The organism is Streptomyces sp. NPDC057010 (assembly GCF_042673805.1).
Classification (GTDB): Bacteria; Actinomycetota; Actinomycetes; order Streptomycetales; family Streptomycetaceae; genus Streptomyces.
This window is the reverse complement of the sequence record NZ_JBHUSC010000001.1, coordinates 230546-344153: the sequence shown is the minus strand read 5'-3', so window position 1 is coordinate 344153 and position 113608 is coordinate 230546. Positions and strand designations below refer to the sequence as shown.

Genomic DNA, 113608 nt, shown 5'->3' with positions numbered 1-113608 from the left:
CGACGGACCGGGTGGAGAAGGTGATCCTCGCCTCGCCGACCGCGCTCACCTTGCGCACGCGCACCTCCTTGAGGGCGTCGGCGGACATGAGGGAGTCCTCTGCGGTGCGGTGCTTGGCGTAGTAGGCGGTGAAGTCCCGGGTCATGTCGAACCAGTCCGCCGGGCCGCAGGGGCCGCCGCCGTTGGTCATCTCGCCGTCGGTGGGCGGGCCGGCGTAGCCGCCGGTCTCCTGGTCGGTGGGCGGCCCCGCGTAACCGCTGCCCGTCTCCTCGTCCGTGGGAGGCCCCGCACGGCCGCCCGTCTCCTCATCCGTCGGCGGGCCCGCGTACCCGCCCGTCTCCTCATCGGTCGGGGGCCCGGCGTAACCGCCGGTCTCCTCGTCCGTGGGAGGCCCGGCGTAACCGCCCGTCTCCTCGTCCGTCGGCGGGCCCGCGTTGCCGCCGCTCCCGTCGTCCGTCGTCTCGTCCGTCGTGTGGCCGAGGCCGCAGTCCGTCGGAGTGAGGGTCGGCACCGGCGCCGGCCCTGCCTGCTGTCCCGCCCGCGTGGTCCCGCACGCCGCCAGCAGGGCGCACAGCAGCCCCGCCACCACCGCCCGCCCGGCCGCCCCGGAAACCGCTGCCTTCGTCATGGTCGTCCCCCCTCGGTCATGAAGAGGGGATCACACGGCTCCCGGTTCCCGTCACGGGGCTACGGTGGCGTCATGACCGCCTTCGCGGCGCGCCCGCTGCTGTTCCTCGATGTCGACGGGCCGCTCATCCCGTTCGGGGCGGGCCCGTACCCGCACGGGGCCGGCGCCAATCCCCTGCTCGCCCGGATCGACCCCGCGCTCGGCCCCCGGCTGGCGGCGCTGCCGTGCGAGCTGGTGTGGGCCACGACCTGGGAGGACGAGGCGAACGAGTGCATCGCGCCCCGGCTCGGCCTGCCGCAGCTTCCCCTGGTGGCCTGGCCGGAACCTTCGGACGAGGACGGGCAGGGCGGGGTCCACTGGAAGACCCCCGCCCTCCTCGCCCACGCGGCCGGACGGGACTTCGTATGGGTGGACGACGAGATCACCGGCGCCGACCGGGCGTGGGTGGCCGCGCGGCACCCCGGCCGGGCGCTCCTCCACCGGGTGGATCCGGGCCGGGGTCTCACCGAAGCGGACTTCGGGGCGCTGTGGGCGTGGTGCGGCCGTCAGGCCCAGGAGGCCGCGACCAGCGAGCGTTCCGCCGCCGCGAGGTGGGTGGCCGAGGCCAGCCAGGCCCAGGCGTAGGCGTCGGCCGAGGGGTCGGCGAGGCGGCCGAAGGCGTCACGGGGACGGCGGTCGGCCTCGGCGGCGAGGGCGGCGGACAACTCCGCGGCCGCCGTAAGCCCGGCCCGGCGCAGCGGGCCGTACGCTGCGAGGGGTTCGGTGCCGCGCGCCGCTTCTGCCACGGCGCGCCGGCCGCCCGCGACGCCGGTCTCCAGGAGCCGCCGTACGCGCCACAGCGGGGAGTCGGCGAGGGGGTCCGGCGCCGCGGGCGTGGCCTCGGGGGCGGGGTCGGCCCGCCGGGGCGGGAAGTGGGCACCCTGGAGGCGGTCGTAGCCGAGGTCCGCCCGGTCCAGCCACTCCTCGGGCAGCCGCAGGGTGTACTCCGCACCCGGTACGGGGCCCACCGCGAGGGGCCGCAGGGTGGCGGCCCGGTCCAGGTCCGGGCGGCCGAGGACGCGCAGCCGCAGGCCGGGGTAGGAGGCGAGGCGGCGCAGGTTCTCGGTGTGCGGGAGTTCCGGGTGGGGGTGTGCGGGCCGCAACCGCAGCATGGGCGCGCCGGGCCGCTCCTCGCGGGCCAGGAGGTGTTCACCGGCGGCCCCGACGACGGTGAGCTCGCAGCCGAGCAGGGCGGGCTCGGCGCCCTCCGGGTCGGTCTGCCGGCGGGCGAAGGCCTCGGCGACGGCCTCGGCCGCCGGGCGGGCGAAGAGGGCGGCGGCAGGCTCGCCGGTCCAGGGCGTGCCGCGCAGCGGGGTCGCCCTGACCTCGCGTCCGGCGCCGAGCCGGCCCTCCGGGGAGACGGTCGCGCCGACGATGCGCAGGCCGCCGCGGGCGAGTCCGGCATGGTCGAGGGTGGCGCCGCCGAGGGCCACGGAGGCCGAACCGGCTCCGCGGGCGCGGGCCAGGCCGCCGGGGCGCACGTCGGAGACCGAGTAGCGCGCGCCGTCCGGGGTGATGAGGTGGGTGACCACTCCCCCGTATCCGGTGGCGGAGAGCACGGGTTCGCGGCACAGGCCGTACACCTGGAGGCTGCCTCCGGAGGCGTAGGAGCGGCGGGCGGTGCCGGTCAGCGCGGGATCGGCGGCGGGGCCGGCCGCCAGCAGCCCGGCGGTGTGCAGGAGTTCACGGAACGCCGCGGTGAGGTCGCCGAGCCGGTGGGCGGCCTGCCGGTCCCGGGCGGCCCGCAGGCCCCGTGCCACCCGTAGCGCGGCGGCCTCGGCGCGCGGCAGTCCGGCGAGCCGGGCGGTGTGCGCGGCGCGCAGCAGCTCGGCCTGGACGACGGCCCCGCCGGCGGTGACTCCGGCGGCGAGGGCCTCGGCGGCCGCCTGCCAGAGGGCGGCCGCGGCGCCGAGCTGGGCCTCGGTGAGCGGAGCGGGGGGCGAGGGTTCGGCGGCATCGGCGGGGTCGGCCGTCACCGGCTCGGCCGCAACGGACTCCCCCGCCGCGGGCGCGGGAGTCGTGTCCGCGAGCGGGGCCGCGCCGAGGGCGGCGGCCCGGTGCAGGCAGCGCGGCGCCAGCAGGCAGCTGCACACGGCCTGTTCGGCTCCGGTGATGGTTCCCCGGGGGCCGGGGCTCAGGGTGACGACGGCGTCCTCGCCGAACCGGAGGGTGACGCTGCCGTCGGCCGCGCGGACGGCGCCGGCGGCGCAGCTCTCGGTCGCGGCGTCCAGCTTCCTGCGCAGCCGGGCGGTGAGGTTCTCGACGGCTTCGGCGAGCACCTCGGGTGCCACGGGCGGCAGTTGGGGGTGCAGCGGGCTCAACGGGGCTCTCCACGGAGACGGTCGCCCACCCAGCGGGCGAGGGCGAGGGGGCTGAGGGCGGCCACCGGCATGCCGGCCGCGACGAGTTGCCGTGCGACGGCGACGGAGTAGCGGGGGGTGCCCGAGTCGTCGAGCGCGGCGCAGCCCAGCAGGTGGGCACCGGAGGCGGCGAGCGCGCGGACCTCGCCGAGGAGCCCGCCGACCGGGGCGCCCTCCTCGAAGTCGCTGACCACGACGACGAGGGTGCGGCTCGGGACGGTGATGAGGGAGCGGGCGTGGGCGAGGCCGGCGGCGATGTGCGTACCGCCGCCGGCACGGACCTCCAGGAGGAGGGAGAGCGGGTCCTCGACCCGGTCGGTGAGGTCCACGACTTGGGTGGAGAAGGCGAGGAAGTGCGTGGACAGGGTCGGTACGCCGCCCAGCACGGCCGCGGTCAGCGCAGACCAGATGACGGAGGCCTCCATGGAGCCCGACACGTCGACGACGAGGATCAGCCGCCAGTCGGCCTCGCGGCTCGCCCGGGTGCTGAAGACGGGGCGTTCCGGGACGACGACCACGCTGCCGTCGGGCCGCCGCCGGGTGTGCTCGAGGTTGGCGCGCAGGGTGCGGGCCAGGTCGAGGCGGCCGCCGGGGCGGCGGGTGGGGCGCGGGGTGGCGAGGCCCGAGAGGGCGGGGCGCAGCCGGGTGGCGAGCTCCTTGGCGAGTTCGTCGACGAGCCGTGCGACCAGGGGGCGCAGCCGGGCGAGGTGGGCCTCCGGCAGACCGCCGGCGAGGGACAGCACGGAGCTCAGCAGCTCCACGGAGGGGCGCACCGCCGCCGGGTCGAGCTGGGCCAGTACGTCGGTGCGGCCCGCTTCGGCCGCCCCGGCCAGCACCTCTTCCCGCAGGTCGGCGCCGAAGAGCGCTTCCAGTTCCTCGGACCACTCCCGGGCGGTGGGGAACGAGGCCTCCTGCCCGCCGCCGCGGCCGCCGTCGAGGTCGGAGGCGCCCTCGCCGCGGCCGTTCCCGTACAGCTCGTCGAGGGCGTGGGCGTAGCGGCGGGCGCCGGCGGGCAGCCGGTCGCGTTCGCGGCCGAGCAGGAGCCGCCAGCGGTCGGCGGGGGCGAGCCGTGGCGCGTCGGCCTCGCGGGCCGCGGCGCGCGGGGTTTCGGGGGCCTCCGGCGGCGGGGCCGGTGCCGGTGTGCCCGGCAGCGGGAGGTCCTTGAGCGCGGCGAGGCCGGCGGCGTCGGCGGCGGCCCAGAGGGCGAGCAGCGCGGGCGGTGCGTCGAGCGCGAGGTCGATGCGGTCGCCGAGCCGTTCGGTGACGGTGTCGAGGAGCCGGTCGCGGGCGGCGGGGGAAAGGGCGTCGAAGCCGCCGCGCAGGGCGGGGAGGCGGTGGAGGAACTCCTCGTCGGTGAGGTGCTCGACGCGGTCGAGGAGCGGGGTGAGGGCGGCCGGGGAGGACTGGAGGAGCGGTCCGGCGGCGGTGAGGAGCCCGCCGAGCCGGCGGGCCAGGGCGCGCCTGCTGTCGGGGGCGGTGGCGCTGTCGAGCCATCCCGCGGCGCGGTCGCCCAGTCGGGCGGCGGGGTCGAGGTCGAGGAGGACCCGGACGGCCAGGGCCGCACCCTGCATCAACGGGGAGCCGGAGGAGGCCAGTTCGGCGAGGGCGTCGTCGGTGCGCAGCCCCAGGTGGCGGGCGGCGGCCCGGTCGGCGAGGGCCACGAGGGCGCCGGCGTCGGCGGGGTCGTCGCTGCCGGCGAGGCCGGGCAGGGCGCGTACGGCCGCTTCGAGGAGGTCGCCGGTGAGCGTGGCTGCGGTGGCCTGCGCGGGGGCCGTGGCACCGGGGAGGTGTCCGCGGCGCAGGGCCTCCAACAGGTCTAGGGCGTCTAGCAGTTCGGGCAGGGTCGCGGTCTGCGGGAGGGTGGTGGCCGCCTCGTGGAGGCGTACGTCGACCAGCTCGGGCAGATCGCACCGCGCGGCCGCGGCCAGCCCGGCGAGGACCTGCGCCGGGGTGGGTCCGCCGTCGGCGGCGGCGCGGCGGGCGGTCTCGCGGAGGGTTCCGGCGGCCGCCTGGGCGGCGGTGACGCCGCGGACCCCGGCGAGGTCCAGCCGGGCGGGGACGGAAGGCGTCCAGGACAGCCGCCACTTGGTGCCGAGGGCGGTGCCGTCGCCGGTGCCGGACACGGTGAGGGGGTCCCCGTAGGAGGCGCCGCAGACCAGCAGCCGCTGGAGCAGCACCTCGCGGCGGGCGTCGAGGGCGGAGCGCAGCGGGTCGAGGCGGACCTCGCGGGATGCGGGGTCGCCGGGGCCGGGCAGGCGCAGGTCCGCGAGCTCGGCCTCGACGGAGGGGCCGAGGCCCGAGCGGGGGGCGTGCGGGGTGATCCGGCCGCGGGCGGTGCCGACGAGGACGGCCTCCAGGGCCCGGGCCAGGGCCCTTCCCCGGCCGAGGGGTTCGCCCTGGCCGAGGACGGTGGTGACGGCCTCGAGGAGTTCGCCGCGGCCGGGCGCGGGGAGCCCGCGCAGGACGGCGAGGTCGCAGGCGAGCCTCAGCGTCTCGGCGGCCTCGCCGGTACCGGCGGTGTGACCGGCGCGGCGCAGCTCCCGGCAGACCCCGGTGACGGCGACGGAGGCCGCCTCCCGCAGCCGCGCGGGGTCACCCCCGGCCCGCAGAACGGCCTGCTGCCACAGCGGATCCCGGATCCCGGCGGGGTACCCGGAGCGGGCGTCGAGCAGGTCGAAGGAGTACGGCACGAACGAGGTGACGACCCCGCCCTCGCCGACGGCCGGCACCGTGCCGGGCCCACCGTGCCTCCCCGGGGAGCCACCACCGGCAGCGTCCGCCGCACCCGCTTCGGCGCCACGGCCGGAGTCGGCACCCGGCACCGGGCCCAGACCCGTGCCTTCGCCTGCGGCGAGTACCGGGCCCGACTCACCGCCGCCCCTGGGGCGTGTACTGCCGACAGCGGGTGCCTTCGGCGACTGGCCGTCACCGCCCGCGGCGGCCGCCGCACCCGGCTCGGTGTCACCGCGGTCCGCGGGGTGGGCGACGCGTGGGGCGGGCACCTTCGATGTGTTGCCCGCTCCGGCCGGGTCGGCCCCCGTTGCAGCGGCAGCGGCAGTCGGCCCGCCGAGTGCGGGAACCGCGTGGTGGCCGGCCGGGGCCGGAGGCGACGGGGCGAGTGCCGGGGCGTGGAAGGCGCCGATGACCGCCGCCACGCGGTGGCCCCCGGCGGCGGCGGTCGCGATCACCTCGCGCATGTGGGCCTCGCGGGCCAGGTCCCGCGCCGGCACGGCGGGGGCGTCCGCGCGCAGCGCCCAGCCGACGGCGAGCGCCGCACGGCGTACCGCCTCCGGGGAGCAGCCCGGTGCGAGCACCTCGACGGCCCGGTCCCACAGGTCGTCGCCCTCCCGGCCCGTCCCGGCGGCGGTGAGGGCCTCCGCGAAGGAACCTCCCCGCGGTTCCGTGGACGGTGCCGAGCCCGGGGCCGGCGTGGCGGGACCGTCGGTCCAGCCGGAGGCGGTCAGGGGGAGGTCGCAGCAGACGACGGTCGCGCCCGTGCGGTGGGCCCAGCGGATGGCGGCCAGTTCCGGGGAGAAGTCCGCGAACGGGTAGAAGGCGAGGCCGCCGTCGGAGCCGGTGCCGGCCAGGGCGACCGGGGCCTCGGTCTCCGGGTCGGCCAGGTGCTCCATCCACGACTGGAAGTCGGCCGGCAGTTCCACGCAGACCACCTCCGCGGCCGTGGCGTCCAGCAGTGCGGGCACCACCGCGGCCAGCGCCGGGCTGTGGTGTCGCACGCCCAGGAGGTACGGGGTCCGGGACGCGGCCAGCGCGTCCACCACCGCGCGCGGGTCGGAGGCGGGCGCAGCCGTCATCGCAGGCTCCCGCGCAGGTCCCACAGGCGGCGCCACATCGCCGAGCCGTCCTCGGCGCGGCGGCGGACCGGGCCGTCCCAGTAGCCGAGGAGGCGGCCGTGGTCGGCGGGGTCGTCCTTGCGGACCACGCCCAGCAGGTGGCCCGGCAGCAGGTCCAGTACGTCCCCGCCGGGCAGGTACGCGGCGGAGACCCCCAGCGAGGCCGCCACCTGTACGGCCTCGGCGGTGGACATGACCGTGCCCGGCCGTTCCACGTCCCAGCCCTCGGCGGAGCGCCCGGAGCGCAGGTCCCGGAAGACGGTGACGAGCGCGTCGAGCACGGCGTCGTCGACCCCGAAGGACGCTCCCGCCAGCTCCACGGCCGCCACGGCCTGGCGGCGGATGAGGGTGGCTTCCGCGTCCGCGTCGGCGATGGGGGCGACCGTCTCGAAGTTGAAGCGCCGCTTCAACGCGGCGGACATCTCGGAGACGCCCCGGTCGCGCAGGTTGGCGGTGGCGATGACGGTGAATCCGGGGGCCGCGGAGACCACCGCGTCCTCGGTGGCGGTCAGTTCGGGAACGCTGATGCGCCGGTCGGACAGGATGGACACCAGCGCGTCCTGGACCTCGGGCAGGCAGCGGGTGATCTCCTCGACGCGCACCACCCGCCCGGTGCGCATGGCGGAGAGCACCGGTGAGTCGACGAGTGCTCCCGCGCTCGGCCCCTGCGCGAGCAGCAGCGCGTAGTTCCAGCCGTAGCGGAAGGCGTCCTCCGTCGTGCCGGCGGTGCCCTGCACGGTCAGCGCGCTGGTGCCGCAGACGGCGGCGGCCAGCAGTTCGGAGAGCATCGACTTGGCGGTGCCGGGCTCACCGGTGAGCAACAGGCCGCGCTCTCCGGCGAGGGTGACCACGCACCGCTCCACGAGGGCGCGTTCGCCCACGAACTTGCGCGCGATGGCCAGTTTGGCCGGCAGTCCGGCGCGGCGGCGCCCCGGCAGGGCGAGTTCGGTGCCGTCGCTGCCGCACACGAAGGTGACGACGGCACGCGGGGTGAGTGCCCAGCCGGGCGGGCGGGGGCCGGGGTCCTGGGCGGCGAGGAAGGCGAGTTCGGCGGCGTACCGCTCCTCGGCGGGCAGTACCTGCCGGGCGGCGGGGGCGGCGGCTTGTTCGGTGCGGGACATGTGGGCCCTCGGTGTCTTCTGTGTCGTGGGCGTAGGCTAACGCGTTGGGTAGGGGGGGCGGGGGGGGGGGGGCCCCGGCTCGGGCCGCCCGCCCACGGTCAGCTGCGGCGGGCGCGGCCGCGGGTGCGCTTCACCTTGAGCTCTTCGAAGCGCGGCGCGTCGCCCTCGCGGACCCGCTGCCAGGCCCGCCGGTAGAGCTCGGCGGCCGGCTCACCGGGCACCAGTACGGCGAGGCGGCCGTACATGGGGAGCTTCCACTGCTCCACCGGCAGGGCCGGCGAGGCCATGTCGGCCCACCCGCCGGGCAGGAACAGCGAGCGGCCGGCCCGGCTCCGGTCGGCCGTCACCACGAGGTCGGTGGCGGCCAGTTCGGCGCGGGCCGCCTTGAGGCGGGCGGGCTTCCAGCCGGTCCAGCGTGCGGTGTTGCGGTCGGTGGGGTCGGGCATGGCGAGCAGCGCGAGGTAGAGGGCGGCCGCGTCGGCGCCGAGGCCGTGGGCGGTGCGGACCTCCTCCACCAGCTCGGGTACCGAGCGGCTCGGGTCCTGCGGCCACCAGGTGCCGTCCGCCTCCGCGGCGCCCGCCGCCGGGGCGCCCGGGTCGGCGAGCAGGGCCGCGAAGCGCGGGTCGTGGGCGGCCCGCAGTGCCTCCTCCACGGCCAGGGGGCCCTGGTCTGCGTCGCGCAGCAGCGGCAGGTACGGGTCGGAGCCGGTGGAGTCGAGCAGGGTCGGGCGCAGGGCGGGCCGGGGCCGGTCGTCGTGGGTGGGCAGGACGACCGCGCCGTAGCGCTCGTAGCCCTCGCCGGTCTCGGTGGGGGTGCCCGCGGCCTTCCGGAAGTCGGGCAGGTTGATGAAGTTGAGCGCGCTGAGCAGCAGTTCGGGGGCTGCGAGCCGTTGCCGTACGGCGGTGAGCGCGGGCGGCAGGGCCGCGCGTACGGGGTCGCCCGCGGGCAGCCGGTGGGCCAGCCAGGCCGCCGTGGCGAGGATCCCGCACAGGGCGGACGCGGTGAAGGGCTCCTCGGCGGGTTCGGCGGGTTCCACGTGGTCCCCGTTCACCTTCCAGGCCACGTCGGTGGACAGGGTGCGCGAGGCCGCCGGGTCGAGCAGGGCGGCCAGGGAGCGGTGGGCGGGCCAGTGGCCGCGGACGGCGCGCGCCGCCTCGGTGGCCAGCCAGTCGGGCACGGGCGTACGGCGGCCCACCCGCTGGTTCCACACCTCCGCGGCGGCCGCCGCGTCGGGGCCTTCGCTCCACAGCCGTGCCGGGTCGGCGGGCAGCAGGGCGGCGACCACGGCCCTGCGCACGTCCTCGTCGAGGTTGCGGAGCTCGTCGCGGGCCGTGGCCGCATCGGCGGTCTTGAGCCCCAGGGCGGTGCGCAGCTGCGTGGGCAGGAAGTTGCGCTGCCAGGAGTCGATGTGCGGGAGTCCCGCGACGACGAGCCGGGCGAGGGCGCCGGAGACTCCGGTGAGGCGGGCGAACTCCTCGGCCGCCTCGGGCCGGAAGGGCGCCGGGCCGTCGTGCTCGGCGGCCGCACGGAGGAAGGCGGACAGCCAGCCGGCGGTGCGGTCGCGGTCGCCGAGCGGGGCTTCGCCGCGCACGGTGTAGGGACCGGGGACGGCGAAGCGTCCGGCGGGGTCGTGGAGGAGGGCACCGAACTCGTGCCCGTCGGGGACGGTTTCGCTGTGTTCGGTCAGGGCGAAGACCGCCCCGCCGCCGAGCGGGAACACGCACCGGTGCGGCAGGATCCGCTGCCGGCCGTCGGGGGTGGTCAGGTGGCTCCGGTCGAGGTGGAGCAGGACCCGGCGCCAGTGCCCGGCGGACCCCTCGGCCGAGTCCAGGCCGAGTTCGTCCACCGCGCCGAGCAGCGCGAACAGGGCCGTCCGCTCCTCGTCCGAGGGAACCGGGCCGGCGGCGCGGTAGGCGACGGCGGCGGCCCGGTCGATGAACGGTGTCCAGGGCAGGGTGGAGGAGTGCGGGGCCGGGACGTCGAAGTGGAGCCGGCCGGGCACCGCGGCGGCGCCGGTGTCGGCGCGGGCGGCGGCGAGGTCGCGCAGCATCCGGTGGGCGGCGTCGGTGTCGCTGCCCCAGCGGTAGTAGCCGTTGTCGATGATGCCGGCCAGTGCCTCGCCGAGCAGCCGGTCGGTGGGCCCCTGTTCGGTGGCTTCGGCGGGGCCGGTGTCCGGCCGGAGCCGGGCGGCGACGGCGTCCAGGGCCTTCTGCTGGGTGAGGGTGAAGCCGAGGACCTCGATGACGCCCCCGATCAGCTTGGGGTCGGTGACCCGCGGCAGGGCCGCGCTCACCACTGCGGGCAGGTCGGCGGCCTTCTCGGTGGCGGCCGCGGCCTTGAGCAGGGTGGCGACGGTCTCCCGGTCGGCGGCGCGCAGCGCGGCCGAGCCCTCGGGGTCGCGGGGGCGCAGGGCGTACCAGTGGGAGACCGGCGGCAGGTCCACGCTGCCGGTGGCCGCGTGCTCGTGGTGGCTGCGGCTGGACCGGGCGGTGACCACGCCGTCGGGGTCGTTGATGCTCAGCTCGCGCCACTGCGTGGTCAGGGCGCGCGGCCGGTCGTCGCCGGGGAAGACGAGCGCGGCGACGGGCATCTCGCGGCCTTCCGGGACCGTGACGGTGCGGCCGGCGTGGTCGGAACCGTGCCAGCCGTGTCCGGGGAGGCGTACGGCGCGCCAGCCGAGCACACCGTCGGCGGGGGTTCCGAGGACCGAGCCGGGCACCGTGGGCGCCGGCCGCAGCCAGGCGCTGTGTGCGGGGAGGGTGGCGGTCTCCGGGTGGCCGTGCAGGGCGTCGGCGAGGAAGGCGGGCTGGGAGAGGCGGCCGTAGGAGGAGCTCGCGGGGTCGTACTCGCGCCAGCCGCGCTCGGTGTCCGCGTCCCGCTGCTGCCACACCCAGTACGAGGTGCCGTCGGACAGCATGGCCCGCTCGGCCGGCAGTGCGGTGTCGCCGCGGTGCAGGACGCCGGCGCCGGTGGCGCGGCCGCCGCCCGGCAGCGGCAGGGTGGCGTGCTCGGAGCGCAGCGACCAGTGGGTGGCGTCGGAGTTCAGGGTGAGCACGGTGCCGGGCGAGGTGTGCCAGTAGCCCTGGGTTTCGCGGGTGTTCCAGTCGTGCCAGAAGACCAGCAGTTCGCCGTCGACGTAGTGGAATCCGAGGCGGTGCCCGGAGCCGGTGGGCACGCGCAGGTCGTGGGTGAGGACGGTGGAGTCGGCGTCGATGACGCGGACCTGTGCCTGGTTGGCGACGATCAGGTACGGCCAGGCCTCGACCACGGTCAGGCCCCGGTGGTGCTGGTGGCGCTGGTGGCCCGGGCCGCCGAGTTCGGCGACGGCGCTCTCCCAGGCGGGCCAGGCCAGTTCCTCGAAGAGGCCGCCGCGCAGGTTGCGGGCGAGGGTTTCGGCGAGGTCGAGGGCGGCCGCGTCGGCGACCTCCTCGGGAGCGAGGGTGAGTGCTTCGGCGGGCAGCCAGGTCAGTCGCTGGATGGCGGCGGGGATCCCGGGCAGGCCGGCGGCCCGGGAGGCGCGGGCGACGCCGCGCATCCACTCGGCCAGCAGCGGCCTTCCGCCGGACGAGGCGGCGACGGCCTGGATGATGTCGGTGCCGCTGGTGGCGTCCCCGAGGGCGTTCAGCGCGCGGTGGAAGGCCGGGTGGAACCGTTCGTCGGCGGCGAGGGCGAGCAGGTCGCGGCGCTGGTCGGCGCGGGCCCAGTCGCGCAGGTTCAGCTGGTCGTGGCGGTGGCGCCGGTCCGCCGGATCGGGGTCGGCGACGGGGAGGTCCAGGGTCAGCAGCAGGTCGAGCAGGTCGGCGTCCTCGACGCCCACGCGCAGGCCCGTTTCGCGGCCGGGAAGGGCGAGTTCGGTGCGCAGTCGGGGCGCGCAGCGGGTGACGAGGTCGAGCAGGCCCGGGAGGGTGGGGCGCAGGCTCCAGCCGGCGTGGCGGGCGGCGTGGAAGCGTTCGAGCCAGCCGGCGGCGCCGTCCTCGCACCGCTGCTCGGCGGGCAGGTCGTCGCGGACCAGTCCGGCGGTGGCGCCGGACTCCTCCAGGAGCTCCAGCCACAGGGCGGTGAGCTCGGCGCTGTCGCCGCCGCCGGGCGGGGTCAGGGTGAGGAGCGTGCCGCGTACGGCGGGCACGCGACGGGCGAGCGCGACGAGGGCGGTGCGGTGGGCCTTCCACCAGCCGGTCGCGGCACGCAGGGTGGCGGGAAGCGGCAGGAGTTCGGCGAGGTAGTCCTGCTCGGGTTCGGTGCCCGTCAGGCCCGCGGCGCGCGCGAGGCGGCGCAGTTCGGTGGCGGCCTGCGCGGAGGGCGGCAGTCCGCCGGCGGTGCGGCGCACGCACAGGCGGCGGAAGCGGGCGTAGGCCTCGGCGGGGGTGACGCGGAGGGCCAGCTGCTTGCCGTAGCCGGTGAGCACCTTCACCGGGAGGGCGCCGGCCAGGGCGAATTCGAGGAAGACGGAGTCGAGGCGGTCCTCGTCGACGGCCAGCCCGTGCTGGGCCTCGGCGGTGCGGGCGCGGCCGAACAGCTGGGCGGCGTAGGTGGTGTTCTCGACGGCGAGGAAGGTGCGGGCGGCCTGCTCGTGGAAGACGGGCAGGAAGTGCGGGACGGAGGCGGCGAGCCGGCCGGCGAGTTCGAGGCAGGCGTCGAGGGCGGCCTTGGGCTTGGTCTTGGCCTGGAGGGCGATCCGGTCGAGTTCGGGGACCACGGCGAGGGCGTGGTGGCCGTCCTCGGGGTGGTGCACGAGCACCCACTCCGGGAAGCCGAGGGACTGGCGGCGGCTCAGGCCGACGACCGGCGGCTCACCCGCGTCCCGTACGAGTCCCAGGAACCCGGCGGCGAGGTCCTCGGCCGCGCCGAGTTCGGCGGGGGCGAGCCGGACGATCACACGGTCGTCGCCGAGGGCGGGGTGGCGGTACGAGCGGGCGGTCAGGTCGACCGCCTCCGGCCCGGCGCCGATGGTGTCGTGCGGGAGTACCGCGCCCGCCTTGAGCAGCAGTTCGGCCGCACCGGAGGCCTCGCCGGTGCCGGTGCCGGTGCCGGTGCCGTTCGCGTCGGCCATCGCCGCCCCGTTCATGTCCATCTGGTCCGTGCTCATGCGTCCTTGCCCTCCTCGATCTTGCGCCCGGCGTACAGCGCCGCGGCCATCCGCATTCCCTCGGACCAGGCCACCGGCCCGACCTCGGCCAGGCGCACCGTCCGGCCTTCCTCGTCGTGCCAGTTCAGGGCGCCGGTGGTCGTCTCGTCCTCGTAGTAGGGCTCGCCGATCCACACCGCCGCCTCCGTCCCCCGTCCGGCGTCGCGGACCTTGCAGGTGGCGTAGCCGCCGGAGACCCGGTAGCCCAGGCCGGTCGCCCGGGCCGCGAGGCTGAAACGGGTGGGGAAGACCCCGCCCGCGTAGTCCCGTACGTCGGTGGCGGTGGCGGCGAGCCCCTCCGGCTTGTGCCAGGTGGCGCGGTGGATCTGCTCGACGCGCTGGGCGATGCCCAGTTCGGCCGCGAAGTCCCGTACGTCGTCGAGGTCGGGCAGCAGCACCGGGTGGGGCAGCGTCACCGTGCGCGGGGAGAGCCGTACGGTCTCGCCGTCGAGGTTGACCACCTTCAGCTCACCGGCCGCGGTGGCATCGCGCAGGAAGCCCACCTCGTCCGGGTCCTCGCCGACCACGGCCAGGTCGCGCAGGGCGTCCTGCCAAGCCTCGTCGGGCCAGAGCCGGGCGAGCAGCGCGGTCGGCACCGGCAGCGAGGAGACCATCCAGGTGTCCACCTGCGCCACGCAGGACACGGCGTGCCGGTCGAGCCATTCGGCGAGCCGGCGCAGCCGGTCCACCTCCGGATGGTCCTTCAGTTGCCTGGGCAGGGTCTTCAACTGCCGTCCCGCCGCCCGGCCGGTGGTGGACCGCGCCGCCACCCGCCCCTCGATCAGGGCGATCTCGTACCCCTCGCCCGCCGTCAGCCATGCCATCCGCCCGCACCCTTCCCCGACTGTCCCGACCGTTTGCGCGCAGCCCTGACAGCGGGGTCAAAGCCCCCCTGAGCTGCGGTATGCCGGGAGACTAGCGAGAGGCACTGACAATGCCGGGCGGAGGGTGGATGTCCGGTTGAATGTCCGGTTCTGGGTAGGGTTCAGGGGACATTGACGGCGCGGAATCAATTGGGGTGGGGTCATGGCCCGTCAGATACGTGTGCCCGGTGCGGTTCTGGCGGCGGCGCTGCTGCTGGCGGTGGCCGGCTGTTCCGGTCCGAAGGAGCCCGGCGGGCGTGCGGACGGCGACGCGAGGCCGTCCGCCTCCCCGTCCGCCCAGCCCGGGGGCGACGCCAAGCCCGGCGGCGGGGACGTGTTGCCGGGAATGGTCGACACGGCGGTCGCCCGCAGCCAGCTGGCCGCGCTGAAGGTCGCGCCGGTCGGCACGATGGCTGGGTACAGCCGCGACAAGTTCACGCACTGGGCGCAGCAGGGCAACAAGTGCGACACCCGCGAGGTCGTCCTCAAGCGCGACGGCACGGACGTCGCGCAGGACTCCGAGTGCCGGGCCGTGTCCGGTACGTGGAAGAGCCTGTACGACGGGGTGACCGTGACCGACGCGGCGAAGATGGACATCGACCACATGGTGCCGCTGGCCGAGGGCTGGCGGTCCGGCGCGGCCGGCTGGGACGCCGCCAGGCGCAAGGCGTTCGCGAACGATCTGACCCACCCCCAGCTGCTGGCCGTGACCGCCGCCTCGAACCGCTCCAAGGGCGACCAGAGCCCCGACCTGTGGCAGCCGCCGGACCGCGCGAGCTGGTGCCAGTACGGACGGGCCTGGACCACCGTCAAATCCACCTACGGCCTGACCGTCACCGAACCGGAGAAGAAGATGCTCACCACCATGCTGGACACCTGCGCCTCATGACCGGGACGCAGCAGTGGCAGGACGAGGTCCTCGCCGGGCCGGGCGGCGCGATGACCGACGAGGTCGGCGTGATCACCGGCCCCCTCACCCTGCGCACCACGGCGGTGGCCGGGGAGCTGGTCCGGTTCGACGTCCAGTACAAGGACGCCGACGAGTGGTACACCCTCACCGGCAGTCCGCTCCCCCACCACGGCGCCCCGGCCGCCCTGCACACGGCCGCCCTGGCGGCGATCCGCGCCGGCGGCGGCGCCCAGGCGCCGGGCACCGCACCTTCCTGAGGCCGGCTCAGAGGACGGCGATCCCCAGCGGCCGGACGCCCGCCGGGAGGCGACGGGTGGCGCCCGTGTCGAGGTCGACGACCGTGATGCCGTTCCAGTAGCCGTCGCGGGTGTAGCCGCCGGTGACGTAGGCGGTCCGGCCGTCCCGGGAGACGGCCACGTCCTCGTGCGGGCCGGCCAGGGGGTACACCCGCTCGGTGCCGTCCGGGGAACGGACGGTCAGCGAGGGGCCCTTGCCCTTCCCGGGCTCCACGGGGCCCGTGCCGACCACCAGCAGCCGGCCGTCGCCGGTCACGGCGGCCCCGTGCTGGTGGGTGTCGGCGGTCATCGGTTCGATCGTGGTGCGCCCGGTCCGCGGGTCGAGCACCGCGAGCCGCTCGCCCTCGAAGGGGAGCAGCAGCATCCCGTCGGCCGGGCGGACGACCGCGTAGTGCGGCTTCAGCCAGGAGCCGAGCCCGCCCTCGGTGCCGTACGGGGCCACCTCGATCCGGCGCGGGACCGGCGATCCGGCCGGCACCACGGTGACGTCGAAGGAGTCGTGGCCGGTCACGTAGATCTCGGAGCCGTCACGCGAGACGTCCACGTCGAAGGGGCGGCGGCCCACCGGCACCACGGCGGTGACCTCGCGGGCCGCCGTGTCCACGACCTCCAGGACGCCCGTCGTGCCGGGCACGTTGACGCCGACGTACGCGTGCGCGCCGTCGGGCGACAGGGCGATGCCCATGCCGCCTCCGCGGTACTCGCCGTCGGTCACCGGGCCGGTGCCGGTGCGGTACGGGATGCGGGCCACCCGCGTACGGGTGCGGGTGTCGACCACGGCGAGGCCCTCGGCGGTGGCCACCCACGCGCGGCCGTCCGCGCCGACGGCCAGCCCGTACGGCGCCCGGCCCACGGGGACGGAGGCGACCGCGCCGCGCTCCGGGTCCACGAAGGTGACGGTGTCGGCCCCGAAGTCGGCGGTCAACAGCAGCCCTTGCGGGGTCGGTGCGGTGGCGGGCAGCGGGGAGGCGGCGGACGGGGCGGGGGCCGGTGCGGACTGCCCGTTCGGGGTGCAGGCGCCGAGCAGGAGGACGGCGGCGAGCCCGGCGAGGGCGGTGCGGCGGCCCCGTGCGCGGCGGTTCACCGGCCGGTCCCCCGCCCGGCATCGCCGTCGGCCGCGGTCTTGGCCTGCTCGGCCGCCCGCAGGAGGCGCGCCATGCCGTCGAAACCGCGGCGCGCGGCGTGCTCGTACGGGGTCACACCGTGGTGGTCGGCCAGTACCGGGTCGGCGCCCGCCGCGAGCAGCAGGGCGACGATCTCCTCGTGCCGGGGGCCGCCGTCGCCGAGGATGACCGCCTCCAGCAGGGCGGTCCAGCCGAGCCGGTTGACGTGGTCCACGTCGATGTCCGTCTCGTCCAGCACGGCGCGCACGTACGCGGTGTGCCCGCGCTCGGCGGCCGGGATGAGGGAGATCCCGCCGAAGCGGTTGCGCTGCTTCAGGTCGGGTCCGGCGGGCAGCAGCAGGCGCATCATCCGGACACTGCCGGTGACGCCGGTGACCAGCCAGGGGCTGTCCTCGCGCGAGTCCGGGGCGTTGGGGTCGGCTCCGGCGGCGAGCAGCAGCCCGGCCGCGTCCGGGTGGTCGCCGAGCGCGGCCAGCAGCAGCGGGGTGCGGAGCCGGTCGTCGCGGGCCTCGACCGCGGCGCCTGCGGCGAGCGCCTCGGCCACGGCGGCCGCGTCGCCGCGCCGGGCGGCGTCGAGGAGGAGTCGGTCGTGCGCGTTCATGGTGTCCCTCTCGGCTCCGGGGCGGGGAGGGCCCGTGTCCGCCCTCCCGCTCCCCCGGTCCATGGTCACCGGGCCGAGGCCGCTCCCCGGTCCGCCCGGCGGCCGGAGCCCGCTGGCGGTCCGGAGGACCCCCGGGTCAACCGATCGGCCGATGCGCCCGGCCGGATCAGGCCTCGTACTCCGTGAGGTCGATGCCGTGGATCTGCAGGAGGTGTCCGTACCGGGGGTCGGTGGTGTCGCGCTCCGGCGCCATGCCCAGCTTGCGGATCACGTTCTCGGAGGCCTCGTTGCCCGCCCGGTTGACGGCGACGACCCGGTCCAGGCCCCGGTCCTGGAGGGCGAACTCCAGGGTGGCCTGGGCGGCCTCGGAGGCGTAGCCCTGGCCCCAGTACTGGCGGCCCAGCCGCCAGCTGATCTCGACGTCCGTCGCCACCTCGGGCAGGTACTCGGGTACGGAGAGGCCGACGGCCCCGATCAGCTCCCCGGAACCCAGGAGCTCGACGGCGAACAGCCCGAAGCCCTCCTCGTCCCACTCCTCCTCCCAGCGCTCGATGTCCTCGGCGGTCCGCTCCAGGTCGAGGACGGAGCCGTCGCCGATCCAGCGCATCACCTCCGGGTCGGCGTTGATCTCCGACAGGGGGACGAGGTCGTCGTCGGTCCAGCGGCGGAGGAGGAGTCGGGGGGTACGGATCTCGGTCATGGGCCACATCCTGCCGAAGTTCGCCGGACCAGCGGTAATCGGCCGTTGCGGCTGTGTTGCAGGTTCGTGGCCATCACGGTGGGAAGGTTCTCGCGGCCTGCCCCGGGCCCCTACGGTCCGTCGGGAACCACGACCGAGGAGTGTCGCCCGCATGCCCATCGACCTGTCCGACGAGAGCCACTACGACCGCACGCGCCTGCGGCAGTGGGCCCGCGGCCGCGCCCGTTCCGCCGGGCTGGACCGCCGTGACCTGCTCAAGCTCTTCGCGGCGGGCGCGGCCGCCGGGTCGTTCGGCCTGTCCGTGGCCGGCCCGGCCGCGGCCGCCGCCGAGCCGCCCGGCATCGTCAAGCCGCTGCCGCCCGAGCTGTTCACCATCCGGGGCACCAACGCGGAGACGAACTTCGCCGCCCTGCGCGGCACCGGGCCGCTCACCCCCGTCGACCGGTTCTTCGTCCGGAACCACACCCGCACCCCGCGGATCGATGCCGGCGACTGGAACCTCCGGGTGTGGGGCGACGGGCTGGCGGGCGACCCGGTCACCTTCTCGTACGACCGGCTGCGCGCCCTGCCGGCGGTCGAGCGGACCCTCTTCATCGAGTGCGCGGGCAACGCCCGGAGCTTCTACTCCACGCAGCAGGGCCAGCAGGTCACCGGCACCGCGTGGACGCTGGGAGCCATCGGGGTCGCGCACTGGCGCGGGGCCCGGCTGTCGGACGTCCTGCGGCAGGCGGGTCTGGCGCCCGGCGCCGTCGACGTGCTGCCGCGCGGGCTGGACGACGAGGTGATCGCGAACGGGGTGAACCTCGGGCGGGTGCGGCGCCCGCTGCCGGTCGCCAAGGCGCTGGACGACGTACTGCTCGCCTACGAGATGAACGGCGAGCCCCTGCCGCCGGACCACGGCGGCCCGGTGCGCCTCGTCGTGCCGGAGTGGGTCGGGATCTCCTCGGTCAAGTGGGTCGGGGACATCGAGGTGAGCGCCGCACCGCTGTACTCGCCGTGGAACACCGACATGTACCGGCTGTTCGGGCCCGGCCACCCGGCGGAGGGCAGTGCTCCGCTGACCCGGCAGACGCTCAAGAGCGCCTTCGAGCTCGAGGCGGGGGCGTCCCTTCCCGTCCACCGGACGCGGCTGCTGACCGGTCGGTCCTGGTCGGGGGCGGCCCCCGTGCGACGGGTCGAGGTCAGTACCGACGGCGGGGCCCGCTGGCAGCGGGCACGGCTGCACGACGCGCCGCGCCGGGGCAGCTGGGTGCGCTGGTCGCTGCCGTGGACCCCGCGGGCCACGGGGGCGACGGCGCTGCTGGCGCGGGCGACCGACGCGACCGGGCGGACGCAGCCCGCGACGGCGGCCCACAACACGCAGGGCTATCTGTTCGACGCGGTGGTGCGCCACCCGGTGACGGTGGTCTGAGGCCCGGCTCAGGGGGTGTGGAAGCGGACCTCCGGCGCATCGGGGGACGGACCGTCGAGGACGGGCTGGGGCCTGCCCCGCAGGTGCCGGTCGAAGAAGGCCGCGACGTAGCGCCGGGTCAGCTCGACGGAGCGGGAGCCGGGCAGCGGGGCCCCGTTGTCGGGAAGGCCCAGCTGTTCGGCGATCGCCGGGAAGTCGGTGAAGGTGAAGTGGCCCGAGTCCGCGAAGGTGATCCAGCGCTTCCAGCCGTCGAGCTTCGGCCAGTCGAGGTCCCAGGACCGCACGCCGCCCGGGGCACTGCTCTGGGCGCCGAGCAGCATGAAGGGGCGTCCGCCGAGCCCGGTGTCGGGGACCGGTGTGTGGATGCCGCCGTCCATGTTGATCCCGGCGCGGATCCTGCCGTCGGCGGCCATCGCGGCGACCGCCGAGGCGCCTCCGATCGAATGTCCGGCCATCGCGATGCGGTCGCGGTCGATGAGGCCCGAGTGGCGCCAGGCGGGGTGGCGTCCGGTGAGGCGGTCGAGCAGGAAGGAGACGTCCAGGGCCCGGGTGTCGGTGACCTTCCGGTACCCCTCGGCACCGCCGGTCTGCTCGCAGGCCAGGCACCGCAGCACGCGGCCGCCGGGGAACTCGGTCCCGACGCTCTCGTAGGCGTGGTCGACGGAGGCGACGACGTAGCCGCGCGAGGCGAGGTCCTCGGCCAGCGAGCTGATGGTGGCCCGCGACACGCTGAAGCCCGGGGACAGAACGACGAGCGGATGGCGGCCTCCGAGGGGCCTGGCCCCGACCCGGGAGTGGGTCTTCATCCCGGTCAGGGTCTCCACCGGGATCACCTGGTCCAGACCGCGGTCGATCAGGAGCAGCCGGGCCTCCTCGGCGGTGAGGTAGCCGGCCGGCCCGTCGCCCGTGCCCCGCTGCGCGGGATAGCGCATGGTCACCATCAGTTCGCGCGGACCCGACTTCGACCAGGGGTCGGTGCGGCTGCGGTCGACGAGGTGGAGGGTGTCCTGTCCGACCGGGAAACGTCCCGTGGGGCGCGGGAGTTCCAGCGCGGCACTGCTGTTCTCGGAGGCCGAGCCGGGGGCGGAGACGGAAGCGGGAGCGGAAACGGAAGGAGAGTCCGCCGCCGCGGCGCTGCCCGCGGCGGCGAGCGGGAGCGGCAGGAGGACGGCGAGCAATGCGGCTGCGGTGGCTGTTCGGCGTCGGGTCATGAAACCGACGGTACGCAGCGCCGTCTGGCGGATCGTCATCTCTGCGCAGGATCCGGCCATCCGTCCCTGGTAGCGACCGGCGTCACTCCGAAGTCGTACTGCCCGCCGGGACACTGATGGAGCGGAGCTTGTCCCGCAGGTAGGCGTGGGAGTCCACCGGATCGTGCACCACGCGCCCCACCGGGGCGGGCAGGGACTCCACGCGGGTGTGCGCGTCGCACTCGTAGAAGTAGACCAGCGAGATCAGCTCCTCGGCGGGCGCGTCGGCGGGTGGCGGCAGCACCCGGTGGCGGCCCGCCCGCCACCGGTCCCCCGTCCAACGGGCCATCAGGTCGCCGATGTTCACGGTGAGGGCGGCCGGATCGTAGGGGGCGTCCTCCCAGCCGCCGGTGTCGGTGTGGATCTGGAGCCCGCCCGAGCCGGGCTGACGGTCGAGGACGGTGACGGTACCGAAGTCGGTGTGCGCGCCGATGCGGAACTGACCGGGCAGCGGCGGGCCGAGGACCTCCGTGCCCGGGTACCAGTTGATGTTGAATCCCCAGGTGGGGTGGGAGGTGTGCCGGGTGAAGTGGTCGCCGTCGAGGCCGAGGGCGGTGGCGAGCACTTCCAGCAGTTCGTCGGAGAGCGCCCGCATCAGGCCCAGGTACTCCGTCACCAGCCGGCGCAGCGAGGGCACTTCCGCCGGCCACGCGTTGGGGCGGAACCACTCGGCGTCCACGGCGGCGTCGCCCGTGGGGTCGTCCGCGGCCCAGGACCACGATTCCTTCATGTCGGGCGGGGAGGCGGTCCCCTCGGCGTAGCTGTTGGCCTCGGCCCCGGGGCCGAGCCAGCCGCGGCCGCCGACGGTGACCGCGTACGGCTCCTTGGCGGCGGCCGGCAGCCGGAAGAAGGCGCGCCCGGCCTCCCGGATCCGGGCGGGCAGCGCGGGATCCACGCCGTGCCCGGTGACCAGGAGGAATCCGGCCTCCCGCAGGGCTTCGTCGACGCGTGCCGCCGTACGGGCCCGGGCGTCGGGGTCGCCGGACCGCCACGGTCCGAGGTCGATCACGGGAACCTTGGATGCGGCCATGGGGGACCTGCCTTCCGGGCGTGCGCGGAGCGTCCGGTTCCGAGATTAGGGGGTGAGCCGCCGCACGGGGGCGCGCTTCGCTCGAAGACCGTCCCGAAAAGGACCAGAATGAGACGTCGGGTGCCGCGAGGAACGGAGCCAGTGGTGGAGATTTCTACGAGGGAGGTCTTCGGAGCTCCGTGCTGGGTGAGTCTGATGGCCCGCGACCTCGCGACGGCCCAGCGTTTCTACGGTGCGGTCGCGGGCTGGACCTTCCGCCCGGCCCGGCTCGGCGAGGCCTTCTCGGTCGCCGAGACGGACGGGGTTCCGGTGGCGGGCATCGGGGCGCTGGCGGGCGACCTGGGGGTCGCCGTGGCGTGGACCCCGTACTTCGCCGTGGACGACGCCGACGTGGCCGTGGACCGCATCCGGGAGCGCACCGGCACGATCGCCGTCGGGCCGGTCTCCTTCCCCAGCGGCGGCCGCGCGGCGCTGGTGGCCGACCCGGACGGGGCGGTCTTCGGGATCTGGGAGGGCGCCGTGTCCCGGGACTGGCGGGTGGGCCGGGGCCGGGCGCCCGCCTGGCTGGAGCTGCGCACGCGGAACGCCTTCGACGCCGCGATCTTCTACGGGGCGGTGCTGGAGTGGGCCACCGGCCGCACCGGGTGCTGCGAGGTCTCGTACGAGGAGGACCAGGTGGTCCTGCGGCAGGGCGGTGAGCCCGTGGCCCGGCTCAACAGCGGCCCGGTCGAGCTCGCCGCCTACTCCCCGCACACCCGGCCCCGCTGGCACGTCCACTTCCGCGTGCCCCGGCTGAAGCCCGCCATCGAGGCGGCCGTGTCGATGGGCGGGCGCACCGTCTCGGACATCACGTCGAACGCCACGGAACGCTGGGTGGCGCTGCGCGACCCGGACGGCGCGCTGTTCACCCTCACCACGGCCCTCGCGGCGGACGTGGGCTAGCGCCGCCTGGCTTCAGGGGAGTTCCGGGACGAACGGAAGGTAGTCCTCCCCCGAGGCGGCGGGGATCACCGTGTAGCTCGCCTCGGGCAGCTCGTTCCACAGGCCGGGCAGGTCGCCCAAGGGCTCGGAGACCACGAGCCGCGTCGCGTCGGACACGTCGGCGAGGAATCCCAGCTCCGGGTGGAGGTGGCGTACGGTCTCGGCCTTGCTGCTGTAGAACAGCGACCGGGACCTGCCCTGGGACGAGTACCGGAAGGCCCATACGCGCTCGCCGTCGCTCACCGCCACGGTCATCTGGAGCGGGTCGGCCACCCCGTGCTCCTTGCCCACCCGCTCCACCAGGCCGGCCATCCGGCCGACCGCGCCGGGCACGTCCTGGTCGAGGCCGTAGGTGACCGCGAGGTAGAACATCACCTCGGAGTCGGTGGAGCCTTCGATGGAGGCGAAGAGGGCCGGATCGACGGCCATGCACAGGTCCCGCTGGAGCCGGTTGAAGTCGGTGATCGCCCCGTTGTGCATCCACAGCCAGCGCCCGTGCCGGAAGGGGTGGCAGTTGGTCTGCTGGATCGCCGAGCCGGTGGAGGCCCGTACGTGCGCGAAGAACAGCGGCGAGCGCACGTGGCCGGCCAGCTCGCGCAGGTTGCGGTTGTTCCACGCCGGGGCGATGTCCTTGAAGACGGCGGGGGTCCCGTCGCCGCTGCCGTCCGCGCTGTACCAGCCGATGCCGAAGCCGTCGCCGTTGGTGGACTCCACGCCCATCCGTGCGTGGAGGCTCTGGTTGATGAGCGAGTGCTCCGGCCGGTAGAGCACGGCGTCGAGGAGCATGGGCGACCCGGAGTAGGCGAGCCAACGACACATGAGCACCATCCCCTTCTCCGCCTGGTCCGAGCCTAAGGCAGCCGACCGGGCCGGGCGCGCCCGGCCCGCCGGACGGGTCACGCTCGGTGACCGTTCGAGATGCGCACTCCCGGCGCTGCTGGTTCGCTGAATCCGCCCGCTCTCCCCACTGATCCAAGGAGTGATCATGAGCGTTTCAGGCGAGTCCCGCGGCCGTTCCCAGCAGATGCGCGCCAAGGCCCAGGAACTGATCGAGGCGGCCGACCGGTCGACCGACCCCGAAGAGCGCCAGCGGCTGAAGGAGAAGGCCCGTCGCCTCCAGGAGCAGAGCGACCGCGAGGGCACGATGGACGACCGGGGTATGGACCCCATGTAGCCCGTCCCGCCCCTCCTCCCCCCGTGGACACCGGCCGGTGGCCGCCGCGATCCCCCGTCGCCGCGGACACCGGCCGGTGCGTTCTCAGGCGGTGACCGCGGGGACGTGCTGGGTCACGCAGTGGACGCCGCCGCCGCCCCAGGCCAGGACGCGCGCCCGGGTGCCGACGACCTCGCGGCCGGGGAAGAGGGTGGCGAACTGCGCGAGGGCGAGGGCGTCGGTGGACTCCCCGGAGGTGGGTACGACGACGCTGCCGCTGGTCAGGTAGTAGTTGGTGTAGCTGAAGGTCTCGACGGTCAGCCCGTTCTGGCGGAAGTGCGGCTGGTGCTGCATCTCCACCACCTGGAAGGGCCGGCCGCAGGCGTCGGTCGCGGCGTTGAGGACCGCCTTGTTGGCGGCCATCCGGGCGTGGTTGGGGTTGGCCGGGTCGGGCTGGGTGTGGAGCAGGACCTTGGCGGGGCCCAGGTAGGAGGCGACGAGGTCGACGTGCCCGTTGGTGATGTCGTCGTGGTAGAGCCCGTACGGGAGCCAGATGAGCTTGCTCGCTCCGTACGCGGCGAGCAGCGTGGCCTCGATCTGCGCGCGGGTCATCCCGGGGTTGCGGTTGGGGTTGAGCAGGCATTCCTCGGTGGTGATGAGGGTGCCCTGGCCGTCGGTGAGGACGGAGCCGCCTTCCAGGACCATGCCGACGGGCTTGCGGGTGTCGCCCAGGTAGGCGCACACGCCGACGGGGAGGAAGTCGTCCTTGTCGTACGGGTACTTGTTGCCCCAGCCGTTGAAGCCGAAGTCGACGCCGATGCGGTGGGTCTTCGCGTTGTTGACCGCGAAGATCGGGCCGGTGTCCCTGGTCCAACAGTCGTTGATCGGGTACTCGGTGACGGTGACGGTGCTGCCGCACTGGGCGCGCGCCGCGGCGGCCTGGCCCGGTTCGGCGACCATGATCACGGGCTCGAAGCGGGCGATGGCCCGGGCGATGCCGGCGATCTCGGCCTGGACGTCGGGGAGCAGCCCGCCCCATCCGACCTGCCGGTCCCACGGCCACGCCATCACGCAGGCGGCGTGCGGCTCCCATTCGGCCGGTGCGTGGTGCGGGTCCTCGCCGGGCGAGGCGAAGGCGGTACGGCCGAGCAGGGGGACGGCGGCGGCCGCGAGGGCGGCGGCGCCGAAGCCGCGACGCGTCATACGTGGCAGGTCCATGACAGTGCTCCTTCGGTGGGGATTCGTCCCGCCCAGGGCCGGACGGCCCCGGGGATGAGGGATGAGGGATGGCAGGGGGGATGGGGGGAAAGGGGGATGGTGGAAAGGGGGGAGCGGGTGGATCAGGGGCGCTCGGCGGCGAGTACGCCCGCCTGCCCGTCCTCGCTCTGCCCGCTCTGCTCGTCCGGGCCGCTCTCCTCGCGGGCCTGGGCGGCGAGCAGCGCCTTCTGCGGCTTCTTGGCGACCAGGTAGACCAGCCCGGCGGTGATCACCACACCGGTGCCCAGCAGGCCCGCCCAGATCTGGTACCAGGGGGCTCCCGGCGGGGCGAGGACGGCGCGCGGCCAGCACACGTTGGCGACCTCGAAGGCGGTCCAGAGCACGGCCAGCACGTTCAGGAAGGTGCCCTTGCGTCCCAGCCGGATGTGGCCGGAGGGGACCCAGGTGCCGCGCAGGCGGGCGATCAGGGCGGCCAGGCTGACCAGGAAGAACGGCAGGAAGGTCGCGGCGGTGCCGAAGGCGATCAGGCTGCCGATCGCGGTGGCGTTCAGGCCGAGCAGCAGGCCCGTACAGCTGACGAGGGTCGAGGCGACGAGTCCGCCGATGGGCGCCTGGCGGCGGTTGACCTTGCGCACCTGGCCGGAGAAGGGGAAGACGCCGTCGCGGGCCAGCGAGTAGACCCCGCGGGCGGCCCCGCCCTGGGAGGCCATGGCGCAGGCGAGGAATCCGACGAGGACGACCGCCACGAAGGGCTTGTCGGACCAGGAGCCGAAGGCCGTGGTGACGGCGGTGGTCACCGGGTCGAGGTCCTCGCCGGCGACGACGGCCTGCGGCGCGGGGTGGGCGAGGGCGACGGCCATCGCGTTGAGGATGACCACGAGGCCGACGCTGAGCAGCGCCCACCACATGGCGCGCGGCACCTGCCGCCCGGCGTCCTTGGTCTCCTCGGCGGTGGAGACGCAGGCGTCGAATCCGATGAAGCCCCAGCCGGCGACGGCCAGGACGGCGAGGAAGGCCACGACGGTCGATCCGCCGGAGAGCTCCTCGGCGCCGAGGGTCTCGGTGAACAGCGAGAAGCCGTGCTCGCGGAAGAACAGCAGGAGCGCGAAGCCGACCAGCACGGAGGCGATGGCCTCCGCGGCGATGCCGAGCGAGACGAACCAGCTCAGGATCCGGATGCCGTACGCGTTGACCAGCATGCAGCCGAGCAGGATCCCGGCGGCCACCGCGACCAGGGAGCCCGGGGTGGGCGTGGCGCCGACGAGGGCGAAGGCCCAGGGTGCCGCCAGGTACGCGACGGTGGTGTTGCCGAACATCACGGCGAACTGCCACACCCAGCCGCTCATCCACCCGAAGGACGGGCCGAGCAGGCGCCGGCCCCACTGGTACGGGCCGCCGGCGAGCGGCCACTGGGAGGCCAGCTCGGAGTAGACGTTCACCACGAGGCACTGCCCGAGGAGCACGATCGGCAGGGCCCAGACCCAGGCGGGCCCGGCGATCATCGTGCCGACCATCGAGACGGCGTACAGGGCGACGACCGGCGAGACGACGGCGAAGCCCATGGCAATGTTCCCCAGGATGCCGAGACTGCGGCTGAGCTCCTGGGTGTAGCCGAGGTCCGCCAGGCGTGCGGCGTCGGTGTCGGCACCTGCGCCGCCCGGTTCAGGGCGTGCGGGGGCAAGGTCGGGCATGGCGTACCTCTCGCAAAGCGGGACGCGGCGGTCGGCCGGCGCACCCCGGAAGCTAAATCTAACGTTGTTAGGTTGCGGGAATGCGGGGACCTTAACCCCGGCCCGGACCCCTTGGGAAGCCCCTGCGTACGGGTAATCTGGCGGCCGATGACGAGGGGGATCACCGTGGGCCGACCGAACCAGCCGCTGCTCAGCCGCGGGAACATCGCGCGCGCGGCCCTGGAGCTCCTCGACGAGGAGGGCCCCCAGGCGCTGAAAATGCGCACGCTCGCCGACCGGCTCGGGGTCAGGGGCGCCTCCCTGTACCACCACGTCGCGTCCAAGGACGACGTCCTCGACGCGGTCTCGGAGCTGATCAACGAGGAGATCGATCTGAGCCCGCTCGACGCGCCCGACTGGCGGGAGGGGATCGCGGCCTACGCCCGCGGCTACCGCCGGGTGTACCTGCGCCACCCGAACGCGATCGCCCCGGCCGCACGGCGAGCCGTCGAGGCGGCCCCGGCCCTGCGCGGCTACGACGCGCTGCTCGCCACCCTGATCCGGGCCGGCTGCACGCCGGCCCGCGCCGCCGAGGCCGCCGCCGCCATCGACTACCTGGTCCTCGGATCGGCGCTGGAGACCTTCACCGCTGGATTCACCCGCCCCGCCGGCGAGTACCGGCCGGACTATCCGGCCCTGGCCGACTCGCTGACCGGAGCCGCCGCCACCGGCGCCGGCCTGGCCGAACTCGACGACCGCGGCTTCGAGCTCGGCCTCGGCCTGGTCCTCGACGGTCTCTCCGCCCGGTCCGCCCAGGGACATGGAGCGGTCGAGCCCGGGTAGCCGCGTGGCATGACGGGCAGCGAAACGACACGCGAAGGCGTACGGACCGCCTCACGGGGCGGCATGGGCCGCGAGGTGGCGGCCCGGTGCGGACTGGTGGCGCGCGGAGTGCTGTACGTGCTCGTCGGCGTACTCGCGGTCCGCATGGCGTTCGGTGACAGCGGGCAGCAGGCGGATCGCATGGGCGCACTGCAGGAGCTCGCGGGCAAGCCCTTCGGCGGCGTCCTGGTCTGGGCCGTCGGGATCGGCCTGGTGTGCATGATGCTGTGGCGGCTGTCGGAGGCGGTGTTCGGCGCGGCCGGCCCCGACGGCGGCAAGGCCGCGAAGCGGCTGGCGTCGGCGGCCCGGGCCGTCTTCTACGCGGTCGTCGCGTTCTCCGTGCTGTCCTTCGCGGCCGGCTCCGGCAGCGGGCGGTCCGGGGACGAGCAGTCGCGCGACGTGACGGCGAAGGTGCTCGACCTGCCGGGCGGCCCGTGGTGGGTGGCCGCCGTGGGTGCGGCGATCGCCATCGGGGGCGTCGTGATCGCCGTGGGGGCGGCCCGGCGCACGTTCCGCAAGCACCTGGCGCTGGACAGGACGCCCGAGGGGGTCCGCAAGGCGGTCGAGTTCCTCGGTGTCGCCGGCGGCGTGGCCCGGGGCGCCGTCTTCGCCGCCGCCGGCGCCTTCCTCGTGTACGCGGCGGTGCGCTACGACCCCTCGGAGGCGAAGGGCGTCGACGACACCCTCCGCGCCTTCACTCAGACTCCGGCGGGACCGTGGCTCCTCGTGGTGGTCGCCGCCGGGCTCGTCCTGTTCGGGCTGTTCTCCTGGGCCCTGGCCTGCTGGCGCCGGGTCTGAGCGGACCTCCGGCTACAGCCGGACCGTCCACTCGGCCGTGGAGCGCAGGGTCCGGGCGATCTGCGGGTCGCGCACCGAGGGCGTGCGGTCCTCGGCCGTCACGGACAGCCGGTGCGTGCGCAGGTCGAACAGCCACAGCTGAGCGACCGGCACCTCCGTCCGGCCCTCGAACCTCTTCAGCTCCCGCCCGTCCAGGTACCAGCGGACCACCAGCTGCCGGCCGTCCGCGCCGGCCAGCCTCGGCACGGCCGCCTTCGCCGTGTGGCGCACCCGCAGGGTGCGGTCGGTCGGGGTCAGCGGGGTGACCGTCCTGGCGTGCCGGTGGAACCCGGCGATCATCGCCTCGACACCGGGCAGGTTGAAGGGCTTGCCCAGCACCCGCATGATCGAGTTGTCGGTGGGCCGGTAGAGCCCGGTGGTGAAGTAGCCGCCGCCCTCGTACGCGCCGACGGTCCCGCCGTCCGGGGACTGTTCGCCCAGCCAGCGGTACCACTTGGCCCGTTCCGCGGCCATCCGGTCCGCGGGCAGGGTGGAGCTGTTGGACTCGGCGGGCTCGGGGCCGGTGTACTTCTCGTAGTCCGGGACGCCCGCGTAGAAGTACTCGTCGGCGAGCTTGCCCAGGGAGTGGCCGGTCTCGTGGATGGCGACCTGCCCGGACTTCGCGTGGCCGGCCGAGGCCGTGGATATCCCCTCGTAACCGAGGGTGGCGCTGGGCTCGTTGTAGCCCGCGCCGCCGTACTTCGCGCTGTTGGCCAGCACGATGACGAGGTCCGCGGCCGGGGCCTTCGCCACGTACGCGTCGACCTTGGGCTGGTCGATGCAGAGCAGCCGCTCGATCTCCTCGCACCAGAAGTACGAGCCGAGGGCGGTGTCGCGGACCACCGCCCGGTCGGGGTCTCCGGAGACGCCCGACTCGCGCGAGACCGCGTCGACCGTCCAGACGTTGAAGAGGGCGCGGTAGGTGGTGTAGGGCTCCACGGCGGTGACCTCGGCCCACTTCCGGCTGACGTCGGCGTGGAAGCGGTCCAGCTCGGCGGCGGTGTAGCCGTCGCCGACGAAGACCACGTCGAGCCGGTCGGCGGTGGGCCCGTTGTCGACCACCTTGGCGACTTCGCCGTCGGCCGCCCGCTGGGCTTCCGAGAGTTGTCCCGTGCTCTTCGAGCGGGTTCCCGCGGCCGGTACGAGGGCGTGCCCCGAGCCGGCCTCCCCGCCGTGCTCCGGCCCCGGGATCTCCACCGCCACCCGGGGTTTGGGCGGGGCGTCCGCCGCCCCCGCCGGGGCGGCGGCGAGCAGCATCGCGGTCGCGCAGGCCGCCGCGAAGGCGCCGCGCAGCGTGGCGCGCAGGGCTGGACGGCGTACGGCTGGACTCATCAAGTCCTCCCCCGGGAAAGGTGGTTGAGCGGCGAATGGTTAAGCAGCGAGATAAGCACGCTGAATCGGCTGCTTAAATTAGGTGGCGCAGGGGACGTGCGCAATGGCCCGGTCCCCCTGAATACTGGGGAGTTCGAGCTACCAGGGGGACTTCGTGGACGAACCGGCCCGCATCGGGCGCAGAGTTCAGCGCATGCGCACCGAACTCGGCATGACCCAGCGTCAGTTGGCCGAGCCCAGCTATACGCCCGCCTACATCTCGACGCTGGAGTCGGGCAAGGTCCGCCCCTCGGAGACGGCGCTGCGCTTCCTCGCCGGGCGCCTGAACACCTCGTACGAGGAACTCGCCACCGGCCGCCCCGCCCACCTGGCCACCGAGCTGCGGCTCGCCCTGGCCGACGCCCAGCAGACGCTCGCCACGGGCGCCGCCGTCGAGGCCGCCGTCCGCTACCGGGTACTGCTCGCCGAGGCCGAACACCTCGGACTCGCCCCGGAGCAGGCGGAGGCACGGCTCGGGCTCGGTGACTGCGCGCTGGAATCCGGGGAACTCCCGGAGGCCATAGGCCACTTCGAGGCGGCGGAGCGGCTGCTGGCGGGTGAGCCCCTCCCCCGCCGGGCCCGCCCGATCCGCGGCCGCGCCATCGCCCACCTGCTCGCCGGGGAGCTGCGCTACGCCTGCTACCTCCTCGAATCCACCATCGACGAGCTGGGCACGAGCGGGCTGGCCGACCCCGAGGCGCTGGTGCTGCTGTACGCGGCGGTAATCGGGCCGTACATCGACATGGGCGCGCACGCCCGCGCGGCCCACGCCGCCGAACTCGCCCTCGCACTGGCCCCGCAGGTCAGCGATCCGGCGCTGGTCGCGGGCATGCACCGGCAGGTGGCGCGGACCTTCCTCGCCGAGGGGCGGGTGGCCGACGCCGACGCCTCACTGGCCAAGGCCCAGGCGATCTACGGGCAGTTGCGGCTGCGGACCGATCTGGCGCACTGCCACTGGATGCGCGGCTACGTCCAGGCGCAGAACGGCGAACTGGAGGCGGCCGAGCGGGAGTTGCGTACGGCGCGGGAGATGCTGTCGGCCCGCCGCGCCGCCCTGTACACGGCGCAGGTGGAGGTCGAGCTGGCCGACGTGCTGCGCCGGCTCGGCCGGTTCGCAGAAGCCCAGGAGCTGCTGTCGGCGCTGCTGCGGCCGGGGGACCTGGGGGACAGCCACGGCGCCGTGCACGCGGGCGGCGCGCACCGGCTCCTCGGCCTGATGGCCGAGGAGCGCGGCGAGCCCGAGACCGCCGAGGAGCACTACGTCCAGGCGCTGGCCCTGCTGGAGCGAAGTGGCGCCACCGGCGACCTCGCCGATCTGTGCCGGCTCCTGGGCGACCTGTTGCGGCGTACGGGCCGGATCGAGGCGGCCCTGGACGCGTACCGCACGGGCCTGGGCCACCGGGCGGTGCCGGGCACCACCACACTGGGCCCGGCGCCCGCCGCTCCCGCGTTCCGCTCCGAGCGGGTCAGTGGTTCTCGGTGGGCTGGAGATCGCGCGGAATGAGCGCCCAGGTGGTGGCCGCGGCGGCCACCGCGAGGGCTCCGGCCATGAGGAACGCCGGGGTGATCGCCAGGGTGTAGGCGTGCGAGGCGGTGTCGAACAGGGCCTGGCCGACGGCCCCGCCCAGCCGCTCGGCGGTGTGGGCGGCCTCGCCGACGGAGTCCCGCACGGCCGCGGCGCTCGGCCCGTCCAGGTCGAGGGCGGGCAGGTTGCCCCGGTAGAGCGCGGCCGCGGTGGAGCCGAGGATGGCGACGCCCATGGCCGAGCCGAGCTCGTAGCAGGTCTCCTCGATGGCGGCCGCGCTGGAGACCTCGTCCGCAGGGGCGGCGGAGATCAGCGTCACCGAGGCCACCGTGGTCGCGAGCCCGGCACCCAGGCCCATGATCGTCAGGGCTGCGGCGAAGGCCGGGTAGCCGAGTTCGGTGAACTGCTGGAAGCCCCAGGGCAGGGCCATGCCGGCGGCGAGCACGACCAGTCCGGCGCCGAGCACGTGCCGGATCGCGAAGCGCTGCATGAGGGTGGGGGCCACCATCGAGGCGCAGATCAGCGCGAGCGGCGCGGGCAGCAGGCGCAGACCGGCCTCGAGCGGGGTGTAGCCCTGGCCGTACTGGAACCACTGGGTGACGAGGAAGAGGATCGCGCCCATGCCCATCATGGGCAGGAAGATCGCGGTGGCCGCGACGCTGAAGGCGGCCTTGGTGAAGAGCCGCACCTGGAGCAGCGGGTTGTCCACGCGCAGCTGGCGGCGGACGAAGACGGTCAGCGCCACGACGGCGAGGGCGAGCAGGGCCCAGGGCAGCGGGTCGGCGGCACCGCTCTTGCCGAGCTGCTTGATGCCGCCGGCGAGGGCGAGCATGCCGACGATCGACTGGCCGACGCCCCACCAGTCCCAGCGGCCGGCGCTGCGCGGGGAGCGCGATTCGGGCAGGTAGCGGGCACCGGTCGCGATGATGAGCGCGGCGACGGGGAGGTTGAGGAGGAAGGCGGAGTGCCAGCCGTAGTCCTGGACCAGCAGTCCGCCGACGACGGGGCCGAAGGCCATGCCGCCGCCGAAGACGGCCGCCCAGACGGCGAGTGCGAAGGCGCGCTCCTTGGCGTCGGTGAAGACGCTGCGCAGGATCGACAGGGTGGAGGGCATGATGGCCGCGCCGCCGATGCCGAGCAGGGCGCGGGCCGCGATGACGTGCCAGGCCTCGGTGGAGAAGACGGCTATGAGCGAGGCCAGCGAGAAGATGCCGAAGCCCGCGATGAGCAGCCGCTTGCGCCCCCAGCGGTCGCCGAGCGCACCGGCCGTGACGAGGAGGCCGGACAGGGCCAGCGCGTAGACGTCGATGATCCACAGTTGCTGTACGGCGCTCGGCTGGAGGTCGCCGACGAGGGAGGGGAAGGCCACGTTCAGGATCGTGGTGTCCATGGAGATGAGCAGGAGGCTGCCCGAGAGGATCGCCAGGACGATCCACCGGCGGGGGTCCGGCGAGGGGGTGTGCATGAGGTTCCGTTCAGGGGTGGAGCACGGTGCGGAGCGGGTCAGGGTGCGGGCGCCGGGGGTGGGGGCACCGCGCTGGTCCGCGTTCCGCTGAGGAAGGAGGTCAGCACCAGGTGACCGGTCTGGCGGGGGGCGAGGTGCCCGTCGCGTACGCCCTCGGCGGCCGCGTCGAGCAGACCCCAGAGCGAGTACCAGATCCAGTAGGGGGGCAGGTCGGTGCGCAGGCGCCCGAGCCGCTGGCCGAGCGCGAGGAAGGCCAGCGCCCGCTGGTCCTGCCGGTCCACGCCGGCCCGGAACTCGGGGTCCGCGAGGACGGTGGCGTCGCGCGAGGTGAACCCGTACAGGTGCGCGGCGGGCAGCAGGGCCACGACGAGGTCCTCCAGCGCGGCGTCGAAGGCCTCCCCGTCGGCGGTCTCCGGGAGGTCGACCGGGGTCAGGCACTCGTCGACCACCTGGATCGCGCGCACGGCCACGGCCTTCAGCAGGGCCTCGCGGGTCGCGTAGCGGCGGCTGAGGGTGGCGCGGCTGGTGCCGATTCCGGCGGCGATCTGCACCATCGAGGCGCTGTGATCCCCGGCGAGGACACGCGCGGCGGCGTCGAGCAGTTCTTCTTCGTGCACCATGACGGGTGAGCCTCCTTCGCCTCGAACGATACAAACTTGTCTCACTCGAAGCAAATGTGATCCATCACCGGCGTCGGCGGGCGGTACCGCCCCCTACGCAGGGCACCTGCGCCGGGTGCAGCATGAGGGGGTACGCACAGCCACCGCGGAGGCGCCATGCGGGACGACGGACAGGACGACGGCAGCGGGAGGCGTCACGGCAGGGGCAACGGGAGGGACGACGGCCGGGACGAGAGCCCCGAGGAGCGGGCCGACCGGCAGTGGACGGAGCTGGTGCAGGAGATCCGTGTCGCCCAGACGGGCGTGCAGATCCTCTTCGGCTTCCTGCTGACCGTCGTCTTCGCCCCGCAGTTCCACGATCTGCCCCAGGTGGACAAGACGATCTACGTCGTCACCGTGGTCCTCGCCTCGCTGGCCACCGGCGCCCTCATCGGCCCCGTCGCCTTCCACCGCATCGTCAAGGGCCGCCGCATCAAGCCGCAGGCCGTCGCCTGGGCCTCACGGCTCACCTTCGCGGGCGTCATCCTGCTGCTGGCCACCCTCACCGCCGCGCTCTTCCTGGTCCTGCGCGTGGCCACCCGCAGCGCCGCGGCCCCGTGGCTGGTGGCCGGAGTACTGGTGTGGTACCTGCTGTGCTGGTTCGCCCTGCCGCTGTGGGCGCGGGCCCGCTACACCAGGAAGGGCTGACGCCCGCCCGGCTCCGCCGCCCTGCTCGGCGTCATTCCCCCTCGGAGGTGCGGGCGCGGGCGCCCGAACGGGTCCGGGCGGCGGTCTTCGCCCGCTCCGGGTGACGGCGTACGTACTCGTGCTCCAGCTCGTTCATCCGCTGCGTATGGGTGACCAGGGCGTCGTCCGACCCGTGCAGCAGCGTCTCGTGGCGCGTGCGGTGGATGGCCTCCAGCTCCTTGAGCAGCCGGCCCTCCTCCAGATTCCGCGCCGACGGACCGCCGTCGTGCTCCGTCATGACCCGTGCACCTCCTCCACGCCCGACCGGGCCGTAGGCCGTCTGTCCGCTTCCATCATCCCCTCCACCCCGTCCTTCCGCCGGTAGGGCAGCGGCGCCGTGTTGCGGCCGGGCACCGTGCGCGCCAGGTGGGGCGGGGTGGCGGTCGGGGGCTCCTTGCGCACGAAGGCCCGGCGCAGGGCGTGGTACGGGGCGTGCGGATCGCGGAAGGTCTGCCGCAACCGGGCCAGTTCGGCCTCCCGGTAGGCGGCCAGCGGTCTCTCGGCCTCGTCGCGGTCGCGGTGTGCCTTCTTCTCGGCGATCCGGGCGGCCGTGGCTGGCAGGGCCGCCAGCCGCAGTGCGATCCGCGCCGTCTCGGCGGCGAAGGCCTGGGGCGGGCAGGGGATCGTACGGTCGACCAGTCCGAGCCGGTGCGCGGCCTCGGCGCTCAGCGGCAGGGCCTCGGCGGTGAGGCGCTCCGCGACGCCGGTGCCGGCGCGCCGCGGCAGGGTGTACGTCCCGTACGCGCAGCCGTCGAGTCCCATCAGGCGGTGGTGCGGGTTGAGCACGACCCCCGAGCGGCACCAGACCTCGTCGGCGGCGAGGGCGAGCATGGCCCCGCCGGCGGCGGCGTTGCCTCCGAGGGCGGCGACGACCAGCCGGTCGGTGGTGGTGAGGACGGCCTCGACCAGGTCGTACAGGGCGTCGGCGTTGGCAGTGGACTCCTCTGCCGGGTCGGCGGCGGCCTCGATGACGCCCAGGTGCATGCCGTGGGAGAAGAGGTCGCGGCCGCCGCCGAGGACGAGGACGGCGGTGGGGCGGGTACAGGCGATCCGGTAGGCGTTCAGCAGGCGCCGGCAGTGGGCGGTGCTCATGGCGCCGCCGGGGAAGGAGAAGGTGAGGAAGCCGGTCCGGCCCTCCTCGCGGTAGCCGATGTCGGACCAGGTGCGGCGGCGCGGGTCGGTGTGGAGCGGGGCGGGGTGCTCCCGCAGCGGGGGCAGCCGGTCGGCGAGCGCCACGGTGGCGGGCAGTTTGGGGGCGGCGGGCTCGCCCGGTGCGCGCGGGGCCCGGAGTTCGGGGATCCAGACGGCGCCGTCGGCGGTGGCCCGGCAGATCGCGCCCGCCCGGGTGGCCAGCAGCTCCCCGGGGCGGCCGCTCAGGCGGTCCTCGTGGTGGCCGCCGTGCAGGAACCACTCGGCGCCGAGCAGTTCGTCCCGTACGCCGGGCTGCGAGTCGGCGGCGCGCAGTGCGCGCAGGACGCGCTCGGTGGAGTCCGCCTCCCAGTCGATGCGGCGGTTCTCCTGGCGCAGCGCGGGGTGGGCGTGACCGGCGGGCGGCGGCTGGGGGGTGTGGGTGCCGGAGGCGAAGCGGTGGACGGCCAGGAGGACGGCGGCCAGGGCTGCGTCGGCGATCTCGCCGCGGTAGAGGTCGCTCTTGGCCACGGGCGGTACCGGGCAGTCGACGTGGGCCCAGACGGGGCCGGCGTCCATCTCCCCCGCGGCCTCGAGGACGGCGACGCCCCAGCGGATCGCCTGCTCCTGGATGGCCCGGTCGAGGGAGGCGGGGCCGCGGTCGCCGACGGGTCCGGGGTGGACGACCAGGCAGGTGTGGGCGGCCCGGACTTCGGCCGGCACGGCGGTCCGCAGCATCGGGGCGAGGACGAGGTCGGGGCGGTGGCGGCCGACGGCCTCGGTCAGGGGGACGTCGGGCAGGGCGAGTTCGAACGCCACGCTGTGGCCGTGGTCGCGGAGCTCGGCGTGGACTCGCTGCGCGAGGCTGTTGAAGGCGCTCGCGAGGAGCAGGACGTGCACGTGATCTCCCAGCGGCGGCCCGGGACCGGAACATGACCGGCCGCCTGAGATGGTCGGGCACGCGGGGCCGGACCCGCCCGGCGCCGAGCGGGGCCGTCACCCGAACGCGTGGCGGCCGCACGGCCACTTGGCCGCACCCCGGTCCGGGAGGTCACGACTGCCCGGCGGCGCGTGCCCGGCAGGTGCGGGCGACCTCGGCGGCGAAGGCGCGGGCGGGCGGTGCCAGCGCGGACCAGCGGCGGACCGCCCAGCCGACCGCGAGGGGCGGCAGCGCGGGGATCGGGACCAGCCGGATCGGGCCGTCGGTGCCGGGGACGCGCCAGCCGGGGAGCGCGGGGACGACGGCGTGACCGAGGCCCAGTTCGGCCAGGAGCAGGGCGGTGTCCCAGTCGGCGACGCTGGTGTCGGACCGTACGCGGATGCCGGACGCGGCGAGGGCGGCGTCGAGGTGGGCGCGGGAGGCGGAGTTCTCCGGGAGGCGGATGTGGCGGATTCCGGCGAGGTCGGCGGTTTCGATCCGGGGCCGGTCCGCCAGGGGGTCGTCGGCGCCGACCGCGAGCACCCAGGGCAGTTCCATGACGGGCCGCTGCTCGATGCCGCGGACCGGGCCGCCGATGGTGATCCAGGCGAGGTCGAGGTCGTCGGCGGCGAGGGCGTCGAAGCAGCTGCGGCTGGAGTTCTCGGTCTGGAACTCCAGGCTCACCTGCGGGTGCCGGCGGCGGAAGGCGACGACGGCCTCGGACATGAAGTGCCGGACGGTGGTGGCGCCGGTGGTGACGCGCACCGAGCCGGCGTCGCCCCGTACGAGGTGGTCCAGGCGGCGCAGGGCCCCGTCGAGGCCGGCGATGCCGTCGGCGGCGGCCGCCTGGAGGACACGGCCGGCTTCGGTGGGCACGACCCCGCGGGCGTGGCGTTCCAGCAGGCTCGCGCCGGTCTCCTTCTCCAGCCGGCGGACGTGCTGGCTGACGGCGGACTGGGTGCGGCCGAGGTCGCGGGCGACGGCGCTGAGGCTTCCGGCGCGGCACACGGCGACGAAGACGCGGAGGTCGTCGAGGGTCATGAGCCCCAAGGTATCTCTTGGGTGAGCGGAGGAAACAGGTGGATTGACTTGGGGTTTGGGCTGGATCACGATCGGTACACGGCCCGGGCGGCAACCCGTTCGAGCCTTCGCCACAGGGGTCCGGACCCCCGGCGGAGGCGGCAACGGGTGTCGACCCACGCTCGGCGAGCACGGCCTGGCGCGGGAGCCAGGCCGTGCTCGGCTGCCGACCGCCCTCAGGGCGTGAAGGTCCAGCGCTGGGCGGGGGTGTTGTCGCATGCGGCGCGGGTGAGCAGGGTGCCGTTGGCGGTGGCGGAGCCGGCCGGGGTGAGGCACTGGCCGGCGTTGCGCAGGGTGCTCTGGGGACCTGCCTGCCAGGTCTGGCCGGCGCTGCCGTTGCAGGGCTGGACGCTCACGCGGGAGGGGTTCGCTGCGTCGAGGCAGACGCCGGACAGGCCGGTGAGGCGGCCGTCGGGCTGGAGGGTCCAGCGTTGGTTGGGGCCTCCGTGGCAGGTGTAGAGGGTGGGTTCGGTCCCCGGGGTGGTCGCGCTGTGCGGGAGGTCGGCGCAGGTGCCGGAGGCGGCGTTGACGAGGGTGGCGTCGGCGGGCAGCGGGGCGGGGCGGCCGGTGAGGGTGATCTCGGCGGCGCTGGTCCAGGGGCCGCGGCCGCCCGCCTCGGTCAGGGCCCTGAGGCGCAGGTAGCGGCCCGTTCTGGCGGCCATGGGGACGTTCTTGGCGGCCGCCGTGTCGGCGAAGGTGCCGCTCGCCACCGGGGTGCCCCAGTCGGCGGTGGTGTCCGAGAGGTAGACCTCGTAGCCGCCGATGCGGCCGTTGACGCCGCCGTCCTGGCGCGGCAGGTAGCCGAGGCCGTCCACCGAGTAGCGGGCGCCGAGGTCGATCTGGATCTCGTGCGGGAGCGCGGCGGGCTTTCCGGAGGCCCAGGCGGTGTGCCACATCGTGGCCGGGTCGCCGTCAAAGGCGCCCACGGCGGCGCCGTTCTCGGCGCTCGTCTCCTGGCTGTCGGCGGAGACCAGAGACCAGCCGGACTGGGCGATGGGCGAGGAGGAGGGCAGGGGCTGCGCCGCCGGGAGGGTGGTGCCGGCGGCCGAGACGCTGAACGCGCCCGACTTCGAGCCCGTCTTGATCCAGAGGACGCCGGAGCGGTCGGACGGGTCGAAGAACCATCCCGTGGCGGCCGCGTCGTAGGCGGCCTTGGAGGTCAGGCGCGCCAGGGCGGAACCGTCCACGGTGAGCGCGGAGGGCGCGGAGGCGACGTGGAGGGTGAACTCGTAGCCGCGCGAGGCCGGTTTGCCGGTGTAGCTGCCGGTGGGGGCCGAGACGGAGACGTTGACCGTGCCGGAGCCGCTCGCCGGGGCGGTGACGTCGACCTGCTGGCGGGCGTAGGCGCCGGACTGGTGGGCGCGGGTGAGGCCGTCGTCCTCGTAGAGGCTGAAGGAGGTGGCGCCGCGCGGGTGGATGTCGTAGGTGAGGGTGGAGACGGGCTTTTCGCCGGTGTGGTTCATCTGCGGCCACATCGGGACGATGCCGCCGCCCTTGACGAAGAGGGGCAGGGTGTCGAGCGGGGCCTGGTAGCCGTTCAGCCAGCCCGGGCCCGCGTACGTCTTGCCCGTCCAGTAGTCCGTCCAGGTCCCGGCGGGCAGGTAGATGCCGTCGCGGACGGTGGTGTCGGAGACGACGGGCGCGACGAGGAGGGAGTCGCCCGCCATGAACTGGCCGCTGGTGAGGTTGCCGCGGGCCACCGGATCGTCGGGGTACTCCAGGACCATGGCGCGGGTGCTCGGCACGCCGGTCTCGTGCGCGACGCGGCTCATCGTGTACAGGTACGGCATCAGCCGCATCTTGAGCTGGAGGTACTTGCGGTTGATGGACAGGTACGGCTCGGCGAACCGCCAGGGCTGCTTGTCCTGGTAGCCGGCGGAGGGGTTGGTCGCACCCCAGCCCGACATGGTCATGAAGGCGGGGGTGAAGGCCTTCCACTGGAGGTCGCGGGTGTACGTCTTGGGGCTGCCGCCGAAGATGCCGTCGACGTCGCCGGAGGCGTAGTTGAGGGCGGACAGGCCCGCGCCTGTGATGGCGGGGACGTGCCAGCGCATGTCGTCCCAGGTGCCGTTGGTGTCGCCGGTCCAGACGACGGCGTTGCGCTGGGTGCCGGCCCAGCCGTCGACGGTCCAGACGTAGCGGCGGGCGTCGGAGTTCTTCTCGATGCCGTCGACGGCCTGCTGGACGCCGTTGAAGGCGTACTTGTAGCCGCTTCCGATCCACGCCACGTCGGTCTTCACGCCGCGGCTGCCGGCGGTGCCCACCTCGTCGGCGATGGAGCCGAGGCCGGTGGAGGTCCACAGGCCGGTCTGGAAGCCCTTGGCCTTCAGCGCGTCCACCGTGGACTTCAGGGGCGCGGTGTAGCCGCAGCCGTAGCCGTCGTTGGGCAGGAACCAGCCGGAGGGCATGTCGGCGGCGCGGGCGTCGGTCGCGTAGCCGACGACGTCGGGGGTGGTCTGGTGGCGCAGGCGGTTGTGGTCGCCCTGGTAGTCGGGGTTGGAGGCGTTGAAACAGTCCGCGTTGCCCAGTTCGAAGCCCCACATCGGCGCCATGAACGGCTTGCCGCTGACGTCGGTGTAGGCGTCGAGCACGCCCTTGAGGGAGTCGCCGGTGAAGTACCAGGCGTCGAAGCGCTTCTCGTCGTGGGTGAGGGTGCTGGGGGCGTTGAAGCCGTACGAGCCCGGGGACCAGGTGTTGCGCATGACGCCGTAGCCGTTGGTGGACATGTAGAAGGGGGCGGGGCTGGCGTTGTTGTTCTCGCGCCACTTGTTGTCGACGGCGACGGGGACGGTCTTGCCGCGCAGCGCCCACTCGCCCAGGCGCAGGCCCGTTCCGTAGAACTGCTCGTCCGCGCCGCGGGCGAGGTACTGGGTGGTCTGGCTGTTGGTCCAGCTGGTGGGCTGGGTCTCCTGCCAGACGAGGGTGGTGTTGTCGGCGCGGTAGACGGAGAACTGGAGGGGCGATTTGTTGACCCGGATGGAGAGGGCCCCGGTGGTGATCCGGTAGTACGTGCCGGCGTCGGAGAAGCTCGTGGTGACGGGGCCGAAGTCGGTGGTGGGGGCGAGGTCCTTGCCGGCCGGGTCGTTGGTGAAGGCACCGTCGGGCGAGAGCCAGAGCCGGAAGATGTCGGCGCGGGCGACGACCACGCGGGCCTTGGCGCCGCCGGAGGCGGTGACGGTGAAGGTGTTCCCGGTCTGGGTGAACCCGGTGACGTTGCCCGCGGTGGCGGTGGCCCCGGCGGGGGCCGCGGCGGCGGGTGAGGCGATGGGTCCGGCGGCGGCCAGGCCCGCGACGGCGAGGGCGGCGGCGAGCAGCGCGGCGACCCGGGGGCGGCGCCGCGGCAGCGGGGCCCGACGGCGTCTGCTGTCCGGGCTGCCGTGCCGGGCCGGGCTCCTGCGGATGCTTGGCAGTCTCATGGGGCACTCCTCGTGCGGTCCGGATCGCGGACACATCGCTTTGGCATGCGCCTGGCAAGATAGCGCCCCACGGAGGTGAGGTGAAGGAAGATGCTCGAAATGGCTTGTCATCGAGCATCTTTGAACATGTGTCAGCTTCCGCGCCCTTGGCCGCCCGCGACGGTCGCCGCCTCTCGGCAAAACTCCTCCGACCTGCGACTACGGGCCGTTGTCAGACCCCTGCGGGAGGATCTCGGCATGACGACGATCACCGCTCCCGCCCTGGCCACCCGTGATGAGTACGCCGATGCGATCGGCGCCGCGCTCAGGGCGTCGGCCGCCTATTACGGCTCCGGCGAATCCGCCCTGGACGACGCCTCGTTCGACCTCCTCCTCGGCCTGATCAAGGCGTACGAGGAGCGGTATCCGGAGCACACCGATCCGGCCTCGCCGACGGGGAAGGTGGCCGGCGGCGCCGTCCCGGCCGGGGACGTCCCGCACACGGCGGCGATGCTCTCGCTGGGCAACGTGTTCGGCCCGCAGGACCTGCTGGACTGGGAGGCCTCCCTGGTCCGCCGGCTCGGCGCGCCGGTCGCGGGCGGCTACGCGGTCGAGCCGAAGCTGGACGGGGCCTCCCTCGCCGCCCGCTACCGTCAGGGCCGGCTGGTGCAGCTGGTGACGCGGGGCAACGGCACGGGCGGCGAGGACGTGTCGCATGCGATCGGCACGATCGTCGGCCTGCCCCGGGAGCTGAGCACCGACGCCTCCTTCGAGGTGCGCGGAGAAGTGCTGTTGACGGCGGAGCAGTTCGAGCGGGCGAACGCGATACGCGCCGAGCACGGGGCCGGACCGTTCTCCAACCCGCGCAACGGCGCGGCCGGCACGCTGCGGGCCAAGGGGCGCCCGTACACGGTGGAGCTGAGTTTCTGGGCCTTCGGCGCGGTCGAGCTCGACGGCGGCACCGCGCTCGCGGGCGCCGGCCACGCGGAGGTCATGGCCCACGTCGCCGCGGCGGGCGTCCGGACGGCGGCCGACACCCCCGCCGGGCTGACGGTGGTGGACACCATCGCCGAGGTGCAGGAGCAGGTCGACCGCATCGCCGCGCTGCGCGCCCGGCTGCCCTTCGGGATCGACGGGGTGGTCGTCAAGGCGAACGCCCTGGCCGAGCAGTCCGCGGCCGGCACCGGCTCACGCCACCCGCACTGGGCGACCGCCTACAAGCTGCCGGCCGTCGAGCGGCGCACGCGGCTGCTGGAGGTGACCTGGTCCGTGGGGCGGACGGGGGTGCTCGCGCCCACCGCCGTGCTCGAACCGGTGGAGATAGACGGCTCGGTGGTGCGGCACGCCACGCTCCACAACCCGGCCGACATCGAGCGCCGGGGCCTGCGGCTCGGCGACATCGTGACCGTCTACAAGGCGGGGGACGTCATCCCGCGCGTCGAGGCGCCGGTCGTGGAGCTGCGCACCGGCGCGGAGCTGCCGATCGAGCCCCCTGCCGTGTGCCCGGGGTGCGCCGGGGAGATAGACCGCTCGCAGGAGCGGTGGCGCTGCGCGCAGCCGGCCGACTGCGGGCGGATCGCGGCGATCCTGTACGCAGCCGGGCGGGACCAGCTCGACATCGACGGTCTGGGCGAGCGGTACGTACGGGCGCTCGTGGAAGCCGGTCAGGTCCGGGACGTGGCGGACCTGTTCACGCTGGACCACGCGCGGCTCGCGCAGGCCGCCGGGAGCGAGAAGCGGGCGGCGAAGCTGGTGGAGCGGATCGGGGCCGCGAAGGGCCTGCCGCTGTCGCGGGTGTTCTGCGCACTCGGCATCCTCGGGACCGGGCGGGGCATGTCCCGGCGGATCGCCCGGCACTTCGGGAGCATGGAGGCGATCCGGGCCGCCGACGCGGCGGCGATGACGGCGGTGGAGCTGGTCGGCGGGACCAAGGCGGCCGGGATCGTCGCCCAGGTGGCGGAGCTGGGGCCGGTCATCGACAAGCTGGCGGCCGCCGGGGTCAACCTCACGGAGCCGTCGGCGGCGACCGCCGGGGACGGCAGCGGGAACGGGGGCGGGGGCGGTGAAGGGCCGCTGGCCGGTCAGACGGTGGTGGTCACGGGCAGGATGGCGGGCGCCCTGGCCGCCTACGACACGCGCGACAAGGTGCGCGAGCTGATCGAGCGGGCGGGCGGCAGGTCGGCGAGCGGCATATCCGGGCGGACCACCCTCCTGGTGGCGGGCGAGAAGGCGGGCGGCAAGGTCGCCAAGGCCGAGGAGGCCGGGATCGAGATCCTCGGCGAGGAGGCGTTCGCCGAGCGGATCGCCGCCTTCCTCACCCGCTGACCCGGTCGGCGCCTCCCGGAGGCGTCACGGCCAGGACGGGCGGAGCGGGGGTGGACCAGCGGTGCCCGCACGGGTCGAAGACCAGCACCACCGGCTCTCCCGGCCGCTGGCGCCAGGAGATGCGTTCCGGCGCCCCGTCGCACACCGGACAGCACGGCAGCGGGCCGGGTTGCGGCAGGCACCCGGGCGCGGCCGCGTGGGGCGTGGAGTGCGGATCGCGCATGGAGGCTCCCTGGTCGTTCGGGTGGGCTGATGGCACTGTGCCATGGACAGGCCCTTGTCCGCACGGGCGAATTGTCCAGTGTTTTGGCTGGTCAGCGGTGTGACCGGCAGGAGGGTTCCGCTCTCCCTGCGGGCACTTGGTGATCAACCCCGCCTGGGGCCGGCCTCCACCAGCCCCGATTCGTACGCCGCGATGACCGCCTGGGCGCGATCACGGACGCCCAGCTTGCCGAAGATGCCGGTGATGTGGTTCTTGACCGTGGAGACACTGATGTCCAGATCCCGGGCGATCTCGGAGTTGTCCAGGCCGCCGGCCAGGAGCTGCCAGATCTCCAGCTCGCGCGGGGTCAGTTCGGCCGGGACCGCCGCGGCGGCGGGCCGGGCGCGGGCGGGGGTCCGTACGTAGGTGGACAGCAGCCGGGTGAGCAGTCGGGGCGCGACGGCGGCCTCACCGCGGTGGACGATGCGGACCGCGGCGCTCAGTTCCTCCGGCGAGATGTCCTTGGGCAGGAAGCCGGAGGCGCCGGCGCGCAGGGCGGCGACCACGTACTCGTCCATGTCGAAGGTGCTGAGGGCGAGCACCCTGGTCCCCGGGAGGGTCCGGGCCAGTTCCCCGGTGGCCTGTACCCCGTCGAGGACCGGCATGCGGATGTCCATGACGACCACGTCGGGCCGTAGTTCGCGGGCGAGGGCCACGGCCCGGGAGCCGTCCTCGGCCTCGCCCACCACCTCGAACTCGGGGTCGGGGGCCAGGATCAGGGCGAGGCCCCGCCGGACCAGCGGCTGGTCGTCGGCGATGAGCACGCGGATCATCGGTGTCGTTCCCCTCCCTCGCCGCCCCCGGTGCCTCCCTGAACCGGGAGGCGGGCCGCCACCCTGAAGCCGCCGCCGTCGAGCGCGGCGGCCTCCAGGGTGCCGCCCTGGAGGGCGACGCGCTCGTGCATTCCGATGAGACCGTATCCGGGGCGCGGCGGTGCGGGTCGCGGAGCCGTCGCCCACGCTCCCGTCCCGTCGTCGCGTACCTCCACGGCGACTTCGTCGGGGCGATACGTCAGTCGTACGTGGGCCCGCGCCTCCCCGGCGTGTTTGCGGGTGTTGGTCAGCGCCTCCTGCACGATCCGGAAGACGGTGAGGCCCACGGTCGGCGGCAGCGGGCGGACCGGCCCGTCCACGGTGAACTCCGTTTCCGTCCCGGCCAGCCGCGACTCCGTGATGATCCGGTCGAGGTCTCCGGCCCCGGGCTGCGGCGCCGGAGGGAGATCCTCCGCTTCTTCTCCGTCCCGTAGGACGTGGAGGAGTTGCCGCATCTCGCGCAGTGCCGACCGCCCGGAGTCCTCCAAGGTGACGAGGGCCTCGCGCGACGCCTCGGGGTCGTGGGCCAGATTGGCCCGCGCACCGCCGGCCATCAGCTGCATGGTGGTGATGTGGTGGGCGACGATGTCGTGCAGTTCGCGGGCGATCCGGCGGCGCTCCTCGGCCAACGCGCGGTCGGCCTGCAGGGTGTGGTTGGCCTCGACCTCCCGCTGCCAGCGATTCACGACCTCGGCCGTGATGACGACCAGGGTCGCGGCCACCGCGTTGGCCAAGAGGATCCAGCCGAAGGGGAGCAGGGTGCCGGCCATGCCCACCGCGGGCAGGGGCACGGTGGCGAGGAGTGCCCCGGCGACCACCGCGGGCCGGCGGAACCTGGCCACCGAGTACAGGGCGACGGCGAGGCTGAGGGAGAAGTGCGGAGACACCACGGGCATGGCCAGATTGGGCACCACGCCCAAGGCGAGCACCACCGCGAGCACCGTCACCGGGTGGCTGCGCCGGGCGAGCAGGGACAAGGCGGCCGCCACGAGGGCGAAGGCCGCCGTGACGGTGAGGGGAACCCCGTCGGACAGGGCGCCGCCGGAGAATCCCACCAGGTCCACCGCTGCGGCCCCGATGGCCACGAGTGCGTCGTTGCGCGTCCAACGGAGCCTGTCGGCGCCCTTGCCCATCGTTGCCGGTCCTCCCCCGCCGGTTGCCCGCCCGGCCGGTGCCGGGGCGGTGCGCAGCCGGATCCTCGTGATCCATTCTGACAGCGGGCCCCACCGGTGCCACCGTCCCCGGGGCGGGTGAGGGAGCAGGACCAGGGTCCTGCTCCGGGCCCGGGCCCGGACCCTGCTCCCGGGGTACGCCTCCTCCCCGGCCCCGACGCGGACCCCGATCACCCCTGATGGTCTGGAGATCGGCCGGGAACCCCCGGCCGCAGCCGCACAGACCGGAGGAGTCACGTGATCCGCGCCCTGACCGGATTCTCGACGAGAAGTCCCTGGAAGGTGATCGCCGTCTGGGCCGTGCTGGGCATCGCACTGAGCCTCCTGGGCCAGGCGCTGGTGTTCCGCGCCACGCAGAGCAGCGCCGGCGACTTCCTGCCCGCGACCTACGATTCGGCCGCCGCCCTGAAGGTCGCCGAGGAGAGGTTCGGGGCCGAGCCGGGCATCAACCCGCTGACCGTGCTGGTGGCCAGGCCGGACGGCGGGCTGCTGGGCGCGGCGGACGAGCGGCGCATCGACGAGGAGGCCGCGAAGCTCGCCCGCCACCGGATCTCGATGCCGAAGTCCGAGGACCAACTGCCCTTCGCCCAGGACCATTCGCAGGTCCCCCGGATCGCCCCGGCCATGACAGCGCCCGACCTGAGCTTTCGGCTGCTGACCGTGGAGCTGACCGGGAATCCCCAGGACCCCGGGATGCAGGACACCTACCGGGCCTTCCGGGACCACGCCCGGGCGCAGTTCGCGGAGGCGGGGCTGCGGACCGGGTTCACCGGCGGGCTCGCCGACGCCGTGGACAGCGCCGATGCCGGGAAGACCCGGTCCCTGGTCATCGGCATCGTGATGCTCGCGGTGATCGTGCTGCTGCACGTGCTGGTGTTCCGCGGTCTGCTCTCCGCGCTGCTGCCGCTGCTCGTCGTCTCCGTCGTCGGGGGCGCCGCGACCGGTACGGTGGTCGGCCTCGCGATGCTGACCGGCATCGACCTCGATCCGTCCACCCCGCAGCTCATCAATGTCGTCCTGGTGGGCATCGGCATCGACTACTTCCTCTTCCTGCTCTTCCGCTTCCGCGAGCAGCTGCGCCGGCGGCCCGAGCAGTCGGGGCGCGCCGCGGCGGCCGAGGTCGGCGGGCGCGTCGGTACGGCGGTGACCTCGGCGGCGCTGACCATCGTCGCCGCGTTCGCCACGCTCGGGGTGGCCTCGTTCGGCCAGTTCCGGGTGCTCGGCCCGGCCATCGCCGTGGCCGTACTGGTGATGCTGCTCGGCAGCCTGACCCTGATGCCCGCTCTGCTCGCCGTCACCGGACGCAAGATGTTCTGGCCCGCCCGTGCCTGGAAGCGGGAGCCCCGCGGGGGCTGGGCCGCCCGGCTCGGCGACCGGGTGGTCCGGCGGCCGCTCGCGGCGGTCCTCGTCTGCGTGGCGCTCCTCGGCGCCCTGGCCGCGGGCGTGGCCGGCATCCGGATGGACTACGGATCGGGAGCCGAGGGCGGGGAGCGTACGGCCGCCGCGGCCACCGCGGCCGAGATCTCCCGGGCGCTGCCCGCCGGTGTGTCGGACCCGATCAGCGTCTTCCTCACCGCGTCGGACGGCGGTCCGCTCACCACCGACCGGGTCGACACGCTGGCCGGGACGCTCGCGAAGCTCGACGGCGTGGGCCGGCTCGCCCCGACCGTGCTGAGCGGGGACCACCGGGCGGCGCGGATCGACCTGTTCCAGAACGCCGATCCGAACAGCCGGGAGGCCCGTGAGCTGGCGTCCGGCCCGGTCCGGGAGGCGGTCGCCACGCAGCGGCCCGCGGGTACCGAGGCACATGTGGGGGGCACCGCGGCGGTGTTCGCCGACGTGTCGGCGGCTGTGGACGAGGACCTGCGGCTGGTGTTCCCGGTGGCCGCGGTACTGATCGCGCTGATCCTGTTCGTGCTGCTGCGGAGCCTGCTCGCCCCGCTGGTCATGCTGCTCGCGGTGGCGCTGGGCTTCGCCGCCACGCTGGGTGCCTCGGCGCTCGTCTTCCAGCACGCGCTGGACCGGCCGGGTGTGGCCTTCACGCTCCCGCTGATCCTGTTCCTGTTCGTGGTCGCGCTCGGCACCGACTACAACATCCTGGTGATCGACCGGATCCGCGAGGAGATGCAGCGGCCCGGTCCGGCCCGCGCGGCGGTGGCCCGCACGGTGCGACGCACCGCGCCGGCCGTGGCGACGGCCGGACTGGTGCTGGCCGCCTCCTTCGGGAGTCTCGCCGTCAGCCCGGACCCGGCCACCCAGCAGATCGGCTTCGCGACGGCGCTCGGGATCCTGCTCTCGGCCTTCGTCCTGTCGGTCGTCCTGGTGCCCGCCTGCGCCGCGCTGTGGGGCCGGTCCCTCTGGTGGCCGTCCAGGTCCCGGCGGGCATCCTCCCCGGACAGCCCGCCGCAGGCCGGGCCGGCCGAGGCGCCGGATCGTGTGCTGGTGCGCTGAGGCGCCGGGGCGCGGGGGACCGTACGGGTCCCTCGGGCACCGGCGCCCTCGCCGTCGGGCACCTTCGGGTCAGGAGAGCCTGTCGACCTCCGGGTGGTCCTTCAGCCAGGCGCGGACCGCCTGTTGCTCCTTGCCCTTGCCCGTGTCCTGGATCCTCGCCTCCAGGCTGGTGAGCTGCTCCTCGGTGAGCTTGAAGGAGCGCAGCCAGGCGGCCACCTCGGGCTCGTCGGCGGCGAAGCCCTTGCGGGCCAGGGTGTGGATCCCGTCGCCCTTGCCCCAGACGCCCTTGGGGTCCTCCAGCTTGGTCAGCTCGTAGGAGGAGTAGGCCCAGTGAGGCGACCACAGGACGGTCACCACCGGCTCCTTCTTGTCGTAGGCCCGCTTGAGCTCGGCGAGCATGCCGGGCGTGGAGCCGTCGACGACCTGGTAATCGCCCTCCAGGCCGTACTCCCCCAGCACCTTGTCCTTGAGGATGCCCATGGCGCCGGCGCTCGGCTCGATGCCGATGATCCGGCCCTTGAACTGCGCGGACTTGCCCTTGAGGTCGGCGAGCGAGCGCACGTCCTTCACGTACGAGGGCACGGACAGCTCCAGCGAGGTGGAGCCGTACCAGGAGCCGAGGTCCTCCAGCCTGTTCCCGTACTTCTCCCAGTACTGGGCGTGCGTGACGGGCAGCCAGGCGTCGGTCTGGAAGTCGAGCTGGCCGCCGGCCAGGCCGGTGTAGAGCGCTCCGGCCTCCAGCTGGCGGGCGTCGACCTTGAACCCGCGGCGCTCCAGGAGCTCCTTCCAGAGGAAGGTGGAGGCGATGCCCTCGTCCCAGGGGATGTAGCCGATGGAGACGGTGCGGCCCTTGCCGGTGTTCGCGGCCCCGGCCGGTCCGTCCCCGGCGGCGGAGCCGCCGAAGGTGCCGAGACCGCCGGCCACGAGGGCCAGTACGACTGCTGCGGTGACGGCGTGGGCGGGCTGGGGGCGGTGGCTCCACAGCCGGGCCGCGCCGGTGGCGGCGGAGCGCGCCTTGGCGAGGGTGCGCCGGCCGAGCGGGGAGACCTGGCGGCCCAGGGCGCCGGTCATCCGGTCCAGGTACATGGCCAGGATGACGATGGAGACGCCCGCCTCGAAGCCGAGGCCGATGTCGACGTTGCCGATGGCCCGGTAGACGGCGCCGCCGAGGCCGCCGCCGCCGACCATGCCGGCGATGACGACCATGGACAGGCCCAGCATGATGACCTGGTTGACGCCCGCCATGACGGTGGGCAGGGCCAGCGGCAGCTGGACGCGGACGAGGGTGTCGCGCGGGGTGGTGCCGAAGGCCTCGGCGGCCTCGACCAGTTCCGCGTCGACCTGCCGGATGCCGAGCTCGGTCATCCGTACGCCCGGCGGCAGCGAGAAGATGATGGTCGCGATGATGCCGGGCACCACGCCCACCCCGAAGAAGATGATGCCGGGGATGAGGTAGACCATGGCCGGCATGGTCTGCATGAAGTCCAGGACGGGCCTCAGGACGGCGCTGACCGGGTCGGAGCGCGAGGCCCAGATGCCGAGCGGGATCGCGAAGACCAGGGTGACGAGGGTCGCGACGAGGACCAGGGACAGCGTGGACATGGCGTCGGCCCACAGGCCGACGGAGTCGACGAGTGCGAAGCCGGCGAAGGCGAGCAGGCCGGCGAGGAGGCCGCGCAGCCACCAGGCGGCCACGGCGAGGATGCCCGCGAAGAGCAGCGGGGCGGGTGCGGACAGGACGGCGTCGATGCCGTCGTAGAGGCCGGTGACGAGCGCGCTGACGGCGTCGAACAGCCAGGACAGGTGGCGCTGGAGGAAGTCGACACCGCTGTCGACCCAGGCGCCGAGGTGCAGGCGGGGCATCAGGCCGCCACCTCCACGCAGGCCATGGGGGGCCGTTGTTCGTCGCCGATGAAGGCGATGAGGCGGTCCTGCGGTACGGAGCCGATGACGGCGCCGTCCGCGTCGGTCACGGCGACCGGGTGCGGGACGCGGGCGCTGACCGCGCACAGGTCGGCGAGCGGGGTGTCGGCCTGGACGGTGGGGCAGTCGCAGGCGTCCGCGTCGAGGGGAGGCTCGTCCATGACGGCATCGGCCGTAAGCACTCGCGAACGGTCCACGTCCTGGATGAAGGAGGCGACGTACTCGTCGGCGGGGCGGGTGAGGATGTCCTCGGCGGTGCCCTGCTGGACGATGCGGCCGTCGCGCATGACGGCGATGCCGTCGCCCAGGCGCATGGCCTCGTTGAGGTCGTGGGTGATGAAGACGATGGTCTTCTTCAGGCGCCGCTGGAGTTCGAGGAGCTGGTCCTGCATGTCGCGGCGGATCAGCGGGTCGAGGGCGCTGAAGGACTCGTCCATCAGCAGCAGGTCGGCGTCGGTGGCCAGGGCGCGGGCCAGGCCGACGCGCTGCTGCATGCCGCCGGAGAGCTCGTCGGGCCAGGACTTCTCCCAGCCGCCGAGCCCGCACAGCGCCAGGGCCTCGGCGGCCCGGCGCTCGCGCTCGGCCCGGGGGACGCCCTGGACCTCCAGTCCGTAGGCGGCGTTCTCCAGGACGTCGCGGTGCGGGAACAGGGCGAAGTGCTGGAAGACCATGCTGATTTTGGTGGACCGTACGCGGCGCAGCTCGCGGGGGCCGAGGGTGGTGAGGTCCTCGCCGTCGAAGAGGATGCGGCCCGAGGTGGGCTCCAGCAGACCGTTGAGCATGCGCAGCAGCGTGGACTTGCCGGATCCCGAGAGGCCCATGACGACGAAGATCTGGCCGGGCTCGACGCGGAACGAGGCGTCGATCACCGCGGCCGTCGTTGCGTCCGCACGCAGCTCGTCGCGGCCGGCGCCGGCTTGGAGCGCGCGGACCGCGTCGTCTGGACGTCTGCCGAAGACCTTGTACACGTGCTCGGCCTGGAGCGTGGACACATACACCTCGCGGGTCGTACCGGGTACGGCGCGCCGTGCTCCGGAGAGCCTGGCCGGCGGGCCGCGGAGCGGGACGGGATCTGCCCGCGTGCGCCGTGCCTCCGGCCCGTTTGGCCGGAGGACATGGTTCCGCTCCAGCTGCGCACTTTCCCGGCATTCACCACAGCAAACGCAAAGGTGATCTAGCTCACGCGTCGGGTCCGCAACCGGACTCGGGCTCGTCCGCCAGCATCGAAGCCCGCAGGTGGCTGAGGAGACGGTTGAGCAGCCGGGACACCTGCATCTGCGAGATGCCGAGGGCGTCCCCGATCTGCGCCTGCGTCAGCTCCTCGCCGAACCGCATCTGGAGCATGCGGCGCTCGCGGCCGGTGAGCTGCTCCAGCAGCGGCGCCAGGGTCTGGATGTCCTCGACCAGCTCCATGGCCGGCTCCTCCTCGCCCATGACGTCGGCGAGGCTGTGGGTCTCGGTGGAGCCGCCGCCGTAGTCGGCGTGCGCGGTGGGCGGGGCGTCCAGGGAGCCGCTGGTGTGGCCGTTCGCGGCGACGAGACCCTCTATGACCTCCTCCTCCGAGAGGCGGAGGTGGGCGGCGAGGTCCGCGACGGTGGGCGAGCGGTCGAGCGTGACGGTCAGCTCCTCCTTGGCCTTCGCTATGTCGATGCGCAGCTCCTGGAGCCGGCGCGGGACACGGACGGCCCAGGTGGTGTCGCGGAAGTGCCTCTTGATCTCGCCTGTGATGTACGGCATGGCGAGCGTGGAGAACTCGTTCTCGCGGGTCGGGTCGAAGCGGTCGATGGCCTTGATGAGACCGATGGTGCCGACCTGGACGATGTCCTCGATGTCCCCGCCGTCGCCGCGGTTGCGGAAGCGGCGCACCGCGTACTGGACGAGTGAGGCGTTCATCTCGATGAGGGTGTTGCGGACGTACTGGTACTCCGGGGTGCCCTCGGTCAGCTCGCGCAGTCGCCGGAAGAAAACCTTCGACAGCTCCCGCGCATCCGCGGGAGCCACCTCCCGGGGCTCGTCGATCCGGGGCACTCCGGCGAGGCGGGCGGCCTCGGAGCCCTGGCGGGGACGGGGAACGGGGGTGGTGTGGGTGGCGGCGGTATGGGAGGAGGGGGCAGGGACCGGCATGGGGTTCGCTCCTTGGGCTGGTCGGCTTGCGGCGCGGGACCTTGACTGCCGTAGATGGTGGACCCCTTCTGTTCGTACGTCAAGAATTACCGGAAATACTTTTCACGTCTTGCATCACGCGAATCAGGTATCGCATCATGACGGCATGGGGAGCATGTCACAGCGTCAGAACTGGACATTCCTGACTAATCACGCCCGAGTTCTGGTGACCATCGCCCGGGACCCGGCCGTGCGGCTCAGGGACGTCGCCGCCGTCTGCGTGCTGACCGAGCGCACCGTGCAGACGATCGTCACCGACCTGGAGGCGGACGGCTACCTGCGGCGCGTCCGCGACGGACGGCGCAACCGGTACGAGATTTCCCCGGGCGCCCTCTTCCGCCACCCCGCCGAGGCGGGTGTACAAGTGGCCGGGCTGCTCGCCCTGCTGGCCGGCGCACCCGCGGCCGCGGACGCCCCGGTACCGGATCTCGCGGTGGACTAGGCGCCGTCGACCCCTCGTGCGGCGTGCGTCACGTGACGCGCCTCACCTGACGCACGGCACGTGACACACCGCACGTGACACACGGCACGTGACCCGAATCACGTGATGCGGAACCCGGCGGCAGCGTGGTCGCGTCGGCCGCGGCTGTCCCGGTGGAAGGTCAGGCGGTCCCAGGTGGGGAAGGCCAGGTCGGCGACCGCCAGCAGGGTGCCGTGTTCGTCGTGCAGGGTGCGGCGCACCGTCAGACCGCAGGCCGGGGAAGCCGCCGAAGGGTGGCTGGTGCGGGTCATGGTGAGCGTCTCGGCGACCCGGCCGTCCGCCGCGGCGCGGTCGAGCCAGCGGTGCAGGGGCCCCAGGTCCTCGTCGCGGACCGGCGTCGGCCGGTCGCGGTAGCGGGCCAGCACCGGGCTCCGGGCGATGGCGCCGGGGCTCAGGTAGGTGACGGCGTGCGTGAGGGTCTCGCCCGCCGGGCCCCGCTCGCGGCGGTGGTGGACCAGGGTGCGCTCCCCGCCGCTCATGCCGAGCAGCGCGGCGAGCGAGGGCGGCACGGTGACGCGCGTGAGCCAGCTCTGGGCCGGAACGGCGACGGGTGCCGGGACGGCGCGGGGCGCGGCGGTCGGTGCTGCGGCCGGTGCGGCGACCGCGACCGCGACGGCGACGACGCCCTCTCCGCCGGCGGCCGCCGCGGCGGGACGGGTGCCGCGGCGGCCCGTGACGATGAGGCCGTCCTCGCGCAGCTGCTGGAGCGCGGCCCGGATCGTCTGCCGGTTGACCTGGTAGCGGGCGGCCAGGCTGCGTTCCGAGGGCAGCGTGCCGCCGGGGGTGTCCGCGGCGCGGTCGAGTTCGTGCCGCAGCGCTGCGGCGATCCGCTGGTACTTGGGCATGGCGGCCGGGCCGCCGCCCCGCGAAGGGGAGGGCATGGCTTCTCCTCTGACGGGTGGTCAAGGACTGCGCGGTCTGCCCGACCAACCTAGCATTGGTCTATACCTTTCGGTGAGAGGGCTTCGGGGAACCGCGACCACCTTGGCCGATTTCCCTACCCCCGCAGCGGGTTCGGCAACGGCAGGTAGCGGGCGTCCGCGCCGTCCGCGCGGGTCCAGCGCAGGAGCAGGTTGGTCTTGGCCGGCAGGGCCGGGGCGGCGAGGAGCTCGGCGATCTCGGGGAGCCCGCGGGCGGCGTCGTAGCGCAGGAACTCCTCCCGTACGGCCGGCCACACCAGCGGCGAGATGTCCGGATGCCGTTCGGTCAACGCCCCGGCGATCTCCGCGAGATGGTTGACCACCAGGCAGTAGACCAGCCGCTGCCAGGCCGCCGAGCGGTCCAGGTCGGGCAGGAGCTTGACCCCCTCCGCGTCGCGGAACAGGGCCTGCACCGGAAGTCCCGCCGCGTCCACGGCGACCAGGGTGTTCTGGAGGTGGGCCTCCAGCACGATGCCGTGCCGGGCGAACAGCTCCAGCACCGGTGGCACCACCCGGCGCAGGTACGCCCGCCACCAGGCGGCCGGGTCGGCGGTGTTCGCCAGCGGGCTCCCGTCGTACCCCTCGGCGAGCGCGGCGGCCAGCAGCGGGGTGGACCCGGATGCGGCGTGGGCGTGCAGACCGTCACGGACCAGTACGGCGAGCTCCTCGAAGGCGAAGCCGGCGGTGCGGTAGCCGCGGTCGGCGAGCCAGGCGGCGCCCGCCGCGTCCGAACCGGTCCGGCGCAGCGCGGCGAAGCCCGCCTCGACGGCAGCGTCGGTGCGGCGCAGTTTCAGCAGGTCGTGCCGCCACAGCCGGCGGACGTCGTTGGTGATCCGGACGTCGAGGCTGAACTTCACGAACAGGTCGGCGCCCGGCCGCGGTACGTACAGCGTCCGGATCGAGGCCGTCGGCCAGGCGGGCAGACGGCTCTCGCCGAGGCGCAGCAGCCGCCCGTCGGCGAACGCCTCGCGTACGGGCCCGCGGGAGCCGACCAGGTCGAGCTGCCAGGGGTGGGCGGGCAGCAGCCGGTAGCCGGCGGGCGGGCGCGGTCCGCCGAGGGCGTCGCAGAGGGAGTCGACGGCGTCGGCGGCGGCCAGGCCGCCCTCCTCCGCCACCTGGTCCTCGCGCAGCCCCAGGAAGACGAGCGGGAACCGGGCGTGGGCCTCGGGCGCGTACGGCAGCCAGCTGCCGGCCGGGGCCCCGCCCCGGGCCTTGGGGGCCGGGTGGTGCGGGTGGCCCATGACCAGGGACTGCTCGGAGAGGAGGTACGGGTCGCCCGGGGGCTCGGCGACGGCCCGGGCGGCCAGCAGCGCGGCGATCGCGGCCCGGCTGTCGTGGATCTCCACCGGCAGTTCCTCGTTGGGGACGCCGGTGTACTGGAGCAGCTCGTCGGCGGTCAGCTTGACCAGCTCCGCGTGGCTGAGCGGATGCCAGCCGTCCGCCGTGCGCAGTTCGGGGCGTACGGCCCGGCGGCCCGCGCGCACCCTGAGCAGCCGGCCGCTGCCGCGCAACCGGTGGACGGCCGTGCGGGACCGTCCGGCGGAGGCGGGGGCGCGCCCGGCGGTCCCGGCCGGGGCCGCGTGGCCCTCGGGGTCCGCGGGGTCGACGGGGTCCGCGGCCTCGCGGAGCAGGCAGTTCAGCAGCGGGGTGGCGGCGTACGCGTCGGCGGCGTTGAGATCCACTGGTTCCATTCGGTCCATCCGGTGCGCCGGAGGATCGCGGGACGCGACCACCGGCCGTGATCTTCAGTATCCGCGATGATGAGGTGACCATCCTGCAAACCGATGTCCGATGACCCGATGTGCGGAGCCCAGCATGCATCTTCCCGCCTCCCCGGCCGAGGAGGCCGTCTCCGCCGAGCTGGCCGGGATACGCCCCGCGCTCGGTTCCCCGTACGACGCGGCGCTGCCCGGCGCCCGCGCCGCCGTGCTGACCAGGCTGTGGCGCGCGCTCGCCTTCGAACCGCTGCCGTGGGTGGCGGGCCGGGAGCGGGGGCCGGGCGGCCTGGTGCTGCGGCTGGCCGGGGGTGGCCGGCTGGAGGGCCCGCTGCCGGATCCGTACGCGACCGGGCCGTACGTGGACGAGCTGCTGCTCGACGGCCGGCCCCACCGGCAGGCCGCGCGGCTGGTGGCGGCGCTGGGGGTGCCGCACGGGGAGGAGTTCGCCGCCGAGCTGGACGGCAGCACGGCCTCCCTGGCCCTGTCCCGGGCCGGGCAGCCGCCCGTCGGGCGGGACGGCGCGGCGCGGAGCACCTGGGAGTGGGAGCAGCGGGTGGTCGACGGGCATCCGTATCACCCCAACTGCCGGTCCCGGCCCGGGTTCTCGGTGGCGGAGGAGCTGGCGTACGCGCCCGAGCACCGGCCGGTGGTGGAGCTCGGGCTGGTCGCCGTACGGGCCGAGGAGTGCCTGGTCACGGGCGAGTGGCCGGCGGAGCTCCGGGACGGCGGGCGGATCCTGGTGCCGGTGCACCCGTGGCAGGCGGCGCACGTGCTGAAGCACGAGCGGGTGCGCGGCGGCTTCGCGGCGCACCCGCTGATGGCGCTGCGCACGCTCGCGCCGGCGGCGGAGGGCGGGCCGGCGGGCGGGGCGCACGTCAAGACGGCGCTGAGCACCCGGCTGACCTCCTCCGTCCGGGACATCTCCGTCTACTCCATCGAGACGGCGGCGGCCGTGTCGGCCTTCGCCCAGGCCCTGTCCGAGCGGCTCGACGGCCGGCTGCACGTCACGCGCACGCTGGGTGCGGCGAGCGCGAACAGCCCGGACCTGTCGGCGGTGCTCCGCGAGCCGCCGGAGGTGTTCGCGGACGCCGCCGCCGGTGAGCGGGTGCTGCCGGTGGCGGCGCTGGGTTCGTTCCCGCCGGCGCGTTCGGCGGCCTGGCGGGCCGAGTTCGCCCGGCTGGCGTTGGGGGTGTGCCTGCGGGTGCTGGAGCTCGGGGTGGCCCTGGAGGCCCACGGTCAGAACCTCCTCGTCGTCCTCTCCCCCGCCGGCGCGCCGGTCCGGCTGGTGTACCGCGATCTCGCGGACATCCGGATCAGCCCGGCGCGGCTGGCCCGGCACGGCATTGCGGCGCCGCCGCTGTCCGGCCGGCTGGTCACCGATGACGTGACGGTGCTGCGGCGCAAACTGTTCGGATCCCTGCTGACGGGGGCGCTGGGTGCCACGGCCGGTTCGGCGGCGGCCTTCGCCGAGGCCCTGTCGGAGGCGGCCGGGCTGCCGCCGACCGCCGACACCGAGGCGCTGCTGACGGGGCCACTGCCCACCAAGGCGCTCACGCTGATGCGGCTGAGCCCCGGAATCCCCGGCGATCAGTGGGCGGAGCTGGCCAATCCGCTGGCCGGGGGGTGAGACCCGGCGCCGGTCGGGCTACTGTCCAGGGGCATGAACCTGCATTCCGTACGGGCGTCCTACGATGCCGTCGCCGTCGACTACGCGCGGCTCCTCGGCGGGGAACTGGAGCGCAAGCCGCTGGACCGGGCCATGCTGGCCGCGTTCGCGGAGTGCGTGCGCAGTGAGGAGGGCGGCGCGGGCCGGGCGGTGGCGGACCTGGGCTGCGGCCCGGGGCGGGTGACGGCCCATCTGGACGGTCTCGGCGTACGGGCCTTCGGCGTCGACCTCTCCCCGGCGATGGTGGCGGTGGCCCGCCGGACCTATCCGGGGCTGCGGTTCGAGGTGGGGTCGATGGCCGCCCTCGACGTCGCGGACGGGGTGCTGGGCGGGGTCCTCGCCTGGTACTCCACGGTGCACACCCCGCTCCCGGAACTCCCGCCGGTGTTCGCGGAGTTCGCCCGTGTCCTGGCGCCGGGCGGCCACGTCCTGATCGCCTTCGAGGCGGGCGACGTGGGGGTCCCCCCGGACGGAGTCCGGGGGGAAGTCCGCCTGGAGCATGCCTACGGCCGCCCGGTCGACCTCGACGTGTACCGGACGCCCCCGGACGGCATGGCCGCCCTCCTTTCGGACGCCGGCCTCACGGAGGTGGCCCGCCTGATCCGCAAACCCGACTCACACGAACGCTCCCCCCAGGGCTTCCTCCTGGCCCGCAAGGCCCCGGAGGGCGTTGTCAGTGGTGCGTGAGACATTCGAAGCCGGAACCGGACGAGGCGGGAGGAGGCTCGTGATGACGTTGCCGGAGGTGGTGGGGCGAGATGAATTCGCCGCCCTGATCATCAGGACCGACTACGACGACGAGGCCGCGTGGCGGGCGGTCGCGGCGGAGCTGGCTCAGCCGTGGGGAGACGGCGGCGAGTACGAGGCACGCGTCCACCTCGTCGATGATCCCGTGTGGGCCGGTGCCGCGCCCCAGGAGGTCCTCGCGGCCGTGAGCCGGGACGAGGACCTCAGCGTGGTGTTCCTCGCCGACCGCACGACGATGCACTCCGCCCTGCGACCGCTGCTGGCCCTCACCACGGCCGAGCCCGAGGACGAGGACCTCGACCCGGTGTACTACCGGGAGCTCGTCGACAACCCGGCGCCCCGGGAGTTCCGGACCATAGCCGCCGGCGTCCACAACGTGCACGCGAACCTGTCGATCGCGAACCTGGACTTCGAGGACTACGCGGAGGCTGCGGCCGCCGACCCTGAGGGGGTCTTCCGCTCGCTCTGACGCTGCGCGGCCGCGCCCCCGGGGCCGGCGGTGTCGGCTACCAGCGGAGGGGGAGGCGGGTCACGCCTCGCATCAGGGTGCCCGGGAGCCAGTCGGCGCTGGTGTCCGGGGTCGGGGCGAGGGTGGGGAAGCGGGCCAGCAGGGAGCGGATCGCGATGCGGCCCTCCATGCGGGCCAGCGGGGCGCCCAGGCAGAAGTGGATGCCGTGGCCGAAGGCGACGTGGCCCTGGGCAGGGCGGCGGATGTCGAAGAGGTCCGGATCCGCGAAGCGGGAGGGGTCCCGGTCGGCCGCGGCGAGGGCGACCACCACCGAGGAGCCCGCTTCGATGAGGGTGCCGCCGATCTCCAGGTCCGTGCGGGCGAAGCGGTAGGTGGCGTGCTGCACCGGGCCGTCGTAGCGGAGCATCTCCTCCACCGCGCCGTCGATCAGGCCGTCCGGGTCGGCGCGCAGGGCCGCCAGCTGGTCGGGGTGGTCGAGCAGGGCCCGTATCCCGTTGCCGATCAGGTTGACCGTGGTCTCGTGGCCCGCGACCAGCAGCAGGAAGGCCATCCCGATCAGCTCCTCCGGGGAGAGCTGGTCGCCGTCCTCGTCGCGGGTCCGGATCAGGGCGCTGAGCAGGTCCTCCCCCGGGGTCTTGGCCTTGGCCTCGACGAGTTCGTACAGGTAGGCGGTCATCTGCTCCAGGACGCGGCCGTCCGTGCCCGCCGGGTCCAGCGGGGCCACGATCTCGCCCGACCAGTAGCGGAAGCGCGCCCGGTCCAGGTCGGGGACGCCGAGGAGTTCGCAGATGACGGTCATCGGCAGCGGCACGGCCAGGGCCGCGATCAGGTCGGCCCGCCGGTCCGGCGCGGCCGCCATCGCGTCCAGCAGTTCGTCGGTGACCTCCTGGACCCGCGGCCGCAGGGCCTCGATGCGGCGGGGCGTGAACTCCCGGGCCACCAGGCCGCGCAGCCGGGTGTGGTGGGGCGGGTCCGCCTCCAGCATGTTGCTGGCGGCGGCGCTCGCCGGCGTGTTCCCGAACAGCTCCGCGCCGAGCCAGTCCTTCGACAGGCCCGGGTGGTTCAGGGCCTGGCGGGCCTCCTCGTGGCCGACGACCAGCCACGACCTGTCGCCGCCCAGCATCACCCGGTGGACGGGGCCGGCGGAGCGCAGCGCGGCGTAGAAGGGGTACGGGTCGGCGTTGAAGTCTTCGGCGTACGCGCCGAGATCCACAAGAGGCATGGGGGAAGGGTACGACCACTCCCCCATGACCGAGCCGAAAATATGAGCAGTCGAATCGTTCCGGCTGTGCGCCGTTCGGGGGGCAAGCCGGTGCGTGTGGGCCCGCCTTCCCGGGGATCCGCCCCGGCGGTGGCAGGAAAGGGGTATGAGCCTCCTCCGCCGCCAGGTCCTGGCCACCGCGGCCGCGGCCCTCGTCCCCCGCCTCGGGGCGACGGCGGCCCGGGACCCGGACTACGGCGCGCTCGCCCGCGCCGTCGACGGGCGGCTGGTGCTCCCGGGCGACGGGGACTACCCCGAGGCCCGGCAGCTGTTCCAGCCCCGCTACGACTCCGTGGCGCCGGCCGCGGTGGCCTACCCCGCGCACGCCGGCGACGTGGCCGTCTGCCTGGACTTCGCCCGCCGCTCCGCCGTACCCGTGGTCCCGCGCGGCGGCGGGCACAGCTACGCCGGCTGGTCCACCCGCGCCGCCGGACTGGTCGTCGACGCCGGAGCCATGGCCGCCGTCACGGTCGGGGGCGACGGCGTCCGCATCGGGGCCGGAGCCCGGCTCGGGGACGTGAACGCCGCCCTCGCCGAGCGGGGGCTCGCCGTCCCGACCGGCCTGTGCCCCTCCGTCGGCATCGCCGGACTCACCCTGGGCGGCGGCCTCGGACTGGCCTCGCGGGCGTACGGAACCACAGCCGACCGGCTCACCGGCGCCCGGGTGGTCACGCCCGACGGGGCCGTCCGCGAGGTCGCCGCCGACAGCGAACCGGAGCTGTACTGGGCCCTGCGCGGCGGCGGGGGCGGCAACTTCGGGGTGGTCACCGAATTCCGCTTCCGCACCCACCCGGCGGGTGACTGCGCCTTCGCCGAACTGCACTGGCCCGCCGCCGACTCGGCGGCGGCACTGGCCGGCTGGCAGCGCTGGCTCGCGGCGCTGCCGGACCCGTTCTGGAGCCAGGTCGAGTTCACGGTCGAGGCCGGCGCCCCCACCGAGCCCCCGGCGGTCCGCGTGCTGTGCCTCGACGGACGCCCGGAGCTGGAACGGCAGTTGACCCGGCTGACGGACCTGGTCGGCCGGCCGGTGCGGGACAGCTGGATCACCGTACGGGGCTACGGGGACACCGTACGGGCCATGTCGGGCTGCGCGGAGCGGACTGCGGCGCAGTGCCGGCTGCCGGGCACGCTGCCCGGCCGGGGCCCGCACGGCCTGCTCGGCCGGGACTCGTACGCCGCCCGCTCCGACTTCTGGGCGGGCGCCGGGCTGCCGGACGCGGCGGTCCGCGCCGTGCTGGCCGCCGTCGGGAGGTACGGGCGGTCCGCGCCGCCGGGCGGCCTCGGGGTGGTCCAGTTCGACGGGGTCTGCGGCGGCGCCGTGAACCGGGTCGCGGCCGCCGACACCGCCTTCGTGCACCGCGGCAGCGCCTTCCTCGCCCAGTACCTCGCCTACTGGCCCGAATCCGCGACCGCCGCCGAAGTGGCCCGGCACCAGGGCTGGCTCGACGGGCTCTGGCAGGACCTGCGCCCCTGGGCGAGCGGCCGCGCCTACCAGAACTACACGGACCCGAAGCTGACCGGCTGGCGCGAGGCCTACTACGGCCCGAACCTCGCCCGGCTGACGGAGGTCCGGCGCACCTACGACCCCGACCGGCTCTTCCGCTTCCCCCAGGCCCTCTAGGAGCTCCCGTGCGACGTACGTTGACCATGGCCGCGGCGGCGGCCGCCCTGCTCGTGCCCGGTGGGCCGCTGCCCGTCGCCGAGGCGGGGAGCGTCGCCGCCCCGGCGGTGGCGGGGCAGTGGACCGCCCGCGAGGCGCAGTCCTTCTGGACCCCCGAACGCATGGCGGCCGCCGTCCCGTGGCCGTCCGATCCGGACCCGGCCGCGGCCGCGACCCCGGCGCCCTCTGCGGTTCCGGCCCCGGTCGCCGATGAGGCACCGGTCGCCGACCCGGCGCCCGACCCGGCTCGGGTCCCCGCCCCGCCGCCCGTCGCGGACCCGGCCGCCGTCCCCGTACCCACTCCTGTTCCGGACCCGGTCCCCGCCCCGGCACCTGTTCCGGACCCAGTGGCCAACCCCGTACCCGCTCCGGACCCGGTCCCCGCCCCGGCACCTGTTCCGGACCCAGTGGCCAGCCCCGTACCCGCTCCGGACCCGGTGCCGGAGCCGGCCGCGACCCCGGCGCAGTCTCCCGCTCCCGCCATCTCGCTGTCTCCCTCCCCCGCGGCAACCCCGTCCACGGAACCGACGGTCGCGGCCCCGACGCCCACGCCCACACCGAGCCCCAGCCCGACCCCGACGCCCACCCCGGCCGCCCGCCCCCTCCCCGCGCGGCTGCCGGCCGCAGGCCCCGGCGTCGGGCAGGACTTCGACGGGATCCCCGTCGTCGGCCGGATGTTCGTCGTCAAGGGCGGCGGGGCCTACTTCTGCACCGCGAGCGTGGTCGCCTCCCCGGGCCACAACCTGGTGCTGAGCGCGGCGCACTGCCTGACCGGTTCCGACACCCGGCAGATCGCCTTCGTACCGCAGTACACGCGCGCCAATCCGCAGCCGTACGGGATGTTCCCGGTCCTGCGGGACGCGACCGGCCGCTCCAAGATCTGGATCGACCCGCGCTACCGGTCCCAGGGCGTCGACCGCGCAGCCACCCTCGACGTGGCTTTCGCCCAGGTGGGACCAGGTTCCGCCGGCTTCCCCGTGGAGGACGTGGTCGGCGGCAACCGCCTGGCCACCGGGGCCGGTTACGTCCACGCCGGCGTGACGCTGATCGGATATCCGGCCTCTGCCGCGCGCCCGCGCCTGTGCGTGAACCGGACGACGAAGTTCACCAGCACCGACGCACGGATCCCGGGCTCGTTCCTGCGGGTCGACTGCACCGGCTATCCGGGCGGGACCAGCGGCGGGCCGTTCCTGGTCCGCTACGACGCGCGGACCGGGACCGGTGACGTGGTCGGGGTCATCGGCGGCTGGAAGACCGGCGGGGACACCGCCGACACCTCGTACAGCTCGTACTTCGGCACGGACATCAGGAAGTTGTACGAGAAGGCGGTTGCCGGGGCGAAGGCGGGGTGAGCACCCGGACCCAGCGGGTGCGGCGCGGGTTGCCGACCGTGCGCGGGGTCGCCGGGAGCCCGTCGGCGGTCAGCGGGTCGGCGGGCGCGAGCCCGAGCCGGCGGCGCAGGTCGGCGAGGGCCGCGTGGACGGGCGCGAGGACGAGCTCGGCGCCGGGCTCGATGCAGGCGAGGGCGTGCGCGGTGGTCTCGATCGCCTCGGCGGCGTCCTCGGCGGCGGTCCGGCTCCACCCGCCGGGCGCCGCCCCGGTCCCCCAGGGCACGACGGTGTCGTAGAGGTGGCAGGCGGCATCGGCCACGGCGTCGGCCCGTTCCCGGACACCCGGCGCCGCGATGGTCGGCAGTTCCATGCCGCATCAACGAGCCGGTCCCCTCCGGGGGTACGAGCCGGCCCCGGACGGGCCGAAGGCCCTGGGCCGGGTCAGGCGACCTTCTGGGGCCGGCGCAGTTCTGCCTGGCCGAAGAGGAGGGCGTAGCCGCCGGGGAGCCCGCGCAGGATCCGGGCGAGGAGGTCGGGGCCTGCCAGGCGTGCCACGACGGAAAGGACTGCTCCGGTGTCCCAGCGGGCGACGGCGGGCGTGGTGCCGGTGCGGTCGGCCAGGTCCTTGATGAAGCCCCAGCCGGTGAGGGGGTCGGTGTCGGGGATCTGGGCCGTCAGGGCGAGGGCGGCCTCGACGGGCAGGCAGTGGGCGAGGTCGACGCGTTCGTCTCCGACGAGCTGGCGGCCGAGGGCGGCGAGGACGGTGCGGACGGCTTCCTCGGCGCGTTCGCGGGTGGGGTGGGCGCCTTCGTAGCGCACGCGTTCCAGCATCTGCTCGAACGTCATGGCGGGGCGGGCCCGGTCCGGTCGAGGCTGGTCGTACATCGTGCTGCGGCTTTCTCGTGAGGAGCCCGGCGTTTCGGGCGGACGGTCAGGTGGGCTGGGGGTAGCCGAAGAGGAGGTCGAAGCCGGGCGGGAGCTGGAGCAGGACCTCGCTCAGGAGGGCGTCTCCTGCTGCGGCGGCGACCGTGGACAGGACGGCGCCGACGTCCCACAGGGCCGTCTTCTCGGTGGCGCCTTCGATCCAGGCCGCGGTCGCGCGGACGAAGCGTTCCGGGGAGAGCGGTTCGGCGGCCTGCAACGGGTTGAGGAGGATCAGGGCGTAGGTCTCGGGGAGGCGGGCAGCGAGCTGGGCGCGCACAGTGCCGACCAGGTGTGCGCCCAGCAGGGCCACGACGACACGGGCCACGCGTTCGGCTTCCTCCCGTGTCCGGTACTCGCCGCGTTCCTGGACGTGGTCCAGGAAGGCTTCCCGGCGCATCGACATCTCACGTCACCTCCGGGGAAGGGGTGAAAGGGGGGGCAGGGGTGCGGAGGACGGGTGCCGGAGGGGGATCGGGTTCCCCGTCCTCCGCCGCCGGTACCGGCCGGGTCAGCCGGAGATCTGCCTGCGGCCGGAGTCGCCGCCGATGGCGATCTTCCGCGGCTTGGCGCGCTCGGCGATCGGGATCCGCAGGGTCAGGACACCCGCGTCGTAGTCGGCGTCGATGTGTTCGGTGTCGAGGGTGTCCGCCAGCATGATCTGGCGGGAGAAGACACCGAGGGGCCGCTCGGAGAGCTCCATCTGCACGCCGTCGGACTTGCCCGTGGGCCGGCGCTCGGCCTTCACCGTCAGCATGTTCCGCTCGACGTCGATGTCGATCGCCTCGGTGCTCACGCCGGGCAGATCGAAGGCGATCACGTACTCGTCGCCGTCGCGGTAGGCGTCCATCGGCATCACGGACGGCTTCGACCAGGTGCCCGACGCGCCGGACAGCTGCTGAATGATCCGGTCCATCTCGCGGAACGGGTCAGTGCGCATCAACATCGCGAAACACCTCCAGTTGGTTCAGGCAGGAACTGCCAATGCGCTTCAACTTGCTCCTGTTGTAACATGTCATCGAAACGATGACAAGCAGGATGTCATCTGAAGGATGACAGACCACGGAGACGCCATGAACGAGGCCGCAGACCCGACCGCACCCGTCACCTTCCTCGCCGCCGCCGCGGCACTGGAGACGATCAACCAGGCCCTCGAGGACGCGCGGCAAGCCTCCTCGGGCACGGCGGCCTCGGCGTCGGCGTCGGCGTCGGTCACGGGGGCGCCTCCGGCCCTGGCCACCCTGCTGATGCTGCGCGAAGTCCGCGAGCAGCTGGCCGGCTGGGAGACCGTCCTCATCGAGGCCGCACGCGGTCAGGGCGCCAGCTGGGCCGACCTCGCCGCCCCGCTCGGGGTCGCGAGCCGACAAGCCGCCGAACGCCGCTACCTGCGGCTGCGCCCCGGCAAGGCCGGGAGCACCGGAGAGGAACGCGTCCAGGCCACCCGGGACTCCCGCGCCGCCGACCGCACCGTGACCGCCTGGGCCCGTGACAACGCGGCCGGCCTGCGCCGCCTCGCCGGCCAGGTCACCGCCCTCACCGGCCTGCCCGCCAGCGCCCGGAGTGCCGTCGAGGGCCTGAACGCAGCCCTCGGCGACAACGACGCCGCCCGTCTCGTGCGTCCCCTGACCGACACCCGGCCCCACCTGAGGCCCGAGGACGCCGCACTTGCCGAAGACATCGACGTCATGACCCGGCACACCAACCAGCTCCGGCAGGACACCCACGACCAGCGCAGCACGTGACCCGCCCCTTGTCCGCCGCGTGGCCGCCCCCACAGGCCGGCGACCCGGCCCGGGTGCACCCCCGGCCTCGCCGGCGTTTGAGGCGCGGGGTCTGGGGCGGAGCCCCAGCGGCGGCGCCGCACGCGGCACACCCGGCCCCGCCTGTGAGGTAGCCGGCGGGCCAAGCAGAGCCGAGCCGTACGGCGAGGAGTGCTCGCACGCGGCCTGGGGGGCTTCGCCCTCGGCTACGAGACCTGCCGGCAGCCGGTCGAACGCTCCGGCCGGGAACGGGAACGCGCCGGACGGTCTGGCCGGACCAGCGAGGACGAGGCGGTGCGCGGCGTCAGGGGCCCGGGGCGTGCGGGGTGTTGCCGTAATAGGCGTCCGGGCCGTGCTTACGGGTGAAGTGCCGCTCCAGCAGATGCCTCGGCGGGTCGGAGGGGTCCCCGAGGCGGGAGCCCAGCGCCAGCGTGTGCAGCGCCATCTCCGCCACGGCCTCGCAGACGATGGCGTTCTCCAGCGCGGCCTGCGCGGTGGCGCCCCACGTGAAGGGGCCGTGTCGTGAGACGAGCGCTCCGGGGACCTCTTCGGCCCGGCGGGGGTCGCCGTCGAGCCGGGCGACGATCACCTGCCCGGTGTTGTACTCGTAGTCCTTCGCACACTGTTCGGCGGTGAGGTCCGCCGTCACGGGGACGGGGCCGTTGAAGGTGTCGGCGTGTGTCGTGCCCAGCACGGGGATCGGGCGGCGCGCCTGGGCGAAGGCCACGGCGTGCGCCGAGTGGGTGTGGGTGACGCCGCCGATGGAGGGGAACGCCCGGTAGAGGCACCGGTGGGTTTCGGTGTCGGTGGAGGGCCTGAGGCGCCCGTCGACGACACGCCCGTCCTCCAGAGCCACCACAACGAGGTCGTCCTCGGTGAGGTCGGCGTAGGAGACCCCGGACGGCTTGATGACGAAGACGTCGGCGTCCCGGTCCACTCCGCTGACGTTTCCCCAGGTGAGGGTGGCCAGACCGGCTTCCGGGATGCGCAGGTTGGCCGCGAGGACCTCACGACGGAGGTCCTTGAGGATGGTCTGGCTCACTACGCTCTCACCGTCTTTCCGGCATGCGCGGCGGCTTCCCGGAAGCCCGCGTACGGCAGGCCCCGCAGTCGCGCATGAGTGGGCTGGACTGATCGGGGGCCGCGCCAGGCATCGTGGTTGCGCCACCCCGGCTACCCCGAGGTGAATTGTGAACGCTAACAAGCAGAAATCTCAAGATGCCCGAGCAGATCCCGCCCCACATCACGTGCCCATCGCGGCATAATGTGAACGCCAACATCACCCACGCGTGTCGACAATCTCCCGATCAGTCCGAAAGGCCGCTCGATGAGGAAAGGCAGAGAGTTGACCCAGCTACCGGACGTCTCGCGAGCGCCCACGATGACGGACGTCGCACGCGTCGCCGGCGTGTCTCATCAGACCGTTTCACGGGTACTCAGCGATCACCCGAACGTCAGCGCCAAGACGCGGGCCACCGTGACCCAGGTCATCGAACAGCTGGGTTACCGCCGCAACTCGGCAGCCCGCGCGCTGGCCACCCGCCGGACCCACACGCTGGGCGTCATCGCGGTCAACACCACTCTGCACGGGCCCGCCAGCACCGTGGCGGGGGTTCAGGAGGCGGCTCGGGACCGCGGCTATCTGACGTCCGCCGTCACGCTCCGGACCGCCACTCGGACAGCCCTCGCCGAAGCCATGCAGCACCTCGCCGGGTGGGGCGTGGAGGGGATCGTCGCCGTCACTCCCCAGCGCGACGCGGTCAGGGCCTTGGCAGCAGTGGAAGCACCGTGTCCGGTGGTCACCGTCGAAGGCGGCCACACCCTGGACCTGCCGGGGGTCTCGCTGGACCAGAACCTCGGCGCCCGCATGATCACGGAGCATCTCCTCGCGTCGGGCCACGCCACCGTGTGGCATGTCGCAGGCCCTCCGGACTGGCTGGAGAGCGAGGCCCGCACCCAGGGGTGGGAGGACGCGCTGCGAGAGGCCGGCGCCGAGGTGCCGCCCCTGCTGCGCGGCGACTGGAGTCCGCTGTCGGGATACCAGGCCGGCCAGCAGCTCGCGGGCCGGGTCCGGGCGTCGCGAGGGCGGGGACCGGGCCTGACCGCGGTGTTCGTCGCCAACGACCAGATGGCCCTCGGGGTGCTGCGAGCCTTGCGGGAAGCGGGCCTGCGCACGCCGGAGGACGTGGCGGTCGCCGGCTTCGACGACATCCCCGAGGCGGAGTTCTTCCCGCCCCCGCTGACGACGATCCGTCAGGACTTCGCCTCGATCGGCCGCGACAGCATCGGACTGCTCCTGGACCACATCGAAGGCCGGACCGACGAGTCGACACACCTGGTGGTGGCGCCCGAGCTCATCGTGCGCGCCAGTACGGCCCGCAGGAGCTCTCCCCTCTGGGAATGACCCCACCGCCCGGGAACCGCGGCCCCCGTCGAGGCTGCGCGGGACCAGGCCGACGCCGGTGCGGAGCGCGTCGGGACCGCCGCGCGTGCGCCCGCTCTCCCCGGCGGCAAGCCGGCCGGCGGGTGACGTCGCCGACGACGAGACGGCCACGCGCGATGCGGTTGGCGTAACGGCCCACCGCAGCTCACGGCTGAGGCGATCGTCTCCCGTTGCCGTTCCAGTTTCCCGGCCGCCGGAACGTGCGGGGTTGCGGTGAGGGGCGTGTTCACCTCTCGCCGGGGGCGTACGCACCCGGGAGCGGGGCGGGGTCAGGCGCCGAGCGCGGCGCGGATCGCCTTCACCTTCTCCTCAGTGAACACCCCGGAGTCGAGGAGCGAGAGGACGGACAGCACCCCGCCGCCGGAGCCCCAGCTCCCCTCGTCGATGACGCGGAAGTTGACCCACCAGGTCGGCGACGGCTCCGCCAGACCGCAGGCCTCGGCCATTGCGGCCAGGAGGCGCTCGATGACCGCGGCCCTGACCTCCTGCCGCCAGTCCCCGTCCATCACCATCACGTCGGCTTCCGGGCCGATGTCCGCGAGGAGTCGCCCGCCGATCGCCATCATGTCCGGCTGCCGCTCCACGAAGTGCACCTGGAACCCGACCCGCGCGGGCGGAGCGAACTGCCCACCTCCGGCACGAGAACCGCGTCCGTCAGCGCCTCGGCCAGCGTGCGGCGCCGCTCCGGACTCAGGCGCCCCGTCGGGGTGTTCACCGTGACGATCGTCACGACACCCTCCTATGGCAGTCGTTATACACAGCCGCCAGCGCACATCCGCCTATAACGACTGTCATACTAATCGTGCGCACTCTCAAGTTGTCGCGCCCAGTAGCGGCCTCGTCCGCGATGCACCTCGCGCGGATGACAGACTGCACTGATGATCAACGATCTCCCCGCTGGCCTGAGGGCCCGGCACCTTGCCGACGAAGACCACCTCCGCGTGCTCGCCGTACTGGACGCGTGGTGGGGTGGCTTGAAGGGGGAGGCAGGAGCGACGGAACGCGCGCTGCTTCTTCCCCGGCTGTACTTCCAGCACTTCACCACCACCAGCTTTCTGGTCGAACGCGGCGATGGCGAGGTTGCCGCCTTCCTGGTCGGCTTCCTGTCGCAGACAGAGCCCGAAACCGCCTACGTGCACTTCGTCGGCGTCGACCCGGCACTGCATGGACAGGGTGTCGGGCGTGTCCTTTACCGGGCCTTCTTCGCGCTCGCCCGGTCACACGGCCGCCGTTACGTGCACTGCATCACCAGCCCGGAGAACACTGCGTCGCGGGCGTTTCACACCCGGCTCGGCTTCACGGCCTCAGCCGTGAAGCCGGACTACGACGGCCCCGAACTCGACCGAGTGGCGTTCACCATCGACCTCTCCGCAGAGTCGGCGGCCACCACCTAGGTGTGTTGTCCGGACAGGTTGGTGCCGCGGCTGGCGGGCGTTTGGCCTGCGATGCCGGTGTGGGGTCGGTGGTAGTTGTACCAGTGCAGCCAGTCGGTGAACGCTTCCATGCGTTGCCGGTCTGAGGTGTAGGGCCGGTGGTAGGCCCATTCCTCGAGCAGGGTGCGGTGGAAGCGTTCGACCTTGCCGTTGGTCTGCGGCCGCCAGGGCCGGGTCCATCGTGGGCTGATGCCCAGGTCACGGCAGGTGTTGCGCCAGGTGTTCCTGCTGTAGGCCCAGGCGTTGTCGGTCAGGACCCGCTCAACGCGGATGCCCAGGGACGCGAAGTGGGCGGTGGCCCGGGTCAGGAACCCGGCGCAGGTCGAGGCGGTCTCGTCGGGCAGGTCTTCGGTGTAGGCGATCCGGCTGTGGTCGTCGAGGGCGGTGTGGAGGTAGGCGTAGCCGGCGCCGTTGCGGCGGTCTTTGTTCGGGCTGCCGGCGGCCCGGCCGAGGATTTTGTGGCCGCCTCCGTCGGGGATCCGGCCGAGCTTCTTGACGTCGATGTGGACGAGCTCGCCGGGCCGGGCGCGTTCATAGCGGCGGAGAGGCTCCCCGGTGGCCCGGTCCAGGGTGGCCAGGGGCGGCTGGCCGTTGCGGACGAGGATCCGGTGGGCGGTCGAGGCCGCGATCCGGCACCGGACGGCCAGCCGCAGCGGGCCGATGCGGTGTTCCCGCCGCAGGCGGATCACCTCGGCCTCGACCTCGGGCGTCTGGACGTGCCGATCAACACCGACCCACATGACGCGCGGGCCGCTGCGGCCCGGCCGGGGGCCGAACCGGCTCCGCTGCACGCCGAAGGTTAAACGGCAAGCTTAGCCCGCTGCTGGTGCCGCCATGACGCTCCCAGCGGATGTACCAGTCGTCCGTCCGTGGGAAGCGGGCCCGTTGTCAGGTGTCCGTGTCGGCGTACACGTGAACGTGCCCAGTCCCGTACGGATGAACGTGCCCAGCTGCTGACGTAGTGGGGATCGTTCGTGGGCAGTCTGCCGCTGGCCTGTTCGGGGTGGTGGAGGGCGGCTGACCGTGGTGTTGGATCCGCAGCGGTGGATGGAGCTTCGACGCTTTCGTGGGCTGTTTGACTCCGGGGCTATGAACCTGTCGGAGATCGCAAGAGAGACAGGGCTCAACCGCCGGACGGTCCGCAAGTACCTGTCCTCCGGGGCCCCGGCCGCACCGCCCCAGCGCGCTGGGGCTCGCCGAGGTCGCGCCCGTCGATGGATGGTGGATGAGGTCGCGCCGCTGATCGATGCGATGCTGCGGTCGGAGATCCTGATCAAAGGTGCCGTGGTTCACGAGCGGCTGGTGGCCGAGTACGGCTTCACCGGCACCTACCAGCGAGTGAAGCTCTACATGCAAGAGGCCCGCCCCCGCATCGCTCAGGAACTGGGCATCAGTCCTGGCGAGTTGGCCGGTCTGCACCGCAGGTTCGAAGTCGTGCCCGGGGCTCAGGCCCAGGTCGACTGGGGAGACGAGGGCCAGATCCTCGCCCACGTGGGCATCCCGAAGGTCTATTCGTTCCACATGACGTTGTCCTACTCACGTGATCCGTTCTGCTGCTTCACCACCAGCCAGGACCTGGCCACCTTCTTCGACTGCCACCGGCAGGCCTTCGCCCACTTCGGCGGGGTGCCTATGTCGATCGTCTACGACCGCACCAAGACCGTCGTCCGCCGGCACGTCGCACCAGGCGAGGCGGTGCCCCTGCACCCGGAGGCGGTCGGGTTCGCCGGACACTACGACTTCGACATTGATGTGCTGGCCGCCTACCGGCCCACCGGAAAAGGCCGGGTCGAACGTCAGGTCCTGATCGTCCGCGACCACATCCTGTCTGGACGATCCTTCGCCTCCGTCGAGGAACTCGACTCGGCCTTCAACGCCTGGGTGCCCCTGCGCCGGGCGAAGGTGCACGGCACCCACGGCGAGGTCATCGGCCATCGCGCGGTCCGCGACCACATGGCTCTGCGACCGCTGCCGACGACGCCCTACGTGATCACCCAGCGGCACTTTTGCTACGTCGGCAAGGACTGTCTTGTCGCCTTCGACGCGAACCTCTACTCGGTGCCGGCCCGCAAGGTCCGCCCGCGTCAGCTGGTGGAAGTCAGAGCCACGAAGTCCCAGATCATCCTTCATTCCACCGTTCCCGACGCCAACGGCGACACGCTCCTCGCGATGCACCACAGGGCCGTCGGCCGCGGAGCCTGCATCGTCGACGAGAAGCACCGGGACGGACTCCCCGACGGAAAGAACAGGCGGACCACCACCGGTGATGTTCCTCCTCAACGCCGCCAGCAGGGCGCCGCCGGCGAGGAGGCCCGCTCGCTGATAGCTCTCCTGACCCGGGCCGCGGCCGTCCGAGTCGAGGTCGGCCGCCGGCCCCTGTCGGTCTATGACGAACTGACCGGAACGCGTCCCTTCACCGCCCACCCCACACCGGAGGAGCCCAGTTGAGTGAGTTGGTCAGCACCCGCATCCGCACCACGGCCGCCAAGCTCGGTCTGCCCCACCTGGCCGAGAGCCTGAAGCAGTACGCCGGTCGGGCGGACGAAGCCAAGATGGGCTACCTCGACTTCCTCGACCTCGTCCTGGCCGAAGAACTCGCCGTCCGTGACGACCGCCGCTTCCGACAGGGCCTGCGGCTCTCCAAACTGCCGCACCACAAGACGCTCGACGAATACGACTTCACCTTCCAGCCCGAACTCGACCCCCGCAAGATCAAAGACCTCGCCACCCTCGCCTTCGTCGAGGCCAAGGGCAACGCGGCCCTGCTGGGACCACCCGGAGTCGGCAAAACGCACCTCGCAGTCGCTCTCTCGGTCGCTGCCTGCCGGGCCGGCTTCTCCGTCTACTTCACCACCCTCGACGACATGGTCCGCCAGCTCAGGACCGCCGAAGCAGCCGGACGACTCAGCAGCAAGCTCCGCACCTACCTCCGCCCCGGAGTCCTCGTCGTTGATGAAGTCGGCTACCAGCCGCTGGAACGAGCCGAGGCCAACCTGGTCTTCCAGGTGATCTCTAAGCGCTACGAAAAGGGCTCGATCATCCTGACCTCGAACAAGACCTTCAGCGAATGGGGCCAGGTGTTCGGTGACGAGGTTCTCGCCACTGCCATCCTCGACCGCCTCCTGCACCACTGCGACGTCGTCTCCATCAACGGACCCAGCTACCGACTCAAGAACCGACTCGCCGCCATCGAGCGCGATGCCAACGTGGCCTGATCAGCCGACGTAGACGTCTCCCCATCGACATCCCGTCGGCTTCCTAGCCGGGCCGGCGGGCGGGCAGCCCCGCCTTGGCACGCCAGTAGTCAGCGTTGCGTGGGTCGGCCAGCCATCCGATCAGGCGTTCAGCGCCTGCATGGAAGGCCTGGGGCAGCAAGGCCAGATCAGCGATGTCGTGGCTGAAGGCATCAACGTCGTGGGTGGCGTGATCGGTATCGCACCAACAGGCAACGTTCACCGCCGCGTCGACCGCGAGCTGGCCTAGGTCTGTCCAGACGACCTGGAGCAGGAACTCCATCTGGTCGCTCCCGTCGACATGCTCGATGACGTCCAGGCCGAGGATGATCGGCGTCCCTGGCTGAGGTCCAGGGAAGACCGCGTGTTCCAGAGCCCATTCCCATTCCGTCCCAGCTGCGTTGACACGAGCCGCCTCAACAGCACGGGCCCCGTCCCCCAGGAATTCCGCGCCAGCCGGCGACAGGCCGGGAAACAGCGTGGTCAAGGGGATGTCGTCGAAGGCGCCTCGTTTCATGCGTCGATCATCGGGGCTCTTCGGCTCACGAGCCAGGAGTTTCTACCCCGAGGCTCCCTCTGTCCTCACAAGACGGCGCTTTGATGGCCGCCAAGCTGAGCACGTTCATCCGTACCTTGCTGAGCACCTCAATGAGTACGCGGACAGTCCGTGAGTGCGCGCACTCCGAACCGTGGATACGTCGCCTGCGCAGTTGGCAGGCGGGCCACGGTCGTGCCGCGGCCTCGCGGAGTACCGCACGAGAGCGGAAACGGAATGGCAATCCCACGTATCAGGACGGCCGCACGCCTAGGCTTCTGTGCCGTCATCGCGACCGTCTGGCAGTTGGTTCCGCTGTCGGCCCAAGCAAACCCGTCGCACGAGCTGCTGGTCCCCAAGGACTACCCCACCATCCAGGCCGCAGTCGATGCCGCCCAGCCCGGAGACCGGATCCGCGTCCGGCCCGGTGTGTACCGAGAGCAGGTGGTGATCGACAAGAATGTGTCGATCACCGGCTCGGGCGCTCCGCAGACCCTGGTGGCCGGCGAGGACGGCGGCACTTCGATTGTCGAGATCCACGACGGCGCGTCTGTCGCACTGTCGCAGCTCGCCGTCAGTGGACCAGGCTCCGGGACGTGCAGCAACGGCGCACTCGGCTCCGGCATCCGCGTGCTGGGAGGTGCCCGGCTCGACCTTGGCCATGCTCGCGTCACCACATCACCAACACGCCCGCAGTGCCTTGTCCCCGCAGCGCGGTCGCCGTATTCGTCGGAGCTTCCCCGTCGGAACGGGTTCGGTGACGGTCCACGATTCCGAGATCTCGGACTACCAGGGCTCGGGGCCGTCACCGTCCTCAACCAGGGGTCGAACGCCACGCTCGTCAACAGCACCGTCACCGGACACCCGCGACTGTCAACGGACGGGATCGGGTTCCTCTTGGGCGCGGTCGGGCGCGTCACCCGGAACACCATCAGCGGCAACGACTGCCGGGAACCAGATCCGGCCTGCGGCCCCGACTTCTTCAGCGAGACCCAGCATGTGGGCATCGCCGCCGGCACGGGCACGGTAATCGAGCACAACCGCCTCACTGGCAACCACGTCGGGATCTACGCCGTCGGCGGATCGGACAGCATCGGGCACAACGACATCATCCGGAGCTCGTACTTCGGCATGGCCCTGCAGGACGGTTCGTTCACGCTTGAGTGCTGCGGCTTCAATGCCACGGTGTCCGTGCAGCCGTAGACCGGCCGATCCTTGCCCGGGGCGATGCGGAGGTGGGGGCGGTGGACCGGCCTGGGCCGGGTCCACCGCCCCCACTTGTGGTCACGCGCGCGACGATGTGCTTGACCCACTTGTCGCCTGGGGTGAGGAGGCAGCGGACGGTGTCCGCGTGCCGCGCAGCGGCGTCACCCCGGCGCCGCGAGGCGCGGGGCATGGCTGAGCCCTCGCAGCAGGCGGGCCGGCTCGGCGACGAAGGAGGGGCAGGCGGTGACGAGGTCGAGGCTCGACTGTGCGGGTGATCTGCTTGACGGCCGGGGCGACTGGGATGGTCCGTTCGAAGGTCTCGCGGGCCTGGCGGCCGCGTCCGGTCTGGCACCCGGCCGAAGCCGCTCACCGCAAGTCCGGCACGCCCTCTCCGAGGCCTTGTTCGCGTCCTTCGACACCAACACCGCCTAGGACTCGAGGCTTGCCCGTGCAGGGGAGCCGAAACCGGCACTCATCAGGCGTTGCAGCACGATGAACACGAGCAGCAGGGCACCGATGACGATCCGGGTCCACCAGGAGCTGAGCGTGCCCTGGAAGTTGACGACCGTCTGGATCATGCCGAGGACGAGCACGCCGAGGGCGGTGCCCAGGACGAAGCCGGAACCTCCGGTCAGCAGCGTGCCGCCGATCACGGTGGCGGCGATCGCGTCGAGTTCCATGCCCATGGCGTGGAGGGCGTAGCCGGAGAGCATGTAGAAGGTCAGCAGCAGGCCGCCGAGTGCGGAGCACAGGCCGCTGACGGCGTAGACGGCGATCTTCGTGGAGCCCACCGGAAGACCCATGAGGTGTGCGGAGGGCTCATTGCCGCCCAGCGCGTACACGTTGCGGCCGAAGCGCGTGTGGTGCAGTACGACGAAGGCGATCACCAGCACGGTCAGGGCGATGACCACCGGGATCGAGACGAACAGTCCCGCCGGGCCGTACAGCCGGGTCTGGGCGATGCCCGCCGTGGTGGGGTCGCTGATCCTGATGGATTCGGTACTGATCGTGTAGCAGAGCCCGCGGGCGAGGAACATGCCGGCCAGGGTGACGATGAACGGCTGGATCTCGAAGGTGTGGATGACCCAGCCCATGAGCGCCCCGCTCGCGGCGCCGACCAGCAGGACCAGTGGGATGACGGTGGCCAGGGGCCAGCCGTGCGACTCGACCAGCCAGGCGGTGAGCATGGTCGACAGGGCGACCATGGAGCCGACGGACAGATCGATGCCGCCGGTGAGGATGACGAAGGTCGCCCCGACCGCGACGACCAGGAGGAATCCGTTGTCGATCAGCAGGTTCAGCACGACTTGCGCGGAGAGGAAGCCCTCGTAGCGCACCGATCCGACGCTGAACATGACGACCAGCAGGACGGCCGTGACGATCAGTGGGATACGGGTGCGGGTGCGCGGGGACAGGGTCGCGAAGGGGCGGGTGAGCCCAGCGGCGGCGCTCGCGATGCCGGTACTCATGCGCGTACCTCCTGCTGCTGCGGGGTGGGCAGAGTGGTCGTCCTGCGGCGGCGCAGGACCTTGGCCCGGAAGACCGGGGACTGTAGGAGGCAGACGGCGATGACGACGAAGGCCTTGAAGACGAGGGTGGTCTCGGGCGGGACGCCGAGGGTGTAGACGGTGGTGGAGAGGGTCTGGATGATCAGTGCGCCGAGGACGGTGCCGCCGAGGGAGAAGCGTCCTCCGGTCAGGGCGGTGCCGCCGACGACGACGGCGAGGATCGCGTCGAGTTCGATCCACAGGCCCGCGTTGTTGCCGTCGGCGCTGGAGACGTTGGAACTGATCATCAGCCCGGCGATGGCGGCGCACAGCGCGCTGAAGACGTAGACCAGGGCGAGCAGACCGCCGGCGCGGATGCCGACCAGGCGGCTGGCGGCGGGGTTGCCGCCCACGGACTCGATCAGCATGCCGAGTGCGCTGCGACGGGTGATGAAGGCGGTGAGCGCGACGAGGGCGGCTGCCAGGAGGACGGCGAAGGGGATGGTCAGCCAGTAGCCGCCTCCGATCGTCTTGTAGGGCGCGCTCGTCACCGTGATGATCTGGCCGTCGGTGATGAGCTGGGCGACGCCGCGGCCCGCGACCATGAGGATCAAGGTGGCGACGATGGGCTGCACCCCCAGTCCGGAGACCAGGAAGCCGTTGGCGAGGCCCAGCACGAGGGCGACGCCGAGCGCGAGGGCGACGGCGGTGAGCACGGTGGCGACGCTGCCGGGACGTGCGGCGGTGGAGATGTGCCCGCAGGCGAGGGCGCCGGCGATGGCGACGGTGGAACCCACCGAGAGGTCGATGCCGCGGGTGGCGATGACGAGGGTCATGCCGAGCGCCACCAGGGTGAGGGGCGCGCCGAACTGGAGGACGTCGATGAGGCTGCCGTAGAGGTGCCCGTCGCGTACGTGGACGGAGAAGAAGTCGTGGTGGAACGCGAGGTTGCCGAGGAGCAGGGCCAGCAGGATGAGCGTGGGCCACAGCAGGCGGTGGCCGGCCAGTCGTCTCCCGATTCCGCCGACCGCCTTGGACCGGGCGGGCTGGGGGGTCATGAGTCGGCTCCGGTGGCGATGGTGGTGAGTATGCGTTCGGGTGTGACGCTGTCGTCGTTCGTGAGGGTGGCCACCATGCGGTGGTCGCGGAGCACGGCGATGCGGTGGCTGAGGCGCAGTACCTCTTCGAGTTCCGCCGAGATGAACAGCACGGCGGTGCCTTCGCCCGCCAGGCGGGCCACGAGCTTCTGGATTTCCGCCTTCGCGCCGATGTCGATGCCCCGGGTGGGTTCGTCGAGGATCAGCAGCCGGGGTTCGGTCAGCAGCCAGCGTGCGAGGAGGACCTTCTGCTGGTTTCCTCCACTGAGGTGGCGTACCTGCGCTTCGGGGTCGGCGGGGCGGATGTCCAGGGCTTCGATCCAGTGCCGTGCCAGTTCGTCCTGTTTCGCACGGGTCAGTGGCCTGGTCCAGCCGCGGGCGGCCTGAAGGGCGAGGATGATGTTCTCGCGGACCGTGAGCTCGCCCACCAGTCCCTCTGACTTGCGGTTCTCGGAACAGAAGGCGATGCCCCGGGCGATGGCGTGGCGGGGGGTGCGCAGCAGTACCTTCTCGCCCTCGATGCCGACTTCTCCGGCGTCCGCGCTGTCCGCGCCGAACAGGAGGCGCGCCGCCTCGGTGCGGCCCGAGCCCAGGAGGCCGGCCAGTCCGATGACCTCGCCGGCGTGGATGTCGAGGTCGTACGGTTCGATCGAACCCGTGCGGGTCAGTTGGCGTGCCCGGAGGAACGGCTCGCCGGTCTCCCGTTCGGCCGCTTCCCCGTGGGCTCGTTCGGACAGCTGGTCGAGGGTGGCCAGTTCTCCGCCGATCATGCGCTGCACCAGCGTCACCGGAGTGAGTTCGCCGATGGGGTACTCGCCTTCCAGGCGGCCGTTGCGCAGGATGGTGACGCGGTCGCAGAGATCGAAGACCTGGTCGAGGAAGTGCGTGACGAAGAGGATGGCCGCACCGCGGTCGCGCAGGCGCCGCACCAGGGTGAAGAGTTGGGCGACCTCCTCGCGGTCCAGGCTGGAGGTGGGTTCGTCCAGCACGAGCACCTTCGCCGAGACGTCCACCGCCCGGACGATGGCGACCAGTTGCTGCACGGCCAGGGAGTGCGCACCGAGCAGGCCGGTGACGTCCAGGTCGAGGTCCAGTTCCGTCAGCAGCTCGGCCGCCCGCCGCCGCATCGCGGACCAGTGGATGAGACCGAACCGGCGCGGTTCGCGCCCGATGAGGATGTTCTCGGCGACCGAGATGTTCGGGCAGAGGTTGACCTCCTGGTAGACGGTGCTGATTCCGGCCCGCTGCGCCTGGAGGGGGTCTGCGAAGGTGTGGGGCCGGCCGTCGACGAGGATGGTGCCGCCTTCGACGGGGTGGACACCGGTGAGCACCTTGATCAGGGTGGACTTGCCGGCGCCGTTCTCGCCCATCAGGGCGTGCACTTCACCGGGGAAGAGCCGCAGGGCGACTCCGTCGAGGGCGAGCACGCCCGGGAACTGCTTGCGGATGTCCCGGGCTTCCAGGACCGGCCGCGGGCCGCCGTCGTCCGTGGGCCGCGGGCTGGACGGGGATGCCATCCGGCCTCCTCTCGTGGGTGGGGTGGTGGAGCGGGCTCCGGACGGTGAAGGAGGCACCGGGGCCAAGCGGCCTCGGGGAGGCGGGGGGCGTTTCCGCGTCCTCCGGTGCGGTGCATCGCAAAGCCCTCGTACCGGACGTACTCGGGTGCTGCGACAAGGCGGCGAGGCGCCGTGCCGGGCAGCGCGGGGGCGTGCGTGCCCCACTCCCCCGAGGCAGCTCGGCCCCCTCCGGAACAGGGACGTTCGGTATCAGTAGTTCCGGGACGGCAGCGCGGCCGCGGCCTTGTCCTGCGGGAAGACACCCTCCGCGGTCTCGACACGGGTCGGCACGCTCTCCCCGGCCGCGACCTTCTTGGTCAGCTCCATCAGCTGGTCGCCGAGCATCGGGTTGCACTCCACCACGACGTTGATCTTGCCCTCGGTCATCGCGACGAAGGCGTCCTTGATCCCGTCCACCGAGATCACCTTGATGTCCGTCCCGGGCTTCTTGCCGGACTCCTCGATGGCCTGGATGGCGCCGAGGGCCATGTCGTCGTTGTGGGCGTAGAGGACGTCGATGTCCTTCTGGGACTTCAGGAACGCCTGCATGACCTCCTTGCCCTTGGCGCGGGTGAAGTCGCCCGTCTGCGAGGCGACGATCTTGAACTTGCCGTCGGCGCGGATGGCGTCGGCGAAGCCGGCCTTGCGGTCGTTGGCGGGTGCGGAGCCCGTGGTGCCCTGGAGCTCGACGATGTTGACCGGGCCCTGCTCGTTGGCGTACGCGGCGGTCAGCCACTCTCCCGCGGACTTGCCCTCCTTGACGAAGTCGGAGCCCAGGAAGGTCTTGTAGAGGGAGGTGTCCTTCGTGTCCACGGCGCGGTCGGTGAGGATGACCGGGATGCCTGCGTCCTTGGCCTCCTTCAGCACCGTGTCCCAGCCGGACTCCACGACGGGCGAGAAGGCGATGACGTCGACCTTCTGCTGGATGAAGCTGCGGATCGCCTTGATCTGGTTCTCCTGCTTCTGCTGCCCGTCGGAGAACTTGAGGGTGATCCCGGCCTTCTTCGCCGATTCCTGGACGGACTTGGTATTGGCGGTACGCCACCCGCTCTCGGCGCCGACCTGGGCGAAGCCGAGGGTGATCGTGCCGTCGGAACCTCCCTTGGCTGCCGCCGAGGAGGAGCCGGGGGCGGGGCTCTCGGTCGAGCAGGCGGTCAATGCCGAGGAGGCGAGAACGGCGGCGGTGAGGGCGAGGGCTGCTCTGCGGGCCATGTCGAGTGTCCTTTCGGGGGTACGGGTGTACGGGTGTACGGAAGAGGGGCTGCACGACGGGCCGGGGCCGACCGGCTTCGGGGGTCGGGGGCGAGGTCGCGGGGTCGGCAGGCGAGCGATCCCCCAAGAAGGGGGCCCGCTGCATTGTGAGCGTTAACAAACCACGTTCTCAACCCCCTTGCGCGCGTTACCTGTCCGTTATCGGGTCGAGCACGGCACCGAGGCACACCCCTGCAAAGACCCCTTGCCTACCGACATTGTTAGCGTTCACACTGCGGGGGAACCACCGGCCCGCCCGCCATCCCCGGCCAAACGGCTCCTTCGAAAGGCACTCCGTTGACGTCACCCCATCTCCTCGCGCCCGCCCCGCATTCCGAGGCATCGGAGCAGTACACGGTCGGCGTCGACTTCGGCACACTGTCGGGCCGCGCCGTGGTGGTGCGGGTTCACGACGGGCAGGAGCTGGCGGCCGCGGTCCACGCCTACCGGCACGGCGTCATCGACCGGCACCTGCCGCACGGCGGTGCGCAACTGCCCCCGGACTGGGCCCTGCAACACCCCCAGGACTGGCTGGATGTACTGCGTCACGCCGTCCCGGAGGCCGTGGCCGCGGCCGGGGTCGATCCTGCCGCGGTCATCGGCATCGCCACCGACTTCACCGCGTGCACCGTCCTGCCCACGCTGGCCGACGGGACCCCCCTCGCCGAGACGGAGCTCGCCGGACGGCCGCACGCGTGGCCCAAGCTGTGGAAGCACCACGCGGCCCAGTCGTATGCCGACCGCATCAACGAACTCGCCCACGCCCGCGGGGAGAAGTGGATCGCCCGCTACGGCGGCCGGATCTCCGCCGAATGGCAGTTCGCGAAGGCCCTCCAGCTCCTGGAGGAGGATCCGCTCGTCTACGAAACCTGCGCGCGGTGGATCGAGGCTGCCGACTGGATCGTGTGGCAGCTCACCGGAGCCGAGTCCCGCAACGCCTGCACGGCCGGATACAAGGGCATCCTGCAGGACGGCGCCTACCCGAGCGAGGAGTACCTGGCCGCGCTGAACCCCCGGTTCGCCGACTTCGCACGCACCCGCCTCGAATTCCCCCTCTCCCCGCTGGGTTCACGAGTGGGCTCGCTCACTGCCGAGGCGGCAGCGTGGACAGGGCTGCGCCCCGGCATCGCCGTGGCCGCGGGCAACGTCGACGCCCACGTCACCGCTGCGGCGGCCCAGGCCGTCGAGGACGGTCAACTGCTCGCCATCATGGGGACCTCCACCTGCCACGTCGTGAACGCTCCCGTCCTCGCCGACGTCCCCGGCATCTGCGGTGTCGTCCACGGCGGGATCGTGGAGGGAACCTACGGCTACGAGGCCGGCCAGAGCGCGGTCGGCGACATCTTCGCCTGGGTACTCGACCAAGGCGTCCCGCCGGACTACCTCGCCGAGGCCGCCGACCGCGGCGAAGACCTGCACACCCTGCTGACCCGGAAAGCCGCCCGGCAGCCGGTCGGCGGCCACGGACTGGTCGCCCTCGACTGGCTGAACGGCAACCGTTCGGTCCTCGTCGACCACCACCTCTCCGGAGTCATCGTGGGCCTCACCCTCGCGACCCGCCCCGAGGACGTCTACCGCGCGCTGCTCGAAGCCACCGCGTTCGGCACCCGCGTCATCGTGGAGGCGCTGGAGGGGGGAGGCGTGCCGGTGCACGAGTTCATCGTCGCCGGCGGACTGGCCAGGAACGAACTGCTGATGCAGATCTACTCCGACGTGCTGCGCCGCCCCGTCTCCCTCGCCGCGTCCGGCCAGGGCCCCGCCCTCGGGTCTGCCATCCACGCCGCCGTGGCCGCCGGCGCGCACTCCGACGTCCGTACGGCCACCGCCGCCATGGGCCGCCGACGGCCTGCCGTCTACACGCCCGACGCCTCCCGAGCCGACGCCTACGACGCCCTCTTCGCCGAGTACCGGCTCCTCCACGACCACTTCGGCACCGGCGGCCTGCTGCACCGCCTGCGGAACATCCGCGACACGGCCCACACCGCGGGCTGACGCCGCCCCGCTCGCTCGTACCCGCTTCCCACCCGCCCGCCGCCCTCACCACCGTTGCGGGACGTCACCTTCAGGAGTCCATGTGCCCAGCCAAACGTCCCCCGCCCAGGAGCTCTGGTTCCTCACCGGCAGCCAAGGCCTGTACGGGGAGGAGACGCTGAAGCGGGTCGCCGACCAGTCGCGGCAGATCGCGACCGCGCTGGCCGACACCTCCGGCATTCCCGCGCGCGTGGCGTGGAAGCCGGTACTGACCGACGCCGACGCCATCCGCCGGGTGTGCCTCGACGCCAACGCCGACGACCGGTGCATCGGGCTCATCGCCTGGATGCACACCTTCTCGCCGGCCAAGATGTGGATCGCCGGACTCGACGCGCTGCGCAAGCCGTTGCTGCACCTCCACACCCAGTCGAACGTGTCCCTGCCCTGGGACACCATCGACATGGACTTCATGAACCTCAACCAAGCCGCGCACGGAGACCGCGAGTTCGGGCACATCCAGGCCCGTCTCGGCGTACCCCGCAAGACCGTGGCCGGCCACGTCACCGACCCGGTGACGACCGAACGCATCGCGGTCTGGGCGCGGGCGGCCGCCGCACGGTCCGAACTGGCCACCCTCAAGGTCGCCCGCTTCGGCGACAACATGCGCGACGTGGCCGTCACCGAGGGCGATAAGGTCGAGGCCCAGCTGCGCTTCGGCGTCTCCGTCAACACCTACGGCGTCAACGACCTGGTGGAGCTCGTCGACAGCGCGGAAGAGACCGAGGTGACTGCCCTCGTCAAGGAGTACGAGGACGTCTACCACCTGGCGCCGGAACTGCGACCGGGAGGCGAACGGCACGACTCGCTGCGCTACGCGGCCCGCATCGAAGCCGGCCTGCGCGCCTTCCTCGAAACGGGCGGCTTCAGGGCCTTCACCACCAACTTCGAGGACCTGGGGGGACTTCGCCAGCTGCCCGGTCTGGCGGTCCAGCGGCTCATGGCCCAGGGCTACGGCTTCGGCGGGGAGGGCGACTGGAAGACCTCCGTCCTGCTGCGCGCCCTCAAGGTGGCCGCCGCCGGGCTCCCGGGCGGCACCTCCTTCATGGAGGACTACACCTACGACCTCACGGCGGGCAACGAGCTCATCCTCGGCGCACACATGCTGGAGGTCTGCCCCACCATCGCCACCGCCAGGCCCGGCTGCGAGATCCATCCCCTCGGTATCGGCGGGCGGGAGGACCCGGTGCGGCTGGTGTTCGACGCCGCCCCCGGGCCGGCCGTGGTGGTCGGCCTCGCCGACCTCGGCGACCGCTTCCGTCTGGTCGCCAACGACATCGACGTGGTGGAACCCCCGCACCCGCTGCCCGCCCTCCCCGTCGCCCGCGCGGTCTGGCGGCCACGCCCCGACCTGCGGACCTCCACCGAATCCTGGCTGACGGCCGGAGGTCCCCACCACACCGTCCTCAGCACCGCCCTGACCTCCGACCACCTCGACGACCTGGCGGAGATGCTCCGCCTGGAACTCGCCCTCATCGACCAGGCCACCACCCCCAAGCAGTTCCGGCGCGACCTCCGCTGGAACCAGGCTTACCACCGGCTGGCCCAGGGACTGTGAACCAAGGCTGCCACCAGGATCGCGGAGGCCCAACTAGCCGATGTAGAGCTGTACTTGACAGCCTTACGCGCCCGCCGCGACGACGTCGAACAGCTCAGCCCCCACGACGCCGGGGCCGATGGCCGCGTTCACCGCGCCTCGGTCGGGTGAGTTTCGAGGCTGGGCGACCCAAATTGTTAGCGCTAACGCCACTCCGTCCAGGGAACGCCGGCGCCCTCGACCCAGTGCGGCCGACGTGTCGGGGAGCGCGGGCCGCCAGGGTAAGGCGGCCCCGGGTCCGGTGGCGCCGGGTCAACGACGCGCGGCGGGACCCGCGCTGCGGCGCAGCACCATCTCGGGCGAGATCCGCACGTGGGTGCGGGTGTGCCCGCCGCCCTCCAGCTCCTCGACGAGCAGTTCCAGGGCCCGGCGGCCGAGCTCGCCGAAGTCCTGCCGCACCGTGGCCAGGGGCGGGGTGAAGTAGGCGGCCTCGGGAATGTCGTCGAAGCCGACCACGCTGATGTCGCCCGGGATCGAGCGGCCGGCCTCGTGCAGGGCCCGCAGCAGTCCGAGCGCCATGTGGTCGTTGGCGCAGAAGACGGCGGTGACGTCCTCCAGTTCGGCGATCCGCAACCCCGCCTGGTAGCCGGCGCGCGCACTCCAGTCGCCGGGCTCGACACGCGGCACGGGGGCTCCGGCAGCCTCGAGCGCGCCGCGCCAGCCCTCCTGGCGGTCCTGGCTCTCCATCCAGCCGGCCGGGCCGGCCAGGTGGTGCACGGTGCGGTGGCCCAGATCGAGCAGGTGCCTGGTGGCCGCTTCGGCGCCGGACCGGTTGTCCACCGAGACCATCGGAACGCGCGACTGGCTGCCCGGTCCGACCGCGACGACCGGCACGGAGCTGGAGAGCCTGGCCACCGCACTGACGGCGGAGATCTGGGGCGCGATCACGACCACGCCCTCCACGCCCTGGTCGCGCAGTCGGTCGACGGCTTCCTGGACCGAGCGGCCGTCCAGGGAGTGCAGGCTCGTCACACTGACGAAGTACCCCGCACTGCGCGCGGCCTGCTCGATGCCGTGCAGCATCGAGGCGGGACCATACAGGGTCGATTCGAAGCTGACCACACCGAGGGTCTGCGAGCGGCGGGTGACCAGGGCGCGGGCGGCGGAGTTGGGCCGGTAGTCCAGCTCACGGATGGCGGCGAGCACCCGCTCCCGGGTGCCGGGGCGCACGTGCGGGGCGCCGTTGAGCACCCGGGACACCGTCTGGTGGGACACGCCGGCCAATTTCGCCACGTCCGCCATCACGGGCGGGCGCCGCTCGGTCCCGGCACTGTCGTTTCCCACGCTCACGTCCCTCCTCGACTCCGGGCTACGGTACGCCACTGATCGCCGACCCTACAGTGATCCGAACAGACCCTTGACGACGCACTTGTGAGCGTTAACACTCAGGTATCGCCAGGCCGGAGCCGGTGCGATCCCGACTTCGCACAGCGCGAGGAATCGTCCCCCGGCCGACCCCCGCCCGACCGCTTCCGGTCGCCCAGCCGGGTCGCTCCGTGCCGGTCGCGGAACATCACTGGAGGAACTGTGCGGAAGCTTTCAGCAGGCCTTGTCACCGCGGGTCTGACGCTGTCGCTGGCGGCCTGCGGCCAGAGCGCCAACGGCACGGGCGAGGGCACGGCCAAGGCCGACGCCAAGGGTGGCCTCATCGGCATCGCGATGCCGACCAAGTCGTCCGAGCGCTGGATCAACGACGGCACCAACATGGTCAAGGAGTTCCAGGCCAAGGGTTACAAGACCGACCTCCAATACGGCGACAACGTCGTGGAGAACCAGGTCGCCCAGGTGGAGAACATGATCACCAAGGGGGCCAAGCTGCTGGTGATCGCCGCCATCGACGGCTCCTCGCTCACCAACGTGCTGCAGAAGGCCGCCGACGCGCACATCCCGGTGATCTCCTACGACCGGCTGATCCGCGGAACGAAGAACGTCGACTACTACGCGACCTTCGACAACTACAAGGTCGGCGTCCTCCAGGGCGGTTACATCGTCGACAAGCTCGGCCTCAAGGACGGCAAGGGCCCCTTCAACATCGAGCTGTTCGCCGGTTCACCGGACGACAACAACGCCACGTTCTTCTTCAACGGTGCGATGAGCGTCCTCAAGCCGTACGTCGACGACAAGAAGCTGGTCGTGCAGAGCGGCCAGACCTCCTTCAACCAGATCGCCACACTGCGCTGGGACGGCGGTCTCGCCCAGTCCCGGATGGACAACCTGCTGAGCAAGTCGTACACCGCAGCCCGCGTCGACGCCGTGCTCTCCCCGTACGACGGCATCTCGATCGGCATCATCTCGTCGCTCAAGGGCGTCGGCTACGGCAGCGGCCAGGCACTGCCCGTCGTCACGGGCCAGGACGCCGAGCTGGCCTCGGTGAAGTCGATCATCGCGGGCGAGCAGACCCAGACGGTCTACAAGGACACCCGCCAACTGGCCAAGGCGGCGGTCCAGATGGGCGACGCGCTACTGAGCGGTGGCAAGCCCGAGGTCAATGACACCAGCCAGTACGAGAACGGCGTCAAGACCGTGCCGGCGCAGCTGCTCCAGCCGGTCAGTGTCGACAAGGACAACTACCGGAAGGTCCTGGTGGACAGCGGTCAGTACACCGCGGACCAGCTCAAGTAGCCGCCTGGCCCGGCCGACCCGGCCCGGCACGGAACCGGTGGTGCGAGGCCCGGGAGGCCGCCCCGCACCGCCCCGAACGATACGGATGCACAGCCATGGCCGGACCAGTCCTCGAAATGCGGTCGATCAGCAAGTCGTTCCCCGGCGTCAAGGCGCTCTCCGAGGTCAACCTGACCGTCGCCGCCGGTGAGGTGCACGCCATCTGCGGCGAGAACGGCGCCGGCAAGTCCACCTTGATGAAGGTGCTCAGCGGGGTCTACCCGCACGGTGGTTACGAAGGCGAGATCCGCTTCGAAGGCGAGCCCTGCCGGTTCAAGGACATCAGGGCCAGCGAGCGGCGCGGCATCGTGATCATCCACCAGGAACTCGCGCTGGTGCCGTACCTGTCCATCGCCGAGAACATCTTCCTCGGCAACGAACACGCCACTCGCGGCTTCATCAGCTGGCACCGGACGCTCACCCACGCCGCCGCACTGATGCGGCAGGTCGGACTCGACGAAGGCCCGCACACCAGGATCGCCGACCTCGGCGTCGGCAAACAGCAGTTGGTCGAGATCGCCAAGGCGCTCGCCAAGAAGGTCAAGCTGCTCATCCTGGACGAGCCGACGGCCGCCCTGAACGACGAGGACAGCCGCAAGCTGCTCGACCTGATCCTCGAACTCAAGGCTCAGGGCATCTCCTGCATCCTCATCTCGCACAAGCTGAACGAGATCGCCCGGGTCGCCGACGCCGTCACCATCCTGCGCGACGGGCGGACCATCGAGACCATCGCGATCGGTTCCGAGGGCATCTCCGAGGAGCGGATCATCCGCGGCATGGTCGGCCGCGACCTGGAACACCGCTTCCCCGAGCGGCTGCCCTATGCGGAGGACGGGGCGGAGATCGGCGAGGTCGCCTTCGAGATCGAGGACTGGAGCGTCCGGCACCCGATCGACCACCGGCGCAACGTGGTCGACGGCGCCTCGCTGCACGTCCGTCGAGGAGAGATCGTCGGCATGGCCGGCCTCATGGGCGCCGGCCGCACCGAACTGGCCATGAGCGTCTTCGGCCGCTCGTACGGACGGTGGACCGGGGGCCGGGTGCGGCTGCACGGCCGGGAGATCCGTACCCGGACGGTGCCGGAGGCGATCGGGCACGGCATCGCGTACGTGACCGAGGACCGCAAGCAGCTCGGCCTCGACCTGGGCGACGACATCAGCCGGAACATCTCACTGAGCTCCCTCGGCAAGGTCGCCCGGCGCGGCTGGGTCGACCGGCACGAGGAGGCCCGGATCGCCGAATCGTTCCGGCGGACCATGAACATCAAGGCTCCCTCGGTGTTCGTGCAGACCGGGAAGCTCAGCGGCGGCAACCAGCAGAAGGTCGTCCTCAGCAAGTGGATCTTCGCCGAGCCGGAGGTGCTGATCCTCGACGAACCCACCCGGGGCATCGACATCGGTGCCAAGGCGGAGATCTACACCGTCATCGCCGAACTCGCCGCCCAGGGCAAGTCGGTACTCGTCATCTCCTCCGAACTCCCCGAACTCCTCGGCCTGTGCGACCGGATCTACACCATGGCCGAAGGCCGCATCACCGGTGAGGTCACCCGCGCGGACGCCACCCAGGAATCCCTCATGCGGCTCATGACCATGAGCGCGGCATACCCCGACAAGCAGGTGTGAGGCATGGCCCAGACCCAGACCACCCCAGACACCGCGCCCCGCACACCGCAGACCGGCCGACGTCCGTCGGCCGGTGCCGTACTGGCCCGAGCGCTGCGCGGCAACCTGCGCCAGTACGGGATGCTGGTCGCGCTGGCGCTGATCGTGCTGCTGTTCCAGTTCTGGACGGACGGCATCCTGCTCCAGCCGCTCAACATCACCAATCTGATCCAGCAGAACGGCTACATCCTCATCCTGGCCATCGGCATGATGATCGTCATCATCGCCGGGCACATCGACCTGTCGGTCGGGTCGCTCGCCGCCTTCGTAGGGGCGGCCGCGGCGGTGATGATGGTCAGGCACGACGTGCCGTGGCCCCTGGCACTGGTGGCCGCGCTGCTGATCGGGGCCCTCGCGGGAGCCTGGCAGGGCTTCTGGATCGCCTACCTCGGGATCCCCTCGTTCATCGTCACGCTGGCCGGCATGCTGCTGTTCCGCGGTGGGACCCAGATCCTCCTGCAGGGCCAGACGGTGGCGCCGCTCCCCAAGGGCTTCCAGAACATCAGCAGCGGCTTCCTCCCCTCGGTCGGCCCCCACACCGACTACCACAACCTCACCCTCCTGCTGGGCCTCTCGGTGCTGGCCGTCGCGATCCTGCAGGAGGTGCGCGGACGGCGGCGGGCCGCAGCGTACGGGCTGGAACCCCTCCCGACCGGGCTGTTCCTGGTGAAACTCGGCGCGATCACCGCGGCCGTGGTGGCCTTCACGCTGCTGCTGGCCAGCTACCACGGGGTGCCGGTCGTCCTGCTGGTCCTCGGCGCCCTGCTGGTCGGCTTCGGGTACGTGATGCGCAACTCGATCCTCGGGCGGCACACCTACGCCATCGGCGGCAACGAGGCGGCAGCGAGGCTGTCCGGGGTGAAGAGCAAGCGGGTCGTCTTCCTGGCCTTCGTGAACATGGGCGTCCTGGCGGCCCTGGCCGGGCTGGTCTTCGCCGCGCGGCTCAACGCCGGCACGCCGCAGGCCGGCATCAACTTCGAGTTGGAGGCGATCGCCGCCGCCTTCATCGGCGGCGCCTCCGCCAGCGGCGGTGTGGGCACCGTCCTCGGCGCGATCATCGGCGGTCTGGTGCTGGGCGTGCTGAACAACGGCATGTCGCTGGTCGGCGTGGGGACCGACTACCAGCAGGTGATCAAGGGCCTGGTCCTGCTGGCGGCCGTCGGATTCGACGTCTACAACAAGCGCAAGGCCGGATCATGACCTTGCGCGTCGACGATCTCGATCGCGTCATGAGGCCACGGTCTGGAGCCACAGGGGCAGCAGCAGGAGGGACACGAGTGAGCTCTTGATCACTATGGAGGCGGAGAGTTCTACGCCCACGTCGTAGCGCTGGGCGAAGATGAACAGGTTCTGCGGGGTCGGCATCGCGGCGATCAGGACCAGGTACGCGAGCCACTCGCCCCGCACCCCGAACACCGCCCCGCACACCGCCCAGGTGAGCAGCGGGAAGGCCAGGCACTTGAAGCCGATGAGCGCCAGCTCCTCGCGCGTGGTGCCCCGCAGGTCCAGGCCGATGCCGCCCAGGTGCAGGCCGAGCGCGAACAGGGCCACCGGGGAGGCGCTGTCCCCGACGAAGGCGGCTCCGTCCAGGATCACCGAGGGGACGTGCACCGAGAGCAGGTTGAGCAGGATCCCCGCGTTGCAGGCCAGCACCAGCGGCGTGGCGAGCGAGGCGCCGGCCGCCCGGGCCAGCCGCCGTCCCGGACCGCCCGCCCCGGGACCGGCGCGGCCGAGTTCCATCAGGGCGATGACGACGAGGGACAGGACGCAGACCTGGAAGAGCAGGATCGGGAAGATCGGGGCCGCCGTCCCGAACACGGTGATGAACACCGGGACGGCGAAGTAGGCGGTGTTCACCTGGACTCCCGCCATCACGCGCAGCGCCACGTCACGGGGCTCCCGTAGACCTCGGGCGACCGCCGCCGTGGCCACCGCCGCCACCGCGAGGGCCGCCGCCGCGGCGTAGCCTCCGATCGCCTGCCAGTCGAACAGGGCCGCGAGGTCGCCGGCGTAGATGTTGCCGAAGAGGTAGCACGGCACCGCGAAGAGGAACGCGTAGTCCGAGAAGGCCTTGGAGGCCTCCGCCGGAACGATCTTGCGGCGTGCCAGGAGCACCCCGCCGCCGAACGCCAGCAGTACCGGCACCAGCTTCTCCAGCGCGGCTGCCCCGCCCATGTGCACCGGCTCCCCGTGATCGACCGGCGAGCAGCCTATCCGTACCGCGGATCGGGGCCCGAGGCGCATAGGCTGGTCCGATCATGACCGACAGAGCCCGCCCCACCCGCACCCTCCCCCGGCTGCGCCTCCGGACCGGTGAGCGCAGCCGTACGCCTTCCGCCGCAGCGCCCGGCGCCCGGGTGCCGGGCGCGCTCGCGCAGCTCGCGGTGGTGATGCGGACACCCGCCCGGGCCGGCGAACCGCTGTTCGCGCAGGCACCCAAGGCCTGGCAGCGGTGGCTGCCGTTCGTGGTCGCCGGCGTCTTCGTGGTGACCCTGCTGCCGGTGACCATCGCGGTGCTCACGAACGACTACGGGCTGGGCGGCGGTTGGTCGGGCGCGCTGGGGGTGGCGCAGACCGTGCCGCTGCTGCTCGCCGTGACCCGGCCGATGGCCGCCTGGGCGCTGGTCCTGCTCTCGGACACGATCGGCGCGGTGCTGCTGATCTGGGCCGACCGGGTGGCCGCGCACGCCTGGCCGTGGACCCCGATGGCCATCGTCGGCTATCTGGCGCTGATGGCCTGCCTGGGGCTGCGCGAGTCGATCCGGACCCTGGTCGGGGTGTGGCTGGCGACCGGCGCGGTCGGGGCGGTGCTGGGCTTCTTCCCGCCGAAGGGCTCGATGAACACGGCCGCCCTGCTGTTCGTGCTCACCGGAGTGCTGCTGGCACTGACGGGGGCGCTGCGCGGGCTGGGTGACGCGCAGCAGCGGATCGCCGAGCAGGAGAGCATCAGCGAGGCGGAGCGGGCCCGGCGCACGCTGCTGGAGGAACGGGCGCGGATCGCCCGGGAGTTGCACGACGTGGTGGCCCACCACATGTCGGTGATCACCGTGCAGGCCGACTCCGCGCCGTACCGGCTGCCGGGCATGGAGGAGCCGGTACGGGAGGAGTTCGCGGCGATCGCGGCCAGTGCGCGCGAGTCGCTGGGCGAGATGCGGCGGCTGCTGACCGTCCTGCGGGGCGACGGTACGGAGCGCGCGGAGGGCGACAAGGCCCCGCAGCCCGGCATCGACCGGCTCCAGCAGCTGGTGGAGGCGACCGTACGGGCGGGGCAGCCGGTGGAGTTGTCCCTGGCCACCGGCGCGGCCGAGGCGGCTCCGCCCGCCGTGGACCTGTCGGCGTACCGGATCGTGCAGGAGGCCCTGGCCAATGTGGTGCGGCACGCGCCCGGGGCACGGACCCGGGTCTCGGTGACCGTCGACGAGGAGGAGGTCCTCGTGCTCGTCGTCAACGGGCCGGCCCGGGACGCCGTGGTGGAGCTGGAGAGTTCGGGCACGGGCCACGGTCTGGTGGGGATGCGGGAGCGCGTACGGTTGACCGGCGGGACGCTGGACACCGGCCCGCTGCCCGACGGCGGGTTCCGCGTCGCCGCCCGTCTGCCCCTGAACGCCCCGAGCGAGGACGTAAGTTGACCATCCGCGTGATCATCGTCGACGACCAGGCCATGGTGCGGGCGGGGTTCGCCGCGCTGCTGTCGGCGCAGGCCGACATCGACGTGGTGGGCGAGGCTCCCGACGGGCGGCAGGGCGTGCAGGTGTCCCGCTCCACGCACCCCGACGTGGTGCTGATGGACGTGCGGATGCCGGAGATGGACGGGCTCACGGCCGCCCGCGAACTCCTCGAGCCCCCGCCCGGGGTGGTGCACCGGCCGAAGGTGCTGATGCTGACGACCTTCGACATCGACGACTACGTGTACGAGGCGCTGCGCGCCGGCGCCTCCGGGTTCCTGCTGAAGGACGCGCCGCCGGCCGATCTGATCGCGGCGGTACGGGTGGTCGCGTCGGGCGAGGCGCTGCTGGCGCCCTCGGTGACGCGGCGGCTGATCGCCGACTTCGTGCAGCAGCGGCCGGCGCCGCGCAAGGACCCGGCACTGCGGCTGAACGGGCTCACCCCGCGTGAGACCGAGGTACTGGAGCTCATCGCGCGCGGGCTCTCCAACCAGGAGATCGCCGGCCGGCTGGTGGTGGCGGAGCAGACGGTCAAGACGCACATCGGACGGGTGCTGGCCAAGCTCGACCTGCGGGATCGTGCCCAGGCGGTGATCTTCGCGTACGAGGCGGGGCTGGTGCGGCCGGGCGACACCGGCTGACCTCTTCTCCTCCACCCCCTACCGGGGTATGACATCCGACTTGGCTCCACGGTCCGACGTGCGGTCCGGTGCCTCCTTCCTACCTTCCTCCTCGTCACGAGGAGAGGAGACGGGGCATGCGCCGCTTCGGAAGGACGATGGTCACGGCCACGCTGGCGGTGGCCGTCGTCGCGGGGACCGCGGGATGGGCCTCCGGCGACAGCCAGACGGCGGTCACCGGGCCGCCGCCGGGGACCGCCGCCTGGCGGGCCGAGACGGTTTCCGGCCGGGCGCTGCCCGATCCGGCGGGGGCGTCGCCGCGCGAGGTGGCCCGGTTCTTCGCCGGGCTCGACGAGGGCGCGCGCCGGGAGCTCGTACGGTCCCACCCGCTGGTGGTGGGCAACCTGGAGGGCGCGCCGCTGCCGCTGCGGTACGAGGCCAACCGGATCGCCGTCGCCGCGACGGGTGAGGCCCGCTACGCCGCCCTCGCCGCGCCGGACCGGCAGATCCTGGCCTTCGACCCGCGCGGGCGGGGCCAGGTCGCCGAGGTGTTCGGGGACCTGGAGCGCGCCGGGCACGTCTCGGTGATCGTGCCGGGGTCCGACAACGACGCCACCGGCTACGACGCCGTGCGCAAGCCCGCCACCGGGCCGGCCGGTATGGCCCGGGCGCTGCGGGCGGCGGCCGGCGGGGCGACGGCGGTGATCGCCTGGGTGGGCTACACCACCCCGGTCGGGGTGGGCCTGGACGCGGCGGCCGGCCGGCTCGCGGAGGCGGGGGCGGTGCGCCTGGCCCGGTTCACGCAGGGGCTGGACGCGGTGGGCGCCCCCGACCCGGTGCTGTTCTGCCACAGCTACGGCTCGGTGGTCTGCGGGCTGGCGGCCCGGCACACGGACGCCACCGACATCGTGGCGTTCGGCTCGCCGGGGATGCGCGCCGAGAGCGCGGCCGGGTTGCGGACCCGTGCCCGGGTGTGGGCGGCGCGGGGACCCTCCGACTGGATCGCCGACATCCCGCACGTCGAGTTCGCGGGGGTGGGCCACGGGGCCGATCCCACCTCGGCGGCGTTCGGGGCGCGTCGGGTGCCCGCCGCCGACGTACAGGGCCACACCGGCTACTTCGCGCCCGGCACCCGGTCACTGGCGGCGTTCGCCGCGATCGCGAAGGGGGACGTCCGATGAGCACGCTCACCGCGTTGAAGGGCGCCGCCGACCGGATCGAGCGGCAGACCCCGGCCCATCGGGACCGGGCGATCGACGGACTGCGCGCCCTGGCGCTGCTCGCCGTGCCGACCGGGCACTGGCTGCTCGGCGGGTTCACGCTCGATGCGGAGGGCGGTCTGCACAATGCCAGCCCGCTGTCGGCCTTCGGGGGGCTGGCCCCGGCCAGTTGGGTGCTCCAGATGCTCGGCATCTTCTTCCTGGTCGGCGGTTATGCCTCGGCGCTGTCCTTCGGGCGCCGCAAGGGGTCTGCGGGGGCGTGGCTGAAGGGCAGGATCGCCCGGCTGGGGCGTCCGGTGCTCGGGGTGACGGCGGTGTGGGCGCTGGCGGCGCCGGTGCTGTACGCGGCCGGGGTGCCGTTGGCTACGCTGCGGACCGGGGCGACGCTGGTGATCCAGCCGTTGTGGTTCGTCGGGGTGTACGTGGTGGTGACCGCGCTGACGCCGTACTGCGTGCGGGCGGCCCGGCGGCTCGGGGGGTGGGCCGCGGCCCCGCTGCTCCTGTCGGTGGCCGTGGTGGACTTCCTGCGGTACGGGCCGCTCGCCGATGCCGTGCCGGGGTGGGTGGCGCTGATCAATGTTCTGCCGGGCTGGCTTTTCGCGTACCAGCTCGGTGTGTCCTGGGGTGAGGGGCGGATCGGGCGGCGTGGGGGGTGGCTGCTGCTGGTGGGCGGCGCGTTGCTCTTCGCGACTCTGCTGGCGGTCTTCCACTACCCGGCGTCGATGGTGGGCGTGCCGGGTGAGGCGCGGACCAACTCGCACCCGCCGTCGCTCCTGGTGCTGGCGCTGGCGGCGGGCCAGTCGGGGGCGGCGATCCTGCTGCGGGGGCGGCTGGCGCGGGTGCTGGCGCGGCCTGTTGTGTGGGCGCCGGTGGTGCTCATCAATCTGTGCGCGATGACCATTTTGTGCTGGCACCAGACGGCGATGCTGGCGGCGGCCGTGCCGGGGTCGTTTGCGGGCGGGGTGGGCGGGGTGGCCGGGCTGACCACGGCGCCGGACAGTTTGGGGTGGATCGCGGCGCGGGTGGCTTGGATGCCGGTGTTCGCGGTGCTGTTGGTCGTCATCGCGCGTTACGCGCGGCGGTTCGAGCAGCCGTGGCGCAGGGCGAGTACGGTGCGGGGCGCTGTGGCGGGGGTGCTGGCGGCCGGGTTCGCGGTGTTCGCGCTGGGGCTGGCGTAGCCGGGCCGGCCGCCGGTTGGGGCGGTGTCGGGGGGCGGTGCCGGGGGCGGGGTGGGGTGTCGTCCGGGACGGGCTTCGATGTTCGGCGCCCCATGGTGGTTGCCTTTGCGGGCGGGGGTTCGCGCCGAAGTCATCTCGTTTTAGTCCCGGACGACACCCCACCCCGCCCCCGGCACCGCTGCCGTCAGGCGATGGACGCGGCGACGATGGCGGCCACGGCGAGGTTGCAGGAGGCCGTGACCCAGACCGCGGGGTGGGGTTCGGGGTCGACCACGATGGCGCCGAGCTTGCCCGGGGTGACCAGGTCGAGGACGAGGAAGGCCAGTCCCATGAGGATCAGGCCGAGTACCCCGAATGCCGCTGTGGAGAGGAGGCCCTTGCCGAAGTCGTTGTACGTGGTCCAGATCGAGGTGAAGACGATGCCGCCGATGCCGAGGAGCGCGGAGCTGAGCATGATGGCGGCGTTGCGGTTGCGCTCTTCCCAGATCTGCTTCGGGAGCTTCCCGGGCGTCAGCACGTCCACGAGGACGATGCCGAGGATCAGCAGGACCAGGCCGAGGGCGCCGTAGGCGCTGGTGCGGCCAAGTCCGTTGATGATGTCGCTCATTGAGAAGCCTGTCTCCGGGTGGGTGGGAAAGGATGTGCCCTGGGCTGGCCGAATCTATCGCACGGCCCTCCGGTGGACCATGGGGAGGTCAGGGAATGGTAAAGGTCAGGGCTGCGGGGGTGGAGGAGGCGGAGGCGCTGACCGGGCTGGTGATGCGGTCCAAGGGCCACTGGGGGTACGGGGCCGGGTTTCTCGCCGGGTGTGAGGAGGAGCTGCGGATCCGGGGAGAGGAGGTGGTGGAGCGCCGGATCGTTGTCGCCGAGGATGAGGACGGGGAGGTGGTCGGGGTCGCTTCCCTGGAAGGGGGCGGTTCGCGGGCGGTGCTCGGGCTGTTGTTCGTGGAGCCGGCCGTCATCGCGTGCGGTGTGGGGCGGCTGCTGTACCGGGACGTGCTGCGTCGGGCCGTGGAGTTGGGGGTGCGGCGGCTGGTGATCGACTCCGATCCGCACGCGGTGGGGTTCTATCGGGCGATGGGGGCGATCGCTGTACCGGGCGGCCCGGGTGACCTGGTGCGGTTCGAGGTGGCTCCCGTTCCGCTCGTCGGGTGGGCTCGGGCGTGGACCGGGGGTGAGCCGGCCGTGCACCTGGGGAATGTCGCCGAGTTCAATGCGCAGTTCGCCGACGGCAGTTTGGATCGCGAGCAGTGGCCCGCCCATCACTACGCGTGCCTGGCCGCCTTCTACAGTCCGCAGCCTGCCGTGCTGGTACTGCCCAGGTCCGTTCCGCGGGGCTGGGTCGAGCTGGTGTGCCGCCAGTTGGGGTGGGCGGGGGTGGAGGTGTACGACGGGCTGGTGGAGCGGGGGGCGGGGCTGATCGATGCCGTGAGGGAGCGGCCGGCGCTCGTCGCGCGGCTGACGGGTGCGGGTCTGCCCCTCGTACCGTGGGGGCTGACGCGGGCGTTCGGGCGGCTGGCGGGGCGGCCGGTGCGGGACGGGGAGCTGCGGTACGAGTCGAAGTCGGCGGCGCACGGGCTGTTCGGCCGGATCCTGGCGGCGGGTGGGCATCCCGGGATCGTGCTGCCCGGGCAGTGGCAGGCCCGTACCCGGTGGGCGGCGGTGCGGCTGTTGTCCGCCCGGGCCAAGGCGGGGGAGAGCAGTGTTCTGAAATCGGAGCATGGTGTCGGGGGTTCGGGCACCACCGTGGTCACTCCGGGGGAGGTGCGGGCGGCCGGCGGGGCCCGCGCCCTGCTGCGGCGGCTGCCGCGCGGGCCGCTGCTGGTGGAGGAGTACGTCCAGGGCCCTGATCACGGCCTTCGCGATCTCACCTACGACGGCTTCGTGGACGGCACGGGCCGGCTGCACGAGGTCGGCGTGGCGGTGATGGACGTGGCGGAGGGCGGCTACCGCGGCGCCACGGTGGGGCCCGGGGTGGTGCCCGAGTCGGCGCAGCAGCCGCTCGCCGCCTTCGGGGCGGCCGTGGGCCGGGAGCTGGCGGCCGCCGGCTACCGGGGCTGGTTCGACGTGGATGTCGTGATGGACCGTGCCGGGCGGCTCGCGCCCACCGAGGCCAACCTGCGGCTGACCGGGCCGTCCATCGCCTTCATGGTGGCGGCCCGGCTCGACGCGCTGCGGGGCGCGGGGCACCTCGTACGGATCGTCGACCGGGTCGAGTTGGGGGCTCGGCTGCCGGAGACGCAGTTGGACGAGTTGTGTACCGATGTGGCGCGGGCCTGCGCCGAGCTGGGGGCGGTGTTCGTCCCCGCCATCCCGACCGCGGCCTTCGACCCGGTGCCCTGGCTCGGTGTGCTGGTGGCCGCGCACAGCAGGGAGGTGCTGGACGCGGCCGAAGCGCTGGTGCGGGCCCGTGCGCTGGCGGTGGACGCCATGTTCGGGCCCGCGGACTTCCTCTAGGCCTCCTCCTGCCCGTCGAAGTGGAAGGGGTCGTCCGGCTTTCTGGCGAGGAAGACGGCCACGATGAGGCCCGCGATCATCAGCGGGACGTTGAAGAGGTAGACGAGCAGGGCCTGTTGCGGCCAGTCGTGCTTGCCCGCCAGCCGGTAGAGGTTGTCCTGCGGCCACCAGGCCAGCAGCAGGTAGCTCGCGGCGAGGTGGGCGGCCCTGGTGCGCCATCGGCTCAGGTTGCGGTGCTTCATCCTGCGGTGCCCGTTGATCAGGAACAGCACACCGGCGCCGAAGGCGATCACCTCGCACACGTAGAGGAGGAAGAAGAGGGACGCCCACGGGCTCGGCACCCCGGTGAGGTCCGTCGAGCCGGGCCACAGCACGTTCGTGAGCATCAGGGCGACGAAGCCCAGCAACAGAGCCCCGCACCCGAAGACGCAGCCTCCCGGTTCCCCGGCGGCCTGGGTGGCGCGGCTGAACTTGTTGGGTGAGGCCACCGCTTCGGGGTCGTGCCGTGCGGGCAGCGGCAGGGCCGTCCGGTCCTCCTGGCCCGCCCGGCCGCGCGGCAGGGCGCGCAGCTTGATGACGGCGCGCGGGGTCTCCTCCCTGAGCACCACACCCGCCAGGTGGTCACGCAGTCCCCCGATGTCCGGCAGCGCGGCGGCGGCGTCCCAGGCGATGACGTCACCGGGTGGCGGGGCGACGTACGCGACGAGCCGGCTGACCCCGGCGTCGCCCGCGACCGCGGTCACGATCGCCCTGCCGACGCCGGGATGGCTGCGGATCGCGGCCTCGATGGCGTACGGGTCGAGGGAACCGCCAGGCACGGCGATCCGGTCCCGGATCCGGCCGCGGAACTCCAGCAGGCCGTCCTGGCGGAGCAGCCCGAGGTCTCCGGTGGGGATCGCGTCGCCGCCGCCGGGCGGCGTGAGCCGTATCTCCCCGTCATGGACGTGGACACCGCAGCCGGGGAAGGGGACGCCGAGCAGGCAGAGCCCGGCCGGTTCGTCGATCGGGCCCCGCAGCTGCGGGAGTTCGAAGTGGGCACCGACTCCGGCCGCCTCGGTCAGGCCGTAGACGGCCAGCACCCGCACCCCAGGCCGCAGCCGCGACTGCAGGGCGTCCAGCTCGTCGAGGAAGACCCGGTCCCCGGTGAGGGCGAGCAGGCGCAGCGAGGGGGCGTCCGCCCGGAGCGTGCGCCCGCTCCGCGGCACCCCGGGCGCGGGCTTCGACCCGCGCACGACGAGCCGGTCGGCGGCCGCCGGGTGGGTGTGCAGGACGGTGACCCGCTCGGTCTGCACCACCCTCTGGATGTCCTCCGGTTTCCAGGGCGAGATGACGGGGAGCACGAGGGTGCCGCCGGAGCACAGGGCCCGGGTCCAGCCCGCGGCGAAGTCGGTGAGGGCCGCTCCGGCCGTGATCAGGTGCCGGTCCTCGGGGGTCAGCCGGGCCACGTCGGCCCATCCCTCGTACGCGGTGAGCAGTGTGGTGTGGCCTACGGGGACGGCGCGCGGCTCCGCTCCCCCGGTGAACAGGATCGCGGCGGTCCGGGCGGGCGCCGGGGCCTCGGGCGGCCCGGCCGGCTGCTGCGCGATCGCGGCCGTCTGCTCCTCCAGCCGGATCACCCGCAGTCCGCTTCCGCTGTCGAGAGCCGGCTCCTGGGCGGCGCGGGTGAGCAGCGCGAAGGGCTCTACGGCGGCGAGCTGCCGCCGGCCGGTGCGCGGGGTGTCGACGTCGATGACGGCGTAGACCCCGCCGGCCTTGAGGACGGCGAGGAGGGCGATGAGCAGTTCGGCCTGCCGGGTGGTGCCGATCGCGACGAGGCCGCCGGGCGGCAGGCCGGAGGCGAGCAGGTGGCGCGCCAGCCGGTTGGCGTGCGTGTCGAGCTGCGCGTAGGTGAAGCTCTCGTGGCCGGCGATGACGGCGCGTCCGTCGGGGGTGTCGCGGGCCCACTGCTCGAAGCGGTGCAGGACGGTGTCGGTGGTGCCCTTGCCGAAGCGTACGGACTCGGATCCCTGCGTCATGGACCGATGATGCCAGCGGGCACCGACAACGGCCGAGGGATGTGAATTTCGTTCGTGCGGACGGCAGTTGGCGCCACGGGAGAAGGCTGCGCACCCGAATGGTTGACCTGAAGCTTGATTGAGGTCTTAACGTTTCGGCCATGGACATGGAAGTCACCGCTTGGACCTCCCTGCACAGTGCGATCAACGCACAGCAGGACCGGCGCCCGCTCTCCCGGGCGAGCCTGCGCCGGGTCGCCGCCTTCGCCCGCCCGCACCGCCGCGGACTGACCCTCTTCCTACTGCTCAGCGTGGTCGCCGCACTGCTGGCGGTGGCCACGCCGGTGCTCGCCAGCCGGATCGTCGACGCGATCGTGGCCGGCCGTGACAGCGGGGCCGTCACCCGCCTCGCCCTCCTCATCGCACTGATCGCGGTCGCCGAGGCGGGACTCGGGCTGCTGACCCGCAGGCTGTCCGCCACCCTCGGCGAGGGGCTGATCCTCGATCTGCGCAGGGCGGTCTTCGACCACGTGCAGCGGATGCCGGTCGCCTTCTTCACCCGGACCCGGACCGGGGCGCTGGTCAGCCGGCTCAACAACGATGTGATCGGCGCCCAGCGGGCGTTCAGCAACACCCTGTCCGGGGTGGTCTCCAATACCGTGACCCTGCTGCTGACGCTCGCCGTGATGCTGGGCATCTCCTGGCAGATCACCCTGCTGGCGCTGGTGCTGCTGCCGGTGTTCGTGCTGCCGGCCCGCCGGATGGGGGCGCGGATGGCCGCGATGCAGCGGGAGGCCTCCGCCCTGAACGCGGCGATGGGCACGCAGATGACGGAGCGTTTCTCCGCCCCGGGCGCGACGCTCGTCAAGCTGTTCGGCCGGCCCGCCGACGAGTCCGCCGAGTTCGCGGCCCGGGCGGCGCGGGTGCGCGACATCGGCATCCGGACGGCGATGGCCCAGTCGGCCTTCATCACCGCCCTCACCCTCGTTTCGGCCCTGGCCCTGGCCCTGGTCTACGGGCTCGGCGGGTACTACGCGCTGCGCGGGACCCTGGACGCCGGGTCCGTCGTCGCCCTCGCCCTGCTCCTGACCCGGCTCTACGCCCCGCTGACCGCGCTCGCCGGCGCCCGCGTCGAGGTGATGAGCGCGATGGTGAGCTTCGAGCGGGTCTTCGAGATCCTCGACCTGAAGCCGCTCATCGCCCAGAAGCCCGACGCCCGGACGGTGCCCGAGGGGCCCGTCGCCGTGGAGTTCGACCGGGTCTCCTTCGGCTACCCCTCCGCGGACAAGGTCTCCCTCGCCTCCCTGGAATCGGTGGCCACCCTCGACACCCGGGGCGGGACCCAGGTCCTGCACGAGGTGTCCTTCCGCGCCGAGCCGGGCCAGATGGTCGCCCTCGTCGGCTCCTCCGGCGCGGGCAAGTCCACCATCGCGCAGCTGCTGCCGCGGCTGTACGACGCCGACGCGGGGGCGGTCCGCCTGGGCGGGGTCGACGTACGGGACCTCACGGCCGACTCGATCCGCGAGACGCTGGGCATGGTCACCCAGGACGGGCACCTCTTCCACGAGTCGGTACGGGCCAACCTGCTGCTGGCCCGGCCCGAGGCGGGCGAGGAGGAGATCTGGGAGGCCCTGCGCCGCTCCCGCCTGGACGGGCTGGTCGCCTCGCTGCCGGACGGGCTGGACACGGTCGTCGGGGAGCGCGGCTACCGGCTGTCGGGCGGGGAACGGCAGCGGCTGACCATCGCGCGCCTGCTGCTGGCCCGCCAGCGGGTGGTGATCCTCGACGAGGCCACCGCCCACCTGGACTCCACCTCGGAGGCGGCGGTGCAGGAGGCACTGGGCGAGGCCCTGGCGGGCCGGACCGCGGTGGTGATCGCGCACCGGCTGTCGACCGTACAGGCGGCGGACCTGATCCTGGTGGTCGAGGACGGCCGGATCGTCGAACGCGGCACGCACGCCGGGCTGCTCGCGGCGGGCGGGCGGTACGAGGAGCTGTACCGCACGCAGTTCGCGGCGGCCGGCCCGACCGGGGGCGCCGTTCCGGGCGGCGCGGCACCGGTGTCCGGAGCATGATGGCGTGACGACGCGTCACACCACTCAGGACTGTGCGGGCGGGGCATCGAGGTCACCGGGATCCAGGACATGCCCTGTGGCCCCTTCGTCCACTTCTCCGACCCGGGCGGTTCGGGAGCCGCCCGGCCCCGGACCCGCACGTCCTGTCGTACGTTCGGGCGAACGGTCCGGCCGAACGCGGAGCGCATGCGGCCCGCGGGGCTGCCCGCCTGGAAGGGTCCGGCGGATGAGCACCCTGATTGTGGTGGCCGCGATCGCGCTCGTCGCCTCCTTCGCCGCCAACCGGTTCCTGCGGCCCCGGCTGGTGAGCGCCGACGACGAGGGCATGGGCGTGCGGGATCTGATCGGCCCCATGCAGACGCTCACCGTCCTGCTCCTGGCCTTCGTCCTCGCGACGTCGGCCGCCTCCTACAGCAAGGCCGATGACGCCGCCCGCGCCGAAGCGCACGCCCTGGACCACCTCGCCGAAGTGGCCGGGTACGTGCCCGACACCCAGCGGACGCGGCTGCAGGCCGGTGTCGTCTGCTACGCCCGCGCCGTACGGACGAAGGAGTGGCCGGCCATGGAGGACGGCGGGAGCTCCTCCCAGCCCGGCGTCTGGACCGCCGACTTCCGCCGGACGTTCCTGGAACTGCGTGCCGACAGCGCCTTCGGCATGCTGGTCTCGGCCGACGAGAGCCGCTCCGCCCAGCGCCAACAGCGCCTCGCCCAGGCCAGCCCCACCATCCCGCCGGCCATCATGTGGTTCCTGCTGAGCACGCTGACCCTCACGGTCGTGGGGCTCGGCGTCTCCATCCCCCACCGGAACAACGGCGCACAGCTCGCCGCGCTCACCGTGATCACGGCGCTCCTCACCAGCGCGCTGGTCATGATCTACACCATCGACCGCCCCTTCGCCGGGTTCATCCACATCTCCCCCACCGCCATCCAGGAGACCGAGGAGGAGACCTTCCGCGACCTGCGCGCCGTCCATCCCGGGGTGCGGCTTCCCTGCGACGCCTCGGGCCGGCGGGTCACACCCGCCTGACGGATCAGGCGTGGCTGTGGTGCCCTTCGAGCTCCCACGCGTGGTGGCTGAACTCGTGGCGGAAGTCGGCGTGGTCCTCCCACATGCGGGCGATGCCGCGCAGGACGTCCCAGTTGTGCTCCACCGACTGGTCGATGACGCGGCGCATGGCCGGCTCGGCCGACTCGCGCTGCGCGATGAGCCCCTTGATGTGGGAGGCCTCGAGGACGGCGTTGCGCAGCGCGCGCAGCGCGCGGGAGGTGTCGTCCATGCCCCAGCCGTGCTCGCTGCCCGTCGACTCGTCGAACAGCGGGGTCAGCCGCGCCTCGATGAACGCGGTGATCCGCTCGAAGTGCTGCACGTCCATCGGGGGCTCCCTCTCCTGCCCGGGTCACCACGTGTCCCCGGCGTCTTCCGCTCGGCTGTTCACGGTCATTATCCAGCAGCCGGGCTCGTCCCCGTGCAACAGGTTGTAGAAAACTAAAACATCTGCTTCAGGCCATAGTTGCGGCGGGCGCGGACCGCCGCGGGTCCGGCCGCGGAGTCGGTCCGTCCGCATTCGGCCACGCGCACCCGACGACGACCGGACGGCCAACACCCCGCGCCCGTGGGCGGAAACGTACGGCCGGGTGACGAACAGCCGACGGGCGGTCACCGCCGGCAGGCCCGTGCGCGCGGGCGGCGCGCGCCGCCCGCGACCCCGCCCACCAGCGCACGGGCACCCGCGGCCCGTGCGGCGCCGGCCGGGATCGCCGCCGCCCTCGCGGGTTCTCGTATACGAAACGACCGTCAGGGTCCGTGTGAAATAGCCGGCCGGGCGCCGCGTTTTCGCGGCGCGCACAGATAGCGGACACCCGCTCCGATCCGGCCATAACCCCGAACCGGCCTCCCCCGGCGCGTCCTTGACGCCGTCAACTCACCCGTCCCATGCTGATGCCGTCCGAAATTCAGGGACACTGACCCGTTGACAGAACAAAGGGGTGACAAAATATGAAGGTCAAGGTTGCCGAGAAGCAGGACACCGTTCGCACCACCACGCCTTACGTCGCCGGCTAAGGCGAAGACCGAGGCGAATTAAGGTGGGGGGTCCGCGTAACCGGGCCCCCCACCCCCCCTCCGGTGAGACAGATTCGGACACGGGAGAAATCCGGCATGACCGCTCCATTTCCGCGCGTGCGCCCCGCCCTCTTCGCCGAGCTCGACCAGGCCGGCAGGCGACTGAATTCCGATGATCCCGAGGCCCCCGTATTCCTTCTGGTCACCTCACCGGACGGCAGCGGCAAGGCGGACACGGTGCGCGCCTGGCTCGCATCCGCCCCCGCCTCCGCAGGCCGGCCCGTCGGCACGGTGGTGTCGGCGAGCGGCGACAAACTGGCCCACGGCTACCTCGCCGGACTGCAACCGCTGGTGGACCACGCGCTGAGCACGGCCGAGGCCGACGCCCCGGAGCTGGTCGCCGCCGCCGAGCAGTCCCTCAAGCGGATCTTCCCGCACCGGGACTCCCCCGCCTACCGGGTACCGAAGGACCTCACGGGCGTCGCGAGCCGCGACGAGCGGACCCGCTTCTACTTCCACGAGTACCAGGACAAGCTGCTCCACGGCCTGTACGAGTTCCTGGAAGCCTTCCTCGACTCCCCCGGGCGGCCGCCCTACACGCTGGTCATCGACAACGCCGAGCGCCTGTCGCCCACGGTGGTGCGGTTCCTCGACATCGTCGCCCGCCGCAGGACGCTGGGCCGGCGCCTGACCATCGTGCTCCTGGTGGACGGCGAACCGGACGTCGCCCTCGCCGAGCACAGCGCCCGGGTCACCCTGGGCCCGCTGACCCGCGGCGAGGCCCGCGAGCTGATCGAGAGCTGGGGCTTCCCGACCCCGGACGCCAAGCGGCTCGACAGCCTGTGGCGCCTCTCGCAGGGCCGGCCGGCCCGGCTCTCGGCGCTCATGCGCTGCGCCGACGCGAAGGTGTCGCTGCCCGACTACCTGACCTTCGAGACCCACCTCGACCTCTACCTGAGCCTGCTGGGCGAGCGGCCCCGCTACGACCTGCTGCAGGCCCACGTCGGGGCCCACTGCGCGGACGACGACCCGGTCGCGGTGCGCAACTACGAGACGTACGACGCCGGAACCAGGGAACGCCTGCACCGCGAGGTGCTCGCCGGCCTCGCGGACACCCCCGAGGAGGTGTTCCACCCGGTCCACCACCTCGCCCTGCGCGACGCGTCCGACCAGGTGGTGGCGCTGGCCCCGCTGTCGATCTCCCTCCAGGAGATCGGGCTCTACGACACGTGGTTCGACCTCTTCTCCCGCTTCTGGGCGGACCCGCAGCTGCGCACCCTCCCCGGCGGCGGCCAGACCCACAACCTGGTCTACCTGCGGATGTCCTTCGTCCTCTATTCCCTGGGGCTGGCGCACACCTCGATCCCCTATCTCGACACGTTCTACGGGCATTTCCCGCAGAGCCTCTACACGCCCACGGTCCTGTATTCGCAGAGCATGGCGCACGGGCGCTACCAGTCGCCCCCGGACCTCGTGACCGCCGAACGGTTCGCCCTGCTCAACCTGGAGAAGCTCGCCACCGAATTCCAGGACCACCCGAAGTACGAGTACATCAAGGTATTCGCCGAAAACGCCCTCGCCTATATCCGGGCACGGCAGGGACGGATGGACGAGGCGCTCACCCTCTGCACCGAGGGCATGGAGCGCATGCAGAAGATCTACGGTGACGAGAAATACGCACTCCACCAGTCGATCCTCGTCTACAACACCGCCCAGATCTACGAAATGGTGAAGGACTTCCCGAAGGCGTACGAGACGTACCAGCGGACCATATCCCTCGACCCGAACTACGGGGAATACGCCAACGACCTCGCCAACATGCTCCAGCGGACCGGCCGGTTCGAGGAGGCGCTGGAGTACTACGACCGGGCCATCGAGCTGTGCCCGCCCTACTACGAGGCCCACCTCAACCGGGCCCGCCTGCACGCGCAGCAGGGCGATGCGGAGGCCGCCGAACGCGACTTCCGGCGGGTGGTGGAGCTCAAGCCCGGGGAGGCCCGGGCACACCTGGGCCTCGGGGTGCTGCGGCTCAAGCAGGGGCTGCCCGACGAGGCGCTGGCGAGCCTGGACGCCGCCGTCTACCACGCCCCCGGGAACGCGCAGGCGTGGAGCAACCGGGGGCTGGCCCTCTCCGAGACCGGGCGCACGGTGGAAGCGGAGGAGAGCCTGCGCACCGCGGTGGCCCGCGATCCCAAGCTCACCGAGGCCTGGAACAACCTCGCGCACGTCCTCCATGCGAGTGGCCGCCCGAAGGAGTCCCTGACCTGCCTCGACCATGCGGTTCGACTGTCCGACGACCCGGACTACGCCTACAACCGGGCGGTGCTGAGGCTCGAACTCGCCGATCCGGAGGGGGCCCGCGCCGACATCGAGCTGGCTGCCGAGCGCGGCGGCGACCCCGGGGAACTGGCCGAGTTGCGCGCCCGGTTGACCGCGGACGAGACCTCGGGGCCCGGTACGGACTAGACAGGACGAGAGCGAGCAGCACCCGGATCGACAAGGAGCACCGTGCCACCCACCGAGCGTCGCGCGACCCCCGAACACCGTTCCCTTCGCGCGCTGTTGTCGGCGTACGCGGTCAGCCAGTTCGGCAACTGGCTGTTCCGCACCGGGGTCGTCTACTACGCCTACAACCAGAACCACGGCTCCAACGCACTGCTCACCACGGCGATCGTGCTGGTGTACCTGCCGATCCTGTTCGGGTCGCGGCTGCTGGCTCCGCTGGCCGACCGCCGGGACACCCGGCGCACGCTGATCGGGCTGGACGTGCTGCGCGCCGCGGTGCTCCTGGTGCTGCTCGCGGCGGTCGGGGGTGGGGCCGGCGGCGGCTTCACCTCCGCCGCCACGATCGGCGTGATGGCCTTCCTCAGCCTGCTGACCCCGTTCTTCACCGCCTCGCAGACCGCCTACCTGCGCCGGGTGCTGCCGACCGAGCGGATCCCCTCGGCGCTGGCGGCGGTGTCGAAGGTCGACTGGTCGACCTTCATCCTGGGCACCGCGGCCGCGCCGCTGATGCTCCAGGTCTCCAACCTGCCCGTGCTGATCACCCTGGACATCGCCAGCTTCGTCGTCTCCGGTCTGCTGCTGCTACGGCTGGCGCCCGCTCCCGTCCCCGCCCCGGCGGGCGGCCGGGCGGACGGGACGGCGGGCGGGGCGGGGAAGCCGCGGCTGACCGCGAGCAGCAGGTGGCTGCTGGCGAGCGTGTTCGCGCTGAACGCGGGCGCCGGGGTCATCAACGTCTACCCCAACGTCGTCGCCCGGGACTTCCTCGGCGGCGGCGCCACCTGGCTGAGCGTGATCAACCTGGCCAACGGCACCGGGGCGGTGATCGGCGCGACGCTGGCCGCCCGGCTGCGCGGCCGCCGCGGGCTGCGGCCCGGCGTGCTCGCCGCGCTGACGGTGGCCGTCTCCCTCGCCTGCATGACGCTGGTGACGACCGCGTGGGTGGCGGTCCTCGCCAGCTCCGCCATGCTGCTGGCCGGCCAGGTGTTCGCGGTGGCCTTCCAGGCGCGGATCCTGGAGAACGAGCCCGTGGCGGTGGCCGGCCGGGTCTCCGGCTACTTCACGCTGGGGACCTTCGCCGGCGTGACCGTGAGCATCCTGCTGTTCATGGGGGTCACCAGCCTCGGCTCGCTGCGCGGCTCCTTCACCGTGCTGCTGCTCGTCGCGGCGGCCTCGGCACTGGTCTCGGCATGGGTCGGCCACACCGCCGCCCGCAGGTACGGGGAGGCGGCGGCCCCCGAAGCCGACGGCCCGGGCGCGGACGCGGAGGCCGAGGCCGCCGCCCTGCTGGTGCGGCAGGCCGGCCGGGCCTTCGCCACCGGCGTGACCGTGGCGTCGACGGTGACCGCCGGGGTCCCGCACGCGACCACGGTGAACTCCTTCGTGACCGTCTCCCTCGATCCGCCCCTCGTACTGATCTGCGTCGCCCACGGTTCGAACCTGGCCGCGCTCGTCACCGAGGGCTCGCCGCTGGGCGTGACGGTCCTCGCGGCCGACCAGCGCGAGACGGCCGTGCACTTCGCCCGCGCCGAACGCCCGGTGGGCGAGGCCCAGTTCGCGGGGCACGCCTGGCGGCCCGGCCAGGAGACCGGCGCCCCGCTGCTGTCGGGCGGGGCCGCCTGGCTCGAAGGCAGGGTCCAGTCGGTCGTCCCCGCCGGGGACCACGCGATCGTCCTGGCCCGCGTGCTGGCGTTCACCCCGTCGGACGAACCCGGGGAAGGGCCCCTGGTCTTCCACGGCGGCGCCTTCCACTCCCTCGGCCACGACGACGCCTCGGCCGCGCCGGGCGGACTGCAGAAAGCGGAGCAATGACCTCTCTCGCCTATCCCCCCGCGCCCCGCGACCCCCGCCAGGACAAGCTCCACGGGCATCTGGTCGAGGACCCCTACCGATGGCTCGAGGACCCGGAGAGCGCCGGCACCCGCCAGTGGTCCGCGGACCAGCGCGAGCTGTGCGACCGCGTCCTGGACGGCCTGCCCGGCCGTGCGGCGCTGCGCGGGCGCATCGCCGAACTGCTGGGCACCGGCAGCGTGAGCGCCCCCGTATGGCGCGGCGGCCGGCGGTTCTTCACCCGCCGCCTCCCCGGCCAGGAGCGCGCCGTCCTGCTCACCGTCGAAGCGGACGGTGAGGAACGCGTCCTGCTCGACCCGATGCGCCTGGACCCGACCGGGGACACCGCCCTGGACGCCTGGCACCCCGATCAGGAGGGGCGCCGGCTCGCGTACAAGATCTCCCGCGGCGGCACCGAGGAGTCTCTGCTCCACGTACTGGACGTGGCCACCGGCGTGCTCCTGGAGGGCCCGATCCCGCGCGCCCGGCACTCGGCCGTCGCCTGGCTCCCCGGCGGCTCGGCCTACTACTACGTGCGCCGCCTGCCCGAGGACGGCGCGGAAGAGGACGGCGGCGGTCCGGGGCGGCGCCGGGTCTACCTCCACCGGGTGGGCTCCGACCCGGAATCGGAGGACGTGGTCGTCTTCGGGGAAGGGCTGCCCGACTCGAACGACTACGGGATCCTGGTCAGCCGCGACGGGCGCTGGCTGAGCGTCGGGGCCTCCCGCGGCACCGAGAACCGCAGTGACCTGTGGCTCGGGGACCTGACGGCCGGCACCCCCGAGGCGCCGCTGTTCCAGCCCGTCCAGGTGGGCGAGGACGCCGACACCGGGCTGTACATGTGGCGCGACGGGCGGGCGTACCTCTTCACCGACCGGGACGCACCGCGCTCGCGGCTCTGCGTCGCCTCCCCTTCCGACCTGTCGTACGGGGCCTGGCGCGACCTGATACCCGAGGACCCGGAGGCGGTGCTGACCGACTTCGCGATCCTGGACGGCCCCGAGCTGGACCGGCCGCGGCTCCTCGTCGGCTGGCTGCGGCACGCCGCGGGCGAGATCACCGTCCACGACCTGGAGACCGGCGAGCGGCTCGGCACGGTGCCGACCCCCGGAGTCGGCTCGCTCGGCGGGCTCTTCGAACGCCCGGAGGGCGGCCACGAGGCGTGGTTCTCGTACACCGACGGCACCTCGCCCACGTCCGTCCTGCGGTACGACGCCCGTGACGGCACCACCGGCGTCTGGGCGGCCGCTCCGGGCATGGTGGCCGTCCCGCAGGTGAAGAGCTCGCAGATCGCCTACCGCTCCACCGACGGCGCGACCGTGCGCATGCTCGTCGTCGAACCGCTCCACCGGACGGGGCCGCGCCCCGCGATCCTGTTCGGGTACGGGGGCTTCGGCTCCTCCCAGGTGCCCGCCTACGACCCGTCCGTCCTGGCCTGGGTGGAGGCCGGCGGTGTCTACGCCGTGGCCAACCTGCGCGGCGGTGGCGAGGAGGGCGAGGAGTGGCACCGGGCCGGGATGCGGGAGAACAAGCAGCAGGTGTTCGACGACTTCCACGCCGCGGCCGAGGCGCTGATCGAGGGCGGCTGGACCACGGCGGACCGGCTCGGGATCCACGGCGGCTCCAACGGGGGCCTGCTCGTGGGCGCGGCGCTGGTGCAGCGGCCCGAGCTGTACCGGGCGGTGGTGTGCGAGGCGCCGCTGCTGGACATGGTCAGGTACGAGCGCTTCGGCCTGGGGCGCCTGTGGTCCGCCGAGTACGGCTCGGCGCAGGAGCCCGAGGAGCTGGGCTGGCTCCTGGGGTATTCGCCCTACCACCACGTCCGGGAGGCGGTGGAGTATCCGGCGGTGCTGTTCACGGTCTCCGAGAACGACGCGCGGGTCGATCCGATGCACGCCCGCAAGATGTGCGCGGCGCTCCAGCACGCCACGGGGGGCCGGGCGCCGATCCTGCTGCGCAGCGAGGCGGAGGCCGGCCACAAGGGCCGCTCGACGTCGCGGGCGGCCGCCCTGGCCGCCGACACCCTCGCCTTCCTGGCCTGGCAGACCGGCCTGGCTCTGCCCTCTGCGGCCCGATCTGACGAACACCGATCCACGAGGTTGACATGAGTGACAAGCCGAGCCCGACCGGCCGCCCGGTCGTGGCGATCGTCGACGCCTACTCCAGTGCCCGGTCCCTGGCGCCGCTCTTCCGGGAGCGGGGCTTCGACTGCGTGCACGTACGGAGCGCCGCGACCGCCCATCCCGTCTACGAACGCAGTTTCCGGCCGCAGGACTTCGTGGCCGAGGTCGTGCACGGGGGCGACGCGGCGGCGACGGCAGCGGCCGTCGCCGCCCACGCTCCGGTGTGCCTGCTGCCCGGCATCGAGAGCGGCGTGGAGCTGGCCGACGTACTGAGCGAGGCGCTGGGTCTGCGGACCAACGGCACGGCGCTGAGCACAGCCCGCCGGGACAAGTACCGCATGCTGGAGACGGTGCGGGCGGCCGGGGTGCCCGCCGTGGGCCAGATCCTGGCCACGGACCTGGACACGCTGCTCGACTGGTACGCCAAGGCGGACGGCCGGGTGGTGCTGAAGCCGGTCAAGAGCGCGGGCAACGACGGCATCCACTTCTGCGACGACGCCGAGCAGGTCCGGGCCGCCTTCGCCGCGCTGATCGGCACCGACAGCGCGCTGGGCGCCCGCAACGGGTCGGTGCTCGCGCAGGAGTACCTGGTCGGCGGCGAGTACATCGTGAACACCGTGAGCCTGGACGGCAGGCACCACGTCACCGACATCTGGCGGATGCACCACATCAGCGCCAACGGGGTCCGCGACCTGGGGGTCAGCGCCGTGCTGCTGCCCCGCCGGGGAAGCGATCAGGACGCGCTGGCCGCCTACACCTGTCTGGTCCTCGACGCGCTGGGGGTGCGCAACGGGCCCGCGCACAGCGAGCTGAAGCTGACCCCGCAGGGACCGCGCCTGATCGAGACGGCCGCCCGTGCGTGCGGCGCCGACCTGCACGTGCCGGTGAAGGCGGCGATCGGCGAGAGCCAGCTGGACTGGACGGTGGACGCGTACGTGGACCCCGACCGCTTCCTCGCCCGCTGGGACGAGGGCTATGAACTGGCGGGGCACGCGGGGCTCGTGAACATGGTCTCGCCCGCGGCCGGGACGCTGCGCGACTACCCGAGGATGGCGGAGCTGCGCGGGCTCGACAGCTTCCACGACGCGGCCGTGAACGTCCGCCCGGGCGAGCCGATCCACCGGTCGGTGGACGACTGGACCTACCCCCTGCGCGTGTACCTCGTCCACGAGACGCCGAACACCGTGCTCCACGACATCCTGACCGCGCACTACCTGGACGGGGAGGGGTTCTACGACATCGTCTGACCGGCCGGGCTCCGTCCGGCGCAACTCCCCCTCGCAGCAGCATTTTTCCGATGATCTACTTTTATGGTCCGCTGCGAGGAAGGAATGTGACAGGTGGACGGAAGAACGGACCTGACGGAGCGCTTCGAAGAGCACCGCTCGCATCTGCGAGCGGTGTCCTACCGCATGCTCGGCTCGCTCAGCGAGGCCGACGACGCGGTACAGGAAGCGTGGTTGCGCCTCGACCGCTCCGACACCAGCGAGGTCGAGAACCTCGGCGGATGGCTGACCACGGTGGTCTCCCGCATCTGCCTGAACATGCTGCGCTCGCGCGAGACGCGGCGCGAGGACTCGATGGACGCCTACCCCACCGACCCGGCGGTCAGCCGCGAGGACGCGGTCGACCCCGAACAGGAGGCGGTGCTGGCCGACTCGGTCGGCCTGGCGCTGCTGGTCGTGCTGGACACGCTGGGGCCGGCGGAGCGGATCGCGTTCGTCCTGCACGACCTGTTCGCCGTGCCCTTCGACGAGATCGCCCCGATGATCGAGCGGACCCCGGCGGCAACCCGGCAGCTCGCGAGCCGCGCCCGCCGCCGGGTCAAGGGCGCTCCCGCGGTGCCCGACGCCGACCTGACCCGTCAGCGGCAGGTGGTGGACGCCTTCCTGGCCGCCACCCGCGGCGGGAACTTCGACGCGCTGGTCACGCTCCTCGACCCGGACATCACCCTGCGCGCCGACAAGGCCGTCGGCCCCAGCCCGGTGCCCATCTTCCTCAGCGGCGCCGTCACGGTGGCCAAGAGCGCCATGGCCGCCATGGAGCGGGCCCAGTCCACGCAGACCGCGCTGGTCAACGGCACGGTCGGCCTTGCGATGGCCCCGCGGGGCCGCCTCTTCCTGGTGCTCGCCTTCACCATCGAGGACGGCCTGATCACCGGGATCGACGTGATCGCGGAACCGGAGCGGCTGCGCGAGCTCGAACTCGCCGTGCTCGACGCCTGAGACCGGCCCCGGCTCGCGGTGGGCGGGCCTACGGAGCGAGTACGTCCAGCTCCTCCAGCGCGCCCACCGCGATCTGCCGGGTCAGCGCCTCGGCGCGGGCCGCGTCGCCCTCCCGTACGGCCTCCGCCACCCGGACGTGGAGGGTGACGGCCGCCGGGTCGGGGTCGTGGAACATCACCGCGTGCTCGGTGCGGCCGGTCAGGACCTCGGCGACGACGTCCCCGAGGCGGGCGAACATCTCGTTGCCGGAGGCGTTGAGGATGACGCGGTGGAAGGCGATGTCGTGCCGCAGGTACCCGTCGAGCTGGTGGCCGCGCGAGGTGCGGACCATCCCGAGGGCCGCCTCCGTCAGCTCGGCGCACTGTTCGGGCGTGGCCAGGGCCGCCGCCAGCCCGGCCGCGACGGGCTCGATCGCCGAGCGCAGCACGGTCAGGGAACGCAGCTGGCGGGGGCGGTCGGCGCCGGCCAGCCGCCAGCGGATGACCTGCGGATCGTAGACGTTCCACTCGGCGGTGGGGCGCACGGTGACGCCGACCCGGCGGCGCGACTCGACCAGGTGCATCGACTCCAGTACGCGGACGACCTCGCGCACCACGGTGCGGGAGGCGTCGAAGCGCTCGGCGATCTCGTCCGTGCGCAGGACGCTGCCCGGCGGGTACTCCCCGGCCGTGATCGCCAGGCCGAGGGTGTCCAGCACGTGGGAGTGAAGCATGGCGTAAGCGTACGGTGACGCCCCGGCGAACAAAAGATGCGATGTTTTATCCGCCGACCCTTGAATAAGTACTACTTAATAGGCTTCACTGCTGCCACACGAACCGATGTCGACGAGGACAGCGAGGAGAGCAGGCGTGAGCACCCAGCGCGTCATTGTGGTGATGGGCGTCGCCGGCACGGGCAAGACGACCGTGGGCCGGCTGCTCGCCGAGGCGCTGGCCCTTCCGTACGCGGAGGGCGACGCCTTCCACCCGCCGGCCAACGTCGCGAAGATGTCGGCCGGCATCCCCTTGGAGGACACGGACCGCCGGCCGTGGCTCGACGCCATCGGCGCGTGGATCCGCGAGCGCGCCGCCGCGCACAGCGGCGGAGTGGTCGCCTGCTCGGCCCTCAAGCGCGCCTACCGGGACCGGCTGCGCGCCGCCGCCCCCCAGGCGGTGTTCGTACACCTCACCGGAGAGCGGCCGCTGATCGAGGAGCGGATGGCGGCCCGGACGGGCCACTTCATGCCCGCCACCCTGCTCGACTCGCAGTTCGCCACGCTGGAGCCGCTCCGGGAAGACGAACCCGGCGTCGCCGTGGACGTGTCCGGATCCCCCGAGGACATCACCGAACGGGCGCTGGCCGCTCTGCGCCGGCTCCGCACCCCCGAGAACTAAGGAATCGTCACCGTGACCAGTCTCAGCGTCGAGACTCTGGCAGCGGCCGGCACCGGACCGATCACCTCGGCCGGGAACACCCAGCTGGGGATCGCCGTCCTCGCGGGCATCGCCGTCATCGTCCTGCTCATCACCCGCCTCAAGCTGCACGCCTTCCTGGCCCTGACGGTCGGCTCGCTGGCCCTCGGTGTCTTCGCCGGGGCTCCCCTGGCCAAGACGATCTCCAGTTTCACCGCCGGGCTCGGCTCGACGGTCGCCGGCGTGGGCGTGCTGATCGCCCTCGGCGCGATCCTCGGCAAGCTGCTGGCGGACTCGGGCGGCGCGGACGAGATCGTGGACACGATCCTCGCCCGCGCCAAGGGCCGGGCCATGCCCTGGGCCATGGTGCTGATCGCCTCCGTGATCGGGCTGCCGCTCTTCTTCGAGGTCGGCATCGTCCTGCTGATCCCGGTGGTGCTGCTGGTGGCCAAGCGGGGCAACTACTCCCTGATGCGGATCGGCATCCCGGCGCTGGCCGGCCTGTCCGTGATGCACGGGCTGATCCCGCCGCACCCCGGCCCCCTCGTCGCCATCGACGCGCTCCACGCGAACCTGGGCGTCACCCTCGCCCTCGGCGTGCTCGTCGCCATCCCTACCGTGATCATCGCCGGGCCGCTGTTCTCCCGGTACGCGGCGCGGTGGGTGGACATCCCGGCGCCCGAGAAGATGGTTCCGCAGCGCCCCTCGGAGGAGCTGGAGCACCGGCCCCGGTTCGGTGCGACGGTCTTCACGGTCCTGCTGCCGGTGGGGCTGATGCTGGTCAAGGCGCTGGTGGACATCGTTGTCAACGATCCCGCCAACGGGGTGCAGCGCGTCACCGACGTCGCGGGCTCGCCGCTGATCGCGCTGCTCGCCGCGGTGCTGGTGGGCATGTTCACGCTCGGCCGGGCGGCCGGCTTCACCCGGGCGCGGCTCTCCACCACCGTGGAGAAGTCCCTCGCACCGATCGCGGGCATCCTGCTGATCGTGGGGGCGGGCGGCGGTTTCAAGCAGACCCTGATCGACGCGGGCGTCGGCCAGATGATCCTGGACCTGTCGAAGCACTGGGCCATTCCGACCCTGCTGCTGGCCTGGCTGATCGCCGTGGCCATCCGCCTGGCCACCGGCTCCGCGACGGTGGCCACGATCTCGGCGGCCGGGCTGGTCGCCCCGCTCGCCGCGGGCATGTCCACGACCGAGACCGCCCTGCTGGTCCTTGCCATCGGCGCCGGCTCGCTGTTCTTCAGCCACGTCAACGACGCCGGATTCTGGCTGGTCAAGGAGTACTTCGGGATGACCGTCGGGCAGACCCTGAAGACGTGGTCGGTGATGGAGACCATCATCTCGGTGGTCGGGCTGGGCTTCGTCCTGCTGCTGTCGCTGGTCCTGTAACCGCGTCTACGTGACCCGGCCGCTGCCGTCACCGCTCGCCGAGCTGGGCGGCGGCCAGGGCGAAGCCGTTCGCGGCGGTGGCGCAGCGGGCGGCGAGGACGTCGATCTCCGCGCGCAGGGCGGCGCCGGCCTGGGGATCCCTCCGGGCCGGCGCCGCCGCCGTCACCGCCGTGGCCCGCATGCGGACCGCGTGGGTGCGCAGGGCGGAGGCGTGGCCGCGCAGACCGTCGACGGGGAGCGGGCGGGCGGTGGTCCGGGGCGCCGCCGCCCCCGGGAACCGGGCGCGGACCGGGGGGCTGTGGCCGGCGGGCCGGTGGGGCCGCTCGGTCCGCTCGGTCCGCTCGGGGACGCCGGGCGGCCCGGA

At 73.1% G+C, this 113608-nt stretch carries 92 protein-coding genes (1 of these 92 only partly in view); 43 read left to right on the top strand and 49 right to left on the bottom strand.

Annotated elements, in window-relative coordinates:
* A protein-coding gene (locus tag ACFTXQ_RS01550) for a hypothetical protein (RefSeq protein ID WP_382634711.1) crosses the window boundary here: on the bottom strand, window positions 1-628 show its 5' portion. It extends 134 nt beyond the left edge of the window; the window shows 628 of its 762 coding nt (coding positions 1-628); the start codon lies at window positions 626-628; the stop codon falls past the left edge of the window.
* Between the two features lie 72 nt (window positions 629-700).
* On the opposite strand from ACFTXQ_RS01550, the gene ACFTXQ_RS01545 reads away from it, so the two are divergent.
* Complete coding sequence (locus ACFTXQ_RS01545; protein WP_382634709.1) at window positions 701-1252, top strand: HAD domain-containing protein; 552 nt, start codon at window positions 701-703, stop codon at window positions 1250-1252.
* Here the strand turns inward: ACFTXQ_RS01545 and ACFTXQ_RS01540 are convergent.
* The 5 genes from ACFTXQ_RS01540 to ACFTXQ_RS01520 form a co-directional block, all read right to left on the bottom strand.
* Window positions 1174-2979, bottom strand: a complete 1806-nt coding sequence (locus ACFTXQ_RS01540) for a hypothetical protein (RefSeq protein WP_382635102.1) — start codon at window positions 2977-2979, stop codon at window positions 1174-1176. The genes ACFTXQ_RS01545 and ACFTXQ_RS01540 overlap by 79 nt on opposite strands.
* A 5-nt stretch (window positions 2980-2984) precedes the next feature.
* Window positions 2985-6839: a DUF5682 family protein gene (locus ACFTXQ_RS01535; protein ID WP_382634706.1), complete on the bottom strand. Its 3855-nt coding sequence runs from the start codon at window positions 6837-6839 to the stop codon at window positions 2985-2987.
* The gene (locus ACFTXQ_RS01530) at window positions 6836-7999 is read right to left on the bottom strand and encodes an AAA family ATPase (RefSeq protein ID WP_382634704.1); all 1164 of its coding nucleotides are present in this window, start codon (window positions 7997-7999) and stop codon (window positions 6836-6838) included. The genes ACFTXQ_RS01535 and ACFTXQ_RS01530 overlap by 4 nt, the downstream gene beginning before the upstream one ends.
* A 98-nt stretch (window positions 8000-8097) precedes the next feature.
* Window positions 8098-13086: a DNA-binding protein gene (locus tag ACFTXQ_RS01525; RefSeq protein ID WP_382634702.1), complete on the bottom strand. Its 4989-nt coding sequence runs from the start codon at window positions 13084-13086 to the stop codon at window positions 8098-8100.
* Window positions 13083-13949, bottom strand: coding sequence for a DUF4132 domain-containing protein (locus tag ACFTXQ_RS01520; RefSeq protein WP_382634699.1), 867 nt, complete (start codon window positions 13947-13949; stop codon window positions 13083-13085). The genes ACFTXQ_RS01525 and ACFTXQ_RS01520 overlap by 4 nt, the downstream gene beginning before the upstream one ends.
* A gap of 202 nt (window positions 13950-14151) precedes the next feature.
* Here ACFTXQ_RS01520 and ACFTXQ_RS01515 point away from each other — a divergent pair, with 202 nt between their 5' ends.
* Both ACFTXQ_RS01515 and ACFTXQ_RS01510 read left to right on the top strand, forming a co-directional pair.
* Window positions 14152-14877: an HNH endonuclease family protein gene (locus tag ACFTXQ_RS01515; protein ID WP_382634697.1), complete on the top strand. Its 726-nt coding sequence runs from the start codon at window positions 14152-14154 to the stop codon at window positions 14875-14877.
* A complete protein-coding gene (locus ACFTXQ_RS01510) occupies window positions 14874-15155 on the top strand; it encodes a hypothetical protein (RefSeq protein ID WP_382634694.1) in 282 nt (93 codons plus the stop codon). Before ACFTXQ_RS01515 ends, ACFTXQ_RS01510 begins: the two co-directional genes overlap by 4 nt.
* A gap of 7 nt (window positions 15156-15162) precedes the next feature.
* Here ACFTXQ_RS01510 and ACFTXQ_RS01505 read toward each other — a convergent pair whose 3' ends face one another.
* From ACFTXQ_RS01505 to ACFTXQ_RS01495, 3 genes are all read right to left on the bottom strand, one after another.
* Window positions 15163-16278 carry a hypothetical protein gene (locus ACFTXQ_RS01505; protein ID WP_382634692.1) on the bottom strand — a complete coding sequence of 372 codons (1116 nt, stop codon included), beginning with the start codon at window positions 16276-16278 and terminating at the stop codon, window positions 15163-15165.
* Window positions 16275-16919, bottom strand: a complete 645-nt coding sequence (locus ACFTXQ_RS01500; RefSeq protein ID WP_382634690.1) for an ankyrin repeat domain-containing protein — start codon at window positions 16917-16919, stop codon at window positions 16275-16277. The genes ACFTXQ_RS01505 and ACFTXQ_RS01500 overlap by 4 nt, the downstream gene beginning before the upstream one ends.
* Window positions 16920-17085: 166 nt before the next feature.
* Complete coding sequence (locus ACFTXQ_RS01495; protein ID WP_382634688.1) at window positions 17086-17619, bottom strand: GNAT family N-acetyltransferase; 534 nt, start codon at window positions 17617-17619, stop codon at window positions 17086-17088.
* A 151-nt stretch (window positions 17620-17770) separates the two neighbouring features.
* Between ACFTXQ_RS01495 and ACFTXQ_RS01490 the strand changes: the two genes are divergently transcribed.
* The gene (locus tag ACFTXQ_RS01490) at window positions 17771-19030 is read left to right on the top strand and encodes a sulfite oxidase (protein WP_382634685.1); all 1260 of its coding nucleotides are present in this window, start codon (window positions 17771-17773) and stop codon (window positions 19028-19030) included.
* An 8-nt stretch (window positions 19031-19038) separates the two neighbouring features.
* Here ACFTXQ_RS01490 and ACFTXQ_RS01485 read toward each other — a convergent pair whose 3' ends face one another.
* Both ACFTXQ_RS01485 and ACFTXQ_RS01480 read right to left on the bottom strand, forming a co-directional pair.
* Window positions 19039-20241, bottom strand: a complete 1203-nt coding sequence (locus ACFTXQ_RS01485) for an alpha/beta hydrolase family protein (protein WP_382634682.1) — start codon at window positions 20239-20241, stop codon at window positions 19039-19041.
* Window positions 20242-20323: 82 nt separating this feature from the next.
* Window positions 20324-21310 carry an isopenicillin N synthase family dioxygenase gene (locus ACFTXQ_RS01480; RefSeq protein ID WP_382634679.1) on the bottom strand — a complete coding sequence of 329 codons (987 nt, stop codon included), beginning with the start codon at window positions 21308-21310 and terminating at the stop codon, window positions 20324-20326.
* 195 nt (window positions 21311-21505) lie between these two features.
* On the opposite strand from ACFTXQ_RS01480, the gene ACFTXQ_RS01475 reads away from it, so the two are divergent.
* Window positions 21506-22252 carry a VOC family protein gene (locus ACFTXQ_RS01475; protein WP_382634678.1) on the top strand — a complete coding sequence of 249 codons (747 nt, stop codon included), beginning with the start codon at window positions 21506-21508 and terminating at the stop codon, window positions 22250-22252.
* A gap of 12 nt (window positions 22253-22264) precedes the next feature.
* Here the strand turns inward: ACFTXQ_RS01475 and ACFTXQ_RS01470 are convergent, their stop codons facing one another.
* Entirely contained in the window at window positions 22265-23110 is an 846-nt protein-coding gene (locus ACFTXQ_RS01470; protein ID WP_382635100.1) for a class II glutamine amidotransferase, read from the bottom strand.
* Between the two features lie 166 nt (window positions 23111-23276).
* Between ACFTXQ_RS01470 and ACFTXQ_RS01465 the strand changes: the two genes are divergently transcribed.
* Window positions 23277-23465, top strand: coding sequence for a DUF6381 family protein (locus tag ACFTXQ_RS01465; RefSeq protein WP_382634675.1), 189 nt, complete (start codon window positions 23277-23279; stop codon window positions 23463-23465).
* A gap of 84 nt (window positions 23466-23549) precedes the next feature.
* On the opposite strand, the gene ACFTXQ_RS01460 is transcribed toward ACFTXQ_RS01465, so the two are convergent.
* Together ACFTXQ_RS01460 and ACFTXQ_RS01455 are read right to left on the bottom strand one after the other, a co-directional pair.
* A complete protein-coding gene (locus ACFTXQ_RS01460; RefSeq protein ID WP_382634672.1) occupies window positions 23550-24662 on the bottom strand; it encodes an agmatine deiminase family protein in 1113 nt (370 codons plus the stop codon).
* Between the two features lie 122 nt (window positions 24663-24784).
* Window positions 24785-26353: an APC family permease gene (locus ACFTXQ_RS01455; RefSeq protein WP_382634670.1), complete on the bottom strand. Its 1569-nt coding sequence runs from the start codon at window positions 26351-26353 to the stop codon at window positions 24785-24787.
* Between the two features lie 165 nt (window positions 26354-26518).
* On the opposite strand from ACFTXQ_RS01455, the gene ACFTXQ_RS01450 reads away from it, so the two are divergent.
* Together ACFTXQ_RS01450 and ACFTXQ_RS01445 are read left to right on the top strand one after the other, a co-directional pair.
* The gene (locus ACFTXQ_RS01450; protein WP_382634667.1) at window positions 26519-27175 is read left to right on the top strand and encodes a TetR/AcrR family transcriptional regulator; all 657 of its coding nucleotides are present in this window, start codon (window positions 26519-26521) and stop codon (window positions 27173-27175) included.
* A 9-nt stretch (window positions 27176-27184) separates the two neighbouring features.
* Window positions 27185-28012 carry a DUF1206 domain-containing protein gene (locus tag ACFTXQ_RS01445; RefSeq protein WP_382634664.1) on the top strand — a complete coding sequence of 276 codons (828 nt, stop codon included), beginning with the start codon at window positions 27185-27187 and terminating at the stop codon, window positions 28010-28012.
* Window positions 28013-28024: 12 nt separating this feature from the next.
* Here ACFTXQ_RS01445 and ACFTXQ_RS01440 read toward each other — a convergent pair whose 3' ends face one another.
* Window positions 28025-29383: a M64 family metallopeptidase gene (locus ACFTXQ_RS01440; RefSeq protein ID WP_382634661.1), complete on the bottom strand. Its 1359-nt coding sequence runs from the start codon at window positions 29381-29383 to the stop codon at window positions 28025-28027.
* 154 nt (window positions 29384-29537) lie between these two features.
* On the opposite strand from ACFTXQ_RS01440, the gene ACFTXQ_RS01435 reads away from it, so the two are divergent.
* Window positions 29538-30926: a tetratricopeptide repeat protein gene (locus ACFTXQ_RS01435; protein WP_382634660.1), complete on the top strand. Its 1389-nt coding sequence runs from the start codon at window positions 29538-29540 to the stop codon at window positions 30924-30926.
* Here ACFTXQ_RS01435 and ACFTXQ_RS01430 read toward each other — a convergent pair.
* Window positions 30889-32412, bottom strand: a complete 1524-nt coding sequence (locus ACFTXQ_RS01430; protein ID WP_382634658.1) for an MFS transporter — start codon at window positions 32410-32412, stop codon at window positions 30889-30891. The genes ACFTXQ_RS01435 and ACFTXQ_RS01430 overlap by 38 nt on opposite strands.
* Window positions 32413-32450: 38 nt before the next feature.
* Window positions 32451-33032 carry a TetR/AcrR family transcriptional regulator gene (locus ACFTXQ_RS01425; protein WP_382634655.1) on the bottom strand — a complete coding sequence of 194 codons (582 nt, stop codon included), beginning with the start codon at window positions 33030-33032 and terminating at the stop codon, window positions 32451-32453.
* Between the two features lie 156 nt (window positions 33033-33188).
* On the opposite strand from ACFTXQ_RS01425, the gene ACFTXQ_RS01420 reads away from it, so the two are divergent.
* Window positions 33189-33719, top strand: coding sequence for a DUF6328 family protein (locus ACFTXQ_RS01420; RefSeq protein ID WP_382634652.1), 531 nt, complete (start codon window positions 33189-33191; stop codon window positions 33717-33719).
* A 31-nt stretch (window positions 33720-33750) separates the two neighbouring features.
* Here ACFTXQ_RS01420 and ACFTXQ_RS01415 read toward each other — a convergent pair whose 3' ends face one another.
* From ACFTXQ_RS01415 to ACFTXQ_RS01400, 4 genes are all read right to left on the bottom strand, one after another.
* On the bottom strand, window positions 33751-33996 hold the full coding sequence (locus ACFTXQ_RS01415; RefSeq protein WP_382634649.1) for a DUF6158 family protein: 246 nt from the start codon (window positions 33994-33996) through the stop codon (window positions 33751-33753).
* Window positions 33993-35786 (bottom strand): enoyl-CoA hydratase-related protein, encoded by a 1794-nt coding sequence (locus tag ACFTXQ_RS01410; RefSeq protein WP_382634647.1) that lies wholly within the window; start codon window positions 35784-35786, stop codon window positions 33993-33995. The genes ACFTXQ_RS01415 and ACFTXQ_RS01410 overlap by 4 nt, the downstream gene beginning before the upstream one ends.
* 151 nt (window positions 35787-35937) lie before the next feature.
* Window positions 35938-36846 (bottom strand): LysR family transcriptional regulator, encoded by a 909-nt coding sequence (locus ACFTXQ_RS01405; protein ID WP_382634644.1) that lies wholly within the window; start codon window positions 36844-36846, stop codon window positions 35938-35940.
* A gap of 215 nt (window positions 36847-37061) precedes the next feature.
* On the bottom strand, window positions 37062-40301 hold the full coding sequence (locus tag ACFTXQ_RS01400; RefSeq protein WP_382634642.1) for a TIM-barrel domain-containing protein: 3240 nt from the start codon (window positions 40299-40301) through the stop codon (window positions 37062-37064).
* Between the two features lie 237 nt (window positions 40302-40538).
* Between ACFTXQ_RS01400 and ligA the strand changes: the two genes are divergently transcribed.
* Window positions 40539-42605 carry an NAD-dependent DNA ligase LigA gene (ligA, locus tag ACFTXQ_RS01395; RefSeq protein ID WP_382634639.1) on the top strand — a complete coding sequence of 689 codons (2067 nt, stop codon included), beginning with the start codon at window positions 40539-40541 and terminating at the stop codon, window positions 42603-42605.
* On the opposite strand, the gene ACFTXQ_RS01390 is transcribed toward ligA, so the two are convergent.
* The 3 genes from ACFTXQ_RS01390 to ACFTXQ_RS01380 all read right to left on the bottom strand — a co-directional run bounded on the left by ACFTXQ_RS01390 (window position 42595) and on the right by ACFTXQ_RS01380 (window position 44812).
* Window positions 42595-42828, bottom strand: a complete 234-nt coding sequence (locus ACFTXQ_RS01390) for a hypothetical protein (RefSeq protein WP_382634636.1) — start codon at window positions 42826-42828, stop codon at window positions 42595-42597. The genes ligA and ACFTXQ_RS01390 overlap by 11 nt on opposite strands.
* A gap of 143 nt (window positions 42829-42971) precedes the next feature.
* Entirely contained in the window at window positions 42972-43640 is a 669-nt protein-coding gene (locus tag ACFTXQ_RS01385) for a response regulator (protein WP_382634633.1), read from the bottom strand.
* A complete protein-coding gene (locus ACFTXQ_RS01380; protein WP_382634631.1) occupies window positions 43637-44812 on the bottom strand; it encodes a sensor histidine kinase in 1176 nt (391 codons plus the stop codon). The genes ACFTXQ_RS01385 and ACFTXQ_RS01380 overlap by 4 nt, the downstream gene beginning before the upstream one ends.
* A 276-nt stretch (window positions 44813-45088) precedes the next feature.
* On the opposite strand from ACFTXQ_RS01380, the gene ACFTXQ_RS01375 reads away from it, so the two are divergent.
* A complete protein-coding gene (locus ACFTXQ_RS01375) occupies window positions 45089-47302 on the top strand; it encodes an MMPL family transporter (RefSeq protein ID WP_382634629.1) in 2214 nt (737 codons plus the stop codon).
* Between the two features lie 69 nt (window positions 47303-47371).
* Here the strand turns inward: ACFTXQ_RS01375 and ACFTXQ_RS01370 are convergent, their stop codons facing one another.
* From ACFTXQ_RS01370 to ACFTXQ_RS01360, 3 genes are all read right to left on the bottom strand, one after another.
* A complete protein-coding gene (locus ACFTXQ_RS01370; protein WP_382634626.1) occupies window positions 47372-49165 on the bottom strand; it encodes an ABC transporter permease/substrate binding protein in 1794 nt (597 codons plus the stop codon).
* Window positions 49165-50217 carry a glycine betaine/L-proline ABC transporter ATP-binding protein gene (locus ACFTXQ_RS01365; RefSeq protein ID WP_382634624.1) on the bottom strand — a complete coding sequence of 351 codons (1053 nt, stop codon included), beginning with the start codon at window positions 50215-50217 and terminating at the stop codon, window positions 49165-49167. Before ACFTXQ_RS01365 ends, ACFTXQ_RS01370 begins: the two co-directional genes overlap by 1 nt.
* 187 nt (window positions 50218-50404) lie before the next feature.
* Window positions 50405-51349 carry a SigB/SigF/SigG family RNA polymerase sigma factor gene (locus tag ACFTXQ_RS01360; protein ID WP_382634621.1) on the bottom strand — a complete coding sequence of 315 codons (945 nt, stop codon included), beginning with the start codon at window positions 51347-51349 and terminating at the stop codon, window positions 50405-50407.
* Window positions 51350-51494: 145 nt separating this feature from the next.
* Here ACFTXQ_RS01360 and ACFTXQ_RS01355 point away from each other — a divergent pair, with 145 nt between their 5' ends.
* Window positions 51495-51830, top strand: coding sequence for a MarR family transcriptional regulator (locus tag ACFTXQ_RS01355; protein ID WP_382635098.1), 336 nt, complete (start codon window positions 51495-51497; stop codon window positions 51828-51830).
* 98 nt (window positions 51831-51928) lie between these two features.
* Here ACFTXQ_RS01355 and ACFTXQ_RS01350 read toward each other — a convergent pair whose 3' ends face one another.
* The gene (locus ACFTXQ_RS01350; RefSeq protein ID WP_382634618.1) at window positions 51929-52750 is read right to left on the bottom strand and encodes a GntR family transcriptional regulator; all 822 of its coding nucleotides are present in this window, start codon (window positions 52748-52750) and stop codon (window positions 51929-51931) included.
* A 116-nt stretch (window positions 52751-52866) separates the two neighbouring features.
* The gene (locus ACFTXQ_RS01345) at window positions 52867-54480 is read right to left on the bottom strand and encodes an IucA/IucC family protein (protein WP_382634615.1); all 1614 of its coding nucleotides are present in this window, start codon (window positions 54478-54480) and stop codon (window positions 52867-52869) included.
* A gap of 124 nt (window positions 54481-54604) precedes the next feature.
* On the opposite strand from ACFTXQ_RS01345, the gene ACFTXQ_RS01340 reads away from it, so the two are divergent.
* The 3 genes from ACFTXQ_RS01340 to ACFTXQ_RS01330 are packed head-to-tail and all read left to right on the top strand — an operon-like array spanning window position 54605 to window position 57389.
* Complete coding sequence (locus ACFTXQ_RS01340) at window positions 54605-56134, top strand: IucA/IucC family protein (RefSeq protein ID WP_382634612.1); 1530 nt, start codon at window positions 54605-54607, stop codon at window positions 56132-56134.
* A 33-nt stretch (window positions 56135-56167) separates the two neighbouring features.
* Entirely contained in the window at window positions 56168-56860 is a 693-nt protein-coding gene (locus ACFTXQ_RS01335; protein WP_382634610.1) for a class I SAM-dependent DNA methyltransferase, read from the top strand.
* Window positions 56861-56903: 43 nt separating this feature from the next.
* Complete coding sequence (locus ACFTXQ_RS01330; protein WP_382634607.1) at window positions 56904-57389, top strand: DUF6924 domain-containing protein; 486 nt, start codon at window positions 56904-56906, stop codon at window positions 57387-57389.
* Between the two features lie 37 nt (window positions 57390-57426).
* Here ACFTXQ_RS01330 and ACFTXQ_RS01325 read toward each other — a convergent pair whose 3' ends face one another.
* Entirely contained in the window at window positions 57427-58611 is a 1185-nt protein-coding gene (locus ACFTXQ_RS01325; protein ID WP_382634606.1) for a cytochrome P450, read from the bottom strand.
* A 145-nt stretch (window positions 58612-58756) separates the two neighbouring features.
* Between ACFTXQ_RS01325 and ACFTXQ_RS01320 the strand changes: the two genes are divergently transcribed.
* Both ACFTXQ_RS01320 and ACFTXQ_RS01315 read left to right on the top strand, forming a co-directional pair.
* The gene (locus ACFTXQ_RS01320; RefSeq protein WP_382634604.1) at window positions 58757-60271 is read left to right on the top strand and encodes an FAD-binding oxidoreductase; all 1515 of its coding nucleotides are present in this window, start codon (window positions 58757-58759) and stop codon (window positions 60269-60271) included.
* Between the two features lie 8 nt (window positions 60272-60279).
* Window positions 60280-61662, top strand: coding sequence for a hypothetical protein (locus ACFTXQ_RS01315; RefSeq protein WP_382634602.1), 1383 nt, complete (start codon window positions 60280-60282; stop codon window positions 61660-61662).
* Here the strand turns inward: ACFTXQ_RS01315 and ACFTXQ_RS01310 are convergent.
* The 4 genes from ACFTXQ_RS01310 to ACFTXQ_RS01295 form a co-directional block, all read right to left on the bottom strand.
* Window positions 61616-62011: a hypothetical protein gene (locus ACFTXQ_RS01310; RefSeq protein WP_382634600.1), complete on the bottom strand. Its 396-nt coding sequence runs from the start codon at window positions 62009-62011 to the stop codon at window positions 61616-61618. The genes ACFTXQ_RS01315 and ACFTXQ_RS01310 overlap by 47 nt on opposite strands.
* Before the next feature lie 71 nt (window positions 62012-62082).
* Complete coding sequence (locus ACFTXQ_RS01305; protein ID WP_382634598.1) at window positions 62083-62526, bottom strand: DUF2267 domain-containing protein; 444 nt, start codon at window positions 62524-62526, stop codon at window positions 62083-62085.
* Between the two features lie 46 nt (window positions 62527-62572).
* Entirely contained in the window at window positions 62573-62968 is a 396-nt protein-coding gene (locus tag ACFTXQ_RS01300; protein ID WP_382634595.1) for a DUF2267 domain-containing protein, read from the bottom strand.
* A gap of 105 nt (window positions 62969-63073) precedes the next feature.
* On the bottom strand, window positions 63074-63508 hold the full coding sequence (locus tag ACFTXQ_RS01295; protein WP_382634593.1) for an Hsp20/alpha crystallin family protein: 435 nt from the start codon (window positions 63506-63508) through the stop codon (window positions 63074-63076).
* Between the two features lie 127 nt (window positions 63509-63635).
* Between ACFTXQ_RS01295 and ACFTXQ_RS01290 the strand changes: the two genes are divergently transcribed.
* The gene (locus ACFTXQ_RS01290) at window positions 63636-64304 is read left to right on the top strand and encodes an HSP18 transcriptional regulator (protein ID WP_382634590.1); all 669 of its coding nucleotides are present in this window, start codon (window positions 63636-63638) and stop codon (window positions 64302-64304) included.
* Window positions 64305-64626: 322 nt separating this feature from the next.
* Here the strand turns inward: ACFTXQ_RS01290 and araD are convergent, their stop codons facing one another.
* Window positions 64627-65364: an L-ribulose-5-phosphate 4-epimerase AraD gene (gene araD, locus ACFTXQ_RS01285; RefSeq protein WP_382634587.1), complete on the bottom strand. Its 738-nt coding sequence runs from the start codon at window positions 65362-65364 to the stop codon at window positions 64627-64629.
* Between the two features lie 339 nt (window positions 65365-65703).
* Between araD and ACFTXQ_RS01280 the strand changes: the two genes are divergently transcribed.
* Window positions 65704-66726: a LacI family DNA-binding transcriptional regulator gene (locus ACFTXQ_RS01280; RefSeq protein ID WP_382634585.1), complete on the top strand. Its 1023-nt coding sequence runs from the start codon at window positions 65704-65706 to the stop codon at window positions 66724-66726.
* A 308-nt stretch (window positions 66727-67034) separates the two neighbouring features.
* On the opposite strand, the gene ACFTXQ_RS01275 is transcribed toward ACFTXQ_RS01280, so the two are convergent.
* On the bottom strand, window positions 67035-67349 hold the full coding sequence (locus tag ACFTXQ_RS01275; RefSeq protein ID WP_382634583.1) for a hypothetical protein: 315 nt from the start codon (window positions 67347-67349) through the stop codon (window positions 67035-67037).
* A gap of 294 nt (window positions 67350-67643) precedes the next feature.
* Between ACFTXQ_RS01275 and ACFTXQ_RS01270 the strand changes: the two genes are divergently transcribed.
* Window positions 67644-68159 (top strand): GNAT family N-acetyltransferase, encoded by a 516-nt coding sequence (locus ACFTXQ_RS01270; RefSeq protein ID WP_382634580.1) that lies wholly within the window; start codon window positions 67644-67646, stop codon window positions 68157-68159.
* On the opposite strand, the gene ACFTXQ_RS01265 is transcribed toward ACFTXQ_RS01270, so the two are convergent.
* Entirely contained in the window at window positions 68156-68938 is a 783-nt protein-coding gene (locus ACFTXQ_RS01265; protein WP_382635096.1) for an IS481 family transposase, read from the bottom strand. The two genes, ACFTXQ_RS01270 and ACFTXQ_RS01265, sit on opposite strands and share 4 nt — an antisense overlap.
* 283 nt (window positions 68939-69221) lie before the next feature.
* Here ACFTXQ_RS01265 and istA point away from each other — a divergent pair, with 283 nt between their 5' ends.
* Window positions 69222-70646 carry an IS21 family transposase gene (gene istA / locus ACFTXQ_RS01260; protein WP_382634578.1) on the top strand — a complete coding sequence of 475 codons (1425 nt, stop codon included), beginning with the start codon at window positions 69222-69224 and terminating at the stop codon, window positions 70644-70646.
* Entirely contained in the window at window positions 70643-71413 is a 771-nt protein-coding gene (gene istB, locus ACFTXQ_RS01255; RefSeq protein WP_382634575.1) for an IS21-like element helper ATPase IstB, read from the top strand. The genes istA and istB overlap by 4 nt, the downstream gene beginning before the upstream one ends.
* A gap of 43 nt (window positions 71414-71456) precedes the next feature.
* On the opposite strand, the gene ACFTXQ_RS01250 is transcribed toward istB, so the two are convergent.
* Window positions 71457-71948, bottom strand: a complete 492-nt coding sequence (locus tag ACFTXQ_RS01250) for a hypothetical protein (protein WP_382634572.1) — start codon at window positions 71946-71948, stop codon at window positions 71457-71459.
* Between the two features lie 255 nt (window positions 71949-72203).
* Here ACFTXQ_RS01250 and ACFTXQ_RS01245 point away from each other — a divergent pair, with 255 nt between their 5' ends.
* A complete protein-coding gene (locus ACFTXQ_RS01245) occupies window positions 72204-73169 on the top strand; it encodes a nitrous oxide reductase family maturation protein NosD (protein ID WP_382634570.1) in 966 nt (321 codons plus the stop codon).
* 431 nt (window positions 73170-73600) lie between these two features.
* On the opposite strand, the gene yjfF is transcribed toward ACFTXQ_RS01245, so the two are convergent.
* The 4 genes from yjfF to ACFTXQ_RS01225 all read right to left on the bottom strand — a co-directional run bounded on the left by yjfF (window position 73601) and on the right by ACFTXQ_RS01225 (window position 78524).
* A complete protein-coding gene (yjfF, locus tag ACFTXQ_RS01240; RefSeq protein WP_382634569.1) occupies window positions 73601-74641 on the bottom strand; it encodes a galactofuranose ABC transporter, permease protein YjfF in 1041 nt (346 codons plus the stop codon).
* Window positions 74638-75717, bottom strand: a complete 1080-nt coding sequence (locus ACFTXQ_RS01235) for an ABC transporter permease (protein ID WP_382634566.1) — start codon at window positions 75715-75717, stop codon at window positions 74638-74640. Before ACFTXQ_RS01235 ends, yjfF begins: the two co-directional genes overlap by 4 nt.
* A complete protein-coding gene (locus ACFTXQ_RS01230) occupies window positions 75714-77273 on the bottom strand; it encodes a sugar ABC transporter ATP-binding protein (RefSeq protein ID WP_382634563.1) in 1560 nt (519 codons plus the stop codon). Before ACFTXQ_RS01230 ends, ACFTXQ_RS01235 begins: the two co-directional genes overlap by 4 nt.
* A 249-nt stretch (window positions 77274-77522) precedes the next feature.
* Window positions 77523-78524 carry an ABC transporter substrate-binding protein gene (locus ACFTXQ_RS01225; protein ID WP_382634561.1) on the bottom strand — a complete coding sequence of 334 codons (1002 nt, stop codon included), beginning with the start codon at window positions 78522-78524 and terminating at the stop codon, window positions 77523-77525.
* A 336-nt stretch (window positions 78525-78860) separates the two neighbouring features.
* Here ACFTXQ_RS01225 and araB point away from each other — a divergent pair, with 336 nt between their 5' ends.
* Window positions 78861-80555: a ribulokinase gene (gene araB, locus ACFTXQ_RS01220; RefSeq protein WP_382634559.1), complete on the top strand. Its 1695-nt coding sequence runs from the start codon at window positions 78861-78863 to the stop codon at window positions 80553-80555.
* A gap of 82 nt (window positions 80556-80637) precedes the next feature.
* Window positions 80638-82149, top strand: a complete 1512-nt coding sequence (araA, locus tag ACFTXQ_RS01215; protein ID WP_382634557.1) for an L-arabinose isomerase — start codon at window positions 80638-80640, stop codon at window positions 82147-82149.
* A gap of 291 nt (window positions 82150-82440) precedes the next feature.
* Here araA and ACFTXQ_RS01210 read toward each other — a convergent pair whose 3' ends face one another.
* Entirely contained in the window at window positions 82441-83430 is a 990-nt protein-coding gene (locus tag ACFTXQ_RS01210) for a LacI family DNA-binding transcriptional regulator (RefSeq protein ID WP_382635094.1), read from the bottom strand.
* Between the two features lie 285 nt (window positions 83431-83715).
* Between ACFTXQ_RS01210 and chvE the strand changes: the two genes are divergently transcribed.
* From chvE to mmsB, 3 genes are all read left to right on the top strand, one after another.
* The gene (gene chvE / locus ACFTXQ_RS01205) at window positions 83716-84810 is read left to right on the top strand and encodes a multiple monosaccharide ABC transporter substrate-binding protein (RefSeq protein WP_382634554.1); all 1095 of its coding nucleotides are present in this window, start codon (window positions 83716-83718) and stop codon (window positions 84808-84810) included.
* 95 nt (window positions 84811-84905) lie between these two features.
* Window positions 84906-86471, top strand: a complete 1566-nt coding sequence (gene mmsA / locus ACFTXQ_RS01200; protein ID WP_382634551.1) for a multiple monosaccharide ABC transporter ATP-binding protein — start codon at window positions 84906-84908, stop codon at window positions 86469-86471.
* Window positions 86472-86474: 3 nt separating this feature from the next.
* A complete protein-coding gene (gene mmsB / locus ACFTXQ_RS01195) occupies window positions 86475-87710 on the top strand; it encodes a multiple monosaccharide ABC transporter permease (RefSeq protein WP_382634549.1) in 1236 nt (411 codons plus the stop codon).
* A gap of 27 nt (window positions 87711-87737) precedes the next feature.
* Here mmsB and ACFTXQ_RS01190 read toward each other — a convergent pair whose 3' ends face one another.
* Window positions 87738-88685, bottom strand: a complete 948-nt coding sequence (locus ACFTXQ_RS01190) for an AEC family transporter (RefSeq protein ID WP_382634547.1) — start codon at window positions 88683-88685, stop codon at window positions 87738-87740.
* An 83-nt stretch (window positions 88686-88768) separates the two neighbouring features.
* Between ACFTXQ_RS01190 and ACFTXQ_RS01185 the strand changes: the two genes are divergently transcribed.
* The 4 genes from ACFTXQ_RS01185 (at window position 88769) to ACFTXQ_RS01170 (ending at window position 93193) form a co-directional block, all read left to right on the top strand.
* Window positions 88769-90139: a sensor histidine kinase gene (locus ACFTXQ_RS01185; protein ID WP_382634544.1), complete on the top strand. Its 1371-nt coding sequence runs from the start codon at window positions 88769-88771 to the stop codon at window positions 90137-90139.
* On the top strand, window positions 90136-90816 hold the full coding sequence (locus ACFTXQ_RS01180) for a response regulator (protein ID WP_382634542.1): 681 nt from the start codon (window positions 90136-90138) through the stop codon (window positions 90814-90816). The genes ACFTXQ_RS01185 and ACFTXQ_RS01180 overlap by 4 nt, the downstream gene beginning before the upstream one ends.
* 116 nt (window positions 90817-90932) lie before the next feature.
* Entirely contained in the window at window positions 90933-91976 is a 1044-nt protein-coding gene (locus tag ACFTXQ_RS01175; protein WP_382634539.1) for an alpha/beta hydrolase, read from the top strand.
* On the top strand, window positions 91973-93193 hold the full coding sequence (locus ACFTXQ_RS01170) for an acyltransferase (RefSeq protein ID WP_382634536.1): 1221 nt from the start codon (window positions 91973-91975) through the stop codon (window positions 93191-93193). Before ACFTXQ_RS01175 ends, ACFTXQ_RS01170 begins: the two co-directional genes overlap by 4 nt.
* A gap of 184 nt (window positions 93194-93377) precedes the next feature.
* Here the strand turns inward: ACFTXQ_RS01170 and ACFTXQ_RS01165 are convergent, their stop codons facing one another.
* Entirely contained in the window at window positions 93378-93800 is a 423-nt protein-coding gene (locus tag ACFTXQ_RS01165) for a DUF350 domain-containing protein (protein WP_382634534.1), read from the bottom strand.
* A 95-nt stretch (window positions 93801-93895) separates the two neighbouring features.
* Here ACFTXQ_RS01165 and ACFTXQ_RS01160 point away from each other — a divergent pair, with 95 nt between their 5' ends.
* A complete protein-coding gene (locus tag ACFTXQ_RS01160; protein WP_382634532.1) occupies window positions 93896-95650 on the top strand; it encodes a GNAT family N-acetyltransferase in 1755 nt (584 codons plus the stop codon).
* Here ACFTXQ_RS01160 and ACFTXQ_RS01155 read toward each other — a convergent pair.
* Window positions 95647-97665 (bottom strand): AMP-binding protein, encoded by a 2019-nt coding sequence (locus ACFTXQ_RS01155; RefSeq protein WP_382634530.1) that lies wholly within the window; start codon window positions 97663-97665, stop codon window positions 95647-95649. The two genes, ACFTXQ_RS01160 and ACFTXQ_RS01155, sit on opposite strands and share 4 nt — an antisense overlap.
* Window positions 97666-97805: 140 nt before the next feature.
* Here ACFTXQ_RS01155 and ACFTXQ_RS01150 point away from each other — a divergent pair, with 140 nt between their 5' ends.
* Window positions 97806-99719 carry an ABC transporter ATP-binding protein gene (locus ACFTXQ_RS01150; protein WP_382634527.1) on the top strand — a complete coding sequence of 638 codons (1914 nt, stop codon included), beginning with the start codon at window positions 97806-97808 and terminating at the stop codon, window positions 99717-99719.
* 226 nt (window positions 99720-99945) lie between these two features.
* Complete coding sequence (locus tag ACFTXQ_RS01145) at window positions 99946-100746, top strand: hypothetical protein (RefSeq protein WP_382634524.1); 801 nt, start codon at window positions 99946-99948, stop codon at window positions 100744-100746.
* Window positions 100747-100750: 4 nt separating this feature from the next.
* Here the strand turns inward: ACFTXQ_RS01145 and ACFTXQ_RS01140 are convergent, their stop codons facing one another.
* Window positions 100751-101092, bottom strand: coding sequence for a hypothetical protein (locus ACFTXQ_RS01140; protein ID WP_382634522.1), 342 nt, complete (start codon window positions 101090-101092; stop codon window positions 100751-100753).
* A 785-nt stretch (window positions 101093-101877) separates the two neighbouring features.
* On the opposite strand from ACFTXQ_RS01140, the gene ACFTXQ_RS01135 reads away from it, so the two are divergent.
* From ACFTXQ_RS01135 to ACFTXQ_RS01115, 5 genes are all read left to right on the top strand, one after another.
* The gene (locus tag ACFTXQ_RS01135) at window positions 101878-104247 is read left to right on the top strand and encodes a tetratricopeptide repeat protein (RefSeq protein WP_382634520.1); all 2370 of its coding nucleotides are present in this window, start codon (window positions 101878-101880) and stop codon (window positions 104245-104247) included.
* A 42-nt stretch (window positions 104248-104289) separates the two neighbouring features.
* Entirely contained in the window at window positions 104290-106095 is a 1806-nt protein-coding gene (locus ACFTXQ_RS01130) for an MFS transporter (RefSeq protein ID WP_382634518.1), read from the top strand.
* A complete protein-coding gene (locus ACFTXQ_RS01125; protein WP_382634515.1) occupies window positions 106092-108221 on the top strand; it encodes a prolyl oligopeptidase family protein in 2130 nt (709 codons plus the stop codon). Before ACFTXQ_RS01130 ends, ACFTXQ_RS01125 begins: the two co-directional genes overlap by 4 nt.
* Window positions 108218-109483 carry an ATP-grasp domain-containing protein gene (locus ACFTXQ_RS01120; protein ID WP_382634513.1) on the top strand — a complete coding sequence of 422 codons (1266 nt, stop codon included), beginning with the start codon at window positions 108218-108220 and terminating at the stop codon, window positions 109481-109483. The genes ACFTXQ_RS01125 and ACFTXQ_RS01120 overlap by 4 nt, the downstream gene beginning before the upstream one ends.
* Window positions 109484-109576: 93 nt before the next feature.
* Entirely contained in the window at window positions 109577-110461 is an 885-nt protein-coding gene (locus ACFTXQ_RS01115) for a sigma-70 family RNA polymerase sigma factor (protein ID WP_382634510.1), read from the top strand.
* 28 nt (window positions 110462-110489) lie between these two features.
* On the opposite strand, the gene ACFTXQ_RS01110 is transcribed toward ACFTXQ_RS01115, so the two are convergent.
* On the bottom strand, window positions 110490-111173 hold the full coding sequence (locus ACFTXQ_RS01110) for a FadR/GntR family transcriptional regulator (RefSeq protein WP_382634508.1): 684 nt from the start codon (window positions 111171-111173) through the stop codon (window positions 110490-110492).
* Window positions 111174-111309: 136 nt separating this feature from the next.
* Here ACFTXQ_RS01110 and ACFTXQ_RS01105 point away from each other — a divergent pair, with 136 nt between their 5' ends.
* Window positions 111310-111834 (top strand): gluconokinase, encoded by a 525-nt coding sequence (locus ACFTXQ_RS01105; RefSeq protein ID WP_382634505.1) that lies wholly within the window; start codon window positions 111310-111312, stop codon window positions 111832-111834.
* A gap of 12 nt (window positions 111835-111846) precedes the next feature.
* Window positions 111847-113244: a gluconate:H+ symporter gene (locus ACFTXQ_RS01100; RefSeq protein WP_382634503.1), complete on the top strand. Its 1398-nt coding sequence runs from the start codon at window positions 111847-111849 to the stop codon at window positions 113242-113244.
* Window positions 113245-113272: 28 nt separating this feature from the next.
* Here the strand turns inward: ACFTXQ_RS01100 and ACFTXQ_RS01095 are convergent.
* On the bottom strand, window positions 113273-113608 hold a 336-nt coding region (locus ACFTXQ_RS01095; RefSeq protein ID WP_382634500.1), incomplete at its 5' end, for a hypothetical protein.

Coding starts and splice junctions, on each gene's coding strand:
- ACFTXQ_RS01545 (WP_382634709.1), top strand. CDS start 701: ATGACCGCCTTCGCGGCGCGCCCGCTGCTGTTCCTCGATGTCGACGGG.
- ACFTXQ_RS01535 (WP_382634706.1), bottom strand. CDS start 6,839: ATGACGGCTGCGCCCGCCTCCGACCCGCGCGCGGTGGTGGACGCGCTG.
- ACFTXQ_RS01530 (WP_382634704.1), bottom strand. CDS start 7,999: ATGTCCCGCACCGAACAAGCCGCCGCCCCCGCCGCCCGGCAGGTACTG.
- ACFTXQ_RS01525 (WP_382634702.1), bottom strand. CDS start 13,086: ATGAGCACGGACCAGATGGACATGAACGGGGCGGCGATGGCCGACGCG.
- ACFTXQ_RS01520 (WP_382634699.1), bottom strand. CDS start 13,949: ATGGCATGGCTGACGGCGGGCGAGGGGTACGAGATCGCCCTGATCGAG.
- ACFTXQ_RS01515 (WP_382634697.1), top strand. CDS start 14,152: ATGGCCCGTCAGATACGTGTGCCCGGTGCGGTTCTGGCGGCGGCGCTG.
- ACFTXQ_RS01510 (WP_382634694.1), top strand. CDS start 14,874: ATGACCGGGACGCAGCAGTGGCAGGACGAGGTCCTCGCCGGGCCGGGC.
- ACFTXQ_RS01500 (WP_382634690.1), bottom strand. CDS start 16,919: ATGAACGCGCACGACCGACTCCTCCTCGACGCCGCCCGGCGCGGCGAC.
- ACFTXQ_RS01495 (WP_382634688.1), bottom strand. CDS start 17,619: ATGACCGAGATCCGTACCCCCCGACTCCTCCTCCGCCGCTGGACCGAC.
- ACFTXQ_RS01490 (WP_382634685.1), top strand. CDS start 17,771: ATGCCCATCGACCTGTCCGACGAGAGCCACTACGACCGCACGCGCCTG.
- ACFTXQ_RS01485 (WP_382634682.1), bottom strand. CDS start 20,241: ATGACCCGACGCCGAACAGCCACCGCAGCCGCATTGCTCGCCGTCCTC.
- ACFTXQ_RS01480 (WP_382634679.1), bottom strand. CDS start 21,310: ATGGCCGCATCCAAGGTTCCCGTGATCGACCTCGGACCGTGGCGGTCC.
- ACFTXQ_RS01475 (WP_382634678.1), top strand. CDS start 21,506: ATGGCCCGCGACCTCGCGACGGCCCAGCGTTTCTACGGTGCGGTCGCG.
- ACFTXQ_RS01470 (WP_382635100.1), bottom strand. CDS start 23,110: ATGTGTCGTTGGCTCGCCTACTCCGGGTCGCCCATGCTCCTCGACGCC.
- ACFTXQ_RS01465 (WP_382634675.1), top strand. CDS start 23,277: ATGAGCGTTTCAGGCGAGTCCCGCGGCCGTTCCCAGCAGATGCGCGCC.
- ACFTXQ_RS01460 (WP_382634672.1), bottom strand. CDS start 24,662: ATGGACCTGCCACGTATGACGCGTCGCGGCTTCGGCGCCGCCGCCCTC.
- ACFTXQ_RS01455 (WP_382634670.1), bottom strand. CDS start 26,353: ATGCCCGACCTTGCCCCCGCACGCCCTGAACCGGGCGGCGCAGGTGCC.
- ACFTXQ_RS01445 (WP_382634664.1), top strand. CDS start 27,185: ATGACGGGCAGCGAAACGACACGCGAAGGCGTACGGACCGCCTCACGG.
- ACFTXQ_RS01440 (WP_382634661.1), bottom strand. CDS start 29,383: ATGAGTCCAGCCGTACGCCGTCCAGCCCTGCGCGCCACGCTGCGCGGC.
- ACFTXQ_RS01430 (WP_382634658.1), bottom strand. CDS start 32,412: ATGCACACCCCCTCGCCGGACCCCCGCCGGTGGATCGTCCTGGCGATC.
- ACFTXQ_RS01425 (WP_382634655.1), bottom strand. CDS start 33,032: ATGGTGCACGAAGAAGAACTGCTCGACGCCGCCGCGCGTGTCCTCGCC.
- ACFTXQ_RS01420 (WP_382634652.1), top strand. CDS start 33,189: ATGCGGGACGACGGACAGGACGACGGCAGCGGGAGGCGTCACGGCAGG.
- ACFTXQ_RS01415 (WP_382634649.1), bottom strand. CDS start 33,996: ATGACGGAGCACGACGGCGGTCCGTCGGCGCGGAATCTGGAGGAGGGC.
- ACFTXQ_RS01405 (WP_382634644.1), bottom strand. CDS start 36,846: ATGACCCTCGACGACCTCCGCGTCTTCGTCGCCGTGTGCCGCGCCGGA.
- ACFTXQ_RS01400 (WP_382634642.1), bottom strand. CDS start 40,301: ATGAGACTGCCAAGCATCCGCAGGAGCCCGGCCCGGCACGGCAGCCCG.
- ligA (WP_382634639.1), top strand. CDS start 40,539: ATGACGACGATCACCGCTCCCGCCCTGGCCACCCGTGATGAGTACGCC.
- ACFTXQ_RS01390 (WP_382634636.1), bottom strand. CDS start 42,828: ATGCGCGATCCGCACTCCACGCCCCACGCGGCCGCGCCCGGGTGCCTG.
- ACFTXQ_RS01385 (WP_382634633.1), bottom strand. CDS start 43,640: ATGATCCGCGTGCTCATCGCCGACGACCAGCCGCTGGTCCGGCGGGGC.
- ACFTXQ_RS01380 (WP_382634631.1), bottom strand. CDS start 44,812: ATGGGCAAGGGCGCCGACAGGCTCCGTTGGACGCGCAACGACGCACTC.
- ACFTXQ_RS01370 (WP_382634626.1), bottom strand. CDS start 49,165: ATGCCCCGCCTGCACCTCGGCGCCTGGGTCGACAGCGGTGTCGACTTC.
- ACFTXQ_RS01360 (WP_382634621.1), bottom strand. CDS start 51,349: ATGCCGGTCCCTGCCCCCTCCTCCCATACCGCCGCCACCCACACCACC.
- ACFTXQ_RS01355 (WP_382635098.1), top strand. CDS start 51,495: ATGGGGAGCATGTCACAGCGTCAGAACTGGACATTCCTGACTAATCAC.
- ACFTXQ_RS01350 (WP_382634618.1), bottom strand. CDS start 52,750: ATGCCCTCCCCTTCGCGGGGCGGCGGCCCGGCCGCCATGCCCAAGTAC.
- ACFTXQ_RS01345 (WP_382634615.1), bottom strand. CDS start 54,480: ATGGAACCAGTGGATCTCAACGCCGCCGACGCGTACGCCGCCACCCCG.
- ACFTXQ_RS01340 (WP_382634612.1), top strand. CDS start 54,605: ATGCATCTTCCCGCCTCCCCGGCCGAGGAGGCCGTCTCCGCCGAGCTG.
- ACFTXQ_RS01335 (WP_382634610.1), top strand. CDS start 56,168: ATGAACCTGCATTCCGTACGGGCGTCCTACGATGCCGTCGCCGTCGAC.
- ACFTXQ_RS01330 (WP_382634607.1), top strand. CDS start 56,904: ATGACGTTGCCGGAGGTGGTGGGGCGAGATGAATTCGCCGCCCTGATC.
- ACFTXQ_RS01325 (WP_382634606.1), bottom strand. CDS start 58,611: ATGCCTCTTGTGGATCTCGGCGCGTACGCCGAAGACTTCAACGCCGAC.
- ACFTXQ_RS01320 (WP_382634604.1), top strand. CDS start 58,757: ATGAGCCTCCTCCGCCGCCAGGTCCTGGCCACCGCGGCCGCGGCCCTC.
- ACFTXQ_RS01310 (WP_382634600.1), bottom strand. CDS start 62,011: ATGGAACTGCCGACCATCGCGGCGCCGGGTGTCCGGGAACGGGCCGAC.
- ACFTXQ_RS01305 (WP_382634598.1), bottom strand. CDS start 62,526: ATGTACGACCAGCCTCGACCGGACCGGGCCCGCCCCGCCATGACGTTC.
- ACFTXQ_RS01300 (WP_382634595.1), bottom strand. CDS start 62,968: ATGTCGATGCGCCGGGAAGCCTTCCTGGACCACGTCCAGGAACGCGGC.
- ACFTXQ_RS01295 (WP_382634593.1), bottom strand. CDS start 63,508: ATGTTGATGCGCACTGACCCGTTCCGCGAGATGGACCGGATCATTCAG.
- ACFTXQ_RS01290 (WP_382634590.1), top strand. CDS start 63,636: ATGAACGAGGCCGCAGACCCGACCGCACCCGTCACCTTCCTCGCCGCC.
- ACFTXQ_RS01280 (WP_382634585.1), top strand. CDS start 65,704: ATGACGGACGTCGCACGCGTCGCCGGCGTGTCTCATCAGACCGTTTCA.
- ACFTXQ_RS01270 (WP_382634580.1), top strand. CDS start 67,644: ATGATCAACGATCTCCCCGCTGGCCTGAGGGCCCGGCACCTTGCCGAC.
- ACFTXQ_RS01265 (WP_382635096.1), bottom strand. CDS start 68,938: ATGTGGGTCGGTGTTGATCGGCACGTCCAGACGCCCGAGGTCGAGGCC.
- ACFTXQ_RS01250 (WP_382634572.1), bottom strand. CDS start 71,948: ATGAAACGAGGCGCCTTCGACGACATCCCCTTGACCACGCTGTTTCCC.
- ACFTXQ_RS01245 (WP_382634570.1), top strand. CDS start 72,204: ATGGCAATCCCACGTATCAGGACGGCCGCACGCCTAGGCTTCTGTGCC.
- yjfF (WP_382634569.1), bottom strand. CDS start 74,641: ATGAGTACCGGCATCGCGAGCGCCGCCGCTGGGCTCACCCGCCCCTTC.
- ACFTXQ_RS01235 (WP_382634566.1), bottom strand. CDS start 75,717: ATGACCCCCCAGCCCGCCCGGTCCAAGGCGGTCGGCGGAATCGGGAGA.
- ACFTXQ_RS01230 (WP_382634563.1), bottom strand. CDS start 77,273: ATGGCATCCCCGTCCAGCCCGCGGCCCACGGACGACGGCGGCCCGCGG.
- ACFTXQ_RS01225 (WP_382634561.1), bottom strand. CDS start 78,524: ATGGCCCGCAGAGCAGCCCTCGCCCTCACCGCCGCCGTTCTCGCCTCC.
- ACFTXQ_RS01210 (WP_382635094.1), bottom strand. CDS start 83,430: ATGGCGGACGTGGCGAAATTGGCCGGCGTGTCCCACCAGACGGTGTCC.
- mmsA (WP_382634551.1), top strand. CDS start 84,906: ATGGCCGGACCAGTCCTCGAAATGCGGTCGATCAGCAAGTCGTTCCCC.
- mmsB (WP_382634549.1), top strand. CDS start 86,475: ATGGCCCAGACCCAGACCACCCCAGACACCGCGCCCCGCACACCGCAG.
- ACFTXQ_RS01190 (WP_382634547.1), bottom strand. CDS start 88,685: ATGGGCGGGGCAGCCGCGCTGGAGAAGCTGGTGCCGGTACTGCTGGCG.
- ACFTXQ_RS01185 (WP_382634544.1), top strand. CDS start 88,769: ATGACCGACAGAGCCCGCCCCACCCGCACCCTCCCCCGGCTGCGCCTC.
- ACFTXQ_RS01175 (WP_382634539.1), top strand. CDS start 90,933: ATGCGCCGCTTCGGAAGGACGATGGTCACGGCCACGCTGGCGGTGGCC.
- ACFTXQ_RS01170 (WP_382634536.1), top strand. CDS start 91,973: ATGAGCACGCTCACCGCGTTGAAGGGCGCCGCCGACCGGATCGAGCGG.
- ACFTXQ_RS01165 (WP_382634534.1), bottom strand. CDS start 93,800: ATGAGCGACATCATCAACGGACTTGGCCGCACCAGCGCCTACGGCGCC.
- ACFTXQ_RS01160 (WP_382634532.1), top strand. CDS start 93,896: ATGGTAAAGGTCAGGGCTGCGGGGGTGGAGGAGGCGGAGGCGCTGACC.
- ACFTXQ_RS01155 (WP_382634530.1), bottom strand. CDS start 97,665: ATGACGCAGGGATCCGAGTCCGTACGCTTCGGCAAGGGCACCACCGAC.
- ACFTXQ_RS01150 (WP_382634527.1), top strand. CDS start 97,806: ATGGACATGGAAGTCACCGCTTGGACCTCCCTGCACAGTGCGATCAAC.
- ACFTXQ_RS01145 (WP_382634524.1), top strand. CDS start 99,946: ATGAGCACCCTGATTGTGGTGGCCGCGATCGCGCTCGTCGCCTCCTTC.
- ACFTXQ_RS01140 (WP_382634522.1), bottom strand. CDS start 101,092: ATGGACGTGCAGCACTTCGAGCGGATCACCGCGTTCATCGAGGCGCGG.
- ACFTXQ_RS01135 (WP_382634520.1), top strand. CDS start 101,878: ATGACCGCTCCATTTCCGCGCGTGCGCCCCGCCCTCTTCGCCGAGCTC.
- ACFTXQ_RS01125 (WP_382634515.1), top strand. CDS start 106,092: ATGACCTCTCTCGCCTATCCCCCCGCGCCCCGCGACCCCCGCCAGGAC.
- ACFTXQ_RS01120 (WP_382634513.1), top strand. CDS start 108,218: ATGAGTGACAAGCCGAGCCCGACCGGCCGCCCGGTCGTGGCGATCGTC.
- ACFTXQ_RS01110 (WP_382634508.1), bottom strand. CDS start 111,173: ATGCTTCACTCCCACGTGCTGGACACCCTCGGCCTGGCGATCACGGCC.